General features: G+C 55.5%; 108 protein-coding genes (1 of these 108 running past the window's edge). 57 read left to right on the top strand and 51 right to left on the bottom strand.

What is annotated here, in order from left to right:
- A protein-coding gene (locus tag LQ945_RS20760) for a LysR family transcriptional regulator (RefSeq protein ID WP_270101627.1) crosses the window boundary here: on the top strand, nt 1-446 show its 3' end. The gene continues 469 nt to the left of window position 1, outside the view; 446 of the gene's 915 nt are visible here — the last part of the coding sequence; its start codon lies off the left edge, out of view; it ends in the stop codon at nt 444-446.
- 73 nt (nt 447-519) lie between these two features.
- Entirely contained in the window at nt 520-1,149 is a 630-nt protein-coding gene (locus tag LQ945_RS20765; RefSeq protein WP_270101628.1) for a LysE family translocator, read from the top strand.
- A 2-nt stretch (nt 1,150-1,151) separates the two neighbouring features.
- Here LQ945_RS20765 and LQ945_RS20770 read toward each other — a convergent pair whose 3' ends face one another.
- On the bottom strand, nt 1,152-1,988 hold the full coding sequence (locus LQ945_RS20770) for a helix-turn-helix transcriptional regulator (protein WP_262240278.1): 837 nt from the start codon (nt 1,986-1,988) through the stop codon (nt 1,152-1,154).
- A 100-nt stretch (nt 1,989-2,088) separates the two neighbouring features.
- On the opposite strand from LQ945_RS20770, the gene LQ945_RS20775 reads away from it, so the two are divergent.
- The 3 genes from LQ945_RS20775 to LQ945_RS20785 all read left to right on the top strand — a co-directional run bounded on the left by LQ945_RS20775 (nt 2,089) and on the right by LQ945_RS20785 (nt 6,581).
- The gene (locus LQ945_RS20775; RefSeq protein ID WP_270101629.1) at nt 2,089-3,519 is read left to right on the top strand and encodes an MFS transporter; all 1,431 of its coding nucleotides are present in this window, start codon (nt 2,089-2,091) and stop codon (nt 3,517-3,519) included.
- 196 nt (nt 3,520-3,715) lie between these two features.
- The gene (ybiB, locus tag LQ945_RS20780; RefSeq protein ID WP_044549199.1) at nt 3,716-4,675 is read left to right on the top strand and encodes a DNA-binding protein YbiB; all 960 of its coding nucleotides are present in this window, start codon (nt 3,716-3,718) and stop codon (nt 4,673-4,675) included.
- Nucleotides 4,676-4,724: 49 nt separating this feature from the next.
- Complete coding sequence (locus LQ945_RS20785; protein WP_270101630.1) at nt 4,725-6,581, top strand: M3 family metallopeptidase; 1,857 nt, start codon at nt 4,725-4,727, stop codon at nt 6,579-6,581.
- A gap of 62 nt (nt 6,582-6,643) precedes the next feature.
- Here LQ945_RS20785 and bhsA read toward each other — a convergent pair whose 3' ends face one another.
- Entirely contained in the window at nt 6,644-6,904 is a 261-nt protein-coding gene (gene bhsA, locus LQ945_RS20790) for a multiple stress resistance protein BhsA (RefSeq protein ID WP_270101631.1), read from the bottom strand.
- Between the two features lie 165 nt (nt 6,905-7,069).
- Complete coding sequence (locus tag LQ945_RS20795) at nt 7,070-7,708, bottom strand: flavin reductase family protein (protein WP_270101632.1); 639 nt, start codon at nt 7,706-7,708, stop codon at nt 7,070-7,072.
- Nucleotides 7,709-7,827: 119 nt separating this feature from the next.
- Here LQ945_RS20795 and rlmF point away from each other — a divergent pair, with 119 nt between their 5' ends.
- From rlmF to LQ945_RS20810, 3 genes are all read left to right on the top strand, one after another.
- On the top strand, nt 7,828-8,793 hold the full coding sequence (gene rlmF, locus LQ945_RS20800) for a 23S rRNA (adenine(1618)-N(6))-methyltransferase RlmF (protein ID WP_262240272.1): 966 nt from the start codon (nt 7,828-7,830) through the stop codon (nt 8,791-8,793).
- Between the two features lie 305 nt (nt 8,794-9,098).
- The gene (locus LQ945_RS20805) at nt 9,099-10,403 is read left to right on the top strand and encodes a methyl-accepting chemotaxis protein (protein ID WP_270101633.1); all 1,305 of its coding nucleotides are present in this window, start codon (nt 9,099-9,101) and stop codon (nt 10,401-10,403) included.
- A 231-nt stretch (nt 10,404-10,634) separates the two neighbouring features.
- Nucleotides 10,635-11,645: an alpha/beta hydrolase family protein gene (locus LQ945_RS20810; protein WP_270101634.1), complete on the top strand. Its 1,011-nt coding sequence runs from the start codon at nt 10,635-10,637 to the stop codon at nt 11,643-11,645.
- A gap of 3 nt (nt 11,646-11,648) precedes the next feature.
- Here the strand turns inward: LQ945_RS20810 and ybiO are convergent, their stop codons facing one another.
- The 6 genes from ybiO to dps all read right to left on the bottom strand — a co-directional run bounded on the left by ybiO (nt 11,649) and on the right by dps (nt 17,536).
- Complete coding sequence (gene ybiO / locus LQ945_RS20815) at nt 11,649-13,865, bottom strand: mechanosensitive channel protein (RefSeq protein ID WP_270101635.1); 2,217 nt, start codon at nt 13,863-13,865, stop codon at nt 11,649-11,651.
- A 154-nt stretch (nt 13,866-14,019) separates the two neighbouring features.
- Nucleotides 14,020-14,742 (bottom strand): glutamine ABC transporter ATP-binding protein GlnQ, encoded by a 723-nt coding sequence (gene glnQ, locus LQ945_RS20820; RefSeq protein ID WP_020825913.1) that lies wholly within the window; start codon nt 14,740-14,742, stop codon nt 14,020-14,022.
- A complete protein-coding gene (gene glnP, locus LQ945_RS20825; protein WP_012005911.1) occupies nt 14,739-15,398 on the bottom strand; it encodes a glutamine ABC transporter permease GlnP in 660 nt (219 codons plus the stop codon). Before glnP ends, glnQ begins: the two co-directional genes overlap by 4 nt.
- Nucleotides 15,399-15,503: 105 nt before the next feature.
- Entirely contained in the window at nt 15,504-16,247 is a 744-nt protein-coding gene (glnH, locus tag LQ945_RS20830) for a glutamine ABC transporter substrate-binding protein GlnH (RefSeq protein WP_020825915.1), read from the bottom strand.
- A gap of 359 nt (nt 16,248-16,606) precedes the next feature.
- On the bottom strand, nt 16,607-16,873 hold the full coding sequence (locus LQ945_RS20835; RefSeq protein WP_044549215.1) for a DksA/TraR family C4-type zinc finger protein: 267 nt from the start codon (nt 16,871-16,873) through the stop codon (nt 16,607-16,609).
- Between the two features lie 159 nt (nt 16,874-17,032).
- Nucleotides 17,033-17,536, bottom strand: a complete 504-nt coding sequence (gene dps, locus LQ945_RS20840) for a DNA starvation/stationary phase protection protein Dps (protein ID WP_020825918.1) — start codon at nt 17,534-17,536, stop codon at nt 17,033-17,035.
- Between the two features lie 394 nt (nt 17,537-17,930).
- Here dps and LQ945_RS20845 point away from each other — a divergent pair, with 394 nt between their 5' ends.
- Complete coding sequence (locus LQ945_RS20845) at nt 17,931-18,470, top strand: adenylate kinase (protein WP_044549217.1); 540 nt, start codon at nt 17,931-17,933, stop codon at nt 18,468-18,470.
- Nucleotides 18,471-18,506: 36 nt separating this feature from the next.
- On the opposite strand, the gene LQ945_RS20850 is transcribed toward LQ945_RS20845, so the two are convergent.
- Nucleotides 18,507-18,974 (bottom strand): YhcH/YjgK/YiaL family protein, encoded by a 468-nt coding sequence (locus tag LQ945_RS20850; RefSeq protein ID WP_270101636.1) that lies wholly within the window; start codon nt 18,972-18,974, stop codon nt 18,507-18,509.
- A gap of 143 nt (nt 18,975-19,117) precedes the next feature.
- The gene (gene rhtA / locus LQ945_RS20855) at nt 19,118-20,005 is read right to left on the bottom strand and encodes a threonine/homoserine exporter RhtA (protein WP_044549221.1); all 888 of its coding nucleotides are present in this window, start codon (nt 20,003-20,005) and stop codon (nt 19,118-19,120) included.
- 396 nt (nt 20,006-20,401) lie between these two features.
- On the opposite strand from rhtA, the gene ompX reads away from it, so the two are divergent.
- Nucleotides 20,402-20,920: an outer membrane protein OmpX gene (gene ompX, locus LQ945_RS20860; RefSeq protein WP_012005917.1), complete on the top strand. Its 519-nt coding sequence runs from the start codon at nt 20,402-20,404 to the stop codon at nt 20,918-20,920.
- A 101-nt stretch (nt 20,921-21,021) separates the two neighbouring features.
- Here ompX and LQ945_RS20865 read toward each other — a convergent pair whose 3' ends face one another.
- On the bottom strand, nt 21,022-22,005 hold the full coding sequence (locus tag LQ945_RS20865) for a nitrilase family protein (protein WP_270101637.1): 984 nt from the start codon (nt 22,003-22,005) through the stop codon (nt 21,022-21,024).
- A gap of 94 nt (nt 22,006-22,099) precedes the next feature.
- Between LQ945_RS20865 and LQ945_RS20870 the strand changes: the two genes are divergently transcribed.
- Complete coding sequence (locus tag LQ945_RS20870) at nt 22,100-22,987, top strand: LysR family transcriptional regulator (protein ID WP_270101638.1); 888 nt, start codon at nt 22,100-22,102, stop codon at nt 22,985-22,987.
- On the opposite strand, the gene LQ945_RS20875 is transcribed toward LQ945_RS20870, so the two are convergent.
- The 6 genes from LQ945_RS20875 to ltnD form a co-directional block, all read right to left on the bottom strand.
- Nucleotides 22,982-23,512, bottom strand: coding sequence for a GNAT family N-acetyltransferase (locus LQ945_RS20875; protein WP_269934254.1), 531 nt, complete (start codon nt 23,510-23,512; stop codon nt 22,982-22,984). The two genes, LQ945_RS20870 and LQ945_RS20875, sit on opposite strands and share 6 nt — an antisense overlap.
- 51 nt (nt 23,513-23,563) lie before the next feature.
- The gene (locus LQ945_RS20880) at nt 23,564-24,934 is read right to left on the bottom strand and encodes a GntP family transporter (RefSeq protein WP_270101639.1); all 1,371 of its coding nucleotides are present in this window, start codon (nt 24,932-24,934) and stop codon (nt 23,564-23,566) included.
- Nucleotides 24,935-25,039: 105 nt separating this feature from the next.
- Nucleotides 25,040-25,816, bottom strand: a complete 777-nt coding sequence (locus LQ945_RS20885; RefSeq protein ID WP_269934253.1) for an HPr family phosphocarrier protein — start codon at nt 25,814-25,816, stop codon at nt 25,040-25,042.
- 3 nt (nt 25,817-25,819) lie between these two features.
- Entirely contained in the window at nt 25,820-26,443 is a 624-nt protein-coding gene (gene otnC, locus LQ945_RS20890) for a 3-oxo-tetronate 4-phosphate decarboxylase (protein WP_269934436.1), read from the bottom strand.
- A 5-nt stretch (nt 26,444-26,448) separates the two neighbouring features.
- Nucleotides 26,449-27,711 carry a 3-oxo-tetronate kinase gene (gene otnK, locus LQ945_RS20895; RefSeq protein WP_269934252.1) on the bottom strand — a complete coding sequence of 421 codons (1,263 nt, stop codon included), beginning with the start codon at nt 27,709-27,711 and terminating at the stop codon, nt 26,449-26,451.
- The gene (gene ltnD, locus LQ945_RS20900; RefSeq protein ID WP_269934251.1) at nt 27,711-28,625 is read right to left on the bottom strand and encodes an L-threonate dehydrogenase; all 915 of its coding nucleotides are present in this window, start codon (nt 28,623-28,625) and stop codon (nt 27,711-27,713) included. Before ltnD ends, otnK begins: the two co-directional genes overlap by 1 nt.
- A 283-nt stretch (nt 28,626-28,908) precedes the next feature.
- Here ltnD and ygbI point away from each other — a divergent pair, with 283 nt between their 5' ends.
- Nucleotides 28,909-29,673 carry a DNA-binding transcriptional repressor YgbI gene (ygbI, locus tag LQ945_RS20905; RefSeq protein WP_262240260.1) on the top strand — a complete coding sequence of 255 codons (765 nt, stop codon included), beginning with the start codon at nt 28,909-28,911 and terminating at the stop codon, nt 29,671-29,673.
- Nucleotides 29,674-29,697: 24 nt separating this feature from the next.
- On the opposite strand, the gene LQ945_RS20910 is transcribed toward ygbI, so the two are convergent.
- The 5 genes from LQ945_RS20910 to LQ945_RS20930 all read right to left on the bottom strand — a co-directional run bounded on the left by LQ945_RS20910 (nt 29,698) and on the right by LQ945_RS20930 (nt 32,488).
- Nucleotides 29,698-29,889 carry a hypothetical protein gene (locus tag LQ945_RS20910; RefSeq protein ID WP_270101640.1) on the bottom strand — a complete coding sequence of 64 codons (192 nt, stop codon included), beginning with the start codon at nt 29,887-29,889 and terminating at the stop codon, nt 29,698-29,700.
- Nucleotides 29,873-30,358 (bottom strand): hypothetical protein, encoded by a 486-nt coding sequence (locus tag LQ945_RS20915; protein WP_270101641.1) that lies wholly within the window; start codon nt 30,356-30,358, stop codon nt 29,873-29,875. Before LQ945_RS20915 ends, LQ945_RS20910 begins: the two co-directional genes overlap by 17 nt.
- A gap of 123 nt (nt 30,359-30,481) precedes the next feature.
- Nucleotides 30,482-31,249, bottom strand: a complete 768-nt coding sequence (locus tag LQ945_RS20920) for a molybdopterin-dependent oxidoreductase (RefSeq protein ID WP_270101642.1) — start codon at nt 31,247-31,249, stop codon at nt 30,482-30,484.
- Nucleotides 31,239-31,847 (bottom strand): cytochrome b/b6 domain-containing protein, encoded by a 609-nt coding sequence (locus LQ945_RS20925; RefSeq protein WP_270103012.1) that lies wholly within the window; start codon nt 31,845-31,847, stop codon nt 31,239-31,241. Before LQ945_RS20925 ends, LQ945_RS20920 begins: the two co-directional genes overlap by 11 nt.
- A 14-nt stretch (nt 31,848-31,861) precedes the next feature.
- A complete protein-coding gene (locus LQ945_RS20930; protein ID WP_270101643.1) occupies nt 31,862-32,488 on the bottom strand; it encodes a hypothetical protein in 627 nt (208 codons plus the stop codon).
- A gap of 140 nt (nt 32,489-32,628) precedes the next feature.
- On the opposite strand from LQ945_RS20930, the gene LQ945_RS20935 reads away from it, so the two are divergent.
- The 9 genes from LQ945_RS20935 to LQ945_RS20975 all read left to right on the top strand — a co-directional run bounded on the left by LQ945_RS20935 (nt 32,629) and on the right by LQ945_RS20975 (nt 43,637).
- Entirely contained in the window at nt 32,629-33,300 is a 672-nt protein-coding gene (locus LQ945_RS20935) for a heavy metal response regulator transcription factor (RefSeq protein ID WP_020825935.1), read from the top strand.
- Nucleotides 33,297-34,721, top strand: coding sequence for a heavy metal sensor histidine kinase (locus LQ945_RS20940; protein WP_270101644.1), 1,425 nt, complete (start codon nt 33,297-33,299; stop codon nt 34,719-34,721). The genes LQ945_RS20935 and LQ945_RS20940 overlap by 4 nt, the downstream gene beginning before the upstream one ends.
- A gap of 545 nt (nt 34,722-35,266) precedes the next feature.
- Complete coding sequence (locus tag LQ945_RS20945; RefSeq protein ID WP_270101645.1) at nt 35,267-36,106, top strand: winged helix-turn-helix domain-containing protein; 840 nt, start codon at nt 35,267-35,269, stop codon at nt 36,104-36,106.
- 204 nt (nt 36,107-36,310) lie between these two features.
- The gene (locus tag LQ945_RS20950) at nt 36,311-36,940 is read left to right on the top strand and encodes a response regulator transcription factor (RefSeq protein WP_269934243.1); all 630 of its coding nucleotides are present in this window, start codon (nt 36,311-36,313) and stop codon (nt 36,938-36,940) included.
- A 463-nt stretch (nt 36,941-37,403) separates the two neighbouring features.
- Entirely contained in the window at nt 37,404-37,991 is a 588-nt protein-coding gene (gene ecpA, locus LQ945_RS20955) for a common pilus major fimbrillin subunit EcpA (protein ID WP_044549247.1), read from the top strand.
- An 80-nt stretch (nt 37,992-38,071) separates the two neighbouring features.
- A complete protein-coding gene (locus LQ945_RS20960; protein WP_262240251.1) occupies nt 38,072-38,734 on the top strand; it encodes a hypothetical protein in 663 nt (220 codons plus the stop codon).
- A gap of 140 nt (nt 38,735-38,874) precedes the next feature.
- The gene (locus LQ945_RS20965) at nt 38,875-41,337 is read left to right on the top strand and encodes a CS1-pili formation C-terminal domain-containing protein (protein WP_270103013.1); all 2,463 of its coding nucleotides are present in this window, start codon (nt 38,875-38,877) and stop codon (nt 41,335-41,337) included.
- Complete coding sequence (gene ecpD, locus LQ945_RS20970; protein WP_269934242.1) at nt 41,327-42,961, top strand: fimbrial adhesin EcpD; 1,635 nt, start codon at nt 41,327-41,329, stop codon at nt 42,959-42,961. Before LQ945_RS20965 ends, ecpD begins: the two co-directional genes overlap by 11 nt.
- Nucleotides 42,962-42,971: 10 nt before the next feature.
- Nucleotides 42,972-43,637: a fimbria/pilus periplasmic chaperone gene (locus tag LQ945_RS20975; RefSeq protein WP_182821115.1), complete on the top strand. Its 666-nt coding sequence runs from the start codon at nt 42,972-42,974 to the stop codon at nt 43,635-43,637.
- A gap of 7 nt (nt 43,638-43,644) precedes the next feature.
- Here the strand turns inward: LQ945_RS20975 and LQ945_RS20980 are convergent, their stop codons facing one another.
- Nucleotides 43,645-45,111 carry a sensor histidine kinase gene (locus LQ945_RS20980; RefSeq protein WP_270101646.1) on the bottom strand — a complete coding sequence of 489 codons (1,467 nt, stop codon included), beginning with the start codon at nt 45,109-45,111 and terminating at the stop codon, nt 43,645-43,647.
- Nucleotides 45,112-45,114: 3 nt separating this feature from the next.
- Nucleotides 45,115-45,828, bottom strand: a complete 714-nt coding sequence (locus tag LQ945_RS20985; protein ID WP_044549251.1) for a response regulator transcription factor — start codon at nt 45,826-45,828, stop codon at nt 45,115-45,117.
- Between the two features lie 150 nt (nt 45,829-45,978).
- On the opposite strand from LQ945_RS20985, the gene LQ945_RS20990 reads away from it, so the two are divergent.
- From LQ945_RS20990 to LQ945_RS21005, 4 genes are all read left to right on the top strand, one after another.
- Entirely contained in the window at nt 45,979-46,590 is a 612-nt protein-coding gene (locus tag LQ945_RS20990; protein ID WP_270101647.1) for a cytochrome b/b6 domain-containing protein, read from the top strand.
- Nucleotides 46,591-46,600: 10 nt separating this feature from the next.
- Nucleotides 46,601-47,389 (top strand): molybdopterin-dependent oxidoreductase, encoded by a 789-nt coding sequence (locus LQ945_RS20995; RefSeq protein WP_270101648.1) that lies wholly within the window; start codon nt 46,601-46,603, stop codon nt 47,387-47,389.
- A gap of 58 nt (nt 47,390-47,447) precedes the next feature.
- The gene (locus LQ945_RS21000; protein ID WP_270101649.1) at nt 47,448-47,783 is read left to right on the top strand and encodes a pentapeptide MXKDX repeat protein; all 336 of its coding nucleotides are present in this window, start codon (nt 47,448-47,450) and stop codon (nt 47,781-47,783) included.
- A 69-nt stretch (nt 47,784-47,852) separates the two neighbouring features.
- The gene (locus LQ945_RS21005; protein WP_182821105.1) at nt 47,853-48,323 is read left to right on the top strand and encodes a YkgB family protein; all 471 of its coding nucleotides are present in this window, start codon (nt 47,853-47,855) and stop codon (nt 48,321-48,323) included.
- A 47-nt stretch (nt 48,324-48,370) separates the two neighbouring features.
- Here the strand turns inward: LQ945_RS21005 and LQ945_RS21010 are convergent, their stop codons facing one another.
- Nucleotides 48,371-50,410, bottom strand: coding sequence for a choline transporter (locus tag LQ945_RS21010; protein ID WP_182821103.1), 2,040 nt, complete (start codon nt 50,408-50,410; stop codon nt 48,371-48,373).
- Between the two features lie 413 nt (nt 50,411-50,823).
- Between LQ945_RS21010 and betI the strand changes: the two genes are divergently transcribed.
- The 3 genes from betI to betA all read left to right on the top strand — a co-directional run bounded on the left by betI (nt 50,824) and on the right by betA (nt 54,805).
- Nucleotides 50,824-51,420, top strand: a complete 597-nt coding sequence (gene betI / locus LQ945_RS21015; protein ID WP_044549259.1) for a transcriptional regulator BetI — start codon at nt 50,824-50,826, stop codon at nt 51,418-51,420.
- Between the two features lie 20 nt (nt 51,421-51,440).
- Nucleotides 51,441-52,913, top strand: a complete 1,473-nt coding sequence (betB, locus tag LQ945_RS21020) for a betaine-aldehyde dehydrogenase (protein WP_270101650.1) — start codon at nt 51,441-51,443, stop codon at nt 52,911-52,913.
- A gap of 224 nt (nt 52,914-53,137) precedes the next feature.
- The gene (betA, locus tag LQ945_RS21025; protein WP_270101651.1) at nt 53,138-54,805 is read left to right on the top strand and encodes a choline dehydrogenase; all 1,668 of its coding nucleotides are present in this window, start codon (nt 53,138-53,140) and stop codon (nt 54,803-54,805) included.
- Nucleotides 54,806-54,934: 129 nt separating this feature from the next.
- Here the strand turns inward: betA and LQ945_RS21030 are convergent, their stop codons facing one another.
- From LQ945_RS21030 to LQ945_RS21040, 3 genes are all read right to left on the bottom strand, one after another.
- Nucleotides 54,935-56,557, bottom strand: a complete 1,623-nt coding sequence (locus LQ945_RS21030) for an FMN-binding glutamate synthase family protein (protein ID WP_270101652.1) — start codon at nt 56,555-56,557, stop codon at nt 54,935-54,937.
- Nucleotides 56,558-56,737: 180 nt separating this feature from the next.
- Nucleotides 56,738-57,328, bottom strand: coding sequence for a LuxR family transcriptional regulator (locus LQ945_RS21035; RefSeq protein WP_020825955.1), 591 nt, complete (start codon nt 57,326-57,328; stop codon nt 56,738-56,740).
- A gap of 22 nt (nt 57,329-57,350) precedes the next feature.
- Nucleotides 57,351-58,067: an EAL domain-containing protein gene (locus tag LQ945_RS21040; RefSeq protein ID WP_044549263.1), complete on the bottom strand. Its 717-nt coding sequence runs from the start codon at nt 58,065-58,067 to the stop codon at nt 57,351-57,353.
- Between the two features lie 516 nt (nt 58,068-58,583).
- Between LQ945_RS21040 and LQ945_RS21045 the strand changes: the two genes are divergently transcribed.
- From LQ945_RS21045 to LQ945_RS21060, 4 genes are all read left to right on the top strand, one after another.
- A complete protein-coding gene (locus LQ945_RS21045; RefSeq protein ID WP_012005952.1) occupies nt 58,584-59,111 on the top strand; it encodes a fimbrial protein in 528 nt (175 codons plus the stop codon).
- A 71-nt stretch (nt 59,112-59,182) separates the two neighbouring features.
- Nucleotides 59,183-59,866, top strand: coding sequence for a molecular chaperone (locus LQ945_RS21050; RefSeq protein WP_044549264.1), 684 nt, complete (start codon nt 59,183-59,185; stop codon nt 59,864-59,866).
- 28 nt (nt 59,867-59,894) lie between these two features.
- Nucleotides 59,895-62,510, top strand: coding sequence for a fimbria/pilus outer membrane usher protein (locus LQ945_RS21055; RefSeq protein WP_044549265.1), 2,616 nt, complete (start codon nt 59,895-59,897; stop codon nt 62,508-62,510).
- Between the two features lie 11 nt (nt 62,511-62,521).
- Nucleotides 62,522-63,568 carry a fimbrial protein gene (locus LQ945_RS21060; protein WP_044549266.1) on the top strand — a complete coding sequence of 349 codons (1,047 nt, stop codon included), beginning with the start codon at nt 62,522-62,524 and terminating at the stop codon, nt 63,566-63,568.
- A 61-nt stretch (nt 63,569-63,629) separates the two neighbouring features.
- On the opposite strand, the gene LQ945_RS21065 is transcribed toward LQ945_RS21060, so the two are convergent.
- From LQ945_RS21065 to LQ945_RS21090, 6 genes are all read right to left on the bottom strand, one after another.
- Nucleotides 63,630-64,088, bottom strand: a complete 459-nt coding sequence (locus LQ945_RS21065; protein ID WP_269934034.1) for a helix-turn-helix domain-containing protein — start codon at nt 64,086-64,088, stop codon at nt 63,630-63,632.
- A 204-nt stretch (nt 64,089-64,292) separates the two neighbouring features.
- Nucleotides 64,293-65,870, bottom strand: coding sequence for a malate dehydrogenase (quinone) (mqo, locus tag LQ945_RS21070; RefSeq protein WP_044549268.1), 1,578 nt, complete (start codon nt 65,868-65,870; stop codon nt 64,293-64,295).
- Nucleotides 65,871-66,459: 589 nt separating this feature from the next.
- Nucleotides 66,460-67,014 carry a GNAT family N-acetyltransferase gene (locus tag LQ945_RS21075; RefSeq protein ID WP_270101653.1) on the bottom strand — a complete coding sequence of 185 codons (555 nt, stop codon included), beginning with the start codon at nt 67,012-67,014 and terminating at the stop codon, nt 66,460-66,462.
- Nucleotides 67,015-67,200: 186 nt separating this feature from the next.
- Complete coding sequence (gene phoA, locus LQ945_RS21080) at nt 67,201-68,628, bottom strand: alkaline phosphatase (protein WP_270101654.1); 1,428 nt, start codon at nt 68,626-68,628, stop codon at nt 67,201-67,203.
- A gap of 139 nt (nt 68,629-68,767) precedes the next feature.
- Nucleotides 68,768-69,475: a glutathione S-transferase N-terminal domain-containing protein gene (locus tag LQ945_RS21085; protein ID WP_044549272.1), complete on the bottom strand. Its 708-nt coding sequence runs from the start codon at nt 69,473-69,475 to the stop codon at nt 68,768-68,770.
- A 62-nt stretch (nt 69,476-69,537) separates the two neighbouring features.
- Complete coding sequence (locus LQ945_RS21090; protein WP_270101655.1) at nt 69,538-70,221, bottom strand: ArsR/SmtB family transcription factor; 684 nt, start codon at nt 70,219-70,221, stop codon at nt 69,538-69,540.
- A gap of 96 nt (nt 70,222-70,317) precedes the next feature.
- Between LQ945_RS21090 and LQ945_RS21095 the strand changes: the two genes are divergently transcribed.
- A complete protein-coding gene (locus LQ945_RS21095) occupies nt 70,318-70,665 on the top strand; it encodes an antibiotic biosynthesis monooxygenase family protein (protein WP_182821092.1) in 348 nt (115 codons plus the stop codon).
- A 224-nt stretch (nt 70,666-70,889) separates the two neighbouring features.
- Nucleotides 70,890-71,384 (top strand): AAA family ATPase, encoded by a 495-nt coding sequence (locus tag LQ945_RS21100; protein WP_270101656.1) that lies wholly within the window; start codon nt 70,890-70,892, stop codon nt 71,382-71,384.
- A gap of 74 nt (nt 71,385-71,458) precedes the next feature.
- On the opposite strand, the gene cynS is transcribed toward LQ945_RS21100, so the two are convergent.
- Nucleotides 71,459-71,929: a cyanase gene (gene cynS / locus LQ945_RS21105; protein ID WP_044549279.1), complete on the bottom strand. Its 471-nt coding sequence runs from the start codon at nt 71,927-71,929 to the stop codon at nt 71,459-71,461.
- A gap of 18 nt (nt 71,930-71,947) precedes the next feature.
- The gene (locus LQ945_RS21110) at nt 71,948-72,601 is read right to left on the bottom strand and encodes a carbonic anhydrase (RefSeq protein ID WP_182821087.1); all 654 of its coding nucleotides are present in this window, start codon (nt 72,599-72,601) and stop codon (nt 71,948-71,950) included.
- Between the two features lie 114 nt (nt 72,602-72,715).
- Between LQ945_RS21110 and cynR the strand changes: the two genes are divergently transcribed.
- The 3 genes from cynR to LQ945_RS21125 all read left to right on the top strand — a co-directional run bounded on the left by cynR (nt 72,716) and on the right by LQ945_RS21125 (nt 75,899).
- On the top strand, nt 72,716-73,618 hold the full coding sequence (gene cynR, locus LQ945_RS21115; RefSeq protein ID WP_270101657.1) for a transcriptional regulator CynR: 903 nt from the start codon (nt 72,716-72,718) through the stop codon (nt 73,616-73,618).
- Between the two features lie 81 nt (nt 73,619-73,699).
- Nucleotides 73,700-74,116 carry an MchS3 family protein gene (mchS3, locus tag LQ945_RS21120; protein WP_270101658.1) on the top strand — a complete coding sequence of 139 codons (417 nt, stop codon included), beginning with the start codon at nt 73,700-73,702 and terminating at the stop codon, nt 74,114-74,116.
- A gap of 190 nt (nt 74,117-74,306) precedes the next feature.
- On the top strand, nt 74,307-75,899 hold the full coding sequence (locus LQ945_RS21125) for an ABC-F family ATPase (RefSeq protein WP_269934031.1): 1,593 nt from the start codon (nt 74,307-74,309) through the stop codon (nt 75,897-75,899).
- A gap of 99 nt (nt 75,900-75,998) precedes the next feature.
- Here the strand turns inward: LQ945_RS21125 and moeB are convergent, their stop codons facing one another.
- Both moeB and moeA read right to left on the bottom strand, forming a co-directional pair.
- Nucleotides 75,999-76,754, bottom strand: coding sequence for a molybdopterin-synthase adenylyltransferase MoeB (gene moeB, locus LQ945_RS21130; RefSeq protein ID WP_270101659.1), 756 nt, complete (start codon nt 76,752-76,754; stop codon nt 75,999-76,001).
- A 2-nt stretch (nt 76,755-76,756) separates the two neighbouring features.
- Nucleotides 76,757-77,995, bottom strand: coding sequence for a molybdopterin molybdotransferase MoeA (moeA, locus tag LQ945_RS21135; protein ID WP_270101660.1), 1,239 nt, complete (start codon nt 77,993-77,995; stop codon nt 76,757-76,759).
- 92 nt (nt 77,996-78,087) lie between these two features.
- On the opposite strand from moeA, the gene LQ945_RS21140 reads away from it, so the two are divergent.
- The 8 genes from LQ945_RS21140 to LQ945_RS21175 all read left to right on the top strand — a co-directional run bounded on the left by LQ945_RS21140 (nt 78,088) and on the right by LQ945_RS21175 (nt 86,403).
- A complete protein-coding gene (locus LQ945_RS21140) occupies nt 78,088-78,624 on the top strand; it encodes a DUF924 family protein (RefSeq protein ID WP_270101661.1) in 537 nt (178 codons plus the stop codon).
- 408 nt (nt 78,625-79,032) lie between these two features.
- The gene (locus LQ945_RS21145; RefSeq protein ID WP_270101662.1) at nt 79,033-79,989 is read left to right on the top strand and encodes an isoaspartyl peptidase/L-asparaginase family protein; all 957 of its coding nucleotides are present in this window, start codon (nt 79,033-79,035) and stop codon (nt 79,987-79,989) included.
- A 19-nt stretch (nt 79,990-80,008) separates the two neighbouring features.
- Nucleotides 80,009-81,886 (top strand): dipeptide ABC transporter ATP-binding protein, encoded by a 1,878-nt coding sequence (locus LQ945_RS21150; protein WP_270101663.1) that lies wholly within the window; start codon nt 80,009-80,011, stop codon nt 81,884-81,886.
- Between the two features lie 23 nt (nt 81,887-81,909).
- Nucleotides 81,910-83,448: a glutathione ABC transporter substrate-binding protein GsiB gene (gsiB, locus tag LQ945_RS21155; RefSeq protein WP_182821073.1), complete on the top strand. Its 1,539-nt coding sequence runs from the start codon at nt 81,910-81,912 to the stop codon at nt 83,446-83,448.
- Nucleotides 83,449-83,498: 50 nt separating this feature from the next.
- Nucleotides 83,499-84,419 carry a glutathione ABC transporter permease GsiC gene (gene gsiC / locus LQ945_RS21160; RefSeq protein WP_262240219.1) on the top strand — a complete coding sequence of 307 codons (921 nt, stop codon included), beginning with the start codon at nt 83,499-83,501 and terminating at the stop codon, nt 84,417-84,419.
- Between the two features lie 9 nt (nt 84,420-84,428).
- Nucleotides 84,429-85,337 carry a glutathione ABC transporter permease GsiD gene (gene gsiD / locus LQ945_RS21165; protein ID WP_270101664.1) on the top strand — a complete coding sequence of 303 codons (909 nt, stop codon included), beginning with the start codon at nt 84,429-84,431 and terminating at the stop codon, nt 85,335-85,337.
- 27 nt (nt 85,338-85,364) lie between these two features.
- Complete coding sequence (locus LQ945_RS21170; protein ID WP_044549302.1) at nt 85,365-85,592, top strand: hypothetical protein; 228 nt, start codon at nt 85,365-85,367, stop codon at nt 85,590-85,592.
- 619 nt (nt 85,593-86,211) lie between these two features.
- Nucleotides 86,212-86,403 (top strand): hypothetical protein, encoded by a 192-nt coding sequence (locus LQ945_RS21175; protein ID WP_044549305.1) that lies wholly within the window; start codon nt 86,212-86,214, stop codon nt 86,401-86,403.
- A 61-nt stretch (nt 86,404-86,464) separates the two neighbouring features.
- Here the strand turns inward: LQ945_RS21175 and fghA are convergent, their stop codons facing one another.
- The 3 genes from fghA to ptrR are packed head-to-tail and all read right to left on the bottom strand — an operon-like array spanning nt 86,465 to nt 89,395.
- Nucleotides 86,465-87,307 carry an S-formylglutathione hydrolase gene (gene fghA, locus LQ945_RS21180; RefSeq protein WP_044549306.1) on the bottom strand — a complete coding sequence of 281 codons (843 nt, stop codon included), beginning with the start codon at nt 87,305-87,307 and terminating at the stop codon, nt 86,465-86,467.
- Between the two features lie 14 nt (nt 87,308-87,321).
- Complete coding sequence (locus LQ945_RS21185; RefSeq protein WP_270103014.1) at nt 87,322-88,449, bottom strand: S-(hydroxymethyl)glutathione dehydrogenase/class III alcohol dehydrogenase; 1,128 nt, start codon at nt 88,447-88,449, stop codon at nt 87,322-87,324.
- Nucleotides 88,450-88,477: 28 nt separating this feature from the next.
- The gene (gene ptrR / locus LQ945_RS21190) at nt 88,478-89,395 is read right to left on the bottom strand and encodes a putrescine utilization regulator PtrR (protein ID WP_044549310.1); all 918 of its coding nucleotides are present in this window, start codon (nt 89,393-89,395) and stop codon (nt 88,478-88,480) included.
- Between the two features lie 107 nt (nt 89,396-89,502).
- Between ptrR and LQ945_RS21195 the strand changes: the two genes are divergently transcribed.
- The 7 genes from LQ945_RS21195 (at nt 89,503) to mglC (ending at nt 97,935) form a co-directional block, all read left to right on the top strand.
- Complete coding sequence (locus LQ945_RS21195) at nt 89,503-90,660, top strand: YbfB/YjiJ family MFS transporter (protein WP_270101665.1); 1,158 nt, start codon at nt 89,503-89,505, stop codon at nt 90,658-90,660.
- A 247-nt stretch (nt 90,661-90,907) separates the two neighbouring features.
- Nucleotides 90,908-91,576 (top strand): GTP cyclohydrolase I FolE, encoded by a 669-nt coding sequence (gene folE, locus LQ945_RS21200; protein WP_041414357.1) that lies wholly within the window; start codon nt 90,908-90,910, stop codon nt 91,574-91,576.
- Nucleotides 91,577-91,644: 68 nt separating this feature from the next.
- Nucleotides 91,645-92,826 carry a DUF418 domain-containing protein YeiB gene (yeiB, locus tag LQ945_RS21205; RefSeq protein ID WP_270101666.1) on the top strand — a complete coding sequence of 394 codons (1,182 nt, stop codon included), beginning with the start codon at nt 91,645-91,647 and terminating at the stop codon, nt 92,824-92,826.
- Between the two features lie 129 nt (nt 92,827-92,955).
- Complete coding sequence (gene galS, locus LQ945_RS21210) at nt 92,956-93,993, top strand: HTH-type transcriptional regulator GalS (RefSeq protein WP_262240215.1); 1,038 nt, start codon at nt 92,956-92,958, stop codon at nt 93,991-93,993.
- A 254-nt stretch (nt 93,994-94,247) separates the two neighbouring features.
- Nucleotides 94,248-95,240: a galactose/glucose ABC transporter substrate-binding protein MglB gene (mglB, locus tag LQ945_RS21215; protein ID WP_044549319.1), complete on the top strand. Its 993-nt coding sequence runs from the start codon at nt 94,248-94,250 to the stop codon at nt 95,238-95,240.
- Between the two features lie 164 nt (nt 95,241-95,404).
- On the top strand, nt 95,405-96,913 hold the full coding sequence (gene mglA, locus LQ945_RS21220) for a galactose/methyl galactoside ABC transporter ATP-binding protein MglA (RefSeq protein ID WP_269934020.1): 1,509 nt from the start codon (nt 95,405-95,407) through the stop codon (nt 96,911-96,913).
- Between the two features lie 11 nt (nt 96,914-96,924).
- A complete protein-coding gene (gene mglC / locus LQ945_RS21225; protein ID WP_270101667.1) occupies nt 96,925-97,935 on the top strand; it encodes a galactose/methyl galactoside ABC transporter permease MglC in 1,011 nt (336 codons plus the stop codon).
- Between the two features lie 230 nt (nt 97,936-98,165).
- On the opposite strand, the gene sanA is transcribed toward mglC, so the two are convergent.
- From sanA to metG, 7 genes are all read right to left on the bottom strand, one after another.
- Nucleotides 98,166-98,903, bottom strand: coding sequence for an outer membrane permeability protein SanA (sanA, locus tag LQ945_RS21230; protein WP_020825994.1), 738 nt, complete (start codon nt 98,901-98,903; stop codon nt 98,166-98,168).
- Between the two features lie 168 nt (nt 98,904-99,071).
- Nucleotides 99,072-100,769, bottom strand: a complete 1,698-nt coding sequence (locus LQ945_RS21235; protein WP_020825995.1) for an NAD-dependent malic enzyme — start codon at nt 100,767-100,769, stop codon at nt 99,072-99,074.
- 221 nt (nt 100,770-100,990) lie between these two features.
- On the bottom strand, nt 100,991-101,875 hold the full coding sequence (cdd, locus tag LQ945_RS21240; protein WP_270101668.1) for a cytidine deaminase: 885 nt from the start codon (nt 101,873-101,875) through the stop codon (nt 100,991-100,993).
- 135 nt (nt 101,876-102,010) lie between these two features.
- On the bottom strand, nt 102,011-102,706 hold the full coding sequence (locus LQ945_RS21245) for a CidB/LrgB family autolysis modulator (RefSeq protein WP_044549326.1): 696 nt from the start codon (nt 102,704-102,706) through the stop codon (nt 102,011-102,013).
- Nucleotides 102,703-103,110, bottom strand: a complete 408-nt coding sequence (locus LQ945_RS21250) for a CidA/LrgA family protein (RefSeq protein WP_044549327.1) — start codon at nt 103,108-103,110, stop codon at nt 102,703-102,705. Before LQ945_RS21250 ends, LQ945_RS21245 begins: the two co-directional genes overlap by 4 nt.
- A gap of 136 nt (nt 103,111-103,246) precedes the next feature.
- A complete protein-coding gene (locus LQ945_RS21255) occupies nt 103,247-104,470 on the bottom strand; it encodes an MFS transporter (protein ID WP_270101669.1) in 1,224 nt (407 codons plus the stop codon).
- A gap of 205 nt (nt 104,471-104,675) precedes the next feature.
- Nucleotides 104,676-106,703: a methionine--tRNA ligase gene (metG, locus tag LQ945_RS21260; protein ID WP_270101670.1), complete on the bottom strand. Its 2,028-nt coding sequence runs from the start codon at nt 106,701-106,703 to the stop codon at nt 104,676-104,678.
- A 160-nt stretch (nt 106,704-106,863) separates the two neighbouring features.
- Here metG and apbC point away from each other — a divergent pair, with 160 nt between their 5' ends.
- Nucleotides 106,864-107,976 carry an iron-sulfur cluster carrier protein ApbC gene (gene apbC / locus LQ945_RS21265; protein ID WP_270101671.1) on the top strand — a complete coding sequence of 371 codons (1,113 nt, stop codon included), beginning with the start codon at nt 106,864-106,866 and terminating at the stop codon, nt 107,974-107,976.
- A 47-nt stretch (nt 107,977-108,023) separates the two neighbouring features.
- On the opposite strand, the gene LQ945_RS21270 is transcribed toward apbC, so the two are convergent.
- Nucleotides 108,024-108,653 carry a phosphatase PAP2 family protein gene (locus LQ945_RS21270; protein WP_044549335.1) on the bottom strand — a complete coding sequence of 210 codons (630 nt, stop codon included), beginning with the start codon at nt 108,651-108,653 and terminating at the stop codon, nt 108,024-108,026.
- A gap of 244 nt (nt 108,654-108,897) precedes the next feature.
- Between LQ945_RS21270 and udk the strand changes: the two genes are divergently transcribed.
- From udk to dcuC, 4 genes are all read left to right on the top strand, one after another.
- Complete coding sequence (udk, locus tag LQ945_RS21275) at nt 108,898-109,539, top strand: uridine kinase (protein WP_020826003.1); 642 nt, start codon at nt 108,898-108,900, stop codon at nt 109,537-109,539.
- 125 nt (nt 109,540-109,664) lie between these two features.
- Nucleotides 109,665-110,246 (top strand): dCTP deaminase, encoded by a 582-nt coding sequence (gene dcd / locus LQ945_RS21280; RefSeq protein ID WP_012006010.1) that lies wholly within the window; start codon nt 109,665-109,667, stop codon nt 110,244-110,246.
- Between the two features lie 44 nt (nt 110,247-110,290).
- Entirely contained in the window at nt 110,291-112,126 is a 1,836-nt protein-coding gene (asmA, locus tag LQ945_RS21285; protein WP_270101672.1) for an outer membrane assembly protein AsmA, read from the top strand.
- 192 nt (nt 112,127-112,318) lie between these two features.
- Nucleotides 112,319-113,677: an anaerobic C4-dicarboxylate transporter DcuC gene (dcuC, locus tag LQ945_RS21290; protein ID WP_044549343.1), complete on the top strand. Its 1,359-nt coding sequence runs from the start codon at nt 112,319-112,321 to the stop codon at nt 113,675-113,677.
- Nucleotides 113,678-113,705: 28 nt separating this feature from the next.
- On the opposite strand, the gene LQ945_RS21295 is transcribed toward dcuC, so the two are convergent.
- On the bottom strand, nt 113,706-115,292 hold the full coding sequence (locus tag LQ945_RS21295; RefSeq protein ID WP_270101673.1) for a TerC family protein: 1,587 nt from the start codon (nt 115,290-115,292) through the stop codon (nt 113,706-113,708).
- Between the last annotated feature and the right edge of the window lie 51 nt (nt 115,293-115,343).

A 115,343-nucleotide genomic window follows, 5' to 3' on the forward strand; every position in this document is an offset into this window, starting at 1 on the left:
TCACCGCACGCCAGCTGGGGGAGCAGCGGCAAATACTCTGTGCTGCTCCGGGTTATCTTACGCGACAAGGTGAACCGGCTGCGGTAGCTGCGCTGTTGCAGCATCAGGCGATTGGCTTACTGCGTGATGGGCGTAGCCAGCCGTGGCATTTGCTGGACGAGCAGGGCAAGGCTCAGCGGCTGTCGCCACCGGCCCGTTTGAGATTGGGCAATATGGAGGCGGTGCTGGGGGCTGCCTGCGCCGGTCAGGGGATTGCCATGCTGCCGCGTTGGCTGGTGCATGATGCGCTGACGGCCGGGACGTTGCGTGAGATTTTACCCGGCAGCTGCGGTGCGGGGCTGGCGATTAACGTGGTCTGGCTAAAAGGGACCGGCGTGCCGTTACGGGTGAGGGTCGCCATTGATGCCCTGCTGGCGGCCTTCACTCCCAAAGCGCCATGGCAGTGATTTGATGCTGGCAAACAGCGGCGGCGTGGCTATGATAAAGCCTGCTTCCCACCATGCTGCGTACGGGTGACTTATGATTGATGTTTCTACCATTTTGCTGTTTTCCGGTGCCTGTCTGGCGCTGGCTGTCACCCCAGGGCCGGATATGTTGCTGATTGCTTCACGCAGCGTTAGCCAGGGGCGCCGTGCCGGTTTTGCGTCACTGGCGGGGATCCAGCTCGGTACCTATTGCCACGCGCTGGCGGCGGCATTGGGTATGTCGCAGCTGTTTGTTGCCGTTCCGTTGGCCTATGATGCGGTGCGCATGTTAGGTGCGGCTTACTTACTGTATCTGGCGTGGAAAACGCTGCGTTCCGGCAGCAGTTTGCAGGCTTCTTCGGGTTTGGCGGCGGTACCGGCCACGCGCATTTTCCGACAGGGGCTGCTCACCAATATTCTTAATCCCAAAATGGCGCTGTTTGTTTTGGCGCTGTTCCCGCAGTTTATCGATCCGCATGCCGGTTCGCTGGTGGTACAAATGCTGCTGTTGGCGACGGTACTGAATCTGGTGGGGTTGGTGATTAACGGCGGGTTGATCCTGGCGGTCAGCAGCATGAAAAACCGTTTTGTCGGCCGCCGCTTCAGTGCGCGCTGGCCGAATTACCTGCTGAGTGGGGTGTTCGCCGGGCTGGCTTGCAAGCTGATTTTTGACAGCCGTAAATAGCCTTACGCCTGCAAGGCGGCCTCAAAAGCCGCGCTGGCCGGGCATTGCGGCAGCGCGCTATACATCACCAGCCGCAAATGATTTTCTTCATCGACAATAAACGACGCATGTTCGAAGGTCACCTGACCGGCTCCCGGTACAATGAACGTCCGTTCTCCCTGGCAGCGGCCGTGAATGTCGTGCTGCTGCCACAGCTGACGGAATTGAGGCGAAACCTGCTCCAGCGCCTGCACCCGCTGCTGCATGGTGGCGTCTTGTGGCGCACGCGCATAGTCGCGGCGGAAGCTGGCGAGGATTTGCGGTGCCTGCGCTTGCCACTCCACCAGCCGTTGATTGAGTTGGGGATCGGCAAACAGCATCCACAGCATATTGCGCTGATCCGCCGGGCGATCGCCAATCGCGAATAGCCGTTCCGCCGCCGGGTTCCAGGCGATGATGTCCCAGCTCAGGTTCATCACGTAAGCTGGGCGCAGCTGCAGATCGTCCAGCAAGCGGCGCACCAGCGGCGAAACCTGACACCACTGATGACCGACCGGTACCGGCGGGCGCTGATGCGCCAGCAAAAACAGATGGTAGCGCCCGGTGGCATCCAGCTTTAATACCCGCGCCAGATTTTCCAGAAAATCGACCGAAACGTTGATTTCCCGCCCCTGTTCCAGCCAGGTGTACCAGGTCAATCCTACGCCTGCCAACGCGGCGACTTCTTCGCGTCTCAGCCCCGGCGTGCGACGTCGCGTGCCGCTCGGCAGGCCGACGGCCTGCGGTGACAGCTTCTCGCGTTTTTGACGCAGAAAGTCCGCCAGATCCTGACGGGTTCGGTTGAGGGTACGCGGCGGCATAGCGGTTGTCCTGTTGCTGTTAGTAATAGTATAACTGGCTATATAGTAACAGTTTAAGACATGTTCCATACTGCCGCCATCGCAATCTTTGGAGGCAGGTATGGAACAGTCATTAACACAAGGTAATCGTCGTCTGGTGGGGTTGCCGGTGTTGCTGTTAGGCGGTTTTGTGACGGTGTTTGACCTGTTTGTGGTGAACGTCGCGGCGCCGGTGATCCAGCAGCAGTTCTCGGCCGACTTTGCCGGCGTGGGGTTGATCATTGCCGGATATGAGTTGGCATTCGGCGTGTTGTTGATTGCCGGTGGACGTCTTGGCGATCGCTTCGGGCGACAGCGTATGTTTAGCCTCGGCATGCTGGGGTTTACGCTGACGTCGGCGCTGTGCGGGATGGCCACGTCACTGAGCATGCTGATCGTTGCGCGTTTTCTTCAGGGCGCGGCGGCAGCACTGCTGTTTCCGCAGATATATGCGTTGATGCGCGTATTGTACAGTCCACATCAGCGGCGACGAGCCTTTGCCTGGCTGGGAATGACGCTGGGGCTGGCGGCGATTTCCGGCCAGATATTCGGCGGGTTTATTATTGAAGCCGACATTTTCGGCAGCGGCTGGCGCATGATTTTTCTGATCAATCTGCCGGTTGGCGTGCTGGCGATACTGGCGGCGCGTCGCATCCCCGAGTCACGTCTTGAACAAGCACAGCAGCTGGACGGCATGGGCTTGCTGTTGGCGGCGGCCGGTTTGCTGTTGCTGTTAGTCCCCTTGTTGGAAGGGCCGTCGCGCGGCTGGCCCTGGTGGGTGTTACCGGCGTTGGCTTGCGGACTTGGCATGCTGTGGGCTTTTATTCGCTGGGAGCGGCGTCTGGCGCAGCGTTCTGGGGATGCGGTCCTGGATCCTGCGCTGTTGCGGCAGGGCAGTTTTGCCCCTGGGGTGGCCGTGGTGTTGGCGATTTACTCGACCGCTTCTTCATTCTTTCTGTGTTTTGCCCTGCTGCTGCAAGCGGGAATAGGCCTGACGCCGTTTCAGGCCGGTAGCCTGTTTGCCCCCGCCAGCGCGGCATTTATGTTGGCCTCATTCCTGGCACCGGGGCTGGTGCAACGCTGGGGGAACGGCGTGCTGGCGCTGGGCGTAGCGGTCTATGCCGCTGGAATGGCGCTGCTGGTGGTGCAGGTGCAGTGGGGCGCGGCATTGCAGCAACCGCTGTGGTTGCTGCCGGGGTTGGTGATCCTGGGCTTCGGCCAGGCGCTGAGCATGACGCCTTTGCTTAATCTGGTGCTCGGGTTGGCGAAAGAACAGCAGGCCGGCATGGCCGCCGGAGTGATTTCTACCGTGCAGCAGGTGGGTGGTGCGTTGGGGATTGCCGCCAGCGGCGCGTTTTTTGTCCCCCTGCTGGCGGGCGGTGCTGGCGCAGAACGTTACGGACAGGCGTTTGCCGGCGCGATGGTTTACAACCTGCTGGCGATGGCCGTTGCCTTCGGCTTGCTGAGGTGGATCATCCAAAAACAGCGCAAACTGGACAGGCATCCAGGGTGATGTATCAGCCAGCCTCATTGCGTAATGAGCCGCTCGAAAAGGCAAAATGAGCCAAACTGCAGGGCCGAAGACGCTGGTGAGGTGATCGCCGGGCTGTGATCAGGCGATTCGGGCCAGCAGCAACTGGCGGATGAGGTTGAGCGTCGACGCGGATAGGGTATGCTGATCCCAGATTGGATCAGGGGACAGCAGAACGATGGATTACACCAAAATTATCAAAGAAATCGGCCGTGGCAAAAACCATGCGCGCGATCTGGATCGGGAAACCGCTTTCCAGCTCTATCAAAAGATGCTGGCCGGTGAGGTGGGCGAGCTGGCGTTGGGCGGTATTCTGATCGCCCTGCGGATTAAAGGCGAAGCCGAAGAGGAAATGCTTGGTTTTTATCAGGCGATGCAGCAACAGGTGATGCGTTTGCAGGCGCCACAGGGACGACCGATGCCGGTGGTGCTGCCAAGCTATAACGGCGCACGCAAGCAGGCGAACCTGACACCGCTGTTGGCGTTGTTGCTGACGCGCGTCGGGTTGCCGGTAGTGGTGCACGGCGTACTGGACGACAGTACCCGGGTCACCAGCGCGGAAACTTTTCAGGCGCTGGGCCTGCCCTGGTCGCAAGACGCTGCCCATGCTCAACAGCGTTTGGATAACGGCGAAACGGTGTTTATCCCGGTCTCGGCGCTGTCAGCCCCTCTGGATCTGCAACTTGGCCTGCGCTGGCGCATGGGGGTACGTAACAGCGCCCATACGCTGGCCAAACTGGCAACGCCGTTTGGTGAACAGGATGTGTTGCGCATCGCCAGCGTGTCGCATCCGGAGTATGTCGGTCGGGTGGCTTCTTTCTTCCGCCAAATCGGCGCCCGTGGCTTGCTGATGCACGGTACCGAAGGGGAGGCGTACGCCAATCCTCAGCGCTGCCCGCAGATCCATTACATCGTTAACGGCGAGCAGCAAGTGTTGCTGGAGCGTCCGGAGCAGGATCCCACGCCGGAGCTGCCGGCGGCCAAGGATGCGGAAACCACCGCGCGTTGGACTGAGCGTTGCCTGGCGGGAGAGGTGGCAATCCCGCTGGCGATCCAACGTCAGATTGCCTGCTGCCTGTTGGCAGCCGGTGAAGTCGACACCCTGGAACAGGGACTTGAACGTTTACGCAGCGCGTAAAACCCTTGGCTATACTGGAATATTTCGCTAATCGGCTGAAAGGATGGTTATGCAACAGGCTCTCGATTACTTCAATCAATTGAATCAGGACTATCTTGAGGTGCACCGCACCAAAGAAGATTTGTTTTGGCAGAACTATATGGGCATTGGTGGTGAGGGCGTTTCGGTCCGCTTCTCGGCGGCGGAAAGCGCCTATAAACGTTTTATTGCCGAGCCGCGTCGCTTGGCGGAGATCCGTCAATTGCTGGCCGGGCTGGAGGCCCTGCCGCAGGATGCTCAGCGAGATGCGCTGCAGCACGGGCTGAACGGTTGGTTGCGCTTCTTTGATTGCAACGCGATTGAAGATGCCGAAGCTCAAACGCTGTTGGATCAAATCATCAGCGCAGAGGCGGATCTTTATACCCGCCGCAAGGCTAACCCGGTCAGCCACCTGAATGCCGCCGGGCAGCGGGTAAATGCCTCGCTCGGCGAGCTATTGACCAATCAGGCGACCAATGAAAATGAAGAGTATCGCCGCAGCTCGCAGAATGCGTTGCGTGAACTGGAGCAGTGGCTGTTGCATAACGGCCTGCCGGAGCTGATTAGCCTGCGGAACCGTTTTGCTCGCCAGATGGGTTTTCGTAACTATTTTGACTACAAGGTGAACAAAACCGAGCGTATGACGCCGGAACAGCTGTTCGCCATCCTTGATCGTTTCGAGCAGCAAACTCGCGAAGCCAATTCACGCAGCCTGCAGCAGCTGGCTGCGGAGAAAGGCGAACAGGCGCTGGAGCCCTGGAACGTGCGTTTTGCCAGCGCCGGTGATGTGACCCGCCAACTGGATCCATACTTCCCGTTTGCACAGTCGCTGGAGCGTTGGATCAACAGCTTTAAACGGTTGCATATCGGGTTTCGCGGTGCGCAGATGGATCTTGATCTGCTGGTGCGCGAGGGCAAGTATGAAAACGGGTTTATGCATGGGCCAGTGCCGCCGTTTATCCAGCAGGGTAAATGGCTACCGGCACGCATTAACTTTACCAGCCTGGCGCAGCCGGATCAGGTCGGCAGCGGGGCTCATGGTTTAAATACCTTGTTCCACGAAGGCGGTCACGCCGCGCACTTTGCCAATATTTGCCAGAATGCGCCCTGTTTTTCGCAGGAATTCCCACCGACGTCCATGGCCTACGCCGAAACCCAGTCGATGTTCTGTGACAGCCTGCTGGACGACGCCGATTGGTTGAAACGCTATGCGAAAAACGCGGTCGGCGAGCCGGTGCCGGATAGCTTGATTGAGGCCAGCCTTGCTGCGCGTCAGCCGATGCGTGCGTTCAACGAACGTCATATTTTGCTGGTGCCTTACTTTGAGTGGGCGTTGTATCAGTGGGATGACGAACAGCGCACCCCGGAAGCGATAACCGCACTGGCTCGTGAAGTTGAGCAAAAAATATTGGGCATCAGCGGCAGCCCGCGGCCGACGCTGGCAATCCCGCATTTGCTGTCGCTGGAATCGGCCTGTTCGTATCAGGGTTATCTGCTGGCGCTGATGGCGGTTGAGCAGACGCGACACTTCTTCTTGCAGCGCGACGGTTACCTTACCGATAACCCGGCAATTGGTCCGGATCTGGCGCGTCATTACTGGCTGCCGGGTAACGGTGTCAGCCACGACGACACGTTGCGCAGCTTGACCGGTGAAGGTTTCAACCCGGACTATCTGGCGCAGGCTTGCAACCAGACCGTGGCGCAGGCCTGGCAGGCTGCGCAGCAAACCATAGCGGCTGCGGTTGCCCGGCCACAGCCGGCGGCAGACTTCGATTTGGCGGCACATATCCGCGTGGTGGATGGCGATCGCGTGTTGGCCGATAACGCAGCAGGCGATGAAAAGATGTGCCGCGATTTCGCTGCGGCGATTAATGCGCGCCTGAGTTAAACAGCCACAAAAAAGCCCGCCGATAGCGCGTATCGGCGGGCTTTTTCATTGTAATCCGTTAATTACTTGTAGATTACCGCGGTGCCGTGCATCAGGTTGTTGCCGCCGGCGGAGGTAATGGTGAAAGCTTTGGCACCGGCCGCATCGGCTTTGGCGGACAGTTGCGCTTTCAGGCTGCTCAGGTCGGTAGCGCCGCTGGCAGAAATCACACCGGCTTTCTCAAACTGGATGGCATCTTGTGCGCTGACGTAGTCGGCAGCAAAAGAAGTGAAAGAGACGGCGCTCAGAGCGATAACAGCAGCAAAAGTTTTGATGTTTTTCATGATGGTCATTCCTGTCTGGTTTTTAAGGGAGAAAGGCGTTTGCCTTTCGATGGAGTGATTATTGCGCAGCGACAGGAAGGATGAAATCGGAGAGTATTGATAATATTATTCAATTTATTTGATTATTAATTGAGCCCTTCCTCCAAAGGGAGAAAGGGCCGTTAATTATCGCTTTTGCGCATCCGGGCGAACCAGATCGAAACGGTGTTGTTCCGAAATGCCATAGTAGGCGGTGGGCCCACCGGCCCGCAGGATAGGTTCGGCAGCTGCGGTCTGATAAACGCCGTGTTGGTCCAGCAGCGACGAATCGATATGTACCGCGACCACTTCCCCCAGCACCAGCCAGGTATCCACCTTTTCCTCCGCGGCGCTTTGCAACTGAATGCACTGCGACAGGCGGCATTCAAAGTTCACCGGGCTTTCCGCCACCCTTTCCGCTTTCACCCGACGGCTGGGCAGCGGTGTCACGCCGGCAAAGGCAAATTCATCTTCACCGCGGGCCAGGCTGGCCGAGCTGTTGTTCATGGCATCGGCCAGCGGGCGCGTCGCCAGATTCCAGACAAACTCCCCGGTTTCGACGATGTTTGCCACGCTGTCTTTCCAACCGCTGCTGGCGAAACCGATGATCGGCGGGCGGTAGTTGAAGCAGTTGAAAAAGCTGTAGGGGGCCAGGTTGCGCTGGCCGGTCGCGCTGACCGATGAGATCCACCCGATGGGGCGTGGGCCGATGATGGCGTTCAGAGGATCGTGTGGCAGACCATGGCCTGTAGCGGGTTCGTAGTAATAACGGGGCTGACTGCTCATAAGTGACCTGGGGTGGCTAAACAGAACTTTTATTCTGACGGGTTTCCCGTCGGCTGCAAGTTTGCCGCTGCTTTATGGTATCTTACGCGCCAGAAATACCTTTAAGAGAGCCCGTCACGGTGGAAAAAAAGAAAACCTTCCCGCAGCAGAAAAGCGGCCTGCACCCGCGTAACCGTCATCGCTCACGCTATGATTTCCCGGCGCTGATCGCCAGTTGCCCTGCGCTGGAGCCGTTCGTCAAGCCGAATGCCTGGGGCGATATTTCGGTAGATTTTGCCGATCCGGCGGCGGTTAAAATGCTCAACCGTGCGTTGCTGCAACATTTTTATGGTATCGAACATTGGGATATTCCCGCCGACTACCTGTGCCCGCCGATCCCAGGGCGCGCCGACTATTTGCATCACCTGGCCGACTTGTTGGCAACCAGCAACGGCGGCGAGATACCCCGGGGCAAAGGCGTGGCAATCCTCGACGTGGGCATTGGCGCCAACTGCATTTATCCGATCGTCGGCCTGCGTGAATACGGCTGGCGCTTTACCGGTTCGGAGATCGACCCGGTGTCGCTCAATTCGGCCAAAATGATTGTCGAGATGAACCCGACGCTGAGAAACAGCGTGCGGTTACGTCTGCAAAAACAGCCTGAGTTTATCTTTAACGGCATCATTGGCGTGGCGGAGAAGTTCGATGCCACGTTGTGTAACCCACCGTTCCACGGTTCCGAGCAGGAATCACAGGCCAGTACTCGCCGCAAACTGCATAAGCTGGGCAAGGGTGAGGTGGCGGATAAGCCAGTACAGAACTTTGGCGGCAAAAATAACGAGCTGTGGTGTGAGGGCGGTGAAGAAGCCTTCGTGCGTAAAATGGTAGAGGAAAGCGTGAGTAAGGCGCAAAACTGCCTGTGGTTCACCTCGCTTATCTCCAAGAACACCACTTTGCCGTCGATTTACCACGCGTTGAAGCTGGCGGGGGCTGCCGAAGTGCGCACCATTGAGATGGCGCAGGGGCAAAAGATCAGCCGTTTTGTAGCCTGGACCTTCCACGACGCGGAACAGCAGGCTGCCTGGGCGGCAGAACGTTGGCATTAATTTCCCCTGGGTGCCGGTTATTTAGCCGGCATCCATAAATCTTCGCGTTTCCCTTTCAATTTCTGCATGTTGCGTTATTCTCAATACGTCTTCCAATACTAAAAATCTTAAATAAGTTATTTATTCAAAACACAATAGTTACCTTACTTAATTGATATTTTAATCCGGTGAGTTTTACCTGCCAGGAGAATAAGGCCTGCCTGTTTCTCTGGGTGATGCACGTCTGCGTGTGGGCGCTGCGTGCAGAAAAAATAAAATGAAAAGCACTTGTTTGCTAAATCATCTGCCAGAAGGATTTTACCCCTATGCTGTTACGATTCAGTCAGTTAAACACCCACAGCCGCGCTGAGTTGAGCGCGATAGAAAATGCCGTTGCCATGATCGTATTTAAACCCGATGGTACCGTGCTGCGCGCTAACGATTTATTTCTAAAAACGATGGGATTTCAACGACAGGAAGTTATCGGCCAGCATCACCGCCTCTTTTGTTCCCCGGAATATGTCGCCAGCCCGGCATACCGCAAACACTGGGATATGTTAAATAATGGCCAGCCCATTACCGATAATATAAAACGCATTCGCAAAGACGGAGAGGCCGTGTGGCTGCAGGGCACCTATACCCCTGTCATGAATAAACAGGGGCGGGTGGTGGAGATCGTCAAGATCGCCAGCGTTGTGACGGAGCGCATCACCCAGGCACAGGAGCATCGGAGCCTGCTGTCGGCGCTAAACCGTTCGATGGCAATGATCACCTTTGACGCGCAGGGCAAGATCCTTGCCGCCAACGACAATATGCTGAAATTGATGGGATACCGAATCGAGGAGGCGCGTGGGCAAGCGCATGCGGTGCTCTGCCCACCCGAGTTTGCCCACTCTGACGATTACCACCAGCATTGGCGACGTCTCGCTCGGGGCGAGTTTATCACCGGGCGTTTTGAACGAGTGAACCGACGCGGAGAGCGAGTATGGCTGGAGGCCAGCTACAACCCGATCATCGACGATGACGGACAAGTGGTGAAGGTGGTGAAAATCGCTCAGGACATCACCCAACAGATGATCCAGCAGCAGCACGAAGAAGAAATGGTACGTAATGCGCACCATCTATCGTTGGATACCGACAGAACTGCGGCGCAGGGAGCGGTGATCGTTCAGCAGGCCGTGGCGGGCATGCAACAGGTTGAAGCAGCTGCGCGCGATACTTCCGCGGTGGTAAGTGAACTGGGCATTGGTTCACAGCAGATAGGTACCATGGTGGAGGCCATCCGCAAAATCGCCTCTCAAACCAACCTGTTGGCGATTAACGCTTCGATTGAGGCTGCACATGCGGGCGAGCACGGGAGAGGATTTGCCGTTGTCGCCAATGAAGTGCGAACCCTGGCGGAGCAGTCTCGTCAGGCGGCGACCGAAATTGAACGTATCACCCAAGCCATTCAGCAGGGGGTAGCGGCGGCCATCGCCGGGATGGCCGTCTGTGTGGAACAGGCTGGCGGTGGCGTAGCGTTGACGCACGATGCCGGTGAAGTGATTAATCGGGTGAACGTTGGTATGCAGGATGTGGTGAAACTGATGCAGACGTTTACCACGGTGCAGCAGGGGGAAACCGCCCATTGAGGCAACAGGCGCTAGCTTGCAATGGGCAGGTTAGCGCCTCTTATCTGCGCATTACAATCTTGAAAATGGACCAACCCCGCCCCGCTAGACGAATTGCCCGTCCCGTGAACCAAGTGGAGGCAAGCCCCACACATTGCTGGAACAGTTGATTTTTCAGTATATTAAAGTGGCACCAGACTCGGGTGGGCCGCCTGATAGGCGGTGAATGGAAAAATCCCTCGGAGATAAGTGATGAAGAAAATAGCCGCCTGCACACTGGCGCTGCTCGCGGTGATGCTGGGGTGGATCCTCTATGCCAATGACTATCAATTTGTCGCCGAACCCATTGCGTTGAATGCGGGCGGCAATCGGCTTACCGGTTCGTTAGTCTTGCCGAAAAAAATGTCGGGTAAGCCGGGTGTCATTGTCTTTATTCATGGTGATGGTCCGGCCAACGCGGATTTGGATGAAGGTTATTACAGTCTTTGGGAAACCATGGCTGAACAAGGGTACGCCGTTTTGGCCTTCGACAAGGCGGGTGTTGGAGGATCTTCCGGCAACTGGCTACATCAAACCCTGCGAGACAGGGCCAAGGAAGCGGTCGACATTATTGATTGGGCAAGAAACGATGGGCGATTTAATTCACGATGCATCGGGCTGTGGGGCGCCAGTCAGGCCGGTTGGGTGATGCCTGAAATTGTCGCCGAACGACCGGATGTCGCCTTCACGCTGGCGGTGGCGCCAGCGATTAACTGGCTTCGCCAGGGGCGCTATAACACTCGGGCGGAAATGGTGGCTGCGGGGAAAACGGAGTCAGAGATTAAGGCGCGTGAGGCTCAGGACCGACGTTTGCTGTTACTGCTCAGTCAGCCCGACGGCTATGCGCAGTATCGCAAAACTTATGGCGATTCGGTGACCATCAGCGCCGATCGTTGGCAGTTTATTCGCGCCAATATGGCCAGTGATGCCACTGATGCATTGCGTAACTTCAAAACGCCGGTGCACCTGATCGTCGGAGGACGCGATCTTAACGTGGACGTCGATGAAACCGAACGTGTCTACCGGCAGAATATCGCTGCCAATTTGCTGACGGTAACCCGTGTCGAGCCTGCCGATCATAAGATGTTAAAACCGCTGTTTGCTCGTCACCCGGGGCTGATCAATGTAGTCGGCCTGTTCGCTCCGCGATCGCTTCAAGACCCTGCTTATCTGCAGGACGTGGCGGCCTTCCTTGGCGCTCAGCCTTGTAGCAAAGGATCTTAATCGTCATTGCGCCGCAGGCTGTTCGCCAGCGTTTTCGGCGTAAGAAAGTTGAATGGCCTGCTGCGGCATGGCGATACCGGCTTGGTCAAAATGTATTTTGACCAGGCGGTCGAGGGCATATTGCACCACCCACTGCTTTAACGCCTGGGTGCGCACGGTCACCCGGGTGGTGAAGGAGCGATCGCCCAGCGCCACTACGCCGTTGAACACCGGCTCACCCACCAGAAAATGCTTCACCTGCTCGTCTTGTTTCAATGCGGCGACGGCCTGATGCAGCACCTCATGAACATGATCGATATCTTCGTCACGGCTGACGCTGTAGTTGGCGCGGTAGACGCCAAATTCGCGGGCGTAGTTTGCCAGCGTCGTGATCGAAGAAAAGGGGACGATATGATACACGCCGTAATCGTCCCGCAGGCCGATTGAACGGATAGTCATGCGCTCTACCGTACCGGTAATGCCGCTGACGGTTACGTACTCGCCGGTATTCATGCCGTTCTCAAACTGAATGAATACGCCGGTGATCACGTCCTTGACCAGCGTTTGCGCGCCAAAACTGATGGCCAATCCCAGCGCTCCGGCCCCGGCCAGCAGCGGCGCAATGTTAATCCCCACCTGCGACAGCACAATCATAATGGTAATGGTGCTGATAACGATGGCCAGCACGTTACGAAACAGCGTTAGCAGCGTGCGTTCGCGCGCGCTGGGACGGATGCCGTTGCTCAACTCCAGCGCCAGTCGATGCTCGATAACGCTGGCCATCAGGGTCCAGCTGATAACCGCAATCACCAGAATCAGCAGGATATGTACCAGTCCGCCGACGATTTTTTCCCCGTTTTCGCTGCTTGCCCACTGGTAAAGGTTGATCAGATGCCAGGCGTCAAACAGCAGTAGCGTGACCGTCAGTACCACCATCACCCGCAATATTTTCAACCCATTGGGAATATAGGAATTAATACGCCGTTCCAGCATCGGATAGCGCCGGTTGACATCATCCGGCAGCGAAATCCGGCGGAAAATCCAGCGGGTCAGTTGGCCGGAGATCAACGCACCGACGCCGATAACCACCAGGCTTTTCACCGTTGCGGTCATCATAAAGTTCAGGCTGTTGCCAATATCAAACTGCGACAGCGCAAACAGCACCAGGAAATAAGCGATCGCCAGCAGGTGCCAGACGTGGCCCAAACCGCGCAGAATGATGCTGAAGAACGCCATCGATCGTTCGGCCAGCAGGTTTATCTGGAGTTGTATCGGCTTACGGTTACGCAGGATCAACGCCAGTGCGTATAACGTCAGTGCCAGCATGATGACCAGATTGGCTGCGGCGGCTGCAGGGTAACTGATCTGTGTCGCCACTACCGGCACCACCACCATCAGGCCGTAGCCGATCAGGCCACTTAGCCAGGCAAGGCGCGTATTCCAGTAATGGGCGACGGCATCGGAGAACGCAAAAGGACGCAGGTAATCGAAATTCGGTGCAAAAATCAGCCGCAGCACCGCCTTGAAGAATTCGATCACCGCGAAGGCGCTAAGAAACAGGGTTTGCAGCCGCAATATGGTGGCGTTGTCGGCGTGAACATGGCGGGCAAACAGGTTGCCGGCAGTTAGCGCCAGCAACAACACCAGCAAATCGATAGCGAAGGCGCCGAGGATCGCCGTTGGCAGTTTGTACCACGAATCATGCTGCAGTTTGGCGTTGTGCCCCCAGTTGCCGATGCGTTTGTATAGCGGGCGGATTATCCGGCGGATCAGATGGAAGAGGGCGAAGGTCAGCGCAACCGTCAGCAGAAAATAGCCCAAAGCCCGAAAGAAAACGTCCGGATGGAAAGTGCGTTTGGGCCCAGAGTCGATCAGCTTTTGCCTCGAGTTTAATTTCTTGTCGAGGGTGCTAAGGCCGTCCTGAGCCAGGCTGGTCAGGTTGTCACTCAGTGAGTCGGATGGCTTAGGCGTCTCGGTTTTGGGCTGCTGCGCAGTGGAAGATTCGCCAGCGGCCTGCCTGAGGTGGCTAATCAGCCCGGCACGGGCTTTGTCGTCTTGCAGAATGTCTGCGAGCGCGGCGTAAGAGGCTTTTTGCTGCTCTGTTTGGGAACTGGCATCGGTATTCTGTGCGGGCTGCGCCGCAGCCTGCGGGGAAAGGGCGCAGGTTATCAGCAGTAGCAGCAGGGGGAACAGCTGTTCTCGCAGATGAGAACCGAATCGGGAGTATGCGGTGGCGGGCATGTATCCTCTCTTGGGGCTCTGTAAATCGGCGGATTAAATACAAATGTTAAGAAAAACAAAGAATATAGTAGGAAATGAAGAGAGGCAGGGAGTGATAACGCGTGCTAAATAGAAACGGCGGACCTGAAACAGGTCCGCCGTTGAGCAGGGTAAATCAGGATACGTGCTGCAAGAACTCCTGCAAGCGCGGGCTTGGCGGGTGATTGATCAGGTCATGCGGGTTGCCGTCTTCTGCAATCCGGCCCTTATCAATAAAGATCAGCCGCGAAGCCACTTTTTCGGCAAAGCCGACTTCGTGGGTAACGATGACCATGGTCATGCCTTCTTCGGCCAGATCCTGCATAACCTTCAGCACTTCATGACGCAGTTCCGGGTCAAGTGCGGAGGTCGGTTCGTCAAACAGCATCATTTTCGGTTTGACTGCCAGAGCACGGGCGATGGCCACGCGCTGCTGTTGACCGCCGGAAAGTTCGGAGGGGTAGTGATGGGCACGTTCCGCCAGGCCGACTTTGGCCAGCAGTTCACGCGCCAGTTTTTCCGCATCCGACTTTTTCAAACCGCGAACGCGAATGGGGCCAAAGGCGACGTTTTCCAAAGCGGTCAGGTGTGGGAACAGGTAAAACTGCTGGAATACCATGCCGGCTTCCTGACGGATCAGGCGATCGTCAACCTTGGGATCGTTAGCTTTCAGACCATCGACGATCAGATCGCCGCTGGTGATCTCTTCCAGCTTGTTGATGCAGCGCAGCAGCGTGGATTTGCCGGAGCCGGACGGCCCGATAATCACCACCACTTCACCCTGATTAATTTTCAGGTCGATATTGTGCAGCACCTGGGTTTGCCCAAAATGCTTGGAGACGTTTTTAAATTCAATCACAGGATTTTCATCCTTCTTTCCAGACGACGCAGCACGAAGCTCAGCACCAGGGTAATAATCAGATAAATAACCGCCACGGCGCTCCAGATTTCCAGCGCGCGGAAGTTGCCGGCAATAATTTCCTGGCCCTGACGGGTCAGTTCCGCCACGCCGATCACGATAAACAGCGAGGTATCTTTAATGCTGATGATCCACTGGTTACCCAGCGGCGGCAGCATACGGCGCAGCGCCAGCGGCATGATGACATAACGGATGGTCTCGCGGCGCGACAGACCCAACGCCAGGCCTGCTTCACGGAAGCCGCTGTGGATCGACAACACGGCACCGCGGGTGATTTCCGCAATGTAGGCGCCGGAGTTGATCATAATGGTGACCACCGCCGCGCTAAAGGGATCGATGCGCAAATCGCTAAAAGCCATCGGCAGGGCGAAGTAGATAAACATTACCTGCACCACGATAGGCGTGCCGCGGATAACTTCGATGAATACCAGGGCGACATGGTTGGCAATCCAACCGCCGTAGGTACGGGCAAAACCGGCAACGAGGCCGATGATCAGGCCGCCAATCAGACCGAGGACCGAAATCCAGAGGGTCATTTTGGCGCCTTCTAACAGGATAGGGATGGCGGGCCAGATGGCGCTCCAGTCGAACTGCATGGTGTTTTCTCCCGGTGATCCCAAACGTGGGAATCAGATACAACAAAGCGCAGGGGCTAAGGCACCACCCCTGTGCTTAAGTGAATCAGTGACTGATTGCATCCGTTATTTAGGTTCGGTACCGAACCATTTTTTGTAGATTTCGTTGTAGGTGCCGTTGTCGCGCAGCGTTTTCAGCGCGCCATTCACCTTCACGCGCAGTTCGTCACTGCCTTTAGGGAAGGCGATGCCGTATTGCTGTGCTTCCAGCGAATCGCCAACGGTTTTGAACTTGCCGGCGCCGGCGGTTTTAATGAAGTACAGAATGTTTGGCGTGTCGTGCAGCACCGCGTCAGCGCGCTTGGTGCCCAGTTCCATATAGGCGTTGTCGATGTTCGGGAACTGACGCAGGTCTTTGGTTTTGATGTGCTGCTTGGCGTAATCCACGGAGCCGGTGCCACTCTTCACCGCCACCACTTTGCCGTTCAGATCGTCAATGCCCTTGATGCTGTCGTCGTTGGCGTTAACCATCACCAGCAGGCCGCTTTTGTAGTAGCCGTCAGAGAATTCGATGGCTTTTTTACGTTCTTCGGTAATGGTGATGCCGGCCAGCGCCAGATCGATATTTTTGGTTTGCAGTGCCGGGATGATGCCGCTGAAATCCATCGGCTTCAGGGTGTAATCCAGTTTCAGTTCTTTGGCGATAGCGGCCCACAGGTCGATATCGAAACCAACGTATTTATCGCCTTGTTTGAATTCAAAGGGAACGAATGCGGTATCGGTAGCGACGACCAGTTTGTCTGCTGCGTGGGAGCTTACGGCAAAGGCCAGCGAAAGTGCGGCCAGGGAGACTTTAAAAATTGACTTCATGAGAGGAATTTCCTGTACAGGTTGCGGATTACCCATTTTTTATATTGCAGTTGGTGCCATGAAAAAATCGTGCCATGTTTTCAACTACTATAAAAACAAAGAGTTGTGGTGTGATGTTGAGTCTGAAGGTCGAATTATTATTTTTATGCACCAAATTGAGGCCCCAAAATAGTGCTTTTGGCGTCCTGTTGGTGCACGGGTCTATCATTAACCAAATAATGGGGCTGAAACAACCGATAGTTAACGGTTTCGCTTCAATATTGATAACTAACTCTAACTTTTATGCCGCAAGGTTGTTGCATTTGGTGCAGGAGTGTTCTGTCAGAGAGGTCAGGAGGGGATATTTTGCGTTGATAAGCTCAACGCAGCTGGCTGTCTTTACTGCCGCGACGGTTATACAAACTGCTCGCCGCCCGCTTTTTATCCAGCTCGGTTTGGCAGGCCAGGCAATAACGCACGCCTTTCAGCGCCTGCCGCCGGGCCAACGGGATTTCTTCCCCGCATTCCTGGCAGTAATGCTCACTTTCCCCTTGACCCAGCGCCTGTCTTGCACGCTGTACGGCATCGTCGACGGTGGAGTCAATTTGATCTTGCACGGCACCGTCTGCCGCCCATCCGCTTGCCATGATCACCTCGCTTGTGTTGAGCCTTCGTCAGTTCGTTTTATCTACTATGGGCTGTTTTTTGAGCAATTCAAGCGGCGCAAAAGAAAAACAGGCTGGGGCAAAGCCCGCAGCCTGTTCAATCCCGCAATGCGGAACGCTTTGATTGTCTGTCGCGCAGATTTATTCGATGTTGGACTCGATAAACCACAGGAACTTGTCCAGATCGCGTGAAGCTGCGGTGAACATATCCGCGGTATCTTCATCGGCGACTTCTGTGATGGCCTTGCGAATGTCGTTCGCCGCCACACCGTAGCGATCGGCCAGCGCTTTCAGGTGTTCCTGCACGCTGTGGATGTTGGTTGGATAGCTTTTCAGCGGAGTCTTGTCGTTCACGACCTGCACGGTACCCAATGCCACGCCGCCCAACTGCACCACGCGCTCGGCAAAAGTGTCCAGGTGATCGATGATGGCGGTGCGGAACCCGTCCAGCATTTCATGCACGGCAATGAAGTTGGCACCACGCATGTTCCAGTGTGCCTGCTTGGTGATCAACGACAGGTCGGTAAATTGAACAACCTGATGGTTCAACGCCTTGATGGCTTCCAGTTTGGTTTTTTCGTCCATGTCATTACGAGTGTAAAGCAGCTCAGAAGATTTCGTTTTCACCAGTTTAGCGGTACTCATATCAGATATCCTCTCGTTAGTTCGTTGTCCTATTTTTGTTACGGGGATAATTATAGCAGCGATATAGCATTTTGCAGGCCGAAAATGGCTATCGGATAGATAGGCTATAACGAATTGAAAATTAACTCCAGTAAGGGTAAGGTTATATGGATATATTTATTTTTATCTCAATTAGATGAATTGTAAGGGTATTTATTGGTATCTTCTCGCGGAAGTGGTTCCGCAGAGTAATAATTTCAGAAAGGTGTTTAATAACCATTATCATTTATATTTTTTATAAAGATTACGCATTCTGATTCATTTTTATTTCATTTTATTAATTGCCTGCTAATTCATATTGATAGACGAATAACATCCCGCTAAGCTATTTCCCCCCATTTCAGAATTCGCTCCCATGAAAATTAACGTCGTTGGAACCAGTGGCAGTGGCAAAAGTACGGTGGCGCGCCAGCTAGCGGCAAAGTTTGCGCTGCCTCATATCGAGCTGGACAAGCTGTTTTGGCGCCCGCAATGGCAGGGGACACCCGATGACGAGTTTTTGGCGCAGCTAGCGCAGGCGCTGGCCGCGGCAGAGTCCGGCTGGGTGCTTGACGGCAATTACAGTCGAACCAAAACGATTAAATGGGAAAGCGTTGATTGGGTGGTGTGGGTAGATTACGGCTTCTGTCGTACGTTGTTTCAGGCGGTGCGTCGTGCCGCTACACGTGCATGGCAAGGTACCGAGTTGTGGCCCGGCACCGGTAACCGCGAGAGCTTCCGCCGTTCCTTTTTCAGCCGTGATTCCATCGTTTTATGGACCATCAAAACCTACCGTAAAAACCGGGCCGGCTACCTTGCGGACATGAACGATGCCCGGTATCGACATATCCGCTTTATCCAGTTGCGCTCTCCTGAGCAGGCGGCGAGGTTTATACGCGCTTTGCCCCAGCACTGAGCGATGAGAAGCCGGCCATCCAGACAGACCGGCCGGTTACAGCAGCAGGGTGTAATGCACGCTTATCACCGCTTTTTTGATTGGCATCGGCGCATTTAGTTGGCAAGCGACTTTGTGCGGCTCATGAGGCAAAAATATGGCGTACATGCCGGGAAACATTGCCAGCGTCTGGCGGTGACGTTTGATCTCCAGCAGTTGCACATCGTGCAGTTCGTCATAAGGCAACTCACTTTGCCAATCCCCCGGCAAACCATAATCAATGCGTTCTTCGCCGCTAAGGAGCAAATGGATGACGGCATATTCCTGGTGCAGCTCTGCACGCCTGGTTTCCGCTGGCCCGGTGGTTAGCGTCATCACTTCCATAAAGATCTTCTCACCCTTTATCTCATGCCGCTCCAGTGCCAGCTCGGCGAGATCGTATTGACGCACAGCGGTGAGGGTCTCAACCAGTATCGGTGACAGCCCACGGCCATAGCGTGGGTTAAACAGAGTGTTATAAATCACTTTAATTCTCCATGTGGCAACCCTGCCGGGTTGATTCCATAACAACGTGGGGGGACTGCCGGGAAAAGTATGCCTGTTTGCCAGTGTGAAAACAGTTAACCCGCCTGCATTCCGCTTTGGGCAAATGCAGGCGTAGCCAATGCTCAGGACAGGTTTTCGATTTGCGGTTTGGGTTTGATGGTCAGGGTCGCCCCCATGGAGGCGGTAATGATCGCTGCCAGCGCCAACCATTGAATCGTCGTCAGGTGTTCGTTCAGGAACAGCATGCCGGAAAGCGCAGCCAGTGCCGGTTCCAGGCTCATCAATGTGCCGAAAGTCCGCGCCGGTATTTTTGGCAACGCGATAATTTCGAGCGAGTAGGGCAGCGCGGTGGAGAGGATAGCTACGGCCAGTGCGACCGGCAGGATATCAACGTTCAGCAGTGCGCTGCCGGCTTGCCAGGCGCCAATCGGGCAAAACACCACGGCGGCAATCAGTGACCCCACCGCGACGGTACCCGGCCCGTGGTCGCCACCGGCTTTCTGGCCGCAGATAATGTAGACCGCCCAGCAGGCACCTGCACCCAGTGCACAGGCGGCGCCGAAGGGATCGATGCTGCCCATGTCATGGCCCAACGGCAGCAGGAACCAGAGCCCGGCGATCGCCAGTGCCACCCACAAAAAGTCAATCGCGCGGCGTGAAGAGAACATGGCGACCGCCAGCGGGCCGGTGAACTCCAATGCCACGGCGATGCCGAGCGGCAGAGTGCGCAGGGAAAGATAGAACAGGTAATTCATCGCGCCCAGCGCCAGGCCGTAAATGAACAACGGTAACCGGCTCCCGGCGGCAAATCGCATGCGCCACGGGCGGAAGATAATAAAGAGGATCAGCGTGCCGATACTCAAACGCAGCGTGGTGATGCCTTCTGCGCCGACCAGCGGGAACAGGCTTTTGGCCAGAGAGGCACCGCTTTGGATGGAGACCATAGCGATGATCAACAGGCAGATTGGCAGCAGCGTAGAAGACGCTTTTGCGGTTGCGGAGGAAGACATCCTTTAGAGCCTTTTATGCATTTCCCAGGATTTGGGAAGAGGTCGATGTTTGGATGACGGCAGTGTAAATGAATTGCGGTAAATGTGTCTGAGAAAAGCATTTTCAACGAAAAAAAGCGCTGGCTTACGGTGCCAGAACGGCTTTTATGGTCAAAAAGTGCGCTTTTTTTAAGAATTGTCTGGATATTAAATAGGTGATTCTTATCACAGAAACGCGTAGAATGCGGCTCGAAAATAGAGCGAAAAGAAGAAGATACACTGTTCTTGAAATCTAATGTTACACGATATAAAGCATTAGACACTCATTTTAAGGCAGAGTTTCACGCTAATTTTTGTTATATTTTCAATGCATGAACAAATGGATTTACTTAAAAATATAACGCGTTTGAGGTGGTTATGAAAAAAATTGCATGTCTTTCCGCAGTAGCAGCCTGTGTCTTAGCAGTAACCGCAGGTACCGCATTCGCTGGTCAGAGCACCGTATCCGCTGGCTATGCGCAGGGTGATCTCCAAGGCGTTGCTAACAAAGCCGACGGTTTCAACCTGAAATACCGTTACGAGTTCGACAACAACCCACTGGGTGTTATCGGTTCCTTTACCCACGTAGAGAAGAACGGTTCTGAGAACGGTTACTACGGTAAAGCTCAGTACAACTCTATCACTGCCGGTCCAGCTTACCGCTTCAACGACTGGGCAAGCATCTACGGTGTAGTGGGTGTTGGTTACGGTAAAAACATCGACAACGCTCAAAACGGTTCCGACCGTAACGGCAGCAGCGACTACGGCTTCACCTACGGTGCTGGCCTGCAGTTCAACCCAATCCAGGACGTAGCGCTGGACGTTGGTTACGAGCAGAGCCGTATCCGCAGCGTTGACGTTGGTATCTGGAGCGTTGGCGTAGGCTACCGTTTCTAAGATTTCTCCATGCCTGCGGGCATGAGCATGTGGCGCAGTCAGCCACATCAGATAAAAATCCGCCTTCGGGCGGATTTTTTTTGCCAGTCATTCGGCGTCGGTCACTTGCCCAGTTTCTGTGCCGGCTCAGATGAAAAACGCGCGCTACGGGCATCTCGCTCATAGCCTTGCGGCTGCGTAAGAATGTCGTACAGGGCCGGTCGACGACCGTGGATCCAGCGACGGCCCGTACTGAGCGGGATCAGCGACAAATCAAGCGTGGCCGTGACCATCTTGTCTTCTGCTGCCCAGGTTTCCGCCAGAATGCGGCCGTAGGGGTCGAGGATCATCGCATTGCCGGTTCGCACTTCGTCATCGTCACGTCCCACCCCGTTGCTGAATAACACAAACAACCCATTGTCATGAGCACGTGCCGGGAGCCAGCGCATCAGCCAGCCACGCCCGTGTTCGCCCCGAAAAGCTGCCTCTATCGCCGCCGGATCCTCCTGCCGCCGTTGCCAAATTTCCAGAGGGATCGGCTTCATGCCGTGCGGGCTACGTGAATGAGTACCGCCGGTCTGATGCGGCGCCAACAACACCTCTGCCCCCAGCAATGCGGTCGCACGGACATTCTCCACCAGGTTATTGTCCCAACAGATCAGCACCCCCATTCGGATACCCCATGGGGTGTCGAATACGGTGAAACTGTCGCCGCTGGCTATCGCCGGGTGTTCAAAAGCATGCAGTTTACGGTGAACGTGAAGTTTGCCGTCGGGCAGGCAGACGGCGTAGGCATTGTAATATTTGCCGTCCTCTCCCAGTTCAATCAGTCCGACGCCAATCGCCATGTTATAGCGTTCGGCCTGCGGGCGAATACGCGCCAGTGAAGGGCTGTCGGCGATGGGCTCTGCCAGTGCGCCAATTTCGCCGGCGCTGAGGTGGCGTACGTGCCAATAGCCGGTGATGCACATTTCCGGGAAGGTCAGCAGTTGGATCTGTTCGGCGGCGGCGCGGGTGATAAAGCCCTCGATCACCGACAGGTTGTAGTTTTTATCATTGGCGCGATGCTGAAATTGCACCGTCGCGGCGCGTAAAGAGTTTGTCATAGGATTACCTTTTGGCTGTTATCTGGCGTTGATTACAGCAAAGCCATTGATTACTGTATAATCAATTAAATTCCTTTTTTGATAACTGAATGGAATGGATATACGACAACTACGCGCCTTCGTGGTGCTGGCCGAACAGGGCAATTATCGCGTGGCGGCGGAGCGGTTATGCATCACCCAGCCGGCGCTGAGCAAACAGATCCAGACGCTGGAAACGCTGCTGGGCGCCCGTTTGTTTAACCGTGGTCGCCAGGGAGCGCAACTGACCGCCGGCGGCCAACGGCTCTATCCCGAGGCGCTGACGTTAGTTGGTCAGCATCAGCAGTTTCAGCAGCGAGCCTTGCAGGTGGTCAAGGGGGAGGCAGGGCGGTTGGCGATCGGCTTTGGCCTGTCCAGCTTTCATCTGGCTCCGCAACTGGTGGCTGCTTTCCGTCATCGTTTTCCCGAGGTTGCCGTAGGCCTGGAAGATCTGCCTTCGGAGCGGCAATACCAGTTGCTATTGCAGGGGGAACTGCAGGTGGGATTCGTGCGATTGCCTGTCAGTACGCCGTTGCGTGCCAGTGCGCTGCTGAGTGACAGATTGGTGCTGGCGGCGCCCTCGGCGCTGGCCCTGCGGGCGGAGAATATCATGGCGCAATTCAATACCTTGCCGCTGTTACAGTTGACGCCCAAGCGTGGACGCGGGCTGAGCGACCAGTCGCTGCGGTTTATTGCCGCCCATCAACTGGCACCCAACGTGGTACAGCAGGCCGGGGATATTCAAACCTTGCTGGCGCTGGTTGCCGCCGGCATTGGCGTTGCTCTGCTGCCGCACAGCGTCACGCATATTGCGCCGGCGGGCATCGATATTCTGCCGCTGAGCGGCGAACAGACCCAATGGCAAGTCGGTATCGCCTGGAACCCGCAGCAGCCTGATGCGCTGCGGGATAACTTTGTTCAGGTGGCTTTGGCTACCGCGTCGGGTCAGGTTGCCGGCTCATAGCGGGCAGTGCATCACCAGGATCGGGTTTTGATGGTACTCGCTGCGATGGCTTTCGCGGAAACCGACTTTCTTCGCCAGTGCCAGGGAGGGCTGATTTTCCGGTGAGATAATGCATACCGCCTTATTGCCCGGTAAATGGTCTTTTCCCCAGGCCAAAGCCGCGCGCAGCGCTTCGGTGGCATAGCCTTTACCCTGTGCCGAGGTCACCAGCGTCCAGCCCATTTCTGGGGCATCAAGCGCCGGATGGATATCGCGCTGAAAGTCGGAAAAACCGATGCCGCCAAGGTAAGCGCCGCTGACTTTATCGCGCACTGCCCAGTAGCCATAACCCAGCAACGCCCAGTGGCCTACATAGCGCATCAGGCGGCCCCAGGAGTCTTCACGATCCCTCGGCGTGCCGCCGATATAACGTACCACTTCAGGATCGGCCCACATGGCGGCCAACGAATCAAAGTCGTCCAGCGTATGTGCATCAAGGCGTAAACGTTCGGTAAGCAACAGCGGTGCGGTTGTGATAAGAGGCATTATGTTTTCCTGCACAGAGCGAGAGGCGGTCTGTGCAGTATGCCAGAGAAATTACACCGCCAGCCACAGTAACCAGGTGAACAGGAAACCGCTCAGGCCGAGGATTGTCGTCAGTACCGTCCAGGTTTTCAGACCATCGGCGACCGAAAGTCCGAGGTATTTGGTGACGATCCAAAAGCCGGAGTCATTCACGTGCGACAAACCCAGACCGCCGAAGCAGGTGGCAAGGGTGACCAACACCAGCTGTAGCGGATTCAGCCCGATAACCGCTTCCGACAGCAGGCCACCGGTCGTCAGGATAGCCACGGTGGCGGACCCCTGAGAGGCGCGCAGCGCCAACGAAATGATAAAAGCGGCCGGGATCAACGGCAGGCCGATGGTGGTCAGCACATCGGCCAATGCCTTGCCCACACCCGACTCCACCAGGACTTTACCGAATACGCCACCGGCACCGGTGACCAGGATCACCACGGCGGCGGTCGGCAGCGCGCCCCCCATGACGTCGCTGGTGTGTTGCAGGCTCCAGCCGCGACGGATGGCCAGGAAGTAGAATGCCAGCAAGAGAGCAATCATCAAGGCCACCGAGGGAGAGCCGAGCAGCGAAAGCGTATCTCGCAGCGCGGAACCCGGTTCAAGTAACGTGGCTGAAACGGTGCCCAGCATGATGATGGCGATAGGGATCACGATCAACGCCGCCACCAACCCGGCGCCAGGCGGATTGATGCGGTCGCTCAATGGCGCCTTGCCTTCCGGTGCCGGTTCAGGGGCCGCCAGCTGCAGCTGTTCCAGTACCTCAATCGACAGGGGATAAGTTTTGCGATTCAAATGCTTGGCAGCGAAATAGCCGATAACCCCCACCGGAATGCAAATCGCGAGACCGATAATGGTCAGCCAACCAATGTCGGCGTTCAGCAGCCCGGCTGCGGCAACCGGCCCCGGATGGGGAGGCAGGGCGACGTGCACCGCCAGCATCACGCCGGCCATCGGCAGGCCGAACTTCAGCGGCGAAACTTTAGCGACCTTGGCAAAACCGTAGATGATCGGCGCCAGGATGATAAAGCCGACGTCGAAAAAGACCGGAATGCCGAGAATAAACGCGGCAATGGTCAGGGCGGCCACGGTATGTTTCGGCCCCAAAGCTTTGCTGAAGCGCTGGGCCAGAGATTCGGCACCGCCAGAATGTTCGATCATCCGGCCGAGCATAGCGCCCAGGCCGATGATAATGGTCACCGAACCCAGTACGCCGCCCATACCTGCGGTCATCACCTTCATCACTTCGCCGGTAGGAATGCCGCTGGCCAACGCCACCAGCAGGCTGACCACCAGCAAGGCGACAAAGGGCTGGATCTTGGCCTTGATGACCATCAGCAAGAGCAGCACCACACCTAATACGGCAATCATCAAAAGCAGAGAGGTAGACATGAAATAGCCTTTAATCGGGTAAGAGTCAGGCACCGCGATCGCCGGCTGGCGATACGGGTACGTTTAATTTTTATGTTTTGGTAATCCCTGGGTTGGCGGAGCGCCTTACTGGTAAGGTCTTAGCCAATTAAGCCCGGCGGCGGTATCGCCACGGGGTCGGTATTCACAGCCTATCCAGCCTTGATAGCCGAGGGTATCCAGTTGCTCGAACAGCCACGGATAATTCAGTTCGCCGTCGTCCGGTTCATGCCGCTCCGGCACCGAGGCAATCTGAATATGTGCGTAGCAACCGGCCAGCGAGCGCATCAGCCCGCTGATATTGCCGTCCACCAGTTGAGCATGGAAAAAGTCGAACTGAACGAAGACGTTAGGATGGTTGATGGCTTCGACCAATTCTGCCGCCTGGTGTTGACTGGAGAACAGATAATGCGGCTTCACCTGCGGGCTGAGCGCTTCAATCAGCACCTTAACGCCGTGCCTGGCGAAGCGGTCTGCGGCATAGCGAATATTGTCGATAAAGGTAGCGCGATAGCGCTGCCAGTCCTCCCCCGGAGGAACGACGCCGGCCATTACGTGCACGTTGGGGCAGTTAAGCGCAATGGCGTAAGTCAGGGCACGATCGATATCCGCACGCGCATCCTGCTCGCGGCCTGGTATTGCCGCCAGCCCCCACTCACCGGCTTCGGCATTGCCCGGCGCAGTATTGAACAGCACCTGCTGCAAACTGTTGCTACGCAGCTTTTCTGCCAGCAGTTCGGCAGAATAGTCATAGGGGAACAGGAACTCCACGGCTTGAAAACCCTGTGCGGCGGCGGCCTCGAACCTTTCCAAAAACGGCAGTTCGTTAAACATCATCGATAAATTGGCGGCAAACTTAGGCATGGTTCAGCTCCGTAGCTCGGTAATTTCGTCATCGGTCAAATAGCGTATTGGGCGGTCGCCGAGGGTGAAAATCAGCCTGGCGGCATCTTCCATCTCTTCGGTATTATCTGCTGCCGCCCGCAGATCCTTGCCCGTCACTACCGGGCCGTGATTGGCCAGCAAAAAAGCGCGATGGGTCGGCGCCAGTTTCGCCAGATCCTCCGCCAGCCGCAGATCGCCGGGGCGGTAGTAAGGTACCACCGGCACCTTGCCGACCCGCATCACCACATAAGGGGTGAAGGGTTTGATGGCGTTTTCCACGTCCAGCCCTTGCAGACAGGACAGGGCCGTGAGGTAAGTGCAGTGCAGGTGCACCACCGCTTTGCACTCCGGGTTATTCAGATACAGCGCGCGGTGAAAGCTGATCTCTTTCGAGGGTTTGTCGCCGGACAGCCATTCGCCGCTCAGGCTGACTTTCGACAGCCGCTCGGTTTGCAGTTCGCCCAGGCAGGATCCGGTCGGGGTTGCCAGCAGCGTGCCGTCCGCCAGCAACAGCGAAAGGTTGCCGGCAGACCCGGTGGCGTAACCGCGCTGAAAGAAGGAGGCCCCCAGACGCACCATCTCTTCGCGCGCCTGTTGTTCGATCATCATTGTCATAATGGGAATTCCGTTTGTGCCCGGGCGAAAAAGTTTTCATCGCCAAAATTGCCCGATTTAAGGGCCAGTGAAACCGGTTGTTCGATGGCGCGAACCCAGGGTACGCCGGGAGAGATACAGGGGCCGATGTGGAAACCACGAATGCCCAGCGCCTGGGTCACTACGCCAGAAGTTTCGCCACCGGCAACGATAAAGCGACGGTACCCTGATTGCTGGAGCTGTTGTACCACCCCGGCAAACAGTGACTCCACTGCCTGACTGGCGGCAGCCATGCCATATCGTTGCTGAACCTGCTGCAGTTTCTCCGGTTCGGCGGTAGCGTACAGCAGCGGGGCCAGCGGGGCATTTTGCTGCCGCTGTACCCAGTCGGCCAGTTCTGTAACATAGGCCGCGCGGTCAGATTCGGTAAGGCAACGCGCCACGTCGATAGCCATGGCCGGTGCCTGTTGACGGTATCGCGCGACCTGTCGATTGGTCATGACGGAGCAGGAGCCGGACAGGACCACGGCTTTTTCCCCTTGCGGAGCCCCCGCGGCCTGCGGACGGTCTTGTCCCGGCTGAGCCCATTGACGTGCGAGACCGATGGCCAGGCCCGATCCGCCGGTCACCAGCTTCATATTTTTCAGCGCGGCAGCCTGGGTCAGCAAATGCTGCTCATTCAGCGTATCCAGTACCGCATATCGTACGCCTTGTTGCGCCAGCTGTTGCAGCTTGTCGGACACCGCTTCGGCACCGCAATCCATTTCTGCGGCCGTCACCAGCCCGCAGTGCCCCTGAGCCTGCGCTTCCATCAGCCGTAGCAGGTTGCTGTCGGTCATCGGCGTCACCGGGTGATGGCGCATACCGGACTCCGACAGCAGTTGATCCAACACAAACAGATAGCCCTGATACACAGTCCGGCCGTTGACCGGCAGCGCCGGGGAAATCACCGTTTGGCTTTCGCCCAGAGCATCAAGCAGGGCATCGGTTACCGGGCCGATATTGCCCTGCGCGGTGCTGTCGAAGGTTGAGCAATATTTGAAGTAGAATTGCCGGCAGCCCTGGCGCTGCAGCCATGCCAACGCCAGCAACGACTGTTCGATGGCCTGCGATGGCGCACAGGATCTTGATTTCAGACTGATGACGACCGCCTGCGCTTCAACCGGCATGTCATCATGCGGTACGCCGTTTAGCTGCACCGTCGACAGGCCGTTTTCCACCAGAAAGCTGGCAATGTCGGTCGCACCGGTAAAATCATCTGCAATTACGCCGAGCAGCATTATGCGTTCGCCTTCTTCTGCGGCAGGTCGATGCCAGTGAAGATCTTGATCACTGCGCTGTCGTCCTCTTTACCAAAACCGGCATTGCTGGCGGCGGTAAACATATTGAAAGCGGTAGATGCCAGCGGCAACGGGAAGTGCAGCGCTTTGGCGGTATCGGTCACCAGTCCCAGATCCTTCACGAAGATATCCACCGCCGATTTGGGAGCATAGTCGCCGTCAACCACGTGACGCATACGGTTCTCGAACATCCATGAATTGCCGGCGGCGTGGGTGACGACGTCGTACATGACGTCCAGGGGAATACCGGCCCGGGCAGCCAGCGCCATGGCCTCGGCTCCGGCGGCGATATGTACCCCAGCCAGCAGTTGGTGGATGATTTTTACCGTAGCGCCCAGTCCAACCTCTTCGCCAATGCGATAGACCTTGCCGGCAATGGCGTCCAGCACCGGTTGCAATTGTTGGAATGTAGATTCTGCGCCGGATGCCATCACCGTTATCTGGCCCTCAGCCGCCTTGGCCGCGCCGCCAGAAACCGGGGCATCCAACATGTTCAGTCCGAGCGCCAGCAGCTGTTGTTCGATCTGCCTGGCATCGGCGGCGGAGAGGGTGGAAGAGACCATGACCGGCGTATTGGGCTTTAGCTTTGCCGCCAGGCCGTTCTCGCCAAACAGGATCTGCTTCACCTGAGCAGCGTTCACCACCAGCAGCAGCAAGGCATCCAAATCGGCAGCGAAATCGTCTGCACGGGTAGCCGCCTGCTTTGCCCCAGCCTGTTGCAATGTCGCCAGTGCCTGCGGGTTAAGATCGACACCGTAGGTTGTCAGTCCGGCGTTAATGCACGACTTCGCCGCCCCCATTCCCATGGAACCTAACCCTACGACGCAAACTGCAAAATCCCCTGGCTGTGTCATTTGGTACCTCTTGTTAATTTTAGTGATAATTTGTTTTGTTGTGTTAAATATAAGCGGATTGTGACGCAGAGTCAGCGATCGTTATCACAATTATTAACAATTCATGCAGCCTATAAACTTCCTATACAAGAGACGCTTTTAGACTTATCTCACTGTTTTAAAATAGGTAAAATAAATTACTGATATCATGACCGACTTCACGGCCTGCAAAAAGGCCGCTTTCTTCGAACGAAATTTGACGTAAAATCACAATTATTATCACTGCGGTAAAAGAGAGGGAACCGTGATACCTGTAGAACGCCATCAGCAAATTTTAGCGCTGGTATCAGAACGCGGGGTGGTCAGCATTGCCGAATTGACCGAGAGGCTGGGCGTATCGCATATGACGATTCGCCGCGATCTGCAAAAGCTGGAGGAGCAGGGCGCGGTACTGGCGGTGTCAGGGGGCGTGCAGTCCGCAGAACGGGTGGCGATTGAACCTTCGCATCAGGATAAGGAAGGGATGTACAGCCAACAGAAAGCGGCCATCGGTCAGTTGGCTGCCCGGCAGGTCCCCCCCAACAGCTGCATTTATTTGGACGCGGGCACCACTACGCTGGCATTGGCAAAGCACCTCAGTGAGCGCGAAGATCTGACGGTGGTCACTAATGATTTTGTGATTGCGGGCTATCTGATAGAACACAGCCAGTGCAAGATCATTCACACCGGCGGCACCGTATGCCGCGAGAACCGTTCCTGCGTTGGTGAAGCGGCGGCTCAGGCGCTACGCGGGTTGTTTATCGATTTGGCGTTTATTTCCGCTTCATCATGGAGCATGCGCGGCCTGTCGACGCCCAATGAAGACAAGGTGATGGTGAAGAAAGCCATCGTTGATGCCAGCCGTCGCTGCATTTTGCTCAGCGACACCTCAAAATACGGCAAAATAGCCACCTATCTGGCGCTGCCGATGGCGGTATTTGACGCGATTATTACCGATGACAATCTGCCTGCCGCAGCGCGTGAGGCAATCCTGCAGGCGGATATCACGCTGATGACAACCGGGGAGTAAAACTGACCATAACCCCGTAGGGGGTTATGTTGTTTTGTTGGTGGGAGAAGCGGTGATGACCGGCCCTGGTTCAACCAGACGGCCTCGTTCACGCCACTCCTGGCATCTTTGTTCCCACCAGGCCTCCTGAAAATCTTTGATGGCCTGAAGACGCTGTTCTCTGAAAATCGCCGTTTCTTCCTTAGGCACTTCCAGTACCTTATGTTTCGATGACATATAGTCCGTCCTCTACAAGATCCGCTCTGTACAGGCAGTGTACAGAGTGGGCGTGTTTTTTCAACAAACGATCATAGATTCTGGCAAGAGCTGGTCTGAGGGGAACACAGAGGAGAACCCTGGCCTGACTTTGCGTTTTGAATCGAAAAATAGCCTCACCAATGCCGCTGGCGAAAAAGTAATCACGTTCATACAAGCTGTATTCCATCATGCTGTAGGTATCAAACTGAGAGCGTTTATTCATATCGCAAGCAGCTAACGCTTTGATATCATAAAATTCAATTAAATAAGTGTGATCTAAAATTTTTGGGTGAGTATAAACATCCACGAACCATAGTCGCATTTCCTGCGTTATCTTTTTGAAATCTAGATAATATTTTGCGGTCAAATTGTCGTTTTTTCTGACGGTTATTTGATATCTGCACTCAGTAGTTTGTTCTACGCCTACCTCCGTGATATCAATCTCCATAATAAAATCCTTTTTATTATTACTTTTCCTATAGTTACCTTCCTTGTCTTGGCGAGATTATTAACAGCGTCGGAATAAATGCGCCAGCGGGCGGTGAGCTCTCTGCGCAGCGCCACGCAGAAATTAAATTCCGCTGAACCAGTTATAGCCCTGATCTTCCCAGTAACCGCCGGGATTGGTATCGCTGACGAAAATGGCGGCGATATGCTTGGCGTTTTTGAAGCCCAGCTTGGTCGGCACCCGCAGGCGCAGCGGGTAACCGTAATCTGCCGGCAGCGCCTTGCCGCCGAAATCCAGCGTCAAAAGGGTCTGTGGATGCAGTGCGGTGGCCATGTCGATGCTGGAGTAGTAGCGGTCCGCGCATTTGAATCCCACATAACGGGCGTTAAGATCCGCCCCGACGTGCTGCAGGAAGTTGCGCAGCGGCACGCCCCCCCACTGACCGATGGCGCTCCAGCCCTCGATGCAGATCAACCGGGTTATTTGACTTTGCTGCGGCAGGCGTTGCAGCTGTTCCAGCGTCCAGGGGGCCTTTTTTTCTACTTTACCGGAGACCTCCAGCCGGTAGCTGGCGAGATCCACTTCCGGAACGTTGTATTCCGGGTAATACGCGTTGAACGGGAACGGATGGGTAATCTGATCCGGACGGTAGGTCTGCGCCAGCTTTTGGCCGTTGAACAACCAGGCTTGCACCCGATCGTTCCAGCGGGACATTGCCCACAGCACTTTATCCACCTGGTCACCGTCCTGCAGATTGCAGCCGGTCAGCATGGCGACGCCACCCAGCGTCATGCCGGAGCGAAGCATCAGGCGGCGCTGCAAATTAACCAGCTGTTTCTTTTGCGCCGGTTCCAGCCCCGGTGCCATGGGGCGTTGTTTTTTATCCGTCATGTTTGCCACCCGTTATCATTGCCCACAGCGTGCGCGGCACGATAATCACCATCAGCAGGTGAATCACCACAAATAAGCCAATGCCTGACATGGCGAAAAAGTGCACGTAACGCGCAATGTCAAAGCCGCCGAACAGGCTCACCAGGCCCTGCAACTGCACAGGTTTCCAAATGGCTAACCCGGAGAGCACCAGCAGCAGCCCCAAAAGCAAGACGCCGAGGTACATCAGTTTTTGAATGGCGTTGTAATGGCCATGCCGATGCTTGAGCCGCAGCGTCACGGCTTGCCAGATATCGCGCCGCAGCGCGCCGAGGCCTGGCGGCAGCAGATCGCGCCGCAAGTGGCCGCTGAACAGGCTCCACAAGACATAACACAGTGCGTTGCAGGCCAGCAGCCACATAACCGCCAGATGCCAGCCAATCGCGCCGCCCAGCCAGCCGCCAAGCGTGATCTGCGGCGGAAAGCGGAAGCCGAACAGCGGCGAGGCGTTATAGATCTCCCAACCGCTCATGAACATGCAGACCATGGCGAACAGGTTAATCCAGTGGGTAAGGCGAACCGGCCAAGGATGCACCGGCCGCGGCGCGTTGCTTTTCATCATGCACTCCTGAGTTACATCGGCGGAACGGTGCCGTCTTTGCCTGCAGAAATGCGGGTAGCGACGCGTTCGCCCTTATCGTCAGTGGTGGAGAACAACACGATATGCGCGCCCGGTTTCAACAGGCTGCGATCGCCGGGATCCAGGGTGACGATCGGCACATCCTCCGGCACGTTAACGGTTTTTTGCTGGTTGCCGTAGGTCACGGTCAGGGTGCGTCCGTTGGACTTCACCAGTTTGCCCACGGTGCCGTTGGTCATGGTGTCGACCTTGCCGTCGGCGGATTCCCAAGCCGAGTGGCCTTCGCCGGTGCCGCGCAGGCTGGCTGCGAACACGTGCACTTCCAACGCTTTCAAAGAGCCGTCCGGCTGCGGTACGGCAGCGGTGCCGATAAAGCTGTCCGGTTTGATATCATCCAGCGTGCCTTTCGACACGCTCAGCACTCGGGTCTGGTCATTGAGCTTGACGCTGACCTTTTCCCCTTTGCGGTCGGTGAGTTGCAGGCTGCTGTCGCTTACCTGATCGATAACGCCGCGCAGTGGGGCAATCACCTTGGATTGGGGTTGAGCCGCGGCGGCCGCACCGCTGCACAACATGAGGGTGGAAAGCAGTAAACCGGCAAAACGATGACGGGTAATCATAAAGTTCTCCTTTGTTTAGGTTGCCGGTTAAGCATGGTTGAACACCGGGGACAGCACCATGTCCGTTTGATGACATTAATGTCATCAAGAATGTCCGTCAGAACTGCTAGTATTTCCGCAAGAGTCATGAGGTGGCGATAATGCGAATACTGGTGGTTGAAGACGACATCAGCACGGGTGATTACCTGAAAAAGGGGCTGGGAGAGGCGGGGTACAGCGTCGATTTGGCACGTAACGGCACTGATGGCCTGTTTCGGGCACTGGAACACGGCTATGACGCTATCGTGCTGGACGTGATGTTGCCAGGGCTGGACGGCTGGCAGATTATCGAGGTACTGCGCAAGAAAAGTGATGTGCCCATTCTGTTTCTGACGGCGCGCGATGGGGTGCAGGATCGCATTCATGGCCTCGAACTGGGTGCCGATGATTATCTGATAAAGCCCTTCTCCTTTACGGAACTGGTGTTGCGTCTGCGCACTTTGCTGCGGCGTGGCACGGTACGTGAAGCCGACCACTATGTGATTGCCGACTTGCAGCTCGACGTGCTGCGCCGTAAAGCGGTGCGGCAGGAGCAGGTGATCGCGCTGACCAATAAAGAGTTTATGTTGTTGCATCTTCTGGTACGGCGCGAGGGGGAGGTATTGTCACGCACCATGATCGCCTCTCAGGTCTGGGACATGAACTTTGACAGTGACACTAACGTGGTGGATGTCGCCATCAAGCGGCTGCGAGCAAAAATTGATCGGCCGTTCGAGGTCAAGCTGATCCACAGCGTGCGTGGCATCGGTTACGTTTGCGAGCCGCGTTCATGAAGGCCTTGGCCCTACGTTGGCGTGCGCTTTCTCTGACGCTGCGCAGCGCCATGCTGTTTGCGCTGGTGGCGGCTTTGGTGGTCAGCGGAGCGGGAGGCTACCTGTATGGCGCAATGCGCCAGGAAATGACCACCCGCAGCGATTTGCAGGTCACCGGCCGGGTGGAGTACTACCGCCATTTGCTCAGCCAGCGTTTTCCGTTGGATCGCCTGACGGCGAATACCGGCCTGTTCGAAAATATGCTGGGCAACGAACAGGACGTACTGATTTTTCAACAGCCGGGGCAAAGGCCGTTAATCAACGTTAATCCGGCCAAGCTGAGCCTGCCACCGATGACTCCAACACCGGTCGGTGTGCCTCAGCGGTTGAGCGCAGTACAAAGTGGGCAGACTGAGCAGGGCGTGCCATTGCGTGCCGTATCGGCACTGGTCCGGCTGGAGGACGGCACCCTGCTGCAGATCTCCGCCGCCCACGTGATGATCAATGAGCAGAAAATGCTGGCGCGTTATTTGTGGCGGATAGTGGCAGCCGTGGTGGTGGCCTTCATTCTGATCGCATTACTGGGGTATTGGGTGATGCGTCGCGGATTGCAGCCGCTGTGGCGCATGGCGGCGCAGGCGGCGGTGATAACGCCGAATACGTTGTCGACCCGGCTGAGTGAACAGGGAGCACCGAAGGAGCTGCAACAGCTGACCCGTTCGTTTAACGCCATGTTGGATCGTTTGAACGAAGGCTATCAGCGTTTGACGCAGTTTTCTGCCGATTTGGCACATGAGATCCGTACCCCGGTGGGGGCGTTGATGGGACACTGTCAGGTAGCGCTGTATCAGGCCCGAAGCGTGGAAGAGTATGAAACGCTATTGTCGAACAACATGGAGGAGTTGGAGCGTATTTCCCGCATGGTGGAAAACATTCTGTTTCTGGCCCGCGCCGGTGAAGGACAGGCGGTATTGAACTATCAGCGTCTTGATGTGGCGCAACAGCTGCAACGGGTGGCGGACTATTTCGAAGGCCTGGCGGAAGAGCGGGGTATCACATTGGTTTGCCAGGGCGAGGGGCTGTGGACGGCGGATCCGATGCTGTTTCAACGTGCACTGAGCAACCTGGTGTCGAACGCAATACGTTATGCCGATGAAAACAGCGAGATTCAGCTGCGGGCCGTCAGCCAGGCCAATGGTGGGCTGGTGATACAGGTTATCAATCAGGGGCCGCCCATTTCACCGACGCATCTGGATAAGCTGTTCGATCGCTTCTACCGTGCCGATGCTGCACGCAGTGCGGGAAGTCACGCCAGCGGTCTGGGGCTGGCGATCGTCCGCGCTATCATGACGCTGCATGGCGGTACGGCGCATGCCCACTGTGCTGCGGGAGAAAACACTGCCTGGATAACCTTTAGCCTGGTATTTCCTGCCTTTGATTAATTTATGCCCGCCATTCAAGATCATTTATCGGTTATGTGGTGTATCAGACATGATCGGTGAAGGCGGTTATTCGTAACCAATTACTTTCATTTTACCTTTTCTTTCCCCAATATCCCCCACATTAAAAGATTAATTCTGCCAAGAATTAGGCCGATGTGACGCTGGGATCCCCAGTTTCTGAGTGAGCCTGACGTTGTCAAAATTCATCCCCCGTTACTTTGCTATTAAAATTGCTTGCATTAAATGAATGATGAGAATTTTCAGCTTAAAGGCGGTAATTTACAAAACAAAAAACTAACTTTAAGATCTTTTACATATAAATATATCAATGATAGTGATGTTTGTATAATCTTTGGTTATGTCTTATGAGAAAATTCTTATATCAAATACGATAAAATGTAACACATCCATTTTGTGGCGTTAATTGATTTTCATTACGATTGGTAGCTGAGCTTGAATAATTAACCTGATTAGATGTCGCTTAATATTTTATTAACATTTAACGCCTGGCGATAAATAATCACTAGAGTGAAACCTGTGAAAAAATGAAATATAGATTAAATGACCATATCATCTTTGATGTGGATACGGGGACCTTGAGCCCAACGGAGTTTTCTGATGATCCCATCTCGATTTCTAATCCGTCTAAGCGGTTACTGCTGCTATTGATTATGCATCATGGTGAAGCCGTGGGGCGGGAGGTGATATTCAAGAAGGTTTGGGATGATTATGGGATGGTTTCTGGAAACAATAATCTTAACCAGTGCGTGAGTAAATTACGCCGGGTCATTAAGAATTTGGGTATTGAAGAAGAGGTGATTGCGACCGTCCCAAAGGTCGGTTTTATGCTGCGTTACGAAATAATCGTTGAGTCCTGCGAAGCCCAGGAAGACCGTTTTGCCGACGGAGAAATACCTGCGGCCACACGCCCGCACGTTCAGCAAGAAATAGCCCCGGCGCCTGGCGAAACCGCCGTTAATCAGACTGTTTATGCCGGTTATTCCCGACGCTGGTGGGCGGTGGCCAGCGTGGTGGCGCTGGGCGTGATCATGTTGGTGGTCGGTATCACAAGTTATCTCAGTGGTTCTGCGACTCGCCAGGAGGTTTACCTTGGCAAGGTCAACAGCTGCAAGGTGTTTATGTCGATGCCCGGTACCTCGGCCGCAGTCAGTGCTGGTCTGAACCGTGACATTCTGGCCTATGCCGGCCCGCAGACGGCAGAATGCAGCGGTGATGAATTCCTGTTGGTGGTGCGCAGCAATCAGGTGCGCTCTTACATTTCCGGTATTTCCCGGTTGTTTTTTCTACGCTGTCGCATTTTGCGTGAGCACCGGGTTGAAATTTGTTCAGGTCTCGAAAGCGACAACGCTGTAATTACCCATTAATCATCGATCGGTGTCAGGATGAACGCCACCCCGGGGGAAAGGAATATGCCGCCAAATTTATTGTCTTGATATTAAATACTTAATTTCGACCGCCTGGTTAATAATACAGCATTTATCTGGCTCTGGCCTTATATTCTGTTAGCCTGCGATGTTCAGCACTTTCGCATCAACCGCTATTTTTATACCTAATTATGGTAATAGATTATGAAGAATATCTCTTTCAGGGAGGACATTCTCTTTTTCGAACCCAACCCCTGGGTGAGAAAAGGATTACGGGCTCTTATTGATCCCGACCCCATGCGCTATCAATTTGTCTACAGTATCAGGGAAATAGAGGCCTTACTTAAGGTGAATGAACAACAAATCCTCATTATGGAACTGTATAATGAAAATGAGAGTTTGTATGATGTATTACATTTCATTCTAACCATAAATGATATTTTGCCGAAGACATCCCTGATCATATTTACGGGCGTGACTAACGCCAGCATATTGGCCATTCTGGAAGCCGAAACTCATTTATCCCTGGTAGCAAAAGAAGATCCGCTGGATTGTTTAGTTGAAGCGATAGAGGCTGCCGGTAACGGAGGCAGATACTGCAGCCCAGGCATTCAGACGGCGCTGACCTCGTCAGTAGAACCCCTTTCCCGCAGCGAATGGCGAATATTGGCGATGATGATTGCCGGCGGAAATCCGCGTCATATTGCCAGCGTGACCCATCGAAGTTGTAAAACGGTCAGTAGCCATAAGTTGAATATCATGCGCAAGCTGGGTCTTAATCAGGCCGGTTTCATGCGCCTGATTTTAGCTTTCAGAATTCGACACCCAGTTTAAGAATTAACCGCCGGTCTGCCATCGCAATTCGCTGCACCGGCGGCTTAATACTTTACCATCGGGGAGTTTTCCCTTATTCACCCGCCTGGCTGCCGGATGAATTGATCTGCATCAAATTAAACATCCTACAAAAATAAAACGGCCGCGCTTATTTTGCTCTGGCGTAATGGCGCATTTTATATGCTTATTTTGGCGTTGTATGGCTGACAAAAACAACAAGCGTTTTGTCCTTGCATAGGTTCTGGATTGGTTTTTTTAACTTAATGAAAAGGTTATAAATATTAATATCAGAATATAAAACTAAATATTTATCAATTGATAGTTAATGATTCTTTTTTGATCTGATGCGGTTACTCTTTTCTCCGTCAAGCAGACTGGCTAAAAGCACTCATGTAAGTGGCTGGTTAAGGCACGTCACGCTAATGGACGCACAATCATATTTAAAGTTGAAGGGAGTTTTACCATGAAGAAAATTACACTGGCTTTGGCAATCATTTCCGCCTTCGCTGCGGTCAGCACTGCTCAAGCCGCCGACGTGACTGCTCAGGCGTTGGCTACCTGGTCTGCCACTGCAAAAAAGGACACCACCAGCAAATTGGTTGTTACCCCCATTGGCAGCCTGTCTTTCAACTATGCGGAAGGCATCAAGGGCTTTAACAGCCAGAAAGGTCTGTTTGACGTGACCGTGGAAGGGGACGCTACGGCAACCGCTTTCAAACTGACCTCCAAACTGGTTTCCAACACCCTGACTCAGCTCGATACCTCGGGTTCAACCCTGAATGTCGGCGTGAACTACAACGGTGCAGCGGTAGAGAAAACGGCTGAAACCACCATGATCGACACCTCTGCCGGTATTCTGGGCGGCAATCTGAGCGCGTTGTCCAACGCGTACAATAAGGCTGTCCGCACCAGCGCGCAAGACCAGTTCACCTTCACCATCATTGGCGCCACCTCTGACGGTACCACCGCCGTGACCGACTTCAGCACCCTGCCGGAAGGCATCTGGAGCGGTGACGTGAGCGTGGAATTCAACGCCACCTGGACCGCTTAATCCCGGAGTCACCGGTTTAAAGCAGGGGGGCAACCCCCTGTTTATTCCCCACCGCTGAAGAACGCCATTGGAATACCGTCATGAAACGATCCTCTCTCGCCGCTCTCCTGCTGCTGTCTCAACCCGTTTTCGCGCTCGATGTCGGTGAGATCAGCTCGTTCATGCACAGCGATAGCGCGCGTCTGAGTAAAGAAATCAGGAACACCACCGACAGCGGTCGTTTGGTGAACATAAAAATCGAGCGAATTTCCAGCCCGCTGGAGTCCGGCACCGTGGTTCCTATGGGCAGCAAGGATGAAATGTTGCTGTCGCCGGCCAGCCTGATATTGCCGGCCAATGCCAGCGACGTGATCCGTTTCTATTACAAAGGCCCCAACGACAACCAGGAACGTTATTACCGCATTGTCTGGTTCGATCAGGCGTTGAGCGATGCGGGGCAAAACTCGGCTAAACGCAATGCGGTGGCGACGACTTCAGCACGCATTGGCACCATTTTGGTGGTGGCGCCAAGACAGGACCAATTCAACTATCAGTTTGCCAACGGCCAGATCAAAAACACCGGCAATGCCACGTTCAAGGTGGTGGCGTACGGCAACTGCCGCGACAAGAAAGAGGGCAATGACTGCAAGGAAAACTATTTCGTCATGCCGGGCAAGGAGCGCGGCTTCACCAAAGTGAACGTCGGTGAGAAGAAAGGCCGCGTGGCGCTGTGGCACGGCGAACAGTTTATCCCAGTGAAATAGCGCATTGCGGAACCCACGGCAAAGCCTATGCGAAAGGGAACTCATAACCAGAATTCAAGGAGTGGGAAGTGAAAGGTGCGCTGGATGATGTGCTGTTGAAAACCTTGTTTGCCGCCGGCGCGATCGTACTTCCTGCCGTGATGCTGCCTGGCCAGACGACAATGGCTGCCGGGCTGACCCAAATTGATGGCGTGTTGATCCCGCAGACCTTCAGTCTGGCGTTGCGCGAAGGCATGAGCATCCCACTGCTGTTGCACTTCGAGAAAAATAGCGGTGTAAAAGACGATCGTCGTATCGGTCACGCTTTCTTGTACCTGGATAACGACCAACTGAAAATCCGTCAGATTACGCTGGAAGACGGCGACGAAGGTACGCCGCTGACCGCGGAAACCGTGACGCAGCTACAGGCGTTGCAGGAAGCCGCTTTTGATCGGCAGCAGCGTATTGCCCTGACGCCGGACGCCTGGCTGGCATTGGATTTCCGTCAGCTTAATTTGCAGCTGGTGGTAAAAGAGAGCGCGATGGGAACCCTGTTGCGTGCACGTTCCAGCGACATCGGCGCTTCGAGCGTCAATGCTCTCAGCAGCACGCTGGATTACAACCTCGGCGTTTACGATAACCGCACCCGGGCCAGCGAGGGCAATACCTCCAGCTACCTGTCGCTCAACAGCGTTACCGCGCTGCGTGAGCACCATGTGGAAGTGAACGGCTCGGTTTATGGCATTGGCAGCGGCGACGAGAATGCTACGCTGTACAAGGCGATGTATGAGCGCGATTTTGCCGGTCGCCGCTTTGCCGCCGGCATGCTCGACAGTTGGAACCTGCAGTCGCTGGGGCCGGTCACTACCATCAACTCCAGCAAGATCTACGGTCTGTCCTACGGCAACCGTGCCAACTCCACCGTCTTCGATAACAGCCAGTCGCTGACGCCTATCGTGGCGTTCTTCCCTTCTGCGGGGGAAGTGCACTTGTCGCGCGAGGGGCGGCTGCTCAGCGTACAGAACTTTGCTATGGGCAACCATGAAGTGGATACCGGTAACTTGCCTTACGGTATTTATGACGTCGAAGTCGAAGTGGTGGTCAACGGCAGGGTGGTGGATAAACGCATGCAACGGGTCAATAAATTGTTCAGCCCCAATCGTGGTGCCAATGCGCCGCTGGCCTGGCAGTTTTGGGGGGGAATGATCCGAATGGACGATTGGCGCGGCGATGACCAACGTCAGCGACCGGCAAAAGATTCTTATCTGCTTGGCGTATCGGCCACCGGCAATGCGCAAAACCTCAACTGGGCGCTGTCCGGCTACTCGTTTGACAGCAACGCCGTCGGTGAGAGTCGTATCAGCGTGCCGCTCACCGAGTCGATTCAGTTTAATGTGCAGAACATGGCCGCATCCGACAGCTCCTGGAGCCTGGTCAACAGCGTCAGTGCCGCACTGCCCGGTGGTTTCAGCAGCCTGTGGGTCAATCAGGAAAAAACGGTGATTGGCGACAAGCTATTGCAAAACGATGCGCATAACCGCGCCATAGGCGGAACGATGAATTTTGGCGCCCTGTGGTCGCCGCTGGGAAGCCTGAGCCTCAGTTACAACGACGATAAAAAGAACAACAGCCATTACTACAACGCCGATTACTACCAAAACGTGTTTACCGGCCGCTTTGGCACGCTTGGCGTACGCGCCGGCGTACAGCGCTACAACAACGGCGGCTACAGTTCGAATACCGGCAAATATATCGCGCTCGATTTCTCTTTGCCGATGGGCAACTGGCTGAGCGCCGGTGTTTCTAATCAGAACGGCTATACCACCGCGAATCTGGCGGCACGCAAGGACATTCAAAACGGCCCGATCCGCACCCTCGGTGCCAACCTGTCGCGGGCGATCTCCGGTGATACCAAAGGCGACAACAGCGTTAACGGCGGTGCCTATGCGCGCTTTGATACCAAGTATTCCGTCGGTACGGTCAACGTCAGCAGCTCCGCCGACGGTTACGTCAATTCAAGCCTGTCCGCCAGCGGCAGCGTGGGTTGGCAGGGGCGCGATATTGCGGTCAGCGGCAGAAACGAGGGCAATGCGGGCATCATTTTTAATACCGGTATTGAAAACGACGGCATGCTGACGGCTCGGGTCGATGGGCGGACGGTGAAGCTGACCGGCAATAAAAACTATGTGCCGCTGTCGCCGTACGGTCAGTACGAAGTGGAGCTGATGAACAATAAAAACTCGGCGGAAAGCTTCGACATCGTCACCAAACGCAAGAGCAAACTGACGCTGTATCCGGGTAACGTGGCGGTGATCACCCCTGAAATCAAACAGATGGTGACGGTATTCGGTCGCATCAAGGCTGAAGACGGCACCCTGCTGGCCAATGCCTACATCAAAAACCATATCGGCCGCACCCGCACCGATGATAAAGGCGAATTCATTATGGACGTCGATAAGAAATTCCCGGTTATCGACTTTACCCACAGCGGCAACCAGAGCTGTGAAGTGGATTTGGATCTGAGCAAGGCGCAGGGCGCCGTGTGGGTGGGGGACGTGGTCTGTACCGGGCTGAAAACCTATGCCGGCAATCTGCAGGCGGGAGAAATGATCAATGAAGGCTAATATTGCGCTGCTGCTCATACTGTGGGTGGCGTTGCCGTTACACGCGGCGGTTACCGTCACCAACTGGCCGAATGCCGCGACGGTGAAGTTCGTGTTCGTTGAAAATAACGCGGACGACAATTTTTTCGTCACCCCGTCCGGCGTGCTGGATCCGCGTATGACCGGCGCCAACAAGTGGACCGGGCTGAAATACGGCGGCTCCGGCACCATCTATCAGCAAAGCCTCGGCTATGTGGACAATGGTTACAACACCGGCCTGTCGGCGAACAATCGCTTTGACATGTGGCTGGAGAATGCGCCAATCAAGAATCCGTTCCTCGGCCTGCGCTGCATTAACTGGTATGCGGGTTGCAATATGGACACCAGCCTGATCCTGCCGCAAAGCACCGATGAAAAGGGTTTTTATGGCGCGGTGGTGACGCCGGGCGGCGCCAAATGGATGCACGGCATGATGTCGCCGAGCTTCTACCAATACTTGCAACAGATGGCCCCCGGCGATGCATTCAGCATGCAGATTAACAGCTGCCAGACTTCGGCCAACTACGATGCCGGCGCCGGGGGGCGGTGTCAGAATCAGGCCAGCGGCAACTGGTACAAGCGCACCGTTACCCACAGCAAGGCTGCCCATCTGCGTTTTATTAACACCAACGCGGTGTCGGAAGTGTTTGTGAACAGTGACGGGGTACCGATCATCGGCGAGGGCAATGCCGACTGCAAGAACCAGACTATAGGCGCACGCTCCGGCATCATGTGCAAAATGGTCAGCTACGATCTGCAGACCGACGGCAGCGTCAGCAATACCTCGATCCACGTGTTTCCGGCCATTAACCATGCGGCGCTGACCTCGGCGGTGAACGCCGCCGACCTGCAGTTCAGCCTGAACGGCAACAGCTGGAAAAACACCTCGGGTACCGGCAGCTATTACACCTTTAACGAGCTGAAAAGCAGCAACGTCATCTACGTCTTCTTTGCCAGTAATTTCTTTAAGCAGATGGTCAAACTGGGGATCTCCGACAGTGGCACTCGTGACCTGATTAACTTCCGTTTCCAGAACACCACTTCGCCGGAGTCCGGCTGGTATGAGTTTTCCACCTCCAATCAGCTGATTATCAAACCGCGTGATTTCAGTATCAGCATCATTTCTGACGATTATGACAACACCCCTCATCGTGAAGGCTATGTCGGGCCGGCGGAACCGCCGTTGGAGTTTGGCTATATCGTCACCACCAGCGGCAAAACCGCTGCCGATGAGGTAAGGGTGATGGCGACGGGCCCGACACAGGCGATCAACGGGATTAACTATTGCCTGTTCTCCTCGGCGGATAACATCACCAGGGTGCCTTTTCCGGCCACGCTCAGCGTGACCACCAGCACCAACGGTCAGCAGAGCTATGACGCCGGCTGCGACGGGCAGTGGCATGACATGACCAATGCGTTATGGAGCAGTACGCCGTGGAACGACATTTCCGGTGAGGTAGGGGTATTAAACAAAACCCGGGTGACATTCAGTATTCCGATGAATAACCCGATCTCGCTGAAAACGGTGGACGGTTCAGGTTGGTACGGTGACGTCAGCGCCGCCGGGGAGATCCACGTTGAAGCCACCTGGCGCAATATCAACTAGGGGAAGGGCCGTGAGAAGCTTGCTGTTCTGGCTGCTGTGCCTGCCGTTTCACGCTACTGCGATTAACGTCGGCACCCTAACGTTCGCTATGGATCAGGACCAATCGTTCACCGCCAAGCGCGTACTGAACAATAACCGCAGCGCGCGTATTTATCAGGTGACGCTGCGTGCCATTGACCGACCGGGAGAAAGCGAAACGCGGAGCAAACCTGCCGATGGCGAGCTGCTGTTTGCCCCTCGTCAGCTCCAGCTGCAGGCGGGGCAGGGCGAGTATTACAAGTTCTTTTACCGCGGGCCACAGGATAACCGTGAGCGCTATTACCGGGTGTCATTCCGAGAAATTCCGACCCGTTTATTCGATCCCGCAGGGCAAAAGGCGACTGGTGTGACGCTGGAGCCGATCGTGGTGATGGACACTATTTTGGTGGTGCGGCCGCGTCAGATCAATTTTGCCTATCGGCTCGATACGCAGCGCGGCACCCTCACCAATACCGGCAATACCTACTTTAAATTCCTGCTAAAGCCCGGTTGTGACAGCACCGACGAACAGGGAATAACCGAGTACCTGCGCCCTGGCGATACGCTGACCCATGCCGGCATTCGCCTGAAAGGTCAGAAATTTATCATCTATAACGACAAATTTATCAGCATCGATAAAAGCTGCCTAAACGAGTAATAACGCGCTAGCGCAGCGGGATTGAGAAGCGGAAACAGGCGCCGCTTTGCGGCCGCTCAACCAGTTGGATATCGCTGTCGTGCAACAGCAAAATGCGCCGCACGATCATCAATCCCAGTCCGCTGGCATGGCGGCGCGCGCTGCTCAGAATCGAAGGCCGAACGAACAGATCGGCGCGCAGCTCCTGCGGGATACCGGGGCCACTGTCGTTAAGCTGAACCAGCACCTTGCCCGCCTGCTGCCACAGGCGCACTTCAATCTCGCCCCCCTGTGGCGTGTGACGAATAGCGTTGTCCAGCAGGTTGGTCAACACGCGTTCAATCATGCTGACATCGGCGAACACCAATGGGATGCCCGGCGCGATATCGGCCAGCAGCCGTTGCTGACGAGCCTCGGCCGCCAGCTCGAACTTCTGGAACACATCCTGCACCAGTTCGCTGAGCGAAAATGGCTCTTTCTGCGGTTTCACCACGCCATACTCCAACCGTGCCAGTTCGAACAGCTCCTGCGCCAGCCGACCGACCTTGCGGCTCTGCGCCAGCGCTATCTCCAGATAGCGTTGGCGATCGTTTTCACTCAGGCTGGCGGATTTTACCGAAAGCGTTTCCAGATAGCCGTGCAGCGAAGTCAGCGGGGTACGCAGGTCGTGCGAAATATTGGCGATAAACTCGCGGCGCTGTTGGTCCTGCTGCGAAAGCGACTGCCACTGTATGGCGATGCGTTGCGCCATGCTGTTGAAGGCTTGCTGCAGCCGGCTGACTTCGTCGCGCCCGGCGGCGTTGACCGGCAGCGCGGCATAGGCCTGAACCGCTGCGATACCGCCGCTGTCCAGTTCACTGACCTGGCGCGTAAGGCGACGGATAGGCCGGGTGACCCAATAGAAAGCGAATCCGCCGGCCAACAGGCTGAACAGCACCATCAGGCCCGATGACCATAGCGCCATGGAAACCGCAGAGCTAAACAGCGCGTTGCTGGCCAGGGCGTCGTAATCTTCGCCCAGCAGTACCACGTACAAATAGCCTTCAACCTGGCCATTGACCTTCAGCGGTGCAGCGCTGAACACTTTCCTGGCACTCAGGTTGCGCGGATCATCGCCGTAAACCGGCATGCTGGCCCCATCGAACAAGGCCTGCAACGGCAGCAGATCCACTTTCTGGCGTTTCAGGTGGCCGGCCGGCGCGGCGTTGCCAATGATGTTGCCCTGTTTGTCGAGCAGGTAGACCTCAACGCTGGGGTTTACCGCCATCAGTTGATCGAACAGGCTGTGAACCGAGGGGGCGTTCAGCCCGTTTTGCCCCAACAGTGGATTACTGTCGGCAATGTGTTGCGCCAGATTACCGGACAACCGCTGGATCACCGCCTGGCTGTACTGGGTACTGCTGCGCACCTGGATCCAGCCGGATATGGCGCAGCTGACCACCATCAGCAGTGCGAAGATCAGGGTCAGACGTTGCGTTAACGTAAGATTTTTCATGGTTCACTCTTGCGGCGCTGCCGCGAATTTGTAGCCCATACCCCACACGGTGAGGATGCGCTCGGGTTCCGCCGGGTTGGTTTCAATCTTGATGCGCAGTCGGTTGATGTGCGTATTCACGGTGTGCTCATAACCTTCGTGCTGATATCCCCATACCTGGTTGAGCAGGCTCAAGCGGGAAAAGACCTTGCCAGGGTGTTTGGCAAAAAAATACAGCAGGTCGAATTCACGCGGCGTCAGGTCGATGGCTTGATGATTCAACAGCACTTCACGCGCAATCGGGTCGATGGTCAGCCCGTCAAAACTCAGCGTGCCGGCGTCCATCCTCAGGTTGCGGCTCATGGCTTCCTGGCGGCGAAACAGCGCTTTAACCCGGGCCACCAGTTCCAGCATCGAAAAGGGTTTGGCGAGGTAGTCGTCGGCACCGAGTTCCAGCCCCAGCACGCGATGTACTTCACTGGATCGCGCGCTGGTGATGATGATCGGCGTGTAGCGCGTCATGTTGCGCGCGCGGCGGCAGATCTCCAGCCCATCGATCCCCGGAAGCATCAAATCGAGGATCAGCGCGTCCCAGCCACCCTGTTCCAGCATCGCCATACCCAGATTGCCATCGGCGGCATGGCTGATGTCATAACCCTCGTCGCGCAGATGTAACTGCAGCAGCTCCGCGATATTGCCGTCATCCTCGACGATTAAAATTTTCTTTGGCTTTTCCATTCTCTCACCGCTGATTGCCAGGCCTTAGTGAAGTCTACACAACCGCCGGAGCCGGAGTTATCACATTTTATTTAACTTTGCGTGAGGTCTTGGGGAACAAATCGGACGGATACTCAGCCCATCGAAACCGCCACCGTCAGGAGAGACACCATGGCCATGTCCATTACGCCGGAGAAACCCGCGCTGATCCACCCGCTGTGGCTACGCCTGACGCACTGGCTGAATGCGCTGGCGATGCTGATTATGGTCACCAGCGGCTGGCGCATCTACAACGCTTCACCGTTGTTCAACTTCAGTTTTATCAATGAGCTGACGCTGGGCGGTTGGTTGGGTGGGGCGCTCCAATGGCACTTCGCCGGCATGTGGCTGTTTGTGATCAATGGGCTGTGCTATTTGCTGATCAATCTGTTCAGCGGCCGTCTGAAACGCAAATTCTGGCCGCTGAGCCCGAAAGCCTTGTTGGGTGATCTGCTGGCGGCGCTGCGAGGCAAACTCGGTCATAGCGATTTGCGTCATTACAACATGGTGCAGCGAGCTGCTTATCTGTTTGTGATGGTGGCAGGCGTGGTGATGGTGATGTCTGGCCTGGTGTTGTGGAAGTCGGTGCAATTTCCGCTGCTGCGCGAATTGCTCGGCGGCTATGAAGCGGCACGTTATATCCACTTTTACGCCATGTCGGCGCTGGTGGGGTTTGTAGTGGTGCACCTGGTCATGGTGGCGCTGGTACCACGCACGCTGCTGGCCATGCTGCGCGGACGTTAAGGAGAACCTGATGAAAACAGATAAACCCGCTATCAGCCTGAGTGAAGGCAGAGAAATCGTCAGGGAAGCACAGCAGCTGCTGGCGCGCCAATTGGCCTCCTCTTCACGCCGCCGTTTTCTGCGTAACGGGTTGACGCTCGGTGGCATTGCGATGCTCACTGGCTGCGATCTCAGCGACAACACCCATGTGGAACAGGCGCTGAGCCGTGTTTCGCGCTTTAACGACCGGGTGCAAGGGTGGCTGTTTAACGCCGACCATTTGGCGCCGGTGTATGCCGAGTCGCAGATTACGCGTCCGTTCCCGTTCAACGCGTTTTACGCCGAAGAAGAAGCGCCGGACATCAATGGCGAGGACTATCGGCTGGAGGTCAGTGGCCTGGTGCTGAATAAGCAACCCTGGACCTTGCCGCAATTGCACAGCATGACGCAAATCAGCCAGGTGACGCGCCATATCTGCGTTGAAGGCTGGAGCGCCATCGGCAAGTGGGGCGGCGTACCTTTTGCGCAATTTTTGCAGGCGATCGGCTCTGACCTGAGCGCCAGCTATGTCAGCTTCAAATGTGCCGACGATTACTACACCAGCATCGACATGGCCACGGCGCTGCATCCGCAAACCATTATGGCGCTGACCTACGATGGCCAGATCCTGCCGCGCAAATACGGCTATCCGATGAAGCTGCGCATGCCGACCAAGCTCGGTTACAAGAACCCGAAACATATTCAGGTCATAGAGGTCACCAACCGCTTTCCCGGCGGCTACTGGGAAGATCAAGGTTACAACTGGTTTGGCGGCAGCTAACGGCTACCGCAACCGTCCCCGGCACACAGGTGCTTTTTAAATGAGAAAAGGAAATACCATGAAAAAGTTATTCGCAGTCATGATGTGTAGCGCGTTGATGTTAGGTTCCCTCGGTGCCAATGCCGCCGACAGCATGGGCAAAGACGCGATGAAAAAAGACGGCATGAGCCAGATGTCGCACGAGGGTATGGCCAAAGACGGCATGAAAAAAGAGTGCATGGGCAAGGATTGCATGAAGAAAGACGGCATGGGCAAAGATGCCATGAAACACGACGGCATGAAGAAAGACAGCATGGGTAAAGATGCCATGAAGCATGACGGCATGAAGAAAGACGGCATGAAGAAAGACGGTATGGGTAAAGACGCAATGAAAAAAGACGCTATGGGGCAGTAAGCCGCCGCGCCCCGCAGCCGGATAGCCGGTGGTTTAATCCCGGCTGCGGGCAGCACAACGGGAGGGACGATGGTTCAGACAATGTGGCTGCAGCGCTTTAAGCGCTCGAACTGGGACGTGGCCTTTATGCGGCTGGCGCTGGTGGTGATCTTCGCCGCTTTCGGCTATGCCAAGTGGTTTGATTATGAAGCGCAGGGGCTGGTGCCTCTGATTGGTAATAGCCCGCTGCTGGCCTGGATGCACGATGTGTTTGGCATTCGCGGTGCCAGTTATGCGTTAGGGGCTGCCGAGTGGAGCTTTGGTCTTTTGCTGCTGGCCGGTTTTTGGTCGCGACGTTTGGGGCTATTGGGGGCGGTGGGATCGACGCTGACTTATCTGACGACCCTGACGCTGATCTTCTCCACGCCGGGTGCCTGGGAAGCTTCGGCCGGTGGCTTTCCGGCGATGGGCGGAGCCACCAGCTTTCTGCTAAAGGATCTGGTGTTATTGGCGGGGTCGATACTGCTGCTAAAAGCCGACTTGCCTGACGATATGTCGTAAAAAAGGGCGCAGTTTTTAAACTGCGCCCTTTGTCCGTGTTGGACGGATCACATATCCGGGAAGGTCAGGGTATTGCCCGGCGCCTCACGGTGGATATGCACAAAGTTCAGGTGTTTCTCATACTGATCGAGAATATCGCCGATCACCTGCTCTTTGCTGTAATCCATCAGGTCATTGCCCTGGGTACCTTCCATCAGGAAGGTTTCCAACCGGTAGTAGTGCGACTTGCCGGAGCGGGCGCGATAGGTAAAGCCCGGCACCGAATATCGCTGTGGCCAGATCTGGTAGATGAAGTTCTGCTCTTCGCCCAGATGCACCAGCAGCTCCAGATGGCTCAAGCGCTCATCTTCGGTCGGCGGCACCTCACTGAATTCCACTTTGGCACCGCGCAGTTCCAGCTCACGCGCCACTTCTTGCATCGCCGGTCGGCAACGGGTATCCAACATTTTCTGCGTGTATTGAGTGCCAGGGTAATTCATCACCCGCGACAGCCGCTGTTTCCAGTTAAGCACGTCATTGCTGGACACCGGCATTGGCGCGCTGGTGTTCAGCGCGCTGGCCTTGCGGTAATCCTCTACCCGCAGCGATTTATACAGACCGGCCATCACGAAGAAGATCACAAAGCTGAATGGCAGGCCCATGATCACCGTGGTTTTTTGCAGCGCGGGCACGCCGTCGGTCATCAGCATGCCGATGGTCAGCAGGCCAATGGTTATCGACCAGAAAATTCGCAGCCAGTTGGGCGCATCGTTGTTGATGTCGCTCAGACGCGAGGTGAAGTTACCCAGCACCAGCGAACCGGAGTCCGCCGACGTAACGTAGAACAGCAGGCCGGTGATGGTCGCCACCGAGGCGCTGAAGGTGAAGCCCGGATACTGTGCCAGCAGGCTGTAGAAACCACGTTCCGGATACTGCATCACTTCCTGCGCGAAAGCGGCATTGCCGTGAATGATCTGGTAAAGCGCGCTGTTGCCGAAAATCGACAGCCACAGCAGGGTGAACACGAAAGGAATAATCAGCGTACCGACCACAAACTGACGGATGGTGCGCCCACGCGAAATGCGCGCCAGGAACAGGCCGACAAAAGGTGCCCAGGCTACCCACCAGGCCCAGAAGAACAGGGTCCAGTTGTTCATCCACTCTACCGGCCGGTCGAAGGCGAAGCTGTTAAGGGTCATCCCCATAAAGCGGTTAACGTAATCGCCGACGTTGAGCACCAGCGCATTGAGCAGGAACTCGGTATCGCCGAAGAACAGCACGAACATGATCAGCCCCAACGCCAACAGTACGTTGAGCTCCGACAGAATGCGGATGCCTTTGTTGACGCCCGAGGTCACAGAAATGGTCGCCATGATCACCGAAAGCAGGATCAGCGCGGCCTGAACCGTCAGGTTTTCCGGAATGTGGAACAGCACTTTCAGCCCGTAGTTTAACTGCACCACGCCAATACCCAGCGTGGTGGCGATGCCGAAGATGGTGCCCAGCACGGCCGCAATGTCTACGCTGTGGCCGATCGGGCCGTTGATGCGTTTGCCAAAAATCGGGTAGAGCGCCGAACGGATGGTCAACGGCAGGTTATAGCGGTAGCTGAAGTAGCCGAGGGCGATGCCCATCAGCGCATACATCGACCAGCCGGTCAGGCCGTAGTGGAACAGCGTCCACACCATGGCCTGGCGGGCGGCTTCCATCGTCTGGCCCTGGCCTTCCGGTGGCATCATATATTGCGTCACCGGTTCGGCGACCGAGAAGAACATCAGATCGATGCCGATGCCGGCGGCGAACAGCATCGCTGCCCAGCTCATCAGGCTGAATTCGGGTTTCGACTGTTCTGGCCCGAGCTTGATCGAACCGAAGCGCGAAGCGGCGATAAACACCACAAATACGATGTACAGGGTTGCGGCCAGCAGGTAATACCAGCCGAAGGTGGTTGAAACCCAATTCAGGGTGCGGGTGATCCATCGCCCGGAGAAATCGGTAAAAAAGATGGTCATCAGCGAGAAGGCCAGGATCAGCCCCGCTGAGGTAAAGAAAACCACCGGATTAAGGCCATCCTGTTGTGGTTTTGAGGAGGTTTCGCGTGTTGTCATCGTCTTCCTCTGTTTTTTAACAACTGAGTAAAATCGTGCCCACACACCAGCCTGAACGGACGCATCGGCGCCGTCCGGAAAAGTGCGGATATAAAGCCGCGGCAATCGCTATTCTGCTTGCCAAAGATTGCCGCTTTGCTTGTTAACGAAACGGAAAATCGTCTCGTGGTGGGAACCGCTTACAGACACTGATTTTGGTCAGATTCGTTAAATACCTCACAAAAATCAGCCAGTTCCACAACCGAAAAGTACATATTTGTAACCAAGCGGTAATAAAATATATGCAATTTTTATTGAACGTTCAATCAAAAAAAAGTTTAATGGTGAGCATGAAGACCAAGTTCAGCAGGTGAAAAGGCCATGAAATTACACCGCTGAGACGAGGCCGAAGTCGGTTTTGTGAGAGTCGAATTATGCCAAAGGTAGGAATGCAGCCAATCAGAAGGCAGCAGTTGATAGATGCCACGCTGGCCGCGGTGAACGAAGTGGGAATGCATGACGCCACCATCGCGCAGATAGCGCGGCGGGCCGGGGTTTCCAACGGCATCATCAGCCATTATTTCAAGGACAAGAACGGCCTGCTGGAAGCCACTATGCGCTATTTGATTAGCCATCTGGGCGAGGCGGTGAAGCTGCGGCTGCAGGCGTTGAGCGACCAGAGCCCGGCATCACGGCTGCAGGCGATCGTCGCCGGTAACTTCGACGACAGCCAGATCAACAGCGCGGCGATGAAAACCTGGCTGGCGTTTTGGGCCAGCAGCTTGCACCAGCCGCAGCTTAATCGGCTGCAACAGGTGAACGGCCGTCGGCTGTATTCCAACCTGTGTGCCGAATTTAGCCGCCAATTGCCCAAGGCGCAGGCGCGACTGGCAGCCAAAGGATTGGCGGCACTGATTGACGGCCTGTGGCTGCGCAGTGCGTTGCGCGGCGCGGCGTTCAACCAGGCGCAGGCGATCGCGCTCACGACCGAATACATTACGTTTCAACTCCGGGGGCAAACGCCACCCTGAGGACAACCCAAGGAGAACCTATGTCCCGTTTTGGCTTACAGAAGCTCTATATTAATGGTGCCTATGTAGACAGTACCGATGGAAAAACTTTCAACGCGGTGAACCCGGCGAACGGCGAAGTGCTTGCCGAGATCCAGTCCGCCAGCGCTGAAGACGTCAACCGTGCGGTGGCCAGTGCAGCCAGCGGACAGAAAGTGTGGGCGGCGATGACGGCGATGGAACGTTCTCGTATTCTGCGCCGTGCGGTGGATATTCTGCGCGAACGCAACGACGAACTGGCCGCGCTGGAAACCCTGGATACCGGCAAGGCCATGTCGGAAACCACGGCGGTGGATATCGTTACCGGTGCCGACGTACTGGAATATTATGCGGGTCTGATCCCGGCGATCGAAGGCCAGCAGATCCCGCTGCGTGACAGCGCCTTTGTTTATACCCGTCGTGAGCCCCTGGGCGTGGTGGCCGGTATTGGCGCCTGGAACTACCCGATCCAGATTGCCCTGTGGAAATCCGCACCGGCGCTGGCGGCAGGCAACGCGATGATCTTCAAACCCAGTGAAGTCACCTCCCTGACGGCGCTGAAGCTGGCGGAAATTTACACCGAAGCCGGTTTGCCGGACGGCGTGTTCAACGTGGTCACCGGCAGCGGCGCAGAAGTCGGCCAGTACCTGACCGATCACCCGGGCATTGCCAAGGTATCCTTCACCGGCGGTGTGAAAACCGGCAAGAAAGTGATGGCCAATGCCTCCGGTTCGACGCTGAAAGAAGTCACCATGGAACTCGGCGGCAAATCCCCGCTGATTATTTTTGACGACGCCTGCCTGGATCGCGCCGCCGATATCGCCATGATGGCCAACTTCTACAGCTCCGGCCAGGTGTGCACCAACGGGACCCGGGTATTTGTCCCCGCAGCGTTGCAGGCGGAGTTCGAAGCCAAAATCCTCGAGCGCGTTAAGCGCATTCGCCTGGGGGATCCTACCGATCCACAAACCAACTTTGGACCGCTGGTCAGTTTCGCGCATATGGAGTCGGTATTACGCTTCATCGAAAGCGGCAAGAAAAGCGGTGCTCGCCTTTTGTGCGGCGGCGAACGTGTGACTGAGGGTGAATACGCCAAAGGGGCCTATGTGGCGCCGACGGTATTTACCGACTGCGATGATGAGATGGAGATCGTGCGCGAAGAGATCTTTGGGCCGGTCATGAGCATTCTCACTTACCACAGCGAAGAAGAAGTGGTACGCCGTGCGAACGACACCACCTTCGGCCTGGCTGCCGGGTTGGTGACCAATGATCTGACCCGGGCACATCGGGTAATCCACCAGTTGGAGGCCGGCATTTGCTGGATCAACACCTGGGGTGAATCCGCGCCGGAAATGCCGGTCGGCGGGTATAAGCAGTCTGGCGTCGGCCGTGAAAATGGCCTCAGCACGCTGGAACATTACACCCAGATCAAATCGGTGCAAGTCGAGCTGGGCGAATATATTTCCATCTTTTAAATATCCCCGTCGTCTTTCAAGCTACAGCGTTGTTGGCTGCGAACGCGGACCCCAGTCACTTACTTGAGTAAGCTCCTGGGGTTCCACGCTCTTGCCGCCTAGCTGTAACTCGAAATCCATAGGGGATAATCCTTTTTTGCATCCAAAACTGCATTGATATATTCAGCATGCGGTATTCAAGCCATTCGCTTTATTCAGGCATCTCTATATTAAGGAGATAATGTATGGAATACGATTACATCATTATCGGTGCCGGCTCAGCCGGTAACGTTTTAGCTACCCGTTTAACCGAAGACGCTGACGTTAGCGTATTGCTGCTGGAAGCCGGCGGCCCGGATTATCGGATGGATTTTCGCACCCAGATGCCGGCCGCGCTGGCATTCCCGCTGCAAGGCCGCCGTTACAACTGGGCGTATGAAACCGATCCTGAACCGCATATGAACAACCGCCGCATGGAGTGCGGCCGGGGTAAGGGGCTGGGTGGCTCATCACTGATTAACGGCATGTGCTACATCCGCGGCAACGCGATGGACTTCGACAACTGGGCAAAAGCACCGGGGTTGGAAGACTGGAGCTACCTGGACTGCCTGCCGTATTTCCGCAAGGCGGAAACCCGCGATATCGGGCCGAACGATTTTCACGGCGGTGACGGCCCGGTCAGCGTAACCACGCCGAAAGCCGGCAATAATGAATTGTTCCACGCAATGGTGGAGGCCGGTGTGCAGGCGGGTTATCCGCGTACTGATGACCTGAACGGCTACCAGCAGGAAGGCTTTGGTCCGATGGATCGCACGGTCACGCCGAAAGGTCGCCGCGCCAGCACCGCGCGCGGGTATCTGGATCAGGCTCGTTCCCGTTCCAACCTGAAGATTGTGACTCACGCGTTGACCGACCGCATCCGTTTCGAAGGTAAGCGCGCGGTGGGCGTTGACTACTTGCAGGGCGAGAGTAACCAAATCACCAGCGCCCGTGCGCGTCGGGAAGTGTTGCTGTGTGCCGGGGCGATCGCCTCGCCGCAGATTTTGCAACGTTCCGGCGTTGGTCCGGCGTCGCTGCTGAACCGTCTGGACATCGATCTGGTGCATGATCTGCCGGGCGTGGGCGAAAACTTGCAGGATCATCTGGAAATGTACCTGCAATACGCCTGTAAAAAGCCGGTGTCTCTGTACCCGGCATTGCAATGGTTCAACCAGCCAAAGATCGGCGCAGAATGGCTGTTCAACGGCACCGGCGTGGGCGCCAGCAACCAGTTTGAAGCCGGTGGCTTTATCCGCAGCCGCGAAGAGTTCGCCTGGCCGAACATTCAGTACCATTTCTTGCCGGTGGCGATTAACTACAACGGCAGCAACGCGGTGAAAGAGCACGGTTTCCAGGCACACGTCGGCTCGATGCGCTCCCCGAGCCGTGGTCGGGTGCAGGTGAAATCGAAGGATCCGCGCCAACATCCGAGCATCTTGTTCAACTATATGGCGACCGAACAGGACTGGCAGGAGTTCCGCGACGCCATTCGCATTACGCGCGAAATCATGGCGCAGCCTGCGTTGGACGAGTATCGCGGTCGCGAGATAAGCCCGGGGCCAGAAGTGCAGACCGACGAACAGTTGGACGCTTTTGTGCGTGAGCATGCCGAAACCGCTTTCCATCCTTCCTGCTCATGCAAAATGGGCGAAGACGAAATGGCGGTGGTGGATGGGCAAGGGCGAGTGCACGGTATGGAAGGTCTGCGGGTGGTGGACGCGTCCATTATGCCGCTGATCATTACCGGTAACCTGAACGCCACCACCATCATGATCGCCGAAAAAATTGCCGATCGCATCCGCCAACGTAAGCCGTTGCCGCGCAGTAACGCCGACTATTACGTGGCAGGCGACGCCCCGGCGCGTAAATCATAACCCACATGCCCTCTCGCCGCTGAGGGGGAGGGCCGCTGTAGCAAGCAACCCCCCTCCAATGTCCTTCCCCGAGGCGAGGGGGCAATTCATTCCCGTTATCTTTCACCTCACAAGGTACAAACGTACCCCTTAAGCCGGCAGGGCGATCGCCTGATCGAAACTGTTTGGCGTCGCCATGCGCCACATGCGCGCATAAAAATCGCTTTCGATCTCTTTTTCCAACAGCGCGCCAGGCTCCAGATAGTAGTAGATGTCGGCGTAGACCTTGATTTCGGTGGAGGTGATGCGACGCAGCATATGGTGCGAAGTCAGCTGCTCCGGGCGACTGACCCCTGCCGCCGCCAGCATTTCCGCCAGCGCTTTCACCGTATTTTGGTGGAAGTGATAAACGCGTTCGGCCTTGTTTGGCACCACCAGGGCTTTCTGTCGCAGCGGATCCTGGGTGGCGACCCCGGTAGGGCAGTGATTGGTATGGCAGCTTTGCGACTGAATGCAGCCGACGGCGAACATAAAACCACGGGCTGAGTTCACCCAGTCGGCACCCAGCACCAGTACGCTGGCGATATCGAAGGCGCTGATGATTTTACCGCTGGCGCCAATCTTGATTTTGTCGCGCAGTCCGCAGCCGACCAGGGTGTTGTGGACGAACAACAGCCCTTCGCGCAGCGGCATACCCATATAGTTGGACAGTTCGAGCGGTGCTGCGCCGGTCCCGCCTTCTTTGCCGTCCACTACAATAAAGTCCGGCAATATCTGGGTTTGCAACATCGCTTTGGCGATGGCGACAAATTCCCACGGGTGGCCGATACAGAGTTTGAAGCCCACGGGTTTGCCACCGGACAGTTCGCGCAGCTGTTGGATGAAATGCATCATTTCTATTGGGGTGCTGAAGGCGCTGTGCGAGGCCGGAGAAATACAGTCGACCCCTTCAGGCACGCCGCGCGTCGCGGCGATTTCCGCATCCACTTTTTTTGCCGGCAAAATGCCGCCATGGCCGGGTTTGGCCCCCTGACTGAGTTTGATTTCAATCATTCTCACCTGCGGGTTTTTGGCCTGCTCAGCGAAGCGCTGCGGATCAAAATGGCCGTCGGCAGTGCGACAGCCGAAGTAACCGCTGCCCAATTCCCAGACCAGATCGCCACCGTTTTCACGGTGATAACGGCTGATGCTGCCTTCGCCAGTGTCGTGATAGAAATTGCCTTTTGCCGCCCCAAGATTGAGGGCGCGAATGGCGTTGGCCGACAGGGCACCGAAGCTCATGGCGGAAATATTGAAAATAGACGCGGAATACGGCTGGCTGCAGCCTGGACCGCCGATCGTCACGCGAAAGCTGGTGGGATCGGACACCTCGACCGGGCGCATGGAATGTCCGATGCATTCATAACCGGTTTGATAAACGTCCAACTGGGTACCGAAGGGCTTGTCGCCCATCTCATTTTTGGCTCGTCGATAAACCAGCGTGCGTTGAGTTCGTGAAAACGGGATCTGCGCGTTGTCTTCTTCCAGCAAATATTGGCGTATTTCCGGGCGGATAAATTCGAAGAAAAAGCGCAACCGACCGATGATCGGGTAGTTACGGCAAATCGCGTGGCGTTGCTGGGTCAGATCGTAAATCCCCAATGCGCTCAGACCACCAAAAACGATCGTCGGCAGCCAAAGCCAAGGGTGGTGCGGTAATAGCGTCAATGACGCCAGCGTCAGCAGAATGCTCAAGACAAGGCAGGTATAACGGCTGAATAACGATGACTTCATAACATCTCCTGATGTTTTTATTCGTCCAGACGACATGGCTCGCGGAAGGATCCGCCGGTCGGATCCTAACCAATAGACAGGAGTGTTATGTGGCTGTTGCTGCTTTGTCGCTTATTGTTACATTAATTTAACGTTATGCGAGTGACTCAGGCCGCCGGATGGCGGCCTGAGGGGGAAGGATTACTTGCTGGCGACGAAGATACTGCTCATGCTGCGTAGGCGCAGCTTTTTCATTGCACTGTATTTCTGAGAGAAAATCGTCTTGGGGTGAGTGCCACGCTTTTGGGCAATGTGCAGCAGGCTGTCACCGCGCAACAGGTTGAAGATAACGTCGCTTTCCGCTGGGCTAAGCTCGCGAGTTTTCTGCATTTTTATTCCGCCGGGCTCTTTGCTTTCCAGCAGGTTTTGTATTTTTTCCTGCAATGAATAAAGTGGAATGCGCGTAGACACCAATTCAACGGAGATGCCCAGGATCGACAATAGTTTCACCACGCGTTCGTCGTCATAAAACACCAACAGGCGCGTTTTGGAGTTGTATTGCTGATGCAAAGACACCAGGCTTTCAATGACGTTAACGCTTTGTTCCAGATTTTGTGAGGTGAAGATCAGGGCGATGTCGTGCTTAATTATTTTTTCCGCCTTGGCGCCACCGTGCATAAAATCTGAAAACAGTCTGATATCGTACTTGCCGTAATGTTTTTTCAGTAACACCGAAAGGCCGACATAGCTGTACTTACACTCACTAATAACAAGGACATTGTTTTTAGACATAATGGCAAACACCCATAATGAGTTAAAAGTATTCAGCTGTAAGAAGCGAGTTCAAATCCTTGATGTCGGATTCCTTCCACAGCTTTCCCTGCAGTGCGTAATATGGCATTTCATCCAGCCATTTTTTATGCTCGGGGGTTTCTACCCCTTCAATAATTACCTTGTAATGATTAAGGTAAAAAAAGCGCAATAAAGCGCGCATTAAACCTTCGCCGCCAGACTTCTTCATAAAGTCCCATAACAAAAAACGGTCGAGTTTAACGAAGCGGAACTGGCTGTTATACAACGCGGAGAAACCCGCATAGCCGGAACCAAAATCATCGAGCCAAAATGAATAGCTCTTCAGTGAGGGATCGCCATGAACACGATCTTTAACCAAGCGGGTTGAGTTCTCACTGATTTCAAAATGAATACAGCGAGTGGCACTGATTCTTTCTGCGAAATGGCTATTGGCCAACGACCGCAGTGAATGGTCGTCTACATTCAGCGTAGCTATAACCTGATTCTCATGAAACCAGTGATTATATTTCTCTATCAGACTGACCTGGTCTAACAGAATCTCAATTCGGGTCTCGCTATCTGCCGTGCGAAAGAACTGTTCAGGAGAAAAATGCGCATATTCACTATTAAAAGTGAATCGTGATAGACACTCAACGGCCAGCAATTGTCCGGATTTTGCGAACATTGGCTGGAAAACATAATTAATTCCGTTATTTTTCTCTCTAAAAGAACTGCGCATTCCTCAATCCCTTGATTGGTATGTAACTTACTGTTTTTTAACTAAAATTAAATCAGGATCAAGCTGTTTATGGGTAAATGTCTTATTTAGCGCGACCCGGTTGTGAAATGTCGCTTACAGACCATTTAACGCGCATTTAGTCGTGAAGTCCAAAGGGCTCTAAAAGTAACAAAATGTAAATATATGGAATAATATGCTGTTAATCAGGCCTTAAGGAAAAATGTCTGACTGCATGACTTTCCAAAACACAGATTATTCCTATTCGATTGAATCGTCAACATCGATCGATAGGTATTTGTTGATAGTTTATTCCTATCAAGAGGGGTGTTATGAATGTTTTAAACGATTTAACAATAAGAATGCGCTTAGTCTATATTTCGTCCGGCAATGGGTTCATCGAGGCAACACTCCTTTTAAGCAAGGAGTGCTATCGCTGAGTGTATGCTCAGTGCCGGGGAACTATATATTCGTCTGTCACTGAATCGATTATTTTATTGTTTTTCTATGGAGCTGGAAATGAAAAAAGTATTATTGCCTTTGGCTGCACTGGTATTGTCTGCTACTGCTTATAACGCTACTGCTGCAAGCGGCAACGTTAAATTCACCGGTGAAATCGTACAGTCCACCTGTAAAGTTGTTGATAAAGACCAGAATAAAGAAGTTTACCTGGGTAAATATCCTACTACCGCATTCCCAACTTCTGGTTCTACCAGCGGTGCTAAAGCTTTCGATATTAGCCTGGAGAAATGTGAAGCGGGTAACTACACCCTGCGTTTCGACGGTAACACCCCAGCTGGCCACCCAGAACTGTTGGCTGTAACTGGCGGCGCAAACGGCGTTGGCGTTGAAATCCTGGATAACAATGGCGCAACTCTGCCAATCTCTCAGGAAGTTGCTACTCCAGCGACCGTTTCTGTTGCTGCTGACGGCGACAACCCAGGTTCTGCGACTTTCAACCTGCGCGCTCGTTATAAATCTTACCAGGATCTGGTAACTGCGGGTCAGGCAAACTCTAACGCTACCTTCACCATCGAATACAAGTAATTTAATTCGCTGGCAGGATAGATAGAGCTATTGGCCACGGACGGCTAAATTCTGAGAGTTGAGATATTCCGATGAAAAAAGTGCTTTCTTGTATTTTATTCGCGTTTTCCGTAAATGCTTTTGCCGGAATTCAAGTTGATTCAACGCGCGTAATTTATAACAGCGGAAGTAAATCCGCATCGCTCTCAATCAGCAATGACAGCGACGACACCTATATGGTGCAGACCTGGTTGGATACTGGCGATTCAAGCCAGATGCCGAAGAATTTACCGATCGTGGTCACTCCACCTATTTTAAAACTGGCTGCCAAAAAAGACGCAATTCTGCGCTTTATTTATTCCGGCAGCGGGTTACCGCAGGACAGAGAAAGTCTGCTCTGGGTAAACGTACAGGAAATTCCGCCAACGCCTAAGCAAGACAACGTGCTGCAGGTGGCGATCCGTACCCGTATCAAACTGTTCTACCGCCCAGAAGCCTTGAAGGCCAACCTGCAACAGCAGGCAGAGGCACTGAAATGGCAGCGCCAGGGCAGCAATCTGGTGGTGACCAACAACGGTCCGTTGTTTGTGACGCTGGGCGTTCTGACGCTGAAAAGCGGTGGCAAGAGCTGGAAAGTGAATGCCGACATGGTGAAACCGCAAGATAGCCTGCGGATTGCTCTGCCACAGGGCGCGCAGTCGGCCAACAATATGTCGTTCACTTATATCAACGATTACGGCGGCCACACCGAGATTAAGAACGTTGCATTAAATTGATTTAAGCCCTTCAAGGAATGAACAAAAAATGGCACATAAAAGAATAACAACCCTCACGCCAAAACGTTTGGTCAGGCTGATTAATGGTGTAATTTATTTTTCTGCGGTGCCATTTTCATTCTCTCATATGGCCATGGCGGAGGAGCAGTTCAACACCTCCTTCATCCATGGCGATGACAACATTGCCCAGGTGGCAGCGTTGTCCAGCGGCGATGATATCCTGCCAGGTAAATATCCGTTCGATATTTACCTGAACGGACAGCGTATCGATCACCGTGACATCGAATTCAAAAAAGACGCCAAAGACACGCCGGTAACGCCTTGCCTGACTGCGCAGGATTACCAGGACTACGGTGTAAAACTGCCGGGCGATATGAAAACCGAAGGTGCCGCGCAGTGCTACGCTCTGTCACAGCAAATTTCGGGTGCCAAGCTAAGCTATGACGCAGCCATACAGCGTATGGATTTGGAAGTGCCGCAGATATTCCTGGAGCCGCGTCCACAGGGTGCTATCTCGCCGAAGGTTTACGATCGCGGGATTAACGCCGGTTTCGTTAACTATAACTTCAGCGGCAACCATAATAATTACCGTAATAACGCCAACGATAAAACATCCGACTACTACTTCCTGAGCCTGAACAACGGCATCAATGTCGGTAATTGGCGCCTGCGTAACAACTCGACGCTGAATCAGCAGTCGGGTGCCGGCACGCACTGGAATACCGTTTCAAGCTGGGCGGAAACCGACATTGTTTCCCTGCGCAGCCGTCTGGTGATTGGCCAGACCAACACCAATAACAATGTATTCGACAGCATTCAGTTCCGCGGTGTGCAGATTTCCAGCGCCAACGATATGCTGCCAGAAAGCCAGCGCGGTTACGCGCCGGTGGTCCGTGGCGTGGCGTCGACCAACGCCCGCGTTGAGATCCGCCAAAACGGCTACACCATTTACAGCACCAACGTGCCGCCGGGTCCGTTTGCGCTGACCGACATCTTCCCGAGCACCCTGAGCGGTAACCTCAACGTCACGGTCATTGAGGCCAACGGTTCAAGAACCTCTTTCGTGGTGCCGTTCTCTTCCGTGCCGAACATGCTGCGCGAAGGGATCTGGGACTACCAGATGACCGCCGGTAAATACCATGACGGCACCACCAAATACCAGCCAAAGTTTGTGCAAGGCACCTTGTCCCACGGCATGGCGTATGACATCACGCCTTATGGTGGGGTACTGGTCGCGGAAAATTACCGTTCGGCGGTAGTGGGCATGGGCAAAAACATGGGTGTCTGGGGGGCAGTTTCCTTCGATATGTCCTATTCCGACACCAACTTGGTCAACGGTGACGACAAACAGGGGGAGAGCTTCCGCTTCCTGTACTCCAAATCGCTCAACGACTGGGGCACCGAATTCCAGATCGCCGGTTACCGTTACTCGACCTCTGGTTACTATGATTTCTCTGATGCGGTTGCGGAACGCGATCGCTATGAAAACGGCGTCTACCGTAACGATTACTACGACGAGAATGACCGCAATCTGGGCGTGCCGGATTGGGCGGAATCACGTCGCCGTACCTATTACACCAGCCGTTTCAACAACAAACGCCAGCGTGTAGAGTTGTCGATCAACCAGCGTATTGCCGGTAACTCAACGCTGTACACCAATATCAGCAACCAGTCATATTGGGGCGGCTCCGGTCAGGATCGTACGGTTCAAACCGGCTTTAACAGCAGCTACAAAAATATCAGCTACGGCGTGTTCTATCAGGACAGCCGCAGCAACTACGGTTATAAAGATCGCAGCATCAACATGAGCGTCTCTATTCCGTTCAGCTTCTTCAGCCGCGATTCGTCTGATATGACGGCCAGCTTCAACGCCGGTCACAGCAAGCAGAGCGGTAATACATACAGCGCCGGCCTGAGCGGCACCGCGCTAGACGATAACCGCCTGAACTATGCGGTGCAAAGTGGCCACGATCGTTACTCCGGCCAAACCAGCTCGGCTAACGTCGGCTACCAGGGCAGCATGGGTACCGTCAATGCCGGTTACAGCTACAGCAAAGACTATCAGCAGTCTACCCTGGGCGTGTCGGGCGGTATCGTGGCGCACTCCGGCGGCGTAACGTTGACCCAGCCGCTGCAAAATACCTTTGTGCTGGTAGAGGCCAAAGATGCCAAGGGCGTCCGTCTGGAAAACCAGCCGGGTGTGGCTATCGACCGCTTCGGTTACGCGGTGATGACTTCGGCCTCACCTTATCGTCACAACCGTGTGGCATTGCGCACCGAAGATATCGGCAATGGCCTGGATATCCCGATGGCGGCCCGCGACGTGGTACCGACATATGGCGCCATTACCCGCGTGAAATTTGAAACGCATACCGGCCAAAGCCTGCTGGTACACAGTAAACTGTTGGACGGCAGCGTACCGCCAATCGGCGCCAACGTGTTTAGCGCCGACGGCAAGAACAACGGTACCGTGGGTACCAATGGGGATATTTATATCTCCGGCGCATCCGCAGGGGATCGCCTGTTGGTTAAATGGGGCAGCGATGCCGGCGACAGCTGTTCACTGGTGGTGCCGGAACTGAAATCGGCGACCGAACAGCTGATGGGCTATCAGGAACTTTCGCTGACCTGCGGAAAACCGTAAAAGGAATGAATATGTCTTCTTTGTTGTTAAAACATAAAAACCTCGGGCTGGCGGCAGGGCTGCTGGTCACGCTGGGGACGTTCTCGCAGAGCAGCTTTGCGCTGTCTTGTAAGCAGAATGGCAGCGTCAGTCAGATTATTACGCTGGATAAGCCGATTAAAGTGTCAACCGCTAATACGGCGGCGGGGGCCCTGCTGTGGCGCTCGCAAACCTTCACATCGACTTTCCAATGTATCGATGACCGTGATTATCCCAAGGGCGAAAATGCCTATCTTTATTGGGATCCGAAGAAGGACATGCGCAATATCGACAAGTCTATCGAGGTCGGCGTCAACTACAACAGCGTGGATTATAAGCTGACCAATGGCGCAAGACAGGATGTTGGTCCGGGTACACAATGTCGTCCAAATGGTCGCGGTGGTTGTGCCAAACCAGCCCAATCCTTGAGTGTGACGGTGACCTACTCGCTTTATATCAAGGCGACAGGGGCTGCACCGCCTGCAGGTGGGAAGATCACCAACAATGGCACTTATTCCGTATTTCAGGTTGATGGGGTCGGCGGTCTCAACAACGTGGTTGGCAGCAACTTCAATGCCTATATTAACGGGCTGGGAAATATTCAGTTTATTTCCTGCAATCCGAAAATCACCGTAGTGGCTAACAATGGTTCAACAGTGAATTTTGGCACCATTCCGCGTCAGAATGCGGTAGCTGGCAAGATAGAAAAACAAGTACCGTTCTCGGTCAGCGCCAATATGTCTGATCCGGCTACCGGTCAGGATTGTAAGGGCGAGACACTGCAGGCCAGTTTCAGCTCCACTTATCCAGTGCAGGACGCTACGACGATCTTGCCAACCAGCGACAGTGGATTTGGTATCTTGATTTCGCAGGCGGCGACACCAAACACGCCAATCAAGATGAATTCCCCGGTTGATCTGGGCCTGGTCAATGGTAGCACCGTTGAAAAGAACTTCATGGCTAGCCTGAAATGGCTGAATACCAACCCGAAGGTGGGGCCATTCACCGCGTCGGCCAATATCGACGTCACCTTTAAGTAACATTTTGCCGTAAAAAAAGGGGTTCAGCGCAGGCTGAACCCCTTTTTTAATGCAGCTTCTCTCAGTGTTGACCCACCCAGTTGGTGCAAACCTTATCCAGGCATTTACCGGCATACCACAGATGCACGCCAGGGGACTCATGGCGATGCCCGTTCAGCGGCTCTATCGGCTGTGGATGCATCTCTGCAACGTCCCAGCGGGTAGTGCGACGGTAAACCGCCGGCGTTTTGCCGAACTGTTTCTTAAATGCGCGTGAAAAAGACGGTTGGGAATCAAAATGGAATTGCAGGGCGATGTCGAGAATAGGGCGAGGGGTCGAACGCAGCGCTTGCGCGGCTTGCGACAGTCGACGCTCGCGGATATAACTGCCTAAAGCATGCCCGGTAGTGCTGCGGAACATCCTTTGCAGGTGCCACTTGGAGTAGCCTGACTTCGCCGCTACGTTGTCTAACAGTAACGGCTGATCCAGATGGGTTTCAATCCAGTCCAGCAAATCGTGAATGATATTAACGCGATCCATTGTTTTAGTTCTCCTGCGGGTACGACATTCAGGTCACAGTAGGTAAGAGTAATTATCCAAGCTAGTTCTTTGATAATAGGCCGCGGAGACGGGTTACGCAAGTGTTAACCCGGGGGAAAAAGGTGGCTAAACGTGCTCTTTGGGTTGCAGGGATATAAAAAAGGCCGCACGTGGCGGCCTTGAGCAAAGAGGGAAAGATGGGGATCAGTTAGTTTCCGGCTTCACTTCGATATAGTCCAACTGCAACACGCTGCTGGTGTAGCCGCGGATCTTGTTGGTCATTTCAATATCGCCGTTCAGCTTGTGGCCGTAGGACGGAATGATCTCTTTCAGCTTGCTCTGCCATTCCGGCGTAGCCACTTTATCTTTGAACACGGTTTCCATCAGATGCAACATGATCGGTGCTGCCGTCGAGGCACCCGGCGATGCCCCCAGCAGGGCGGCAATGCTGCCGTCTTGGGAACTGACCACTTCGGTACCGAACTGCAGCAAGCCGCCTTTGTCAGCGTCTTTCTTGATGATCTGCACGCGTTGGCCTGCGGTCCACAGCTTCCAGTCCGCCTGTTTGGCATCAGGGAAATACTCTTTCAGCGCGGCGAAACGGTCATCGTCGTTCATCATCAACTGACCCACCAGGTATTTCACCAGGTCGAAGTTATCCAGACCGACATGGGTCATTGGCATCAGGTTCGAGGTGCTCAGGGAGTGCAGCAGGTCGAACAGTGAACCGTTTTTCAGGAACTTGCCGGAGAAGGTAGCGAACGGTCCGAACAGCAAGACACGCTTGCCGTCCAGCATGCGGGTATCCAGATGCGGAACCGACATCGGCGGTGAACCTACGCTGGCCAGGCCATAAACCTTGGCCAGGTGTTGGTCAGCGATTTCCGGGTTGGTGGTGACCAGGAACTGACCGCCGACCGGGAAGGCACCGTAGCCGTCGGCTTCGGGAATGCCGGTTTTCTGCAGCAGCGTCAGAGAAGCACCGCCCGCGCCGATAAACACGAATTTGGCATTCACGGTGGTTTCTTTACCGTCACGGTTCAGATCGGCCACGGTGACGCGCCAGGTGTTGTCGGCGTTGCGCTTGATATCACGGACTTCATGGCTCAGGTTCAGCTTGAAGTTCGGGTTTTTGGTCAGCGTGTCCACCAGTTGGTGGGTGATCACGCCAAAGTTAACGTCGGTACCCAGTGGCATGCGGGTCGCAGCAATTTTCTGCGCCGGATCGCGGCCGTTCATTACCAGCGGTGCCCACTGTTTAATCTGGTTAGGGTCTTCTGAGTACTCCATACCACGGAACAGGGTGCTGTGTTGCAGTGCGGCATAGCGTTTGCGCAGGAAGTTGACGTTGTCGTCACCCCAGACAAAGCTCATGTGCGGCACGCTGTTAATAAAGGATTTTGGATCTTTCAGGACGTTATTTTTCACCTGATAAGACCAGAATTGACGAGAGATTTCAAAAGACTCGTTAACCACCACGGCTTTGCTGATGTCGATGGTGCCGTCTTTTTTTTCTGGGGTATAGTTCATTTCAGCGAAGGCGGAGTGACCGGTACCGGCGTTATTCCAGCCGTTGGAGCTTTCTTCCGCAACGCCGTTCATGCGCTCATACATGTCGATGGACCAGTTTGGCTCCAGCTCATGCAGGTAGGTCCCCAGCGTGGCGCTCATGATGCCACCGCCGATCAGTACCACATCAACGGACTTATTCTCTTCCGCCGTCGCCTGTTGCGTAACGCCGAACAGGTTCAGACAGAAGATCAGGACGAGTAATTTTTTCATTTAATCAAATCTCTTGTGTGTATACCCGTCGCCTTTCAAGTTGCAGCGTTGTTACCTGCACTCGCTCACCCCAGTGACTTACTGAAGTAAGCGCCTGGGGATGAGCGAGCTGGCCGCCTAGCCGCAACTTGAAATTCATAGGGTATAAATTCTATTCATTGCAGGTGAAAGAATTTATCGGGAGTTACCCTGGAAATAAGTAAAACTAACCCGCCCGGCTAAGCCGAGTGACAGTGATAATGTCTTTTTGTTAATCGTTTTCTTAACGAAAAGTGGATTATTACAGGCTGTCTGGGGACAGGTTGTTCAACTCTGGTTACTGCGGGGATATTATTGTTTGCAATATTGTTAAAAACTACTTTTGTAACTAAAAAAAGCCCATTAAAGGCAGGAATCATTCATTTATTATTTTTATTTAAATATAACCGCTAAATTAATAAGGTCTAATTGTCGCTGATTTAAACGATATGCCATTATCACACAATATTTATGGAATAAAGGCAAATGCCGGCAGGTAACAAAATGAAAATGGCCGCCGGGTATTACCGGGCGACCATGGGCTGGGTGAGCCTTAGCGGCATTTTTGCGCTCAAGCCTGCCGCCACTCCTCCTTCAACAGTGCATAAATCAGTTCATCGCCCCATTGGCCGTTGAAACGATCGTTTTGTCGCAGGTGCGCCTCTTTGCGCATCCCCAGACGTTCGACGACCCCGATAGATCCCTGATTGGCTGCATCGAGCCTGGCAAAAATGCGGTGGCAGCCCACTTGGTTAAACCCCCGATCCAACACCGCTTGCACGGCTTCGGCAGCATAACCTTTACCGGCGTAGGCCGGGTTGAAGATATAACCGATCTCGGCCTGTAATGCTGCGCGGTTAGCCAGTTTCAGCAAGACTTCACCGATCAACTCTCCGCTGTCCTTCAGGGTGACGGCACAATAAAAAATATCGCCGTCCTGGCTGAAGCGCGAAGCTATCGCCTGAGTCAGCTGATCGGCCAGTTGCGTGCTGTCCGGGGTGGGGGCATAAAGATAACGATAGACTTCCGGCAAACGGTGGTAAGCCGAGTAGGCTTCGAGATCGTCGGGCGTGAAGCGGCGCAGTTGCAGACGTTCGGTGGCGAAGGGCAGGGTAATCAAATGCAAGAGCTCATCCTTATTGTCGGGTGGGATCACATTGGTTTTTTTACGGACAGGGCAGAACTTTTTTGCGAGGAATACAGGTCCCACAATATAGCAGCAACCTGGGGGTTTCAAACGGCGAAAGCCCTGGTCATCGCCGGGTGAGCAGGATGAACAGGGCTTATTTAATCAGCGTACGGGGGCGTTAGCTTACTTAATCGCCATGGCGTCACGCATGGTATAGAACAAATCTGTCTGATCGGTCAGCCCGACGACGTTGGCGGCATGCGGGCCGTAGGCGGCAACACGCAGCTGGGTGCCGGTGTGGCCCTGCGAATCCTCTTCCGAGTTGCCGTAGCTGATGGTCATCGGCGCGCCATCTTTGGTGGTCAGCATTTGCGTCAGGCCCGGCGCTTTGGCGTCGGCGGCGATAATCTGGCTGGAGTGAGCATGGTCAGCGGTGACAATCACCAGGGTGTTGCCATCGGCACGGGCGAACTCCAATGCTTTCTGTACGGCCTCATCCAGATCGACCGTTTCCCCGAACTGGCCGCACGGGTTGGCGGCATGATCCTGTTTGTCGATCGAGGCGCCTTCAACCTGCAGGAAGAAACCGTTTTTGTTGGTTTTCAGCAGGTCGATGGCTTTCTCGGTCATGACCGCCAGCGTCGGGATATCCGCCGTACGTGCCGGGTTGTTCTGACAGGTAACCGCCGGTTGATCGAGATTACCGTGATAGCTGGCCTTCGGCCCCTGCCAGCGTACCGGCATATTGCCGGCGGCAAACAGCCCCAGCAGCGGCTTTTGCTGATTGGCGACATTGACGGCGTTCAGGGCATCGAGGTTTTCCACCCACTGATAACCCAGCGCAACCGCCTGGTCTTTCAGCGATTTTCCCTGCCATTCGCCGCTTTTGGCCAACTGATTAAAGGATTTTGCTCCGCCGCCCAAGGTGACGTCGGCGCGGGCTTTGAGTAACTGCTCGCTGATGGAACCACGGCCGCCATTTTCCAGCGCGTTGGTGGCACACTTTTCACTGGTCTCTTCCGGGCCGTAACATTTACGCGAGGTGACGTGGGAAATTTGCGCCGCCGGAGTGGCGTCTTGCAGCTCTGCCGTGGAGACGTTGCCGGTGGCTTTACCCGCCGCTTTGGCGATTTCCAGCAGCGTCGGCTGGTCTTTGCCGTTAACGTCGACGCCCAGTGCACCGTTGTAGGTTTTTACGCCGCTGGACCAGGCGGTCGCCGAGGCGGCGGAGTCAGTCACGTAATCCGGCTTGTGGGTTTTCTTGTCCAGTGAGTAATGGGTGTATTGGCCGGTTAACGGCAGGGCATCGATGCCTTTAAAATAGCCGCCCGCGCCTTCGGCATAGTTGCGCGCCGAAGTGATTTCCGAATCGCCCATGCCGTCGCCAATCAGCAAAATCACATTCTTGACCGTTTTATCAGACAACGAAGCTTTCAATGCAGCGGTTTGATCGCCACTCAGGCGACGTGCTCCGCCGGGTTCAACGATATTGCCGCGAGCCGCACGCTCGGAAAGGCCAGCGGTATTGACCGGGGTTTCATCGGCGAAGGCGGTGGAACAGAGTAAGGCGGATAACACAGCTCCGGCGATCAGGGAAAGGGACTGCTGCATAGGGGGAAAGCTCCTTTTCGAAATACAAAATTATAATTGGCATCAATTTGTTACGAAGGAGGGTAGTGCAGAGGTATGACAGTTTTATGACGGTAAATGGGAAAAAAAGGATAGCCGGGCGGCTATCCCAGGCTATCCATTATTCGCTGCGGGCGGGAATATTCAGGCCGCGTTGTACTGCCGGACGGGCGAGACCGCGCTCCAGCCATTGTCCTACCCGCGGGAAGCTATCGAACTCGACCAACTCACGGGCTTCGTAAAAGCCGATCAGGTTACGTACCCAACCCAGAAGCGAGATATCGGCGATGGTGTAATCCTGGCCCATGATCCAGTCGCGGCCTTCAAGCCGACTCTCCAGTACGCCCAGCAGGCGTTTGGACTCATTCTTATAACGCTCAAGTGGGCGTTTATCTTCGTATTCACGTCCGGCAAAGCGGTGGAAGAAACCGAGCTGCCCGAACATCGGGCCAACGGCGGCCATCTGGAAAAACACCCACTGGATGGTTTCGTAACGCAGGGCGGGATCCTGCGGCAGGAACTTGCCGCTTTTCTCCGCCAGATAAAGCAGGATAGCGCCAGACTCAAACAAAGGCAGAGGTTTGCCGCCGGGGCCATCGGGATCGATGATGGACGGGATCTTGCCGTTGGGGTTCAGCGACAGAAACTCTGGCGTCCAGGTTTCGTTTTTGCCGATGTCGATCAGGTGAGCTTCATAAGGCAGGCCGATCTCCTCCAGCATGATGGAAACTTTTACGCCGTTCGGCGTGGGCAGCGAATAGAGCTGCAGCCGTTCCGGATGCTGCGCCGGCCACAGTTTGGTGATGGGAAATTGGGTTTGACTGAGCATGGAGAGTCCTCGGGTTGACGGTTTGCCTATTGAGTATTGCACCAAAACTACCCTGCCGCGGGTTAAACCCTGAGGTCAAAATGTGCTTTCAACGCTTTTTTCCCGCTGGCGGTGAGCTGCAGTTCACGGCTTTCCAACTGGCGCTTAATCCAGCCGCGGCTGATGAAAGTCGTCAGCAGCGCGGCGCCCAATGCGCCACCCAGGTGGGCCTTGCGCTCACTCCAGTCCAGACAGCCGCAGGCGAAGCGCCTTCGCGAAGACGCAGGGGAACAGTCGACGCCTAACCGAGTAAGTGCCGCCAGGCCTGCCTCGCTTAGCCGGTAGTCTTCCTCACCTTCTAACCAGGTTAGCTGATGCAGGCGTTCATGCAGTTTTACCGCCACCTCGCCGGCCAGATGGTCATAACAGGTGCGGGCGAATTGCAACGAAGTCGGGGTGGTGCTTTTCACCACGGGTTTCTCGATACCGGCCAGCGCCATCAGCGTTTCCAGAGCTGTGGCTACCGCCGGTCCCGCCAGACGGAAATAACGATAGCGCCCCTGCTTGACGCAGTCGATCAGTCGCTGTTCTTGCAGGCGCGCCAGATGGCCGCTGGCGGTAGAGGCCGCGACATCCACTGCGGCGCTGAGCTCGGTGGCGGTATAGGCGCGACCGTCCATCAACAGGCACAGCATGCGCGCTCGGGTACGGTCGGCAATGGCGCCGCTCAGTGCCGCGAGACGATCTTCAATATCGATGTTATTCATACTTCGAGATTAGGCGAAGTATGGCGGTGCGTCCACCGTTAGGATAGGTTCACAAAACACACGAATACCTGAATTTACCTCTGACAGGAGCGCCCTATGATTGCCGTTATTTTTGAGTTGCAGGCCGCTGACGGCCAGCGTGAGACCTACCTTGAATTGGCCGCCGATCTGAAGCCGTTGCTGGCAGAAATTGACGGGTTCATTTCTATTGAGCGCTTTCAAAGCCTGGCCGATCCGCAGCGGCTGCTGTCACTGTCCTTTTGGCGCGATGAGGCGGCGGTGCAGCAGTGGCGAAATATCGAGCAGCACCGAGCCGCACAGAAACGGGGGCGCCATGGCGTGTTGGCGCAGTATCGCCTGCGGGTAGCGGAGGTAGTGCGGGATTATGGTCTGGATCAGCGAGAACAGACCCCGCATGACAGCCGCGGCTACCATGCAGGTTAATGGCGCGGCCTTTATCCGCTATGACTATGTTTGGCGCAGAGTTGTTGACAATATTGGGTTATTTGCCTTATTGATAATGTATGAGCATAAACAAGGTTTCATTCGCGCAGATTATTATCACCATTCTCGGAGTGGTGGGCTAGCGCGTCTCTGTCATGCTAAAACCCGCCGGTAAGGCGGGTCATCTTTTCCCTCCTGCCGGTACTCACCTTCAGGAGAACGCTATGAATAATTCCTCCCACGCCGTTTTACATGTGATGTGCGGCAAGGCCGGTTCCGGCAAATCAACCCTGGCAAATCGACTGGCGCAGCAGCCCCATACGCTGCTGATCGTTGAAGATAGCTGGTTGGCGACGCTGTACCATCAACAAATGACCACGCTTCAGGACTATGTTCGCTATTCCGCCAACCTGAGGCAGGCGCTGAGCGAGCATTTGGTGCAACTGCTGCGCAATGGTCTGTCGGTGGTTATGGATTTTCCGATGAATACGCCGGATCGGCGCTTTTGGGCCAGACAACTGGCGGAGGAAGCTGGTGTGGCGCACTGTCTGCATTTTCTGGACGTCAGCAATGCGCAGTGCAAGAGCCGGATAAAACACAGAAATGAACAGGGTGAACATCCCTTTGTGCTCAGTGAAGAGACTTTCGATCTGCTCACGCAATACTTTGTGGCCCCCACCGAGGAAGAGTGTCTGACCCTTGTCAGATACGGTGAATAGATGGGGTGAAACGCTGAGACTGCCGAGAACAATATCCGTTGCCGGCGACGGTAAAGTCGCCGGCATCGTCAGGATCAGAAAGGCTTGGTTGGCAGGTATTTCCCGTCCAGGGTGATCACCGCGCGTTCACCACCGTCCGGATCCGGCACTTTTTTGATATCCAACTTGAAGTTAATCGCGCTGATAATGCCGTCGCCAAACTGTTCGTGCACCAGGGCTTTCAGCGTGGAGCCGTAAATCTGCACCATTTCATAAAAGCGATAAATGGTCGGATCGGTCGGTACGCCGCCTGGGATGCTGCCGCGCAGCGGAATGGTTTGCAGCAGACGGACAGCGTCTTCATCCAGATCCAATTTCTCGGCCACCACCAGTGCCGCCTGTTCTGGCAGCGGATGCTGGCCCAGCAGGGCGGCGGTGACGAAGGCCAGACTCAGGCCGGTACCCTGGTTAATGGCTTCGAAGGTCAGGTTTTTGCGGATCTTGGCGGCCATGATGGTGTCGGTCAAGGTTTCGCGAGGGGATGAGTGATGCAGTGATTGTGTCATGTTGTCTCCTTATTCAGATTAAAAACGGGATGCTGCAGGGGTTGCTGTAACCTCAGGATTGGTGGCTAACGGAATAAAACGGCGGGTTTCGCCATCCAGCGCGTCGATACAACCGCTGGCAATGTCATAGACCCAACCGTGCAACTTCAACCGGCCCTGTTCAAGCGCCAGCGCCACGGAAGGGTGGGTTTTGATATTGGTCAGTTGCGCAATGACGTTCTCGCGCACCATTGAACTGACGCGTTCACCTTCAGAGGCATGCGGATAGGCCTGATTGACCACTTTGGCGGCATCGGCATAGCGCAGCCAGTTCGCCACCGTCGGCATATGATCCAGGCACTGGCAGCTGGCGATGGCGGTCATAGCGCCGCAGTCGGAATGCCCGCAGATTACGATGTCTTCCACGCCGAGCGCGGCGACGGCATATTCCACCGAAGCGGACACGCCGCCCGGTTCCGGGCCGAACGAAGGCACGATATTACCGGCATTGCGGATCACGAACAGGTCGCCGGGCTCACGCTGGGTGATCAGTTCCGGCACCAGCCGGCTATCGGAACATGAGATAAACAGGGTGCGTGGGTTCTGGCGGGTGGCCAACTGCCGGAACAGTTCGGAACGTTCGACAAACGCCTCACGCTGGAACTTCAAAAAACCCTCGATAACCTCTTTCATGCTGTCTCCATCAGGATGCTGTTAAGCGATGGGGGCATGATGCGCCGCTCTGGCTATAGGGTCTAAGACCCATTTATAATGGTTACCATAGGAATTACTAATAGTAGAGGCGTTATGCTACTGCGACACATCCGCTATTTTCTTGCCGTTGCCGAACTGGGCAACTTCACCCGCGCCGCCGAAGCACTGCATGTCTCGCAGCCAACGCTGTCGCAGCAAATCAAACAGTTGGAGGAAACCCTCGGCACGCCGTTGTTTGATCGTTCCGGCCGTACGGTGCGGCTGACCGACGCCGGTATGGCCTGGATGCGCTATGCCCGGTTGGCGCTACAGGATCTGGAAGCTGGCACTCGGGCGATCCACGACGTCGCGACGCTGGAACGTGGCAATCTGCGGCTGGCGATGACGCCAACCTTTACCGCCTATCTGGTGGGGCCGGTTATCGATGCTTTTTATCGGCGCTACCCGGGCGTTTCAGTGAGTATTCATGAAATGACGCAGGACAGGATTGAGGCGCTTTTGGCGGAGGATCGCCTGGATTTGGGGATCGCATTCAGTCAGGCGCAGTCGGCGGATATTGAGGCTGAAGATCTGTTCAGCGAGTCGTTGAATATGATGGTCGGGGTTCGCCACCCGTTGGTTCAACGGCGCGAGCCTTTGACCGTTCAAGCGTTTGAACAGCAGCCGTTAGTGTTGCTGAGCGAGGATTTTGCTACCCGCCAGTTTATCGACGATTATTGCCGTCAGCAGGGTATTCGTCCCCGGGTGGCGATGCAGGCCAACGCGATTGGCGCCATCATTGAAATTGTGCGTCGTGGCCAATTGGCGACGGTATTACCTGCGGCGGTAGCACAGGTAAATCCACAGTTGCACCCGGTATTGCTTGCGGACGCCATGCCGGCGCGTCGGGCGGTGTTGCTGCAACGCAAAGGTGCCTACCATAGCGCCGCTTCGCAGGCGTTTGTTGAGGTTCTGCATCGCCAGAATTTTAACCAGGTACATTCTGGCGCGATATAAAACCGGCTGAATACCGTGGTAGTCTGACGCAGAGTGAGGGTCCAATCGTCGCTTTCATTGTTGTCTGAATAGGGAGGTTTTATGAAAAGGATCTTGAGCGCTATGACTTTGGTGTTTGTTTCTTTCTGTTCCCTCGACGGCTACGCCGCTGAACAACACCGTGAAGCGACAGAAAAGAATTTATCCAGGGTTACCCATTTTTCTTTGGGAATGAATGGGTTTGTTGGCATTGGCAGTGCCGGAGAAACCGATGTAATAGAAATCCTAACCTACCAGGATGCGGGGGCCGTTTTCTTGCGTATTGCCAAGAATCCGCAGGCAACCCCAGAAGCTAAACTTTATGCTGCCTGCGGCTTAAAAAAGCTCAATAATAAAACCGGTGAACCCAATTTCACCCCAGTGTGGGATAAACAGGTCTCGGTATTGAAAGGGGATATTTTGAGGAAAGAAAAGTTTAAAGATGTCTATTTCAGTATCTTAAAGCATGGGTGCTGGTGAGTGTCTTAACTGCCCCTTAACCCGCCGATGGGATTTACTATATCCGACATCGTGGTAGCGCGTATTGTCTGGCTCCCTCTGCCGCCGCACCTTTGCTCAAATTGTCACCGAAACTTCCCGCGATCTCTGTTGCCCGTTATGGCATAATGCGCGCCAAATCACATTCCCAATGATATGAAGAGCGAGCGCTGTGTTAAGCACTAACAACATCACTATGCAGTTTGGCAGTAAGCCGTTGTTTGAAAACATCTCCGTTAAGTTTGGCGGCGGTAACCGCTATGGTTTGATCGGGGCCAACGGCTGCGGCAAATCCACCTTTATGAAAATCCTGGGCGGCGATCTGGTGCCGAGCGGCGGCAACGTGTTCCTCGACCCCAATGAGCGTCTGGGTAAACTGCGTCAGGATCAGTTCGCTTTTGAGCAATACAGCGTGCTGGACACCGTTATCATGGGCCACCATGAACTGTGGGCAGTGAAGGAAGAGCGTGACCGTATTTACGCCATGGCCGAAATGAGCGAAGAAGACGGCTATAAAGTGGCCGATCTGGAAGTGGCCTACGGCGAGATGGACGGTTATACCGCCGAAGCACGTGCCGGCGAACTGCTGCTCGGTGTCGGCATCCCGGTTGAACAGCATTATGGCCCGATGAGCGAAATCGCACCGGGCTTCAAACTGCGCGTGTTGCTGGCGCAGGCGCTGTTCTCCGATCCGGAAATTCTGCTGCTCGACGAACCGACGAACAACCTGGACATCGACACCATCCGTTGGCTGGAGCAGGTGCTGAACGAACGTAACAGCACCATGGTAATCATTTCGCACGACCGTCACTTCCTGAATATGGTTTGTACTCACATGGCGGATCTGGACTACGGCGAACTGCGCGTGTATCCGGGCAACTACGACGAATATATGACGGCGGCCACTCAGGCGCGTGAACGTCTGGTGGCGGATAACGCCAAGAAGAAGGCGCAGATTAACGAACTGCAATCGTTCGTGAGCCGCTTCAGTGCCAACGCCTCCAAATCCAAGCAGGCAACCTCGCGTGCCCGCCAGATCGACAAGATCCAGCTGGAAGAAATTAAGGCTTCAAGCCGTCAGAACCCGTTCATCCGTTTCGAACAGGACAAAAAACTGTTCCGTAACGCGCTGGAAGTGGAAGCGCTGACCAAAGGTTTCGACAACGGTCCCCTGTTCAGCAAGCTCAACCTGATGGTTGAAGTGGGCGAGAAAGTGGCGGTGTTGGGCCCGAACGGTATCGGTAAATCTACCCTGCTGAAAACGCTGGTGGGCGATACGTTGCCGGACAGCGGTACCGTGAAATGGTCTGAAAATGCCAAGATCGGTTACTACGCTCAGGATCACGAATACGAATTCGATGACACCCTGACAGTGTTCGACTGGATGAGCCAGTGGAAGCAGGAAAAAGACGACGAGCAGGCGGTGCGCGGCATTCTGGGCCGTTTGCTGTTCAGCCAGGATGACATCAAGAAGAAAGTGAAGGTGTTGTCCGGGGGTGAGAAGGGCCGCATGCTGTTTGGCAAGCTGATGATGCAGCGTCCTAACATCCTGGTTATGGATGAACCGACCAACCACCTGGATATGGAATCCATCGAGTCGCTGAACATGGCGCTGGAAATGTATGAAGGCACGTTGATCTTCGTTTCTCACGACCGTGAGTTCGTCAGCTCGTTGGCGACCCGCGTACTGGAAATGACGCCGACCAAGGTGATCGACTTTACCGGCAACTACGAAGATTATCTGCGTAGTCAGGGTATCGTGTAACCCAGCAGCAGGGGCGCGGCGTGCTGCGCCCGAAGATATTACCGGTGACGGGCTTGTCATCAAACTAAGGCGGGAGTATTCCCGCCTTTTTTGTCCCTGCTATTCCCCGCCGCAAACTTCGCACTGCGGATCCTTCGGCAGCTTCATCTCGCGGAACTGCATCGTCATGGCATCAAACATCAGCAGTTTTCCGGTGAGCGGTTGGCCGTACTGCGTCAGCAGTTTGATCGCCTCCATTGCCTGCAGCGTGCCGATGGTGCCCACCAGCGGCGCCATGACTCCGGCCTCGACGCAGGTGAGGGCGTTGTCGCCGAATAACCGGCTCAGGCAGCGGTAGCAGGGTTCACCGGGCTGATAGGTGAAAACGCCGAGCTGCCCCTCCATGCGGATCGCCGCGCCGGACACCAAGGGTTTGCGCTGTACATGACAGAGGCAGTTCAGCAGATTGCGCGTCGCCACGTTGTCGGTGCAGTCCAGCACCAGATCGCAGGCGGCAATCTGCGCCGCCATCTGGTCGTCGTCCAGTTGCCCATCAACCGTTTCTATCTGAGTATGCGGGTTGATGGCACTGAGTTCGATACGGGCCGATTCAACTTTCGCCATACCGATGCGCGCGTCGCGATGCAGGATTTGGCGCTGCAGGTTAGAGAGCGAAACGGTGTCGAAATCAACCAGCGTCAGGTGGCCGACGCCCGCCGCGACCAGATAGGGAGCAGCGGCGCAGCCTAACCCGCCGAGGCCGACAATCAGCACCCGGGCGGCCTTCAGCTTTTCCTGGCCGTCGAAGTCAAAACCACGCAGGATAATCTGGCGGTTATAGCGCAGCGCTTCGGCATCGGTTAATTCCGGCAGCATGCTCAGCTCCTCAGCAAGGCGTTGAAGGGCTCAATGTCCACTTTTTCGCCCACCGCCACGGAGCCGCGCTCGCGCTCCAGTACGATAAAACAGTTCCCCTGGCTGAACGAACTGAACACGTGTGACCCTTGATGGCCGGTGGTGCTCACTTCCAGCTCGCCCCGGGCGTTGCTGCTAAATACGCCGCGCTGAAAATCAAGGCGCCCCGGCGCTTTCTTCAAGGGGGTCAGGGCCCGAGCCTGCAAACGCGGTGGCAAATGCCAATCGCTGTGGCCCGCCAGTTTCGCCAACAGCGGCTGCACCAGTTGGTAGAAGGTCAGCGCAGCGGAAACCGGGTTGCCCGGCAGGCCGCAGAACCAGGCCTGTTTGAGCTTGCCGAAGGCAAAGGGTTTGCCGGGCTTGATCGCCAGCTTCCAGAAGCCGACTTCGCCCAGCTCATCGAGCATCTGCTTGGTGTAGTCGGCTTCACCGACCGAGACGCCGCCGCTGCTGATCACCACATCGGCCTGGCGATCCGCCTGCTCGAAAGCGGCGCGCAGCGCGTTTTGATCATCACGGATAATGCCCAAATCCAGCGTTTCGCACCCTAATTGTTCCAGCATCAGGCGCACGGAAAAGCGGTTGGTATCATAAATTTGACCCGCCTGCAGCGGCTGCCCGACCGGCTGTAACTCGTCGCCGGTGGAGAACACCGCTACCTTCAGCTTACGCACCACCTGCACCTCGGCGACGCCGAGCGAGGCTAACAGCGGCAACTGAGCCGCGCCCAGCCGGATACCCGCAGGTAAAACCCCGGCACCCTGGCGAATATCTTCCCCCGCCAGGCGAATATTTTGCCCGGCTTGCACTTCGGCAGTGAAGCGCACGCCGGCATCGCCGACTTCTGCCTGCTCTTGCATGATCACCGCCTCGGCTCCGGCAGGGATCGGTGCTCCGGTCATGATGCGAATACAGGAATGGGCGGGCCAGTGGCCTTCAAACGGCGCGCCGGCAAAGGCTTTGCCCGCGACCGGCAACGGCGCGTTGGCCTGCAGATCGGCGAGGCGCACGGCATAGCCGTCCATGGCCGAATTGGCGAAGGGCGGCACATCAATCGGCGAAATGACCGGTACGGCGGTAATGCGGCCGGCGGCGGCGGTCAGGGCAATGGATTCGGTCTGCTGAAGAGGGGAGATCTGGCTGAGCATCTTCTCCAGCGCCTGCTCCAGAGAAATAAGATCGGAAGTATGGCAATGATCCATAAGGAACTCCGTAATCAGGGTGCGCGACAAATAGCGGCAAAGTGGGGGTATTATGAAGGATGCTATGCTGAAGTAAACAACGGGAGGCAGTGATGCACAGACAGGTATTAGACTTTTGGTTTGACGAGATTGAACCGGCAATGTGGTTCAAAAAGGACGATGATTTCGATCGCCTGTTGCATACGCGCTTTGGTCAGATCTGGCAGGCCGCCGCCGCCGGCGAGCTGGCGCACTGGCGAGAAACCATCGAGGGGCGGTTGGCCGAGGTGATCGTGCTCGATCAGTTCAGTCGCAACCTGTTCCGCGGCACGCCGCGTTCATTTGCCAGCGACTGCATGGCGTTGGTGCTGGCGCAGGAAGCGGTGCGTAGTGGGCAATGTGAACGACTCACGCCAGAGCAACGGGGCTTTCTCTATTTGCCGTTTATGCATTCGGAGTCGGCGTTGATCCATCAACAGGCTTTGGCACTGTACAGCGAATTGGGCAATGCCGAGCAGTTGGAGTTTGAATTGCGGCACAAAGCCATTATTGACCGTTTTGGCCGTTACCCGCACCGCAATGCGATATTAGGCCGAGTCTCTACCCCGGAGGAGGAAGCATTTCTGCTGTTGCCGGGGTCAGGATTCTAAATATTGATCATCTGCGTTCAGCCGGCGTTAAAACAGCAGGTTGAACGCACATCGGCTGGATATTTAGAGATATCGATTATTTTTTCCGGTAATTACTGTGTGTCCCTCATGGGTTTTTACCAAAAATCCCAACCGTTATTCAAAGCGATTTTGCTACTTCATAACTCTCTGTTTTTATTCCATTAAGCTATTTCAATGTGCGAAATAATCTAAGCGGGCTACGCTAAAAGCTGGGCGAAGACTTTATGCTTTACTTCGATTGCGCGGCTAAATATAGTCGGGAAAAGGCCGAATAATAATTATACCCGTCGCCTTGCCGGCCGCCGCGCTGTGGGCTGCCGCGAGGTGAATCTATTTCCCCTTCAATGAGGGGCGGGATTGGCAGGATTAACACAGGGTGACAGGCAAATGAGCAAACCAGTGATTGCCATTCATGGCGGCGCGGGCGCAATTACTCGTGCGGCGCTGAGTGCTGAAAAGGAACAAGAGTATATTCAGGCGCTGTCCGACATCGTTGTCGCCGGTCAGCAGATCCTGGCCCAGGGTGGCAGCGCCCTGGATGCGGTCACCGAAGCGGTGAGGCTGCTGGAAGAGTGCCCGCTGTTTAACGCCGGTAAAGGTTCGGTATTCACCCATCAGGGCACCCACGAGTTGGACGCCTGCGTGATGGATGGCCGCACCTGTGATGCCGGTGCCGTGGCCTGCGTCAGCCGGATACGCAATCCGGTGCTGGCTGCGCGCGCGGTGCTGGAAAACAGCCAGCATGTGCTGTTCGCCGGTGAGGGGGCAGAAAAATTTGCCGCCGCCCACGGGCTCGAAATGGTCGCTGCCGATTTCTTCTTTACCCAACCACGTTTTGACCAACTGCACCGCGCTCAGGCGGAACTGGGGCGCGTGCTGCTCGATCATGATGGCGCAGCGCAAAGCGCTGAGCCGATCGACCCCGATCGTAAATTCGGTACCGTTGGCGCGGTGGCGCTGGATGCCCTGGGCAACCTGGCGGCCGCAACCTCGACGGGCGGTATGACCAACAAACAGGCCGGCCGGGTGGGGGATACGCCGATCATCGGTGCGGGTTGTTACGCCAACAATGCCACGGTGGCGGTCTCCAGCACCGGTACCGGGGAAACCTTTATGCGCGGCGTGTCGGCTTATGACGTTTCTGCGTTGATGGAGTACGCGGGGCTCAGTCTGCAGCAGGCCACCGACCGGGTAGTGATGGAAAAACTGCTGGCGATGGGCGGCAGCGGCGGCATGATTGCCATCGACAGTCACGGCAACGTGGCGCTGCCTTTCAACAGTGAAGGCATGTACCGCGGTTTCGGTTATGTCGGCGATGCGCCGTCCGTAGGGATTTACCGCTGACCGATCGCCAGGAGGGTGCATGACCGATGCCTTAATGCCGCTTGCGGCCGACGCCGGGCTATTATTGCCGCCGCAGCGCGTGCTGTCGGTGCGCGATCTGAGCGTCCAATTTCAACAACAGGGCGATACCGTAGAAGCGGTGCGCAACCTGTCATTCGATCTCGATCGCGGTGAGACGCTGGCAATCGTCGGTGAATCCGGTTCGGGTAAATCTGTCACCTCTCTGGCATTGATGCGCCTGGTCGAACAGGGCGGTGGCAACATCGTCAGCGGGACGATGCCCTTTCGTCGGCGTAACGGCGAGGTGCTCGATCTGGCCCATGCACGTCAGGGCACTTTACGCACGGTGCGCGGTGCCGATATGGCGATGATCTTTCAGGAACCGATGACCTCGCTTAACCCGGTATTCCCGGTAGGGGAACAGATCGCCGAGTCCCTGCGCCTGCACCAGGCGATGGATCACCGCGCCGCCAGACAAGCTGCCTTGCAGATGCTCGATCTGGTGCGCATTCCCGAGGCCAAAGACGTACTTAACCGTTATCCCCATCAGCTCTCCGGCGGCATGCGCCAGCGGGTGATGATCGCCATGGCGCTGTCCTGCAAGCCTGCCTTATTGATTGCCGATGAACCTACCACCGCGCTGGACGTCACCATTCAGGCGCAAATCCTGCAGCTTATCCGCGTACTGCAGCAGGAAATGCAGATGGGGGTGATTTTTATTACCCACGATATGGGCGTAGTGGCGGAGATAGCCGATCGGGTACTGGTCATGCGTCAGGGGGAACAGGTGGAGCAGGGGTCGGTGCGCGAACTGTTTGCCGCGCCGCAGCAGCCCTACACCCAAGCGCTGCTGGCGGCGGTGCCCAGACTGGGATCAATGGCGGAGTTGGACTTCCCGGCGAAATTCCCGTTGCCGAACGGCGCAGACAATGGCGGGCCACAGGATACCGTACCGCCACGGTCGACGCCGATCCTGCGGGTAGAAAATCTGGTTACGCGCTTTGACCTACGCAGCGGTATTTTAAATCGCGTCACCCGGCGAGTGCATGCGGTGGAAAACGTCAGTTTTGATCTCTACCCCGGCGAAACGCTGGGGCTGGTGGGAGAGTCCGGCTGCGGCAAATCCACTACCGGCCGCTCGTTGTTGAAGCTGGTGGACAGCCAGCGCGGCACCATTACCTTTGACGGTCGTCAGATCAATCAGTTGAAAGGCCCGGCGCTGCAGCACCTGCGGCGGGACATTCAGTTTATCTTCCAGGATCCTTACGCCTCGCTCGATCCGCGTCTTACCGTCGGGTTCTCGATCATGGAACCGCTGCTGGTACATAACGTGGCGCGTGGCAAGGCGGCACAAGAGCGCGTGGCTTGGCTGCTGGAACGCGTCGGGCTTAAACCGGAGCATGCGCGTCGTTATCCGCATGAGTTTTCCGGCGGCCAGCGGCAGCGCATCTGCATTGCGCGCGCGTTGGCGCTTAATCCCAAAGTGGTGATCGCTGACGAATCGGTGTCGGCGCTCGACGTGTCGATTCAGGCGCAAATCGTCAATTTGCTGCTCGATCTGCAGCGTGAGTTCGGCATCGCCTTTTTGTTTATCTCGCACGATATGGCGGTAGTAGAGCGCATCAGTCATCGCGTTGCGGTGATGTATCTCGGGCAGATTGTCGAGATTGGCCCACGTCGGGCGGTGTTTGAGAACCCGCAGCACGCTTACACCCGCAAGCTGATGGCGGCGGTGCCGGTGGCCGATCCTAACCATGCTTATAAACGCCAGCCGCTGCTGGTTGATGAAATCCCCAGCCCGATCCGCGCGCTGGGGGATGAACCCGTTACCGCACCGCTAGTGCAGGTTGGACCGGGGCATTTTGTCGCCCGCCATCCGATCGCCGGTGCCTTTTAGTGACCTCAGGAGAGACAAGCACCATGAAGCACTCATTCAAACGTAAGGCATTAGCGGGCGCCGTGCTGCTGGCGGCCGCGGTCGCCGGCCCAGCCTGGGCTGCGAAAGATGCGGTGATCGCCGTCGCGTCCAATTTCACCACGCTTGATCCTTATGATGCCAACGACACGCTGTCGCAGGCGGTAGCCAAATCCTTCTATCAGGGCCTGTTCGGTTTCGATAAAGACATGAAGCTGGTGAACGTGCTGGCGGACAGCTACGAGGTGAGCAAAGACGGCCTGACTTACACCCTCAAGCTGCATCCGGGGGTGAAATTCCATGACGGCACCGAGTTTAACGCCGAAGCGGTGAAGGTGAACCTTGATCGCGCCAGCAACCCGGACAACCACCTCAAGCGCTACAACCTGTTCAAAATGATCGACAAAACCGAAGTGGTGGACGCCAATACGGTGAAGATCGTGCTGAAAGCGCCATTCTCGGCCTTTATCAACAACCTGGCACACCCGGCGGCGGTGATCATTTCGCCGGCCGCGCTGAAGCAGTACGGCAAAGAGATTGGCTTCCACCCGGTGGGCACCGGTCCTTATCAGTTCGTGACCTGGAACCAGACCGACTTCGTCAAGGTGAAAAAGTTTGACGGTTACTGGAAATCGGGGCTGCCGAAGCTCGACAGCATTACCTGGCGGCCGGTTGTGGATAACAATACCCGCGCCGCCATGCTGCAGACCGGTGAAGCGACCTTTGCCTTCCCGATCCCGTATGAGCAGGCCAAGGTGCTGGAAGGCAATGCCAAGCTCGATTTGGTGGCCGCGCCGTCGATCCTGCAGCGTTATATCAGCCTGAACGTGACTCAAAAGCCATTCGATAACCTGAAAGTGCGTCAGGCGTTGAACTACGCCATCAACAAAGATGCGCTGATCAAGGTCGCGTTCTCCGGCTACGCCGTTCCGGCGGAAGGCCCGGTGCCGCCGGCGATCGATTTTGCCACCCGTTACCAGCCGTGGCCTTATGATCCGGCCAAGGCGCGCGAACTGCTGAAAGAGGCCGGTTATCCTAACGGTTTCACCACCACCCTGTGGTCGTCCCATAACCACAGCACCGCGCAGAAAGTGCTGCAGTTTGCCCAGCAGCAGCTGGCGCAGGTGGGCGTGAAAGTGACGGTGACGGCGATGGATGCCGGTCAGCGCGCGGCCCAGGTGGAAAGCGTTGGGGTGAAAGACACCGGCGTACGTATGTTCTATACCGGCTGGTCAGCATCAACCGGTGAAGCGGACTGGGCCTTGTCACCGCTGTTCTCAACCCAGGCTGCGCCGCCGAAGCAGTTCAATACCGCGTTCTACAGTAATCCGCAGGTGGATCAGGATCTGACCGGCGCGCTGGCGACCACTGACCGCGCCGAGAAGCAGAAACTGTACAAGGACGCGCAGGATCGTATCTGGGCAGATGCGCCGTGGATCTTCCTGGCCACCGAGCGCTTGCTGTCGGCTAACAATAAACAGCTGAGCGGCTTTTACGTGATGCCGGATACCTCGTTCAACTTTGATAATGCCGATCTTAAATAAGGCACCGATCCCCGCTCTCCTGGAGGGCGGGGTGAAGGGACGCACCCAAGATGCTTAATTATTTTCTTAAACGACTGCTGGGCCTGATCCCGACGCTGCTGATTGTCGCGGTGTTGGTGTTTTTGTTCGTCCATATGCTGCCTGGCGATCCGGCGCGGCTGGCGGCAGGGCCGGAGGCCGACGAAGCGGTAGTGCAACTGGTGCGTAAGGATCTGGGGCTGGACAAGCCGCTGCCGCAGCAGTTTGTGCACTTTTTTGTCAATGCGCTGCAGGGGGATTTCGGTACCTCGATGGTTTCCAAGCGTCCGGTGAGCGAAGAGATCGGCTCGCGCTTTCTACCGACCCTGTGGCTGACCCTGAGCAGCATGCTGTGGGCGGTGATTTTCGGTATGGGCATCGGCATGGTGTCTGCCGTGTGGCGTAACCGCTGGCCCGATCGTCTCGGCATGACCCTGGCGGTCTCCGGGATTTCGTTCCCCGCTTTTGCGCTGGGTATGCTGCTGATGCAGGTGTTTTCCGTCAATCTCGGTTGGTTGCCGACGGTGGGCGCCGACAGTTGGCGGCACTATATTTTGCCTTCCATCACCCTTGGGGCTGCGGTTGCGGCGGTGATGGCGCGTTTTACCCGCGCTTCGTTTGTTGAGGTGCTGCAGGAAGACTACATGCGTACCGCGCGCGCCAAAGGCGTACGTGAAACCATGGTGGTGGTGAAACACGGGCTGCGCAACGCGATGATCCCGGTCGTCACCATGATGGGATTGCAGTTTGGCTTCCTGCTCGGCGGCTCGATCGTGGTGGAGAAGGTCTTCAACTGGCCGGGGTTGGGCAGGTTGCTGGTCGATTCGGTGGAGATGCGCGATTATCCGGTGATCCAGGCCGAAGTCTTGCTGTTCTCTCTGGAGTTTATTCTGATTAACCTGTTGGTGGACCTGCTGTATGCGGCAATTAACCCGGCAATACGATACAAATGAGGGCGCTGCATGATTAAGCATTGGCGACGCGACGCCGCACTGAAGGCGATGCCGACAATTGACCCTAACGCGGTGCGAACGCCGTGGCATGAATTCTGGCGGCGATTCCGTCAGCAACGCGTGGCGCTGGTCGCTGCGCTATTGGTGCTGCTGTTGGTGGTTGCTGCGCTGCTGGCACCCTATCTGGTTCCCTTTGACGCGGAAAATTACTTTGATTACGACCGCCTGAACGAAGGCCCGTCCCTGATGCATTTGCTGGGTGTGGATTCGCTGGGGCGAGACATCTTCAGTCGCATTCTGATGGGGACCCGCATTTCGCTGGCCGCCGGGGTGTTCTCGGTGCTGGTGGGCGGGCTGATCGGTACGCTGCTGGGGCTGCTGGCGGGCTATTACGAAGGCTGGTGGGATCGCATTACCATGCGTATCTGCGATGTGCTGTTCGCCTTTCCCGGCATCTTGCTGGCGATCGGCGTGGTGGCGATTATGGGCAGCGGCATGGCCAACGTGATTATCGCCGTGGCTATTTTCAGCATTCCGGCATTTGCCCGGTTGGTGCGGGGCAACACCCTGGTGTTGAAGCATCTGACCTACATCGAGTCGGCACGCAGCATTGGCGCGTCAGACTGGACCATCATCATGCGGCATATTCTGCCGGGGACAATTTCGTCGATTGTGGTGTATTTTACCCTGCGCATCGGCACTTCAATCATCACCGCCGCCAGCCTGTCGTTCCTCGGGCTGGGTGCCCAGCCGCCAACGCCGGAATGGGGCGCAATGCTCAACGAGGCGCGGGCGGATATGGTGATTGCACCGCACGTGGCGATTTTCCCCAGCCTGGCGATATTTATCACCGTGCTGGCGTTTAACCTGCTGGGGGATGGCTTGCGCGATGCGTTGGATCCGAAGTTGAAGGGATAACCGTTTTTTAGTCCAAAGGAGCTGGCTATGAGCAATATGAGTAAAAAGGGAATTAAAACAGGCGTGCTGATTTACATCATCACCTATCTGGGGGGGCTCAGCCTGGTACGCAATTCGTCGCTTCTGGTAGCCTACCCCGATATCAGCTATGTGGATGTGGTTGTTGGTTTACTGGTGTATTTTGGTATCTGGAAGGTCTGTAACCTGATGCAAGCTTTTTACCGCTGGTATAACGGCATCGAAAATATTTCATGATTTTTAGCACGAGAGAAGGCTAACGTACCGGATAAGATTCATTTACCTCAAGGTTAATACGCTAAGTTTTTAGTTTTTTAATTAAAGAGAATGTTTTAGTATTGTCGGTAATTAACCGAGGGATACATGATTAATCTATTGCTCTCGTCACATTTTTAATAATTAAAGTTTGCGCTTCACTCTCATGGTTATATTATCGCCATGGTTGCCCGGTGTGTGTTTGTGAGGATTTAATAACTTTAGTTCATGGAGTGAATAATATGGCTATTCGTGAGTTAACATCGCATGATCTTGATTTAATTTCTGGCGGTAACGCTGACTCCGGTTATGAAGGACGGGGAGATGGCCGTGGTCACTATGGTGGAGCACCTAATACCTGTGCGAACCAAGTGGGGGGTAAAATCATTCTGGGTGCAATAAGCGGAGCGATACGAAGGCCAGGTCATCCCGCCTTAATGGTGGTCGGTGCTATTCTGGGGGGAATGAATGCGGCGATATCCTGTACGGATAATAACCAACAAAGAGGGGTGCGACAGGATGCCCTGGGGGGAAATAATAGCCCTAACAGTGTGAATGGTCAGTGCCGTTGGTAATATCTCCCGCATCAATGGAATATCAAATGAAAGACGTTATATATGTCGCTTTATGGATATGGATATCATTTGATTTAATTCAATACTCTTCACTGGCCCTTATGAAGCCTCATAATAGCTATGTGGATATTGCCGTGGCGGTTTTCGCCTTTTTTGGCGTAAAGGCGGTAATGACTTCAGTTGAGAATTTTTATTATTGGTTTAATGGCCGGGAATAAGCAGTCGCCGTAATAAGTGCTTGCGATAGCGATTATCGCAAGCACCGTTACGGTTTTATGTTCAGCGGAACAGATGTTCGGCGTGGAAGCGCAGGTGGTCTTCGATAAAGCTGGCGATGGTGAAGTAGCTGTGATCGTAGCCCGGCTGAATGCGCAGGATCAGCGGCCAGTCGCGCTGGCGTGCCAGCTCGGCCAGTTTTGCCGGCTGCAGTTGATCCGCCAGGAACTGATCGTCGTCACCTTGATCCACCAATACCGGCATTTTTTCCGCGCCGTTGGCCAGCAGGTGGCAGCTGTCATACTGCAGCCACTGGCTTTCGTCGTCGCCCAAATAGGCGGCAAAGGCTTTACGTCCCCAGGGCACCTGACAGGGATTGACGATCGGTGCGAACGCCGATACCGACCGGAAGCGCTGCGGATTGCGGAACGCCATCATCAGTGCGCCGTGGCCGCCCATGGAATGGCCGAAAATCGACTGGCGATCGCTGACGCTGAAATGCTGGTTAATCAATGCCGGCAGCTCATCGCTGATGTAGTCGTACATGCGAAAATGCTTGTCCCACGGTGCTTGGGTGGCATTCAGATAGAAGCCTGCACCCTGGCCCAAATCGTAGCCTTCATCATTTGGCACGTCGTCGCCGCGCGGGCTGGTGTCGGCCATCACCAATACCAGCCCCAGCTCGGCGGCGATACGCTGCGCACCGGCCTTCAGCGTGAAGTTTTCGTCATTGCAGGTCAGCCCCGACAGCCAGTACAGCACCGGCGGCGGGTTATCATCGCGCGGTGGCGGCAGATAGATGCTGAAAGTCATGTTGCAATTCAGGCTCTGCGCCGCATGGCGGTAACGCTGTTGCCAGCCGCCAAACATGCGGTGCTCTTCGAGAAGTTCTAATGACAAGGTCATCTCTGCCTCCTGGCTTATTTTTTGTCGAAGTGAATAACGGAACGAATGGATTTGCCTTCATGCATCAAATCGAACGCCTCGTTAATCTGCTCCAGGCCCATGGTGTGGGTAATAAAGTCATTCAGCGCGAATTCGCCGTTCATATAACGATCGACGATGCCCGGCAGTTGCGAACGGCCTTTCACCCCACCAAAGGCAGAACCGCGCCAGACGCGACCGGTCACCAGTTGGAACGGACGGGTAGAGATTTCCTGACCCGCGCCGGCGACGCCGATAATCACGGATTCGCCCCAGCCTTTATGGCAGCATTCCAGCGCTGAACGCATTACGTTGACGTTGCCGATACATTCGAAGGAGAAATCAACGCCGCCGTCGGTCAGTTCAACGATCACGTCCTGAATCGGCTTATCGTAGTCTTTCGGGTTGATCAGATCGGTAGCGCCCAGTTTGCGTGCCAAATCGAACTTGCTGGTGTTGATATCGATGCCGATGATGCGACCTGCACCGGCCATCTGTGCGCCGATAATGGCCGACAGGCCGATGCCGCCAAGGCCGAAGATGGCAACGGTATCGCCTTTTTGCACTTTGGCGGTGTTGATAACCGCACCCATGCCGGTGGTGACGCCGCAGCCGAGCAGGCAGACTTCTTCCAGCGGTGCTTCTTTACTGATTTTGGCCAGTGAGATTTCCGGTACCACGGTGTATTCGGAGAAGGTTGAAGTGCCCATGTAGTGGAAAATAGGCTTGCCGTCTTTAAAGAAGCGGGTGGTGCCGTCCGGCATCAGGCCCTTGCCCTGGGTGGCGCGGATCGCCTGGCACAGGTTGGTTTTGCCGGATTTACAGAATTTGCACTCGCCGCATTCCGGGGTGTACAGCGGGATCACGTGATCGCCAATCGCCACGCTGGTCACGCCTTCGCCGATGGCTTCCACCACGCCGCCACCTTCATGGCCGAGGATTGCCGGGAATACGCCTTCGGGATCGGCGCCGGACAGGGTGTAGGCGTCGGTGTGGCAGACACCGGTGGCGACGATCCGCACCAGCACTTCGCCTTTTTGCGGTGGCATCAGATCGACTTCTTCGATCTTCAGCGGCTGGTTCGGTCCCCAGGCAACGGCGGCACGGGTTTTGATCATTTCCATCATAGTCTCCAGTGGTCTATTTTTTAAATCAGGCTATGTCGATAGCATCGGGTAAGTCATGGGCAGTATTTTCAACCGTGACGGTTTCTGCCTGTTCAATAATTAATTCTTTCAGGGCGCGTACATTCGGGCCAAAGGCGTCGCGTCGCCACAGTAGCCAGGTGGCTGTCTGGGCAATGTCGTCCGGCAGGGTGTGTACTTTCACACGTTCATGGCCCGGCAGCAGGCTAAGTACCGAATGCGGGATCATCGCCAGCCCGGCACCGCTGGCGACGCAGGCCAGCATGGCGTGGTAGGACTGGATCTCCATAATCTGCCCCGGTAGCGCGCCTTCGCGCTTGAACCAGGACTCCAGTCGCAGACGGTAAGAGCAGCTTGCGCGGAAGGCAAACAGGGTTTCGCCCTTGGCATCTTTGGCGTTATGGATTGGCAGGTGGTCGAGACAGGAAATCACCACCATGTGTTCGGGGAAGGCAATACAGCCATTGAGTTCGTCATACTGCACCGGCCCGTCGACCAGCGCGGCCGCCAGCGTACCGGCGCGGACTCGCTCGGTGATCTCGCCGGAGGTGCCGGTGGTCAGCGACAGCGACACCTGCGAGAAGCGCTGATGATACGCCGCCAACAGGGTGGGCAACCGGGTCGCGGCGGTGCTTTCCATCGAGCCGATGGCGAAGTTCCCCGCCGGCTCACCGGCATGGGTGATGCTCATGGCTTCTTCGCTTAGCGCCAGGATACGGTTGGCATAACAGAGAAAGTTATGGCCCATCGGTGACAGGCGTAGTCGCTGTTTTTCACGGATAAACAGATCGGTGCCCAGTTCCTGTTCGAGCTGACGCAGGCGTGTGGTCAGGTTCGAGGGGACGCGGTGCAATTGCTCTGCGGCACGGGCGACGGAGCCGGTTTCGGCGACGCTGCAAAACATGCGGAGCTGGGTCAGATCCATTATCTTCTCTTTTCGTGATGAACTTGATGAGTATTATTCAGTTTTTGTGAGTGTAATACTGCTGCATGATACTGGCAACTTTCTTTTAACAGTATGGATAACTCTACATGGCCTTAAGAATTGCCCTGAGCGGTTTTATCGCGTTGATCGTTGCCATGGGGATTGGGCGTTTCGCCTTTACTCCGCAGGTGCCGCTGATGATAGCCGAGCACCAGTTCACCCTGACCGGCGCCGGGCTGGTGGCCGCCATTAACTATCTGGGCTATCTGTGCGGCGCTTATGACGCCATGCGCGCCAGCCGACACGTGGAACGTCGGCTGTGGTTGGGCGTGTGGGGGGCGGTGATCTTGACGCTGCTTTCCGCCTGGGTGCAGGGGGAGTGGTGGCACGGTGCGGTGCGTTTCTTCATTGGGTGGGCCAGCGGCTGGTCGATGGTGCTGGTGGCGGCCTGGACCAACGAGCGGTTGGCGCACTATGGCCGACCGGCGCTCAGCGCGGCGGTATTTGCCGGCCCTGGGGCCGGGATTTTTATCAGCGGCATGCTGGCGGTGGGGATCCACAGCCTGGCGTTGACCGCGTCACAGGCCTGGCAGGTCTACGGTGTACTGGCGCTGGTATTGATTGGCGCGATCAGCATTAATCTGCCCAAGGCCGGCGAATTGCATCGTCCTGACGTGGCACCTGAGCCGCTGCTGCTGACCCCGGCGCTGAAGCGCCTGGTGTGGAGCTATAGCCTGGCGGGTTTTGGCTATATCCTGCCGGCGACTTTTCTGTCGCAAATGGCCGCTGCGCGTTTTCCCGGCAGCCTGTTCGCACAATTTGTCTGGCCGATCTTCGGCGGTGCGGCGGTGTTGGGGATTGCTATCGGCATTATGACCCGTCACCGTCTGACCACTCAAACTCGCCTGGCGATAACCTTGTGGGTACAGGCATTGGGGGTGTTAAGCGCGGAAATCGTGCCGGGGGTTGCCGGGTTGGCACTGGGCGCGTTGCTGACCGGTGGCGGCTTCCTCAGCGTGGTGCAGCTGTCGATCCAGCATGGCCGTGAGTTGGCACCCAACCATGCCCGTTATATGGCGGGACTGCTGACCACCGGTTATGCGATTGGTCAACTGGTCGGCCCGACTCTGTCGGCGTTGTCAACCGCATTGACCCACAGGCTGGAACCGGCATTGTATGTGGCCGTGGCGGCGCTGATTGTGGCCGGTCTGCTGGTGGTCAATACGTCGGCCCGCGAACTGGCGCGAAAACCGATGGCGCAGTGATTAAATTCCGTACAAAAAACGTGGAATAGCCGCAGCCGGCCTGATTGTGCTAAATGCGAATATTTCACCTGCGGATGAAACACAATCACTGGATAATCCCCTCGCTCTCATCTAGAGTGGGGGCAAAATCTTGACTGGGTTCACGTTATTAACTGCGGAAACTTCTGTCGTCAGGAGAGTATGCAATTCATCCCTCTGCTCGGTAAAACAGCCGGATGGGTGAGTTCAAGTCCGTTGGAGAGAAGAAATGACATCATCATTAAGTAAAGAAGCTGCACTGGTTCACGCAGCGCTCGAAGAGCGCGGTCTGGAAACTCCGTTACGCGGCGAAGTGCTGGATCGCGAGACGCGTAAACGTCGTATTAAAGAGCACATGACCGAAATCATGCAGCTGCTTAATCTCGATCTGTCCGACGACAGCCTGGCGGAAACCCCGCACCGCATCGCCAAAATGTATGTCGATGAGATTTTCTCCGGCCTGGACTACGCCAACTTCCCGAAAATCACCGTCATTGAAAACAAGATGAAGGTGGATGAAATGGTGACGGTGCGTGATATCACGCTGACCAGTACCTGCGAACACCATTTCGTCACCATCGATGGCAAGGCGACCGTTGCCTACATTCCTAAGGATGCGGTGATTGGCCTGTCGAAAATCAACCGTATCGTGCAGTTCTTCTCCCAGCGCCCACAGGTGCAGGAGCGCTTAACTCAGCAGATCCTGGTGGCATTGCAAACCCTGCTGGGCACCAATAATGTGGCGGTATCGATAGATGCGGTCCATTATTGTGTGAAGGCGCGCGGTATCCGTGACGCGACCAGCGCCACCACCACGACCTCTCTGGGCGGGCTGTTCAAGTCCAGCCAGAACACCCGCCAGGAGTTCCTGCGTGCGGTGCGCCATCACCAGTCGTGATGGATTGACACAGTGGTAACAGGCGCCTGCGGGCGCCTTTTTAATGAGCGGAATACAGCGATAAAATAATGAACACTAGCTCAACGGCTCCTTTGCCGCGCATCGCCACGCTGGACTGCGTGCGCGGTATCGCCATCCTTGGCATTTTGCTGCTGAATATCAGCGCCTTTGGCCTGCCGAAGGCGGCCTACCTCAACCCGGCCTATCTGGGCCTGCCCTCAACGCGTGATGCCTGGACCTGGGCGCTGCTGGACATTTTCGCGCAGGCCAAATTCCTGGCAATGTTCGCCCTGTTGTTTGGCGCCGGGCTGCAGATGCTGCTGCGCCGCGGCAAAGGCTGGATACGCGCACGGCTGTCGTGGCTGGTGCTGTTTGGCCTGGGGCATGCCATTTTCCTTTGGGACGGTGACATCCTGCTGGCCTACGGGCTGATTGGACTGGTGTGCTGGCGGATGATCCGCGAGGCGAAAGAAACTTATCAACTATTGAAAACCGGCGTGGTGCTGTACCTGATTGGCGTCGGGGTGTTGTTGCTGTTGGGCTTCATTTCACACGGTGAGCCCGGCGGTTTCTGGCAACCCGGCGTAGCAGAGCTGCAGTATGAGAAGTTTTGGAAGCTGGAGGGTGGTATGGAAGCCTGGCGCAGCCGCACCGATCTTCTCTCCTCCAGCCTGCTGGCGATTGGCGCGCAATACGGTTGGGAACTGGCGGGGCTGATGCTGTTCGGCGCCGGTTTGATGCGCAGCGGCTGGCTGCGCGGTACTTATTCGCCGAGCTACTACCGCCGTCAGGCGGCATGGTTGATACCGCTTTCATTGCTGATCCAACTGCCGGCCGTGGCGTTGCAGTGGCATCTGCACTGGGATTACCGTTGGAGCGGTTTTCTCTTGCAGGTGCCGCGTGAGCTTGGCGCGCCGCTGCAGGCGATGGGCTATCTGGCGCTGTGCTACGGTTTTTGGCCGACGCTGTCGCGTTTGCGCATTGGGCACTGGTTGACGCAGGTCGGGCGCATGGCGCTGAGCAATTACCTGCTGCAAACGCTGATCTGCACCACGCTGTTCTACCACTTCGGCCTGTATCAACAGTTTGACCGCCTGCAGCTGTTGGCCTTCGTTCCGCTGGTCTGGCTGGCTAACCTGTTGTTTTCAAACCTGTGGCTGCGCTATTTCGAGCAGGGGCCGGTGGAGTGGCTGTGGCGCAAACTTACCGCCCTGGCTACCGGCAAGGCGGAGCCCAAGGCGGTGAATTGAGATCTGGCGCAGGTAGGTTAAAAAAATGTATGTAAACGTTTTCTTTCCTGTGACGTAATTCACGCAGGGGAGGATGACAAACGGGGTAGGATAGCGCCACTGTCAACTACCCCGACCTCAGGATCCTTCATGACCTCTGTTCACCCAACCACCATTCGCGACGTGGCGAAGCGTGCGGGCGTGTCTGTGGCGACCGTCTCTCGCGTGCTGAACCACAGCGCCCTGACCAGCAAAGAGACGCGCGAGCAGGTGTTGAAGGCGGTAGCTGAACTGGGCTATCGGCCCAATGCCAATGCGCAAGCCCTGGCTACCCAGAGCAGCGATACCCTTGGGGTGGTGGTGATGGACGTCTCCGATCCCTTCTTCGGCGCGCTGGTGAAAGCGGTAGACACCGTGGCGCAGCAGCACCACAAATACCTGTTGATCGGTAACAGCTATCACCAGGCGGATAAAGAGCGCCACGCCATCGAGGTACTGATCCGCCAGCGCTGCAACGCCTTGATTGTTCATGCCAAAACTCTATGTGATGCCGAGCTGATCGCCTTTCTCGATCAGGTGCCGGGTATGGTGCTGATCAACAGAATCATACCCGGCTATGAACATCGCTGCGTCGGACTCGATAACGTCAGCGGCGCACAGATGGCGATGCGTTTGCTGCTGTCGCAGGGCCACCAGCGTATTGGCTATCTGGGCTCGAACCATCCAATCGAAGACGGGCCGCTGCGCCAGCAAGGCTATACGCAGGCGATGGCGGCGGCCGGGCTGGCAACGCCCGACAGCTGGCGCGCCTACGGTTCGCCGGACTTGCAGGGCGGGGAAGAAGCGATGATCGAACTGCTTGGCCGCAACCTGCATCTTAGTGCGGTATTCGCCTACAACGACGCCATGGCCGCCGGGGCGATGGCGGTGCTGAAAGAAAACGGTATCACAATACCGCAAAACTTCTCGCTGGTGGGGTTCGACGACATCCCCATCGCCCGCTACACCAGTCCCAAGCTCACCACGGTGCGTTATCCGATTGTCACCATGGCGACGCTGGCCACCGAACTGGCCTTGCAGGGCGCAGCAGGCAAGCTGGAGCCGCAGGCCCGCCATTTGTTTATGCCGACCCTGGTCCGACGCCATTCTGTGGCCCCTTGGCAAAGTGAGGCGGCGGTCACTCTCTGAACATTTAATCTTGTGTAACCGTTTTCAATCTGTGAGAAAATTCACAGATTATTAACATCACGCCGTCTATGCTCTAGGCGTTTTCCAGCGTAAAGGCACTTGCCGCTGCTGTTTTATCTCACGCTGGCGCCACATTTTTCAGGAATAACATGATTCACGGATGACAGGGAAACTGCCAGGCCCGGTCGTGCATTCACCGCCGGTAACCCTTGGCCTAATACCGAGCAAGACCCTACATAAACCGGAGACACACAATGAATAAGAAGGTTTTCACCCTGGCCGCGACGGCCGCAGCCATGATGTTTGGCGCCGCAGCTCACGCAGATACCCGTATTGGCGTCACGATTTATAAATATGACGACAACTTTATGTCGGTGGTGCGCAAAGCAATCGAGAAAGACGCCAAGGCCTCTCCGGATGTCACCCTGCTGATGAATGACTCGCAGAACGACCAATCCAAACAAAACGACCAGATCGACGTGCTGATCGCCAAGGGCGTTAAAGCGTTGGCCATCAACCTGGTGGATCCAGCGGCTGCTCCGGTGGTGATTGATAAGGCACGCGCAAACGATATCCCTATCGTGTTCTACAACAAAGAGCCTTCCCGTAAAGCGTTGGACAGCTATGACAAAGCCTATTACGTGGGCACCGACTCCAAAGAGTCCGGTGTGATCCAGGGTCAACTGATCGAGAAGCACTGGAAGGCCAACCCGAACTGGGATTTGAATAAAGACGGTCAGATCCAGTACGTGTTGCTGAAAGGTGAGCCGGGCCATCCGGATGCAGAAGCGCGGACCACCTACGTGGTGAAAACGCTGAATGACGACGGTATCAAAACTCAGCAATTGCAGATGGACACCGCGATGTGGGACACCGCACAGGCGAAAGACAAGATGGATGCCTGGCTGTCCGGCCCTAACGCCAACAAAATCGAAGTGGTCATTGCCAATAACGATGCCATGGCGATGGGCGCGGTCGAAGCGCTGAAAGCGCACAATAAATCCAGCATTCCGGTATTCGGTGTCGATGCCTTGCCAGAGGCTCTGGCGATGGTGAAATCCGGCGCGATGGCGGGGACGGTGTTGAACGACGCTGACAATCAGGCCAAAGCCACATTCGAGCTGGCGAAAAACCTGGCGGCGGGCAAACCTGCTGCCGACGGCACCCAATATAAAATCGAAAATAAAGTGGTACGCATTCCTTACGTTGGCGTAGATAAAGACAATTTGTCCAAATTTGTTAAGTAAGTTCTGAACGGCCCCGCCTGCGGTGCGCTGCCCAGCGCCAACACCAGGAAAGCCGCCGGCGGGGTAATTTTTCTTAAAATCACAGCCCAGACCCGATGAGTTTCAAGCTGCAGCTAATCAGGCGGTGGTTTGGAAGGCGGCGGGTCACATAGCCAGGTGTATTTATGGCCGACAGCCCACGCGAATTTTTGCTGGAAATGACCGATATCAGTAAATCATTTCCCGGCGTCAAGGCATTGGATAATGTGAATCTGCGCGTTCGTCCACACTCCATTCATGCATTAATGGGGGAGAACGGCGCGGGGAAATCGACATTATTAAAATGCCTGTTCGGCATTTATAAAAAAGATGCCGGCAGTATTATTTTTCAGGGCCAGGAAATAGATTTCAAAAGCTCTAAAGAGGCGCTGGAACACGGCGTGTCCATGGTGCATCAGGAATTAAACCTGGTCTTGCAGCGTACCGTGATGGACAACATGTGGCTGGGGCGCTACCCGACCAAAGGCATGTTTGTCGATCAGGACAAGATGCTGAAAGATACCCAGGCGATATTTGACGAGCTGGATATTGATATTAACCCGCGGGATAAAGTGGGGACGCTATCGGTATCGCAAATGCAGATGATCGAAATCGCCAAGGCTTTCTCCTATGACGCCAAGATTGTCATTATGGACGAGCCCACCTCGTCGCTGACGGAAAAAGAGGTGAACCACCTGTTCACCATTATCCGCAAGCTGAAGGAGCGTGGCTGCGGCATCGTCTATATCTCGCACAAGATGGAGGAGATTTTCCAGCTGTGCGACGAAATCACCATTCTGCGTGATGGCCAGTGGATCGCCACCCAGCCGTTGGAAGGGCTGGATATGGACAAGATCATCTCGATGATGGTGGGGCGTTCGCTCAGCCAGCGCTTCCCCGATCGGCAGAATACGCCGGGTGAGGTGATCCTGGAGGTGAAGAACCTGACGTCGTTGCGCCAGCCTTCGATTCGCGACGTCTCTTTCGATCTGCATCAGGGGGAGATCCTGGGCATTGCCGGGCTGGTGGGGGCCAAACGTACCGACATCGTCGAAACCCTGTTTGGCATCCGCGAAAAAATCGCGGGCACCATCAAATTGCACGGTAAGGCCATCAATAACCACAGCGCCAATGAGGCGATAAACCACGGTTTTGCGCTGGTCACCGAAGAACGTCGTTCCACCGGGATTTATGCCTACCTGGACGTGGGGTTCAACTCGCTGATCTCCAATATTCGCAACTACAAAAATAAAATCGGCCTGTTGGATAACGCCCGCATGAAAAGCGATACCCAGTGGGTGATCGACGCTATGCGGGTCAAAACCCCGGGCCATCATACCCACATAGGTTCGCTGTCCGGCGGCAATCAGCAGAAGGTGATCATCGGCCGTTGGCTGCTGACTCAGCCGGAAATATTGATGCTGGATGAACCGACGCGCGGCATTGACGTAGGCGCCAAATTCGAAATTTATCAGCTGATGACCGAACTGGCGAAGAAGGGCAAGGGGATCATTATTGTCTCGTCTGAAATGCCGGAGCTTTTGGGAATTACCGACAGAATACTGGTGATGAGTAATGGTCAGGTTGCGGGCATCGTTAACACCAAACAGACCTCGCAAAATGAAATTTTACGTCTCGCATCCCTGCACCTTTAAGGATCAGAATTATGAACTCGCTGAATAAAAAAACTTTGTTCACCTATTTTAAGGAAGGTGGCATTTACGTGGTGTTGCTGGTGCTGCTGGCAATTATTATTATCCAGGACCCGACCTTTCTCAGTTTAATGAACCTGAGCAATATCCTGACCCAGTCTTCGGTGCGTATCATTATTGCACTGGGCGTGGCGGGGCTGATTGTGACCCAGGGGACCGACTTGTCCGCCGGGCGCCAGGTTGGCCTGGCGGCGGTGATCGCGGCGACGCTGTTGCAGTCGATGGACAACGTGAACAAGGTCTTTCCGCATATGGAAACCTGGTCGATCCCACTGGTGATCCTGCTGGTGTGCGCCGTGGGTGCGGTGATCGGTCTGGTGAACGGTTTGATCATCGCTTACCTGAATGTGACGCCGTTTATTACCACTCTGGGCACCATGATCATCGTTTACGGCATCAACTCGCTGTATTACGACTCCGTTGGCGCATCGCCAGTGGCGGGGTTTGATCCCAAGTTTTCCACCTTTGCCCAAGGGTTCCTGCGTTTTGGCGACTTTAAGCTGTCGTACATCACCTTCTACGCCATCATTGCGATTATTTTTGTCTGGATCCTGTGGAATAAAACCCGCTTCGGCAAAAATATTTTCGCCATCGGCGGCAACCCTGAAGCAGCCAAGGTTTCCGGCGTGAACGTGCCGCTGAACCTGATCATGATTTATGCGCTGTCCGGGGTGTTCTACGCCTTCGGCGGTTTACTGGAGGCGGGCCGTATCGGCAGCGCCACCAACAACCTGGGCTTTATGTATGAACTGGATGCCATCGCCGCGTGCGTGGTGGGCGGGGTGTCCTTTGCCGGCGGCGTCGGGACGGTGCTGGGGGTCGTGACCGGGGTCATCATCTTTACCGTTATCAACTACGGCCTGACCTACATTGGCGTTAACCCTTACTGGCAGTACATTATCAAGGGCGGCATCATTATCTTCGCCGTGGCGTTGGACTCCTTAAAATACGCCAAGAAAAAATAGTTGTGTCTCAGTTATGAAAACGGCCAGCCAATGCTGGCCGTTAAGACTGCTGACAAACATATAATGTTTGGCGGCAGGTGCTAAAGGTTATAGAAAATAGATCAGGAAAAGCAATTTATTGATTTTCGGCTGATAACACAAAGGGGGAAAAACCACGCTTTTATCCCCCTTTGTCAATAATTTGACGGCCAGCAAATGCTGGCCGTTGCTGTTTCCAGGGTGGGAAAAACTTATTTGGCCTTCTGTTTTTCTGCGGCCAGCTTGTGTTCCAGCTCGACCAATTGCTCTGGCGAAACTGCCGGGTAGCCTTGGGCATCTTCCGGTACGGTATGCATGGCGGAAATGGGGATCAGTGGCCCGAGGAAGCGCGGCTCGCGTTTGAGAATGTACAAATCGGTCAGTGCGCCAAGGCGGGCGAAGATTTCGCGTGCCCGTACGGTCATCATGTCTTTTGGCGAAGGGACTGCGTAGCACTGAGCCTGGATCCCCATGTGCAGCGCGATAAACAGCGCGCGCTCGCAGTGGAAGCGCTGGGTGATAATGATAAAGTCGTTGGTGTCGAACACCTTGCGGGTGCGTACGATAGAGTCAAGAGTACGGAAACCGGCATAATCCAGCACGATATCGCTGGGCGCCACGCCGGCGGCGATCAAATCGCGGCGCATGGTCATCGGCTCGTTGTAGCTCTGTTGGGCATTGTCGCCGCTCAGCAGCAGGTATTTCACTTTGCCGCTGTTATAGGCGTTAATCGCGCCCTGAATGCGGTAGCGATAATATTGGTTGATCACGCCGGTGCGGTAATATTTGGCGGTGCCCAGTACCACGCCGACCTGGCGATGGGGCAGGCCTTGCAGTTCGTCATAGACGTAAGGCGCGGTTTTCCAGCTGATCCAACGATCAAGCGCGAGAGCCGAAAGCATCAACAGCGCAGTGATGATGAACAGGCTGATTATCAGGCGTTTCCACATGTTATTGCCTTACGCGCACAGGGGCCAAAAAAGATGGCTCAAGGCTACTTTACCTGACAGGCCGACGCAAGCTTGAAGCCCTATCAAGCAAGCATTGCACCGCATTTTTAGGCGGTTTGAGCATAAAAAAAAGCCCGGCGAGCCGGGCCTGATGTTTAACTGCGCAAATCAGAATGAAGTGCGCTTGTAGCTGCGGTATTGCGGGCGCCAGAAGTTGTGTTCGATACCTTTCGACAGCGCTTCTTCGGAGGTGACCACCGCCACGCCTTGCAGCTGCGCCGCTTTACCCACTTCCATGGCGATACACTTGGACACGCCCTGAATATCGTCGATATTCGGCAGCAGTGCACCATGCCCGTCGGTCGCCAGCGGCGAACAGTCGGCCAGCGCACGGCTGGCGGCCATCAGCATCGCGTCGGTGACGCGGGTGGCGCCGGAGGCCAGTACGCCCAAGCCAATCCCCGGGAAGATATAGGAGTTGTTGCACTGGGCAATCGGGAATACCTGATCTTTGTAGCTCACCGGCGCAAACGGGCTGCCGGTGGCTACCAGTGCCGCACCCTCGGTCCAGTTAATGATGTCTTCCGGACGGGCTTCCACGCGGGAGGTTGGGTTGGACAGCGGCATCACGATCGGGCGCGGGCAGTGCTTGTGCATTTCGCGGATCAGTTCTTCGGTAAACAGGCCAGGCTGACCCGAAACGCCGATCAAAATGGTTGGTTTGGCATTACGCACCACGTCCAGCAGGGAAATGGCATCGCTCTCCGTCTGCCATGCAGTCAGATTCTCGCTCTTTTGCACCAGCTTGCTCTGGAAATCGAGCAGGTTAGGCAGTTTGTCGGTCAGCAGGCCGAAACGGTCGACCATAAAGACGCGCGCGCGGGCTTCGTCTTCGCTCAGGCCTTCGGATTTCATCTGCGCGATAATTTGCTCGGCAATGCCGCAACCCGCGGAGCCGGCGCCCAGGAAGGTGACGGTCTGATCGCGCAGTTGGCTGCCGGCGGCGCGGCTGGCGGCGATCAGGCTGCCCAGCGTGACGGCTGCGGTGCCCTGAATGTCATCGTTGAAGCAGCAGATTTCGTCACGGTAGCGGTTCAGCAGCGGCGTGGCGTTGTTCTGCGCAAAATCTTCGAACTGCAGCAGCACGTTCGGCCAGCGGCGTTTGACCGCCTGGATAAACTCTTCAACAAAGGCGTGGTACTCGTCGCCCGAAATACGCGGATGGCGCCAGCCCATGTACAGCGGATCGTTCAGGCGCTGCGGGTTGTTGGTGCCGACGTCCAGCACTACCGGCAGGGTATAGGCCGGGCTGATGCCGCCGCAGGCGGTGTACAGCGACAGTTTACCGATTGGAATGCCCATGCCGCCGATACCCTGGTCGCCCAGGCCGAGAATACGCTCACCGTCGGTGACGACGATCACCTTGACGTTTTGCTTGGTAGCGTTTTGCAGCATGTCGTCAATGCGGTCGCGGTTAGGGTAGGAGATAAACAGCCCACGCGCCCGGCGGTAAATATCGGAGAAGTGCTCACAGGCCTCGCCCACCGTCGGCGTGTAGATGATGGGCATCATTTCGCTCAGGTGCGCTTCCAGCAGACGATAGAACAGGGTTTCGTTGGTGTCCTGGATATTGCGCAGATAGATGTGCTTATCGCTGTCGTTTTTGAAATCCTGGTACTGGCGATAGGCACGTTCCGCTTGTTCCTCGATGGTTTCTACCGCTTCTGGCAGCAAGCCGTGCAGGTTGAAATGGCTGCGTTCATCCTCGGTGAAAGCGCTGCCTTTATTGAGCAGCGGAAATTCCAGCAGAATAGGGCCGGCATAAGGGATGTAGAGGGGGCGTTTGCTTTCGTATTCAAGTTCCATGGCTTTTGCTCTTCAACGTATCGGATAACTTTATGGGGTAGATCCTAAAAGATCGGGAAAATATGTACAGCAATTGTTATCGGATCATGAGGTAAATTGGCGTAATTATCGACGATCAAGTCCTAATTTAACTAAAGAAAGTGTTTTAAGACGTGAATGCCATTGTAATCGGCTGACGGGGCTGGTAACAGCGGTGCCGGGCGGCACCGCCAGGGGCAGAGTTAGAAAGTGATACGGCTGACATTTTGACAGCCCAACGCGGACAACGTCGCGCGGGTCGCATCCCATTGGGTGAGGATGGCGCTGTCGGGCTCGGCCAGCACCGCTCGGACCACTTTTTGACAGTCGCCGCCGGAGACGTTCAACAGAATCAGTGCGGCCTGCAATGGCGGCAGGCTAGGGTTGAAGGCTGCATTTTCCGCATAGCGACCGCTATAAACCTTCCCGTCTTCGGCTTCCAGTGCGACGCCGCTGTGGGCATTGCTGTAGGGCGCGTGGCTCTGATTGGCGGCAGCCAGCGCAGCCATCTCCAGCTCGTCGGTCAGCGTCAGTTGGAAACCATGATCGACGCGGTCCATCAGCAACGTGGCGATATTCAGGTCTTTCGGGCCAAAGGCATCCGGCAGATAGTCGCCAAGGGTGGCGGGCTCGCGGCCAGGCAGGCGAATTTTCAGCGCGGTGCCGCTGTTGAGTTCATTCATAAACTGGCGGCAATGGCCGCAAGGGGTGTAATTAACGGTGATAGAGGCCAGAGCCGATTCACCACGCAGCCAGGCGTGGGTCACCGCGCACTGTTCCGCATGAATGGTTTGTTGCATCGGCGCACCGCTGAACTCCATATTGGCGCCAAAATACAGAGCCCCGCTCTGCCCGCGAGCAATGGCGCCGACATAAAACTGCGAAATCGGCGCTAACGAGCAGGCCGCCGCCAGCGGCAGCAGAGCGAATGCCAAAGCATCATCATCCAGCCCGCAGCGCTGCTTGATAGCATCCACTTGATCCGCCTTGAGCATGGCCGGGAAATCAGGCGCATCAAAATAAGGCAGCAGGGCGGATTGCAATGTGGCGGGCAGTTCAGCGAAAGCGGTTTGAAAACGCGGGTGCATAGAAACTCTCTCTACAGGTTAACGGGATAACATTCTAGGCAGCCCGGCGCGAATAAAGTGTGATACAAATCTCTTTATTGATGAAATCAATGCAATGAAAACCATAAATGCGAGATATATCGCAAGTTTTAGGCCTTAAGCAAACAGGTGCAGCAGCACCGGAAACAGAAACGGCGCCAGCAGCGAGGTGATGATGCCGCAGATCACCAGGGCCAGTGAACCAAATGCCCCTTCCTGATAGTCCATTTCCGCACAGCGTGCCGTGCCCAGCGCATGTGACGCGGTCCCCATTGCCAGCCCGCGTGCCGATCGGGTGGTGATTTTCAATATTTTGAACAGCGTATGCCCGAACACCGCACCGAGAATACCGACGAAAATCACGCAAACGGCGCTGATTGCCGGAATGCCGCCGAGCGACTCCGCGACCGCCATGGCGATGGGCGTGGTGACCGATTTCGGCATGATGGAGGCGGCAATCTCCGGCGTGGCCCCCATCCATAAAGCGATGGCGCCACCGCTGATCATCGCGGTCAGGCTGCCGATAAAGCAGACGGCGATTATGGACTTCCAGCGCGCGCGGATCTGATGTAGTTGTTCATACAGCGGGTAAGCCAGCGCTACCACCGCCGGTTGCAGCAAGTCATTGAGGGTTTTACTGCCTTGGAAATAACGCTCATAAGGAATGCCGGTCAGCAACAGCAGGGGGATGATCACCGCCATCGACACCAGCAGTGGGTTCAGCAACGGCATGTTCAGCCATTGCGCCAGTTTGCGCGCTGCAAAATAGATGGCCAGCGTCAGCGGTAATGACCACCAGATTTCATGGATCATTTTTCGCCCTCCGTCGCATCCGGCTTGCCGATGATGCGGCGCTCCCGGTGGAAATAATGTGAGGTATAGCCGACCACCACCAGCACCATCAGGGTGCTGACGATGCAGGACACCACCAGCGGGCCCAGATGCTCGATAATTTGGTCATAGTATTTCATCACGCCCACGCCGATCGGCACGAACAACAGCACCATATAGCGGATCAGCAGGTGGCAACCGGGTTTGACCCATTTGGCCGGCAGAATTTGGGTGGAGAGCAGGGCGAAGAGCAATAACATGCCGATAATGCTGCCGGGAATGGCGATCGGCAGCAGAGCCGCGATGGCATTTCCGGCGAACAGACAAAGGTAGATAAGGGCGAATGCCCTCAGGTATTTCCAGCACAGAGTGAGTAGCTTGGCCATAACTTAATCCCGTTTAACCGATGCATTCATCATACAATTAAACTGTGATCTTCGCCACAAATCACACCATGAATTCTCTCTATGGCTACCATGCCTATGGGGCTGGTTGACAACCGCGATGAAAGGGGACGCACGTTTATTCTGCACTGACGATGTTGGCATTTTGCTGTTGCCTCTGCGCCAGTCGATGCCCGAGAAAAAAGAATAGCAGGCTGAACAGCGCAGCGGCAATCAACATCAGGAACATCATTTGCGGTGCGGCATAGCTGAGAATAAAGCCGCACACCACCGGATTGATGGCACCGCCCAGAGCGCTCAGGTTTTGTACGCCATAATAGCTGCCTTTCAGGTGCTGTGGCGCGATAAAATCGATAAACATATATTCCACCGGGATCACTATGATTTCACCCAGGGTAAATATCGCCATGGCAAGGATCCAGAGCCAGAGCGATTGCCCGGCCAGCCAAAAACCGATCAGCCCGAGAATGAAAAATAACGTGCCCAGCGCCAGCCAGCGCAGCATATTTTCCTGACGCATGCCGCGGCTGAGCAGATACTGCAGGGCGATGACGATACAGGCGTTGACGATCATCACTGCACCAATGACCCGATAAGCGAACTCTGCATTGGAAACGGTAATCAGGTATTGCGATAAATAGCCTGAGAATTGGCCGAAAACCACCGCTCCCAGAGTGCTGCCAAGGGTGAAGTAAATCAGCCGGCGATCGTTACGCAGGATAGTCAGGGTTTGGCGAAAATTAAGGCGCGCGGCGGGCGTTGCATCCAGCGCGACGGGCACCGTAGCGGGCTGCTTGCGCAGAATGAAATTCAGCGTCACCACCGTGAACAAAGCCAATCCGCCGGAGAGGTAAAACGGCAACAGCGGATCCAGACCCGCCACCAGGACGCCCAACGATGACCCTACCGCCCAGCCGACGTTGACCAGCGTGTAGTTAATTGAAAAGGCTTTGATGCGCTGCGCTACCGGCAACCAGTCGGCAAAGCACGCTTTGATGGTGATGCCCAATATGGAATAGGCGGTATGCAAAATAGCCAAAACCACCACGATACCGCCTGGCCGCGGGATCCACGGGATAGTGAAAAAACTCAGGGCGAACAAAAGAATGGAAATCAGGATCAGCGTATTTTTGTTGAACTTGTCTACCAGGTAGCCGCCATACAGGCTGGCGAAAATGCCGATCGCCAGGCTGATACCCAGAATGATGCCGACGCTTTTGGGCAGCAGATGAAAATGCCCGGTCAGATAGATAGTAATGAACGGCAGCGTTACGCCGCGGCCAATGGTCAGTACCAGCGAACTGACCAGCAAGGCGTTAATCAGCGGTGGGAATCCCTTCATATCAGGCCTGTTTATGCATACAACGATTAACTTGGTATGGGTAACCGTAGGGGGCGCAGCATGCGGCGCCCCTACAATCTGCCTGAGTATATGCAGGATCCGGATTACTTGCCCGTTTTAGCCTGTAGCCTGAGGAACCATTGCTGGACTAAGCACATAAAAAGGGCCGAGCAAGCTCGACCCTCAAGGCTTTGGAAAACCGGTATTATTTCACCTGCATTCCTGGTTGTGCGCCGCTGTCCGGGCTCAGCAGGAAGATCTCTTTCCCTCCCGGGCCGGCAGCCATCACCATGCCTTCAGAAATCCCGAAGCGCATTTTACGCGGGGCCAGGTTGGCGACCATTATGGTCAGACGGCCTTCAAGCGCTTTCGGGTCCGGGTAAGCAGAGCGAATACCGGAGAAGATCTGACGTGATTCGCCGCCCAGATCCAACTGCAGTTTCAGCAATTTGTCAGAACCTTCAACAAAGTCGGCGCTCTTGATCAGCGCAATGCGCATATCAACCTTGGCGAAATCGTCAAAGGTAATGGTGTCCTGAATAGGATCGTCTGCCAGCGGCCCGGTGACCACTTTCGTTGCCGCCATGTCTTCTTTCGAGGCGCTAACCATTTCATTGACCTTATCCAGGTCGATACGGTTGAACAGCGCCTTGAATGCGTTGACCTGATGCCCCAACAGCGGCTGCTGGATGCTGTCCCAGGTAAGTTCGCAGTTGAGGAAGGCTTCGGTACGTTCGGTCAGTGACGGCAGCACCGGTTTCAGGTAGGTCATCAGCACGCGGAACAGGTTGATGCCCATGGAACAGATGGCCTGCAGATCGGCATCGCGGCCTTCTTGCTTCGCCACCACCCAGGGAGCCTGTTCATCCACATAGCGGTTAGCCAAATCGGCCAGCGCCATGATTTCACGGATTGCACGGCCCGACTCACGGCTGGCGTAGGCGTCGGCGATGTTTTGTGCCGCGTCAACGAAGGTCTGGTACAGCGCCGGATCGGCCAGCTTGTCGGCCAGTTGGCCGCCGAAACGCTTGCTGATAAAGCCGGCGTTGCGCGAAGCCAGGTTGACCACTTTGTTGACGATGTCGGCGTTCACCCGCTGCACGAAGTCTTCCAGATTCAGGTCGATATCGTCAATGCGTGAAGACAGCTTGGCGGCGTAGTAATAACGCAGGCAGTCGGCATCCAGGTGTTGCAGGTAGGTGCCGGCCTTGATGAAAGTGCCGCGAGATTTGGACATCTTGGCGCCGTTCACTGTCACATAGCCGTGCACAAACAGATTGGTCGGTTTGCGGAAGTTACTGCCTTCCAGCATTGCCGGCCAGAACAGGCTGTGGAAATAAACGATGTCTTTACCGATAAAGTGATACAGCTCGGTGGTGGAGTCTTTACGCCAGAACTCGTCAAAATCCAGATCGCCGCGCTTGTCGCACAGGTTTTTGAATGAGCCCATGTAACCGATAGGCGCATCCAGCCAGACGTAGAAGTATTTGCCCGGCGCGTCCGGGATTTCAAAGCCGAAATACGGCGCATCACGGGAGATATCCCACTGTTGCAGGCCGGATTCGAACCACTCCTGCATCTTGTTTGCCACCTGTTCTTGCAGCGCGCCGGAACGGGTCCAGGCCTGCAACATTTCGCTGAACGACGGCAGATCAAAGAAGAAGTGCTCTGAATCGCGCAATACCGGAGTGGCCCCGGAAACCACGGATTTCGGGTCAATCAGCTCGGTCGGGCTGTAGGTCGCGCCGCACACTTCGCAGTTGTCGCCGTATTGATCCGGTGATTTACATTTCGGGCAGGTGCCTTTGACGAAACGGTCGGGCAGGAACATGCCTTTCTCCGGATCGTACAGTTGGGAAATGGTCCGGTTTTTGATAAAGCCGTTTTCTTTCAGGCGGCCGTAAATCAGGCTCGACAGCTCACGGTTTTCATCGCTATGGGTGGAATGATAGTTATCATAGCTGATGCCAAAACCGGCGAAATCCTGTTGGTGCTCCTGGCTCATTTCCTCGATCATTTCTTCCGGCTTAATGCCCAGTTGCTGAGCTTTCAGCATGATCGGCGTGCCGTGTGCGTCGTCCGCACAGATGAAATGAACCTCGTTGCCGCGCATTCGTTGGTAACGAACCCAGATATCTGCCTGGATATGCTCGAGCATGTGGCCGAGATGGATGGAACCATTTGCGTACGGTAGCGCGCACGTCACCAATAATTTTTTCGCGACTTGAGCCATAGTGAGAACTTGGTTTCTGTAATGAATAAAAAGGGTCTTCGATGTTACCCGATCGCGCCCGCCACGGCTAGGGCGGTTTCTTTGTGCGGACATGCGCCGACCGGCTCTCAGTTCTGATATGCTTAGCGGGAAGCTATCCATTCAAAATCAAGGAGCCGGGATGAACGCAAAATCCCCCGAGCAGACCAACCCCGAAGTTCTGCGTGCCCTGGTGACCGGTGTACTGGCCGCCTTTGAACACCCGACGTTAAAAAACAATCTGACTGCGCTGAAGGCAATTCACCACTGCGCGCTGTTGGATCATGTGCTGCATATTGAATTGACCATGCCCTTTGCCTGGCAGAGCGGTTTTGAGACGTTGAAAGACAGCGTCAGCGCAGAATTGCTGCGCGTGACCGGAGCTGAGGCGATTGACTGGAAACTGAAACATGATATCACCACGCTCAAACGCGCCAACGATCAGGCCGGCATCAAGGGCGTGCGCAATATTATCGCCATCAGTTCCGGCAAGGGCGGGGTGGGGAAATCTACCACGGCGGTTAACCTGGCGTTAGCGCTGGCAGCGGAAGGCGCCAAGGTCGGTATTCTGGATGCCGACATCTACGGGCCGTCGATTCCGAACATGCTGGGAACCGAAAACGAGCGACCCACCTCGCCGGACGGTCAGCACATGGCGCCGATCATAGCCCACGGGTTGGCAACCAACTCGATCGGTTATCTGGTGACCGATGACAACGCCATGGTTTGGCGTGGTCCAATGGCCAGCAAGGCGCTGATGCAACTGCTGCAGGACACGCTGTGGCCGGATTTGGACTACTTGGTACTGGATATGCCGCCGGGTACCGGCGATATCCAACTGACCCTGTCGCAAAACATTCCGGTCACCGGCGCTCTGGTGGTCACTACGCCGCAGGATATCGCGCTGCTCGATGCCGCCAAGGGCATTGTGATGTTTGAAAAAGTGCATGTGCCGGTCTTGGGTATCGTGGAAAACATGAGCGTGCACATTTGCAGCAACTGCGGGCACCACGAGCCGATCTTCGGTACCGGCGGGGCGGAGAAGCTGGTGAAGAAATACCACAGCCGCCTGTTGGGGCAACTGCCGCTGCACATTTCTCTGCGCGAGGATTTGGATCGCGGTGCGCCGACGGTGACAAGCCGGCCGGACAGCGAGTTTGCCGAACTGTATCGCCAACTTGCCGGCCGGGTTGCTGCGCAAATGTACTGGCAGGGCGAAGCGATCCCGACGGAAATCTCTTTCCGCGCGCTGTAATCGCCGCAGGCAGAAAGATAAAACCCCGGATATTTCCGGGGTTTTTCTTATGGTGCTGTGACGTGTTTGTGCAGATCGGCGCGGGTATAAGGGTGTTCGATGTGCGCGAGGGTTATAGCAATATGTTCCAGCAGCCCTTGCGTGGGCGCCGGTTGTCGATTGCCCATCAGCGCCAGTGGTAAGGCCAGAGCGGCGATAATTCTCGGCCAAGAAAGCTGTGGCCGCACCTTACCACGTTGCAGCAGCAGAAATAACGTACTGGCCAGATAGCCAAGCACTAGCCCACTAACCACTTCCGAAGGTGAATGCACCTGAATGGCCAACCGCGATAGCCCTATGGTGAGTGGCAAGACCAAGCCTAAAACCAGCGCCATACTGCGAACGGCATGGGAAAAACGTCCGGTCAGAGCCCAGAAAAATACCGGCCAGATGCTGGCGGCCAGGGCTGAATGACCGCTAAAACCGGTAAAGTCATAACTTTCGATGCCAATCCCCCAGCCCATAAAGGCCAGCTTGGACGCGCAGACCACAGCGCCAGCGCAGCCGAAGATCAACGCCCATTGCCAGCCGGCGGTTCTGGTGGCGTGCGGGACGACCAATACGACAAAGAGAATGAATGAACATGGCAACAGCAACATGCTGTCGCCAAAAAATGTCAGAAAATACCAATCCAGCACGTCAATCTCCGGTGAAATTTACCATTCTATTAGCAAGATGGTGAGCGAATCTGGGAGTTTACCGCGTAGCGTGGAATTGCCCTAGACGCAATAATCTTAAAACCTTGTAAGATGTCGTTCAGGCGAAATAACCGCAGATAGCGGCCAACAGCGCCAATATAGTCTGGCGCAATGCCCGCTAACTCCCTATAATTGTCGCGTTTTAGTCCCCCCCTTCACACTACGAAATCAGGTCTTTAATTTTATGACTGACAAGCCGCATCAGTGCGTCATTATTGGTATCGCCGGCGCATCTGCCTCCGGAAAAAGCCTTATCGCCAGTACGTTGTATCGTGAACTTCGCGATCAGGTTGGCGATGAACATATCGGCGTTATTCCTGAAGACAGTTACTACAAAGACCAGACACACCTGACCATGGAAGAACGGGTCAAAACAAACTATGACCACCCGAGCGCCATGGATCACAATCTGCTGTTCCAGCATCTGCAAATGCTGAAATCGGGCAGGGCGATAGAGTTACCTTTGTACAGCTACACCGAACACACGCGCAAAAAAGAGACTGTTCACCTGGAACCGAAAAAGGTGATTATTTTGGAAGGGATCCTGTTGTTAACGGACATCCGTTTGCGTCAGGAAATGAACTTCTCGATCTTTGTCGATACCCCATTGGATATTTGCCTGATGCGCCGCATGAAGCGCGACGTGAATGAGCGTGGCCGTTCTATGGATTCGGTGATGGCGCAATACCAGAAAACCGTTCGTCCAATGTTCCTGCAGTTTATCGAACCTTCCAAACAATATGCCGACATTATTGTCCCTCGTGGCGGCAAAAACCGCATTGCGATCGATATTCTGAAAGCCAAAATCAGCCAATTCTTTGAATAATGCCGTTCAATGGCCGGAAAACCTGTGTTTCCGGTCAGCGGGCAACTATTTGCGCTGCGGCGTAGACCTTTCGCCCGTTGTGTGGCAATTTTTGTTTTAGTGACACGCCTGATGGAGATAAACAAATGAGACTGTGCGACCGTGATATAGAAGCCTGGCTGGATTGCGAAAAACTGGTGATTTCGCCGCGCCCGCCGATTGAGCGTATTAACGGGGCCACGGTGGATGTCCGTTTAGGCAATCAGTTCCGCGTGTTTCGTGGCCACACCGCCGCGTTTATCGATCTCAGTGGGCCAAAAGACGAAGTCAGTGCCGCATTGGATCGCGTGATGAGCGATGAAATCGTTCTGCCGGAAGGCGAAGCCTTCTTCCTGCACCCGGGCGAACTGGCGCTGGCGGTGACGCTGGAGTCGGTGACGCTGCCAAACGATTTGGTGGGCTGGCTGGACGGGCGCTCTTCTCTGGCACGTCTGGGTTTAATGGTCCACGTTACCGCACACCGCATCGACCCAGGCTGGCAGGGCCGAATTGTTCTTGAGTTCTATAATTCAGGCAAGCTGCCATTGGCATTACGCCCGGGTATGCTGATCGGCGCGCTGAGTTTTGAACCGCTGTCTGGGCCGGCGGCACGTCCTTACAACAGCCGGCAGGATGCAAAATACCGCGATCAGCAGGGTGCGGTAGCCAGTCGAATCGACAAGGACTAACAGCGCTGGACGCACTGTCGGTGGGGCGTTGACAAGAGGATGGCATGAGAAGATTACTGACGACTTTGGTGATTTTGCTGGTGGTGCTGGTGGCGGGAATGTCTGCGCTGGTGCTGTTGGTTAATCCGAATGATTTTCGCGCCTATATGGTCACGAAGGTCGAACAAAAGAGCGGTTATCATCTGACGTTGGATGGCGAGCTGCGTTGGCACATTTGGCCACAGCTCAGCATTCTGGCCGGACGCATGACGCTGACAGCCCCCGGGGCCACTGCGCCGGTGGTGAGCGCAGACAATATGCGGCTGGATGTCAAACTGCTGCCGTTGCTATCGCATCAGCTGTTTGTGAAACAGGTGATGCTGAAGAACGCCGTTATCCGCCTGACGCCCGACAGTGAAGAGCAGACTCAACCTAACGCACCGATCGCCCCTGCGGGCCATTCCGAAGAGTCAGCAGAAGCGCCGTGGAAATTTGATATCGATAATCTTCGCGTGGTGGACAGTCTGCTGATCTGGCAGCGCGCCAACAACGAGCAGATTAACGTTCGCGATATCAACCTGACCCTGCAGCAAAATGCCAAACGCCAGGCGCAAATGGAACTTTCCAGCCGGGTGAACCGCAATCAGCGCGATCTGAGTTTCAGTATGGCGGCGGATATCGATCTGCAGCAATTTCCACGACGCATTGCCGCCAATGTGAACCAGTTCAGTTATCAACTGGAAGGTGCAGACATTCTGGCCGGCGGCATTAAGGGCGATGGCAGCGCCCAGGTGGTATATCAACAAACGCCACAGCAAGTCGCACTTAGCCAACTGAGCGTTAGCGCTAATGACAGCAGGTTCACCGGTGGCGTCGACATTAAGTTCGGTGAAATCCCGATCTATACGCTTAACCTGGCGTCCACTGCGCTTAACTTGGATACCTTTACCGGTTGGCAAGCCAGCAGTTCACAAGCTCAGCCATCGCAGGTTGTGACCTCGGCACCGGTCATTGCCAGCCAAATGGACGATCCTCAGCACAATCTTGAGGTGCTGCGAGATTTTAATGCGCAGCTCAATTTGAATGTGGATCAACTGACCTATCGCGGCATGAATATTGCCCATTTGGTGCTGCAAGCGGATAACCGGCAGGGGTTGTTGACATCACATTCGTTCTCCGGGCAGTTGGCGGGGGGGGATTTTGCGTTGCCAGGGACGTTGGACGCGCGGGGAAACCACCCGGTCATCACCGTGCAGCCGGTTGTGAAACAGGTTGAACTTGGCACCGTTCTGAAAGCGTTCGAGATGCCACAGGTGTTGACCGGCAAATTCAGCATGCAGGGGAATTTGACCGGCGATCGCTTTACCTCGCAGTCATTTGAACGACGCTGGCAGGGGACTGCTCAGATGACGATGCAGGACGCGCAGTTGCACGGCCTGAATATTCAGCAACTGATTCAGCAAGCGGTGGCGCGTAATGACAGCAGCGTACGCGGGCAAGACGAATACCAACGTTATACCGAAGTGAAACAGCTGTCGGCGAAGGCCAGCCTCAACCGGGGCACGGTAAAAATTACCGAACTGGCCGCAGATTCCCCGTTGTTGAACCTGAGTGGCGGCGGTAGCGTGGATATGCCGGGCAAACAGTGCGATATGGCGCTTAATGTACGGGTAACCGGTGGTTGGCAGGGACGCGGCGATCTGATCCAACAGCTGCAGAAAACGCCGATCCCGCTGCGGGTTTATGGCCCGTGGAACCAGCTTAACTACCAATTGCAGGTCGATCAGATATTGCGTAAAACGCTGCAGGACCGGGCGAAGGACGCGCTGAACAAATGGGCAGAAAAGAATCAGGACTCACGCGAAGGGCAGGACCTGAAAAAGCTGCTCGATAAACTCTAATCCTAACTGTGCGGGTCGGTTCTCGGCCCGCATTTTTGATAAACCCCGTAAAGTGTTTCTCCCCCAATAATTTCCTCCTGTAACATTGACTAACATCATGATGCATTTGGTTGAGTTTGTGCAGAGTGTGCGCAGTAAAGTGATTTATACGCTTTGGCATGGTCAATAACGATAATGATAAGTTGAGGGAATATGATAGAGCTTCTGATTGGGGCGGTCGTCGCGGCGGGCGTTGGCCGCTACATCATCAAGGGCTACTCCGCTACCGGGGTGTTGATGGTGGGGGGCTTATTACTGTTGGCAATCAGCGCCCTGATGGGCAAAAGCCTGTTGCCTGCCAGTGCCGCCTCTACCGGATGGCGAGCGACCGACATCATCGAGTACGTCAAAATCTTGCTGATGAGCCGCGGTGGCGATCTTGGCATGATGATCATGATGCTGTGTGGCTTTGCCGCTTATATGACCCACATTGGTGCTAATGATGTGGTGGTGAAGTTGGCCTCACGTCCATTGCAGATGATCAACTCTCCTTATCTTTTAATGGTGGCAGCCTACTTTGTCGCTTGCCTGATGTCACTGGCGGTGTCTTCCGCGACTGGCCTGGGCGTGTTGCTGATGGCGACGCTATTCCCGTTGATGGTTAACGTCGGTATCAGCCGTGGTGCAGCGGCGGCTATCTGTGCTTCGCCTGCGGCGATTATCCTGGCGCCCACCTCGGGAGACGTGGTGTTGGCCGCCAAGGCGGCGGAAATGCCGCTGGTCGATTTTGCTTTTAAAACCACTTTGCCCATTTCCATTGCGGCAATTGTCTGCATGGCCATCGCGCATTTCTTCTGGCAGCGCTATCTGGACAAAAAGAACAACGAACAGCATCACATTATGGACGTGAGCGAAATCACTACTCACGCACCGGGCTTCTACGCCGTGCTGCCTTTCACCCCGATCCTCGGGGTGTTGGTATTTGACGGTAAATGGGGACCGGAACTGCATATCATCACCGTCTTGGTGGGGTGTATGTTGCTGGCGGCGGTCATCGAATTCCTGCGCAGCTTCAGCGCCAAACAGGTGTTCACTGGATTGGAGGTAGCCTATCGCGGTATGGCGGATGCTTTTGCCAGCGTCGTGATGCTGTTGGTAGCCGCCGGTGTTTTCGCTCAGGGGCTTAGCACCGTCGGGTTTATCAGCGGACTTATCAGTCTTGCGCAATCGTTCGGTACCGGTGGCATTATCATGATGCTGGTACTGGTGGTGATTACCATGTTGGCGGCCATGACGACCGGTTCAGGTAATGCACCTTTCTATGCTTTCGTTGAGCTTATTCCCAAGCTGGCGGCGCAGATGGGGGTCAATCCGGCTTATCTGGTGATCCCGATGCTGCAGGCTTCAAATCTGGGGCGTACCCTGTCGCCGGTTTCTGGCGTGGTGGTTGCGGTGTCCGGTATGGCAAAAATCTCGCCTTTCGAGGTGGTAAAACGCACTTCGGTGCCGGTCATTGTCGGTTTGATCGTGGTGATTGTGGCGACGGAGTTGCTGGTTCCCCAGCATTTATAAAAGGGGCCGGGTCATACCCGGCCGGTCTTTACACCTCGTAGTCCGGCTCTGGCACCGACAGCGGGGTGATTTTCACTTTCAAGATACGGTGGCTGCTGACTTCCAGCGGTTCAAACAGGTAGTCACCGATCTGCAACTGCTCACCTTCCTGAGGAATACGCTGGCTGTGCTCCATTAACAAGCCGGCCAGCGTGTGATACTCACGCTTGTCTTCCAACGGCAACGGCAGATACAACACCAAATCTTCCAGCGGCATATAGCCGTTGGCAGTCCAGCTGCCATCCTCATTTTGCTGGATGTCATGCCGGGCATCCACTTCCTCACCGGCTTCCGGCAGGTTACCGGCGATGGTTTCCATTACATCGGTCAGCGTGACGATACCTTCCACCGAGCCGAACTCATCAACCACAAAGGCAAAATGCGTCTGCGCCTGGCGGAATTGCTCCAGCGCGCTCAGCAAGGTTAACTGCTCGGGGAAAATCAGCGGCTGCAGCACCAGCGCGCGTAAATCTAGTGGGGCCTGGGTCAGCTGTTGTTTCAACACGTCAATGGTGTGAATGACGCCGAGCGGTTCATCGCTGGCACTGTTTTCTACCACCACGATGCGCGTATGCTGGTTTTTTTCCAGCAGTTGGGTCAGCTTTTCCTGCGGGTCATTCAGCTCAAGGTATTCCACATCATGGCGGGAGGTCATGATGCTGCTTACCGTACGCTGTGCCATACCCAACACGCGTTCGATCATGTGGCGTTCTTGCTGATTGAAAATCTCGCCGTTCTCACTGTCGCTGTCGGCCAGCAGGTTGGCTGAGTGGCTGTCAACTTCCGCTTCTTCATGTTTGCCGCTCAGCATGCGCAGCACGGCCTCTGCCGTCCGTTCGCGCAATGGCCGCACTTTGGAAAGAAAGCGGCGGCGATTGAACTGCGAGAGCTGATTCAACGCTTCGATCATCACCGAGAAACCAATGGCAGCGTACAAATAGCCTTTTGGAATATGGTAGCCGAAGCCCTCAGCGACCAGGCTAAAGCCGATCATCAGCAGGAAGCTCAGGCACAGGATGACGATTGTCGGGTGGGCGTTGACGAAGCGCGTTAAGGGTTTGCTGGCCAGCAACATCAAGCCGATAGCGATACAAACCGCAATCATCATGACGGCCAGATGGTCGACCATGCCGACGGCAGTGATCACCGAGTCGAGGGAGAAGACGGCATCCAACACCACGATTTGCGCCACCACCGGCCAGAAGCGGGCACCCTTGCGCGAGCCATGTTGCTCTTCATCTTTACCCTCCAACCGCTCGTTAAGCTCCATCGTGGCTTTGAACAGCAGGAAGATACCCCCAATCAGCATGATCAGGTCGCGACCGCTAAACGGATGTCCGGCGGCAAAAAACAGCGGTTGGGTCAGCGTGGCCAACCATGAGATGGAGGCCAATAGGGCCAAACGCATCAGCAATGCCAGCAGCAGGCCAACGACACGGGCCTTATCTCTCTGATGTTTAGGTAGTTTTTCCGCCAGAATGGCGATAAAGATAAGGTTGTCTATACCCAGAACGATTTCCAGCACGACCAGAGTGGCCAGGCCGGCCCAAATTGTTGGATCCGCGATCCATTCCATACGCCCAATTTCACCTGTAAGTTCGACGGCTTATGCCGCCAGTGAATGATG

It is taken from the genome of Serratia liquefaciens (assembly GCF_027594825.1).
GTDB lineage: Bacteria > Pseudomonadota > Gammaproteobacteria > Enterobacterales > Enterobacteriaceae > Serratia > Serratia liquefaciens_A.

Coding starts and splice junctions, on each gene's coding strand:
- LQ945_RS20775 (WP_270101629.1), top strand. CDS start 2,089: ATGGAACAGTCATTAACACAAGGTAATCGTCGTCTGGTGGGGTTGCCG.
- glnP (WP_012005911.1), bottom strand. CDS start 15,398: ATGCAGTTCGACTGGAGCGCCATCTGGCCCGCCATCCCTATCCTGTTA.
- ltnD (WP_269934251.1), bottom strand. CDS start 28,625: ATGACACAGCCAGGGGATTTTGCAGTTTGCGTCGTAGGGTTAGGTTCC.
- LQ945_RS20785 (WP_270101630.1), top strand. CDS start 4,725: ATGCAACAGGCTCTCGATTACTTCAATCAATTGAATCAGGACTATCTT.
- LQ945_RS21250 (WP_044549327.1), bottom strand. CDS start 103,110: ATGGCCAAGCTACTCACTCTGTGCTGGAAATACCTGAGGGCATTCGCC.
- otnC (WP_269934436.1), bottom strand. CDS start 26,443: ATGATCGAACAACAGGCGCGCGAAGAGATGGTGCGTCTGGGGGCCTCC.
- LQ945_RS20915 (WP_270101641.1), bottom strand. CDS start 30,358: ATGGAGATTGATATCACGGAGGTAGGCGTAGAACAAACTACTGAGTGC.
- rhtA (WP_044549221.1), bottom strand. CDS start 20,005: ATGTCTTCCTCCGCAACCGCAAAAGCGTCTTCTACGCTGCTGCCAATC.
- LQ945_RS21195 (WP_270101665.1), top strand. CDS start 89,503: ATGGCCTTAAGAATTGCCCTGAGCGGTTTTATCGCGTTGATCGTTGCC.
- LQ945_RS21175 (WP_044549305.1), top strand. CDS start 86,212: ATGAAAGACGTTATATATGTCGCTTTATGGATATGGATATCATTTGAT.
- LQ945_RS20910 (WP_270101640.1), bottom strand. CDS start 29,889: ATGTCATCGAAACATAAGGTACTGGAAGTGCCTAAGGAAGAAACGGCG.
- LQ945_RS20995 (WP_270101648.1), top strand. CDS start 46,601: ATGAAAACAGATAAACCCGCTATCAGCCTGAGTGAAGGCAGAGAAATC.
- LQ945_RS20980 (WP_270101646.1), bottom strand. CDS start 45,111: ATGAAAAATCTTACGTTAACGCAACGTCTGACCCTGATCTTCGCACTG.
- LQ945_RS20865 (WP_270101637.1), bottom strand. CDS start 22,005: ATGACAAACTCTTTACGCGCCGCGACGGTGCAATTTCAGCATCGCGCC.
- LQ945_RS20965 (WP_270103013.1), top strand. CDS start 38,875: ATGCTGCCTGGCCAGACGACAATGGCTGCCGGGCTGACCCAAATTGAT.
- LQ945_RS20845 (WP_044549217.1), top strand. CDS start 17,931: ATGAAAATTAACGTCGTTGGAACCAGTGGCAGTGGCAAAAGTACGGTG.
- LQ945_RS20935 (WP_020825935.1), top strand. CDS start 32,629: ATGCGAATACTGGTGGTTGAAGACGACATCAGCACGGGTGATTACCTG.
- LQ945_RS21035 (WP_020825955.1), bottom strand. CDS start 57,328: ATGTCTAAAAACAATGTCCTTGTTATTAGTGAGTGTAAGTACAGCTAT.
- LQ945_RS20950 (WP_269934243.1), top strand. CDS start 36,311: ATGAAGAATATCTCTTTCAGGGAGGACATTCTCTTTTTCGAACCCAAC.
- LQ945_RS21090 (WP_270101655.1), bottom strand. CDS start 70,221: ATGAATAACATCGATATTGAAGATCGTCTCGCGGCACTGAGCGGCGCC.
- ecpD (WP_269934242.1), top strand. CDS start 41,327: ATGAAGGCTAATATTGCGCTGCTGCTCATACTGTGGGTGGCGTTGCCG.
- LQ945_RS21150 (WP_270101663.1), top strand. CDS start 80,009: ATGACCGATGCCTTAATGCCGCTTGCGGCCGACGCCGGGCTATTATTG.
- mglC (WP_270101667.1), top strand. CDS start 96,925: ATGAACTCGCTGAATAAAAAAACTTTGTTCACCTATTTTAAGGAAGGT.
- gsiD (WP_270101664.1), top strand. CDS start 84,429: ATGATTAAGCATTGGCGACGCGACGCCGCACTGAAGGCGATGCCGACA.
- fghA (WP_044549306.1), bottom strand. CDS start 87,307: ATGACCTTGTCATTAGAACTTCTCGAAGAGCACCGCATGTTTGGCGGC.
- LQ945_RS20810 (WP_270101634.1), top strand. CDS start 10,635: ATGAAGAAAATAGCCGCCTGCACACTGGCGCTGCTCGCGGTGATGCTG.
- LQ945_RS21005 (WP_182821105.1), top strand. CDS start 47,853: ATGGTTCAGACAATGTGGCTGCAGCGCTTTAAGCGCTCGAACTGGGAC.
- udk (WP_020826003.1), top strand. CDS start 108,898: ATGACTGACAAGCCGCATCAGTGCGTCATTATTGGTATCGCCGGCGCA.
- LQ945_RS20940 (WP_270101644.1), top strand. CDS start 33,297: ATGAAGGCCTTGGCCCTACGTTGGCGTGCGCTTTCTCTGACGCTGCGC.
- LQ945_RS21145 (WP_270101662.1), top strand. CDS start 79,033: ATGAGCAAACCAGTGATTGCCATTCATGGCGGCGCGGGCGCAATTACT.
- LQ945_RS20930 (WP_270101643.1), bottom strand. CDS start 32,488: ATGATTACCCGTCATCGTTTTGCCGGTTTACTGCTTTCCACCCTCATG.
- cynS (WP_044549279.1), bottom strand. CDS start 71,929: ATGACACAATCACTGCATCACTCATCCCCTCGCGAAACCTTGACCGAC.
- LQ945_RS20875 (WP_269934254.1), bottom strand. CDS start 23,512: ATGCCTCTTATCACAACCGCACCGCTGTTGCTTACCGAACGTTTACGC.
- LQ945_RS21295 (WP_270101673.1), bottom strand. CDS start 115,292: ATGGAATGGATCGCGGATCCAACAATTTGGGCCGGCCTGGCCACTCTG.
- ptrR (WP_044549310.1), bottom strand. CDS start 89,395: ATGGATCTGACCCAGCTCCGCATGTTTTGCAGCGTCGCCGAAACCGGC.
- cdd (WP_270101668.1), bottom strand. CDS start 101,875: ATGCACCCGCGTTTTCAAACCGCTTTCGCTGAACTGCCCGCCACATTG.
- folE (WP_041414357.1), top strand. CDS start 90,908: ATGACATCATCATTAAGTAAAGAAGCTGCACTGGTTCACGCAGCGCTC.
- ecpA (WP_044549247.1), top strand. CDS start 37,404: ATGAAGAAAATTACACTGGCTTTGGCAATCATTTCCGCCTTCGCTGCG.
- moeA (WP_270101660.1), bottom strand. CDS start 77,995: ATGGATCATTGCCATACTTCCGATCTTATTTCTCTGGAGCAGGCGCTG.
- asmA (WP_270101672.1), top strand. CDS start 110,291: ATGAGAAGATTACTGACGACTTTGGTGATTTTGCTGGTGGTGCTGGTG.
- LQ945_RS21000 (WP_270101649.1), top strand. CDS start 47,448: ATGAAAAAGTTATTCGCAGTCATGATGTGTAGCGCGTTGATGTTAGGT.
- LQ945_RS20945 (WP_270101645.1), top strand. CDS start 35,267: ATGAAATATAGATTAAATGACCATATCATCTTTGATGTGGATACGGGG.
- LQ945_RS21055 (WP_044549265.1), top strand. CDS start 59,895: ATGGCACATAAAAGAATAACAACCCTCACGCCAAAACGTTTGGTCAGG.
- mglB (WP_044549319.1), top strand. CDS start 94,248: ATGAATAAGAAGGTTTTCACCCTGGCCGCGACGGCCGCAGCCATGATG.
- dcuC (WP_044549343.1), top strand. CDS start 112,319: ATGATAGAGCTTCTGATTGGGGCGGTCGTCGCGGCGGGCGTTGGCCGC.
- otnK (WP_269934252.1), bottom strand. CDS start 27,711: ATGCTGCTCGGCGTAATTGCAGATGATTTTACCGGTGCGACCGACATT.
- LQ945_RS21010 (WP_182821103.1), bottom strand. CDS start 50,410: ATGACAACACGCGAAACCTCCTCAAAACCACAACAGGATGGCCTTAAT.
- LQ945_RS20985 (WP_044549251.1), bottom strand. CDS start 45,828: ATGGAAAAGCCAAAGAAAATTTTAATCGTCGAGGATGACGGCAATATC.
- LQ945_RS20765 (WP_270101628.1), top strand. CDS start 520: ATGATTGATGTTTCTACCATTTTGCTGTTTTCCGGTGCCTGTCTGGCG.
- galS (WP_262240215.1), top strand. CDS start 92,956: ATGACCTCTGTTCACCCAACCACCATTCGCGACGTGGCGAAGCGTGCG.
- LQ945_RS21185 (WP_270103014.1), bottom strand. CDS start 88,449: ATGGAAATGATCAAAACCCGTGCCGCCGTTGCCTGGGGACCGAACCAG.
- betB (WP_270101650.1), top strand. CDS start 51,441: ATGTCCCGTTTTGGCTTACAGAAGCTCTATATTAATGGTGCCTATGTA.
- sanA (WP_020825994.1), bottom strand. CDS start 98,903: ATGTGGAAACGCCTGATAATCAGCCTGTTCATCATCACTGCGCTGTTG.
- yeiB (WP_270101666.1), top strand. CDS start 91,645: ATGAACACTAGCTCAACGGCTCCTTTGCCGCGCATCGCCACGCTGGAC.
- LQ945_RS21235 (WP_020825995.1), bottom strand. CDS start 100,769: ATGGAACTTGAATACGAAAGCAAACGCCCCCTCTACATCCCTTATGCC.
- LQ945_RS20835 (WP_044549215.1), bottom strand. CDS start 16,873: ATGGCAAGCGGATGGGCGGCAGACGGTGCCGTGCAAGATCAAATTGAC.
- cynR (WP_270101657.1), top strand. CDS start 72,716: ATGCTACTGCGACACATCCGCTATTTTCTTGCCGTTGCCGAACTGGGC.
- LQ945_RS21085 (WP_044549272.1), bottom strand. CDS start 69,475: ATGCTCAGTCAAACCCAATTTCCCATCACCAAACTGTGGCCGGCGCAG.
- LQ945_RS21050 (WP_044549264.1), top strand. CDS start 59,183: ATGAAAAAAGTGCTTTCTTGTATTTTATTCGCGTTTTCCGTAAATGCT.
- phoA (WP_270101654.1), bottom strand. CDS start 68,628: ATGCAGCAGTCCCTTTCCCTGATCGCCGGAGCTGTGTTATCCGCCTTA.
- mchS3 (WP_270101658.1), top strand. CDS start 73,700: ATGAAAAGGATCTTGAGCGCTATGACTTTGGTGTTTGTTTCTTTCTGT.
- apbC (WP_270101671.1), top strand. CDS start 106,864: ATGAACGCAAAATCCCCCGAGCAGACCAACCCCGAAGTTCTGCGTGCC.
- LQ945_RS21100 (WP_270101656.1), top strand. CDS start 70,890: ATGAATAATTCCTCCCACGCCGTTTTACATGTGATGTGCGGCAAGGCC.
- LQ945_RS20920 (WP_270101642.1), bottom strand. CDS start 31,249: ATGACGGATAAAAAACAACGCCCCATGGCACCGGGGCTGGAACCGGCG.
- LQ945_RS20870 (WP_270101638.1), top strand. CDS start 22,100: ATGGATATACGACAACTACGCGCCTTCGTGGTGCTGGCCGAACAGGGC.
- LQ945_RS20925 (WP_270103012.1), bottom strand. CDS start 31,847: ATGAAAAGCAACGCGCCGCGGCCGGTGCATCCTTGGCCGGTTCGCCTT.
- glnH (WP_020825915.1), bottom strand. CDS start 16,247: ATGAAGTCAATTTTTAAAGTCTCCCTGGCCGCACTTTCGCTGGCCTTT.
- gsiC (WP_262240219.1), top strand. CDS start 83,499: ATGCTTAATTATTTTCTTAAACGACTGCTGGGCCTGATCCCGACGCTG.
- LQ945_RS20990 (WP_270101647.1), top strand. CDS start 45,979: ATGGCCATGTCCATTACGCCGGAGAAACCCGCGCTGATCCACCCGCTG.
- LQ945_RS20880 (WP_270101639.1), bottom strand. CDS start 24,934: ATGTCTACCTCTCTGCTTTTGATGATTGCCGTATTAGGTGTGGTGCTG.
- metG (WP_270101670.1), bottom strand. CDS start 106,703: ATGGCTCAAGTCGCGAAAAAATTATTGGTGACGTGCGCGCTACCGTAC.
- betA (WP_270101651.1), top strand. CDS start 53,138: ATGGAATACGATTACATCATTATCGGTGCCGGCTCAGCCGGTAACGTT.
- LQ945_RS21095 (WP_182821092.1), top strand. CDS start 70,318: ATGATTGCCGTTATTTTTGAGTTGCAGGCCGCTGACGGCCAGCGTGAG.
- LQ945_RS21255 (WP_270101669.1), bottom strand. CDS start 104,470: ATGAAGGGATTCCCACCGCTGATTAACGCCTTGCTGGTCAGTTCGCTG.
- ompX (WP_012005917.1), top strand. CDS start 20,402: ATGAAAAAAATTGCATGTCTTTCCGCAGTAGCAGCCTGTGTCTTAGCA.
- LQ945_RS20795 (WP_270101632.1), bottom strand. CDS start 7,708: ATGAGCAGTCAGCCCCGTTATTACTACGAACCCGCTACAGGCCATGGT.
- gsiB (WP_182821073.1), top strand. CDS start 81,910: ATGAAGCACTCATTCAAACGTAAGGCATTAGCGGGCGCCGTGCTGCTG.
- LQ945_RS21030 (WP_270101652.1), bottom strand. CDS start 56,557: ATGAAGTCATCGTTATTCAGCCGTTATACCTGCCTTGTCTTGAGCATT.
- LQ945_RS21045 (WP_012005952.1), top strand. CDS start 58,584: ATGAAAAAAGTATTATTGCCTTTGGCTGCACTGGTATTGTCTGCTACT.
- LQ945_RS20805 (WP_270101633.1), top strand. CDS start 9,099: ATGCTGTTACGATTCAGTCAGTTAAACACCCACAGCCGCGCTGAGTTG.
- moeB (WP_270101659.1), bottom strand. CDS start 76,754: ATGCTGCCGGAATTAACCGATGCCGAAGCGCTGCGCTATAACCGCCAG.
- LQ945_RS21140 (WP_270101661.1), top strand. CDS start 78,088: ATGCACAGACAGGTATTAGACTTTTGGTTTGACGAGATTGAACCGGCA.
- LQ945_RS21040 (WP_044549263.1), bottom strand. CDS start 58,067: ATGCGCAGTTCTTTTAGAGAGAAAAATAACGGAATTAATTATGTTTTC.
- LQ945_RS21065 (WP_269934034.1), bottom strand. CDS start 64,088: ATGGATCGCGTTAATATCATTCACGATTTGCTGGACTGGATTGAAACC.
- LQ945_RS20770 (WP_262240278.1), bottom strand. CDS start 1,988: ATGCCGCCGCGTACCCTCAACCGAACCCGTCAGGATCTGGCGGACTTT.
- LQ945_RS20960 (WP_262240251.1), top strand. CDS start 38,072: ATGAAACGATCCTCTCTCGCCGCTCTCCTGCTGCTGTCTCAACCCGTT.
- LQ945_RS20885 (WP_269934253.1), bottom strand. CDS start 25,816: ATGCCTAAGTTTGCCGCCAATTTATCGATGATGTTTAACGAACTGCCG.
- ybiB (WP_044549199.1), top strand. CDS start 3,716: ATGGATTACACCAAAATTATCAAAGAAATCGGCCGTGGCAAAAACCAT.
- dcd (WP_012006010.1), top strand. CDS start 109,665: ATGAGACTGTGCGACCGTGATATAGAAGCCTGGCTGGATTGCGAAAAA.
- LQ945_RS21170 (WP_044549302.1), top strand. CDS start 85,365: ATGAGCAATATGAGTAAAAAGGGAATTAAAACAGGCGTGCTGATTTAC.
- betI (WP_044549259.1), top strand. CDS start 50,824: ATGCCAAAGGTAGGAATGCAGCCAATCAGAAGGCAGCAGTTGATAGAT.
- mglA (WP_269934020.1), top strand. CDS start 95,405: ATGGCCGACAGCCCACGCGAATTTTTGCTGGAAATGACCGATATCAGT.
- ybiO (WP_270101635.1), bottom strand. CDS start 13,865: ATGCCCGCCACCGCATACTCCCGATTCGGTTCTCATCTGCGAGAACAG.
- LQ945_RS21060 (WP_044549266.1), top strand. CDS start 62,522: ATGTCTTCTTTGTTGTTAAAACATAAAAACCTCGGGCTGGCGGCAGGG.
- dps (WP_020825918.1), bottom strand. CDS start 17,536: ATGAGTACCGCTAAACTGGTGAAAACGAAATCTTCTGAGCTGCTTTAC.
- bhsA (WP_270101631.1), bottom strand. CDS start 6,904: ATGAAAAACATCAAAACTTTTGCTGCTGTTATCGCTCTGAGCGCCGTC.
- LQ945_RS21110 (WP_182821087.1), bottom strand. CDS start 72,601: ATGAAAGAGGTTATCGAGGGTTTTTTGAAGTTCCAGCGTGAGGCGTTT.
- mqo (WP_044549268.1), bottom strand. CDS start 65,870: ATGAAAAAATTACTCGTCCTGATCTTCTGTCTGAACCTGTTCGGCGTT.
- LQ945_RS21245 (WP_044549326.1), bottom strand. CDS start 102,706: ATGATCCATGAAATCTGGTGGTCATTACCGCTGACGCTGGCCATCTAT.